The 115,343-nt window shown below is 38.2% G+C and carries 107 protein-coding genes and 1 pseudogene (1 of these 108 running past the window's edge); 62 read left to right on the top strand and 46 right to left on the bottom strand.

The features are described 5' to 3' along the window. The 3 genes from B0169_RS00540 to merR all read right to left on the bottom strand — a co-directional run. Positions 1-129: the start of a heavy-metal-associated domain-containing protein gene (locus B0169_RS00540; RefSeq protein ID WP_077283664.1), read on the bottom strand. Its footprint begins 201 nt before the window's first position; only the first 129 of its 330 coding nucleotides appear in the window; it begins with the start codon at positions 127-129; its stop codon lies beyond the left edge, outside the window. Positions 130-218: 89 nt separating this feature from the next. After that, positions 219-572: a mercuric transporter MerT family protein gene (locus B0169_RS00535; RefSeq protein WP_077283662.1), complete on the bottom strand. Its 354-nt coding sequence runs from the start codon at positions 570-572 to the stop codon at positions 219-221. Between the two features lie 98 nt (positions 573-670). Beyond that, on the bottom strand, positions 671-1,087 hold the full coding sequence (gene merR / locus B0169_RS00530; RefSeq protein WP_077283660.1) for an Hg(II)-responsive transcriptional regulator: 417 nt from the start codon (positions 1,085-1,087) through the stop codon (positions 671-673). A 230-nt stretch (positions 1,088-1,317) separates the two neighbouring features. Between merR and B0169_RS00525 the strand changes: the two genes are divergently transcribed. The 17 genes and pseudogenes from B0169_RS00525 to B0169_RS00445 all read left to right on the top strand — a co-directional run bounded on the left by B0169_RS00525 (position 1,318) and on the right by B0169_RS00445 (position 21,325). Continuing rightward, entirely contained in the window at positions 1,318-1,656 is a 339-nt protein-coding gene (locus B0169_RS00525; RefSeq protein ID WP_077283658.1) for a hypothetical protein, read from the top strand. A 218-nt stretch (positions 1,657-1,874) separates the two neighbouring features. Next, on the top strand, positions 1,875-2,918 hold the full coding sequence (locus tag B0169_RS00520) for a hypothetical protein (protein WP_077283655.1): 1,044 nt from the start codon (positions 1,875-1,877) through the stop codon (positions 2,916-2,918). A gap of 429 nt (positions 2,919-3,347) precedes the next feature. Continuing rightward, positions 3,348-3,734 carry a CopL family metal-binding regulatory protein gene (locus B0169_RS00515; protein WP_235838423.1) on the top strand — a complete coding sequence of 129 codons (387 nt, stop codon included), beginning with the start codon at positions 3,348-3,350 and terminating at the stop codon, positions 3,732-3,734. Positions 3,735-3,881: 147 nt separating this feature from the next. Further along, the gene (locus tag B0169_RS00510; RefSeq protein WP_077283653.1) at positions 3,882-4,406 is read left to right on the top strand and encodes a DUF411 domain-containing protein; all 525 of its coding nucleotides are present in this window, start codon (positions 3,882-3,884) and stop codon (positions 4,404-4,406) included. Further along, positions 4,406-5,863, top strand: a complete 1,458-nt coding sequence (locus tag B0169_RS00505) for a TolC family protein (RefSeq protein ID WP_077283651.1) — start codon at positions 4,406-4,408, stop codon at positions 5,861-5,863. Before B0169_RS00510 ends, B0169_RS00505 begins: the two co-directional genes overlap by 1 nt. Continuing rightward, the gene (locus B0169_RS00500; RefSeq protein WP_008128605.1) at positions 5,863-7,677 is read left to right on the top strand and encodes an efflux RND transporter periplasmic adaptor subunit; all 1,815 of its coding nucleotides are present in this window, start codon (positions 5,863-5,865) and stop codon (positions 7,675-7,677) included. The genes B0169_RS00505 and B0169_RS00500 overlap by 1 nt, the downstream gene beginning before the upstream one ends. An 18-nt stretch (positions 7,678-7,695) precedes the next feature. Further along, positions 7,696-10,833: an efflux RND transporter permease subunit gene (locus tag B0169_RS00495; RefSeq protein ID WP_008128603.1), complete on the top strand. Its 3,138-nt coding sequence runs from the start codon at positions 7,696-7,698 to the stop codon at positions 10,831-10,833. 96 nt (positions 10,834-10,929) lie between these two features. Continuing rightward, positions 10,930-11,562: a PepSY domain-containing protein gene (locus tag B0169_RS00490; protein ID WP_328589001.1), complete on the top strand. Its 633-nt coding sequence runs from the start codon at positions 10,930-10,932 to the stop codon at positions 11,560-11,562. After that, positions 11,562-13,412 (top strand): 2Fe-2S iron-sulfur cluster-binding protein, encoded by a 1,851-nt coding sequence (locus B0169_RS00485; protein ID WP_077283647.1) that lies wholly within the window; start codon positions 11,562-11,564, stop codon positions 13,410-13,412. Before B0169_RS00490 ends, B0169_RS00485 begins: the two co-directional genes overlap by 1 nt. Positions 13,413-13,444: 32 nt before the next feature. Continuing rightward, positions 13,445-13,777: a hypothetical protein gene (locus B0169_RS00480; protein ID WP_077283645.1), complete on the top strand. Its 333-nt coding sequence runs from the start codon at positions 13,445-13,447 to the stop codon at positions 13,775-13,777. A gap of 96 nt (positions 13,778-13,873) precedes the next feature. Next, positions 13,874-14,398, top strand: a complete 525-nt coding sequence (locus B0169_RS00475) for a c-type cytochrome (protein ID WP_008113900.1) — start codon at positions 13,874-13,876, stop codon at positions 14,396-14,398. 20 nt (positions 14,399-14,418) lie between these two features. Continuing rightward, a complete protein-coding gene (locus B0169_RS00470) occupies positions 14,419-14,904 on the top strand; it encodes a YybH family protein (protein WP_077284507.1) in 486 nt (161 codons plus the stop codon). Between the two features lie 28 nt (positions 14,905-14,932). Continuing rightward, positions 14,933-15,415, top strand: a complete 483-nt coding sequence (locus B0169_RS00465; protein WP_077283643.1) for a YybH family protein — start codon at positions 14,933-14,935, stop codon at positions 15,413-15,415. A 179-nt stretch (positions 15,416-15,594) separates the two neighbouring features. After that, positions 15,595-16,410, top strand: coding sequence for a formyltransferase family protein (locus B0169_RS00460; RefSeq protein ID WP_077283641.1), 816 nt, complete (start codon positions 15,595-15,597; stop codon positions 16,408-16,410). Positions 16,411-16,435: 25 nt separating this feature from the next. After that, entirely contained in the window at positions 16,436-17,101 is a 666-nt protein-coding gene (locus B0169_RS19405; RefSeq protein WP_179143610.1) for a hypothetical protein, read from the top strand. Continuing rightward, positions 17,040-17,579 (top strand): annotated as a pseudogene (locus B0169_RS00450) (PhoH family protein); the annotation flags it as partial. The gene B0169_RS19405 and the pseudogene B0169_RS00450, both read left to right, overlap by 62 nt. Before the next feature lie 440 nt (positions 17,580-18,019). Further along, positions 18,020-21,325 carry a response regulator gene (locus tag B0169_RS00445; RefSeq protein ID WP_077283639.1) on the top strand — a complete coding sequence of 1,102 codons (3,306 nt, stop codon included), beginning with the start codon at positions 18,020-18,022 and terminating at the stop codon, positions 21,323-21,325. A gap of 168 nt (positions 21,326-21,493) precedes the next feature. Here the strand turns inward: B0169_RS00445 and B0169_RS00440 are convergent, their stop codons facing one another. Continuing rightward, positions 21,494-22,462: a hypothetical protein gene (locus tag B0169_RS00440; protein WP_077283637.1), complete on the bottom strand. Its 969-nt coding sequence runs from the start codon at positions 22,460-22,462 to the stop codon at positions 21,494-21,496. Positions 22,463-22,616: 154 nt separating this feature from the next. On the opposite strand from B0169_RS00440, the gene B0169_RS00435 reads away from it, so the two are divergent. Beyond that, complete coding sequence (locus tag B0169_RS00435) at positions 22,617-24,395, top strand: acyl-CoA dehydrogenase C-terminal domain-containing protein (protein ID WP_077283635.1); 1,779 nt, start codon at positions 22,617-22,619, stop codon at positions 24,393-24,395. A 311-nt stretch (positions 24,396-24,706) separates the two neighbouring features. Further along, entirely contained in the window at positions 24,707-25,435 is a 729-nt protein-coding gene (locus tag B0169_RS00430; protein WP_077283633.1) for a response regulator transcription factor, read from the top strand. A 51-nt stretch (positions 25,436-25,486) separates the two neighbouring features. On the opposite strand, the gene B0169_RS00425 is transcribed toward B0169_RS00430, so the two are convergent. After that, on the bottom strand, positions 25,487-26,272 hold the full coding sequence (locus B0169_RS00425; RefSeq protein WP_077283632.1) for a hypothetical protein: 786 nt from the start codon (positions 26,270-26,272) through the stop codon (positions 25,487-25,489). Between the two features lie 288 nt (positions 26,273-26,560). Between B0169_RS00425 and B0169_RS00420 the strand changes: the two genes are divergently transcribed. The 5 genes from B0169_RS00420 (at position 26,561) to B0169_RS19190 (ending at position 30,020) form a co-directional block, all read left to right on the top strand. Continuing rightward, the gene (locus tag B0169_RS00420; protein ID WP_077283630.1) at positions 26,561-27,856 is read left to right on the top strand and encodes an alpha/beta hydrolase; all 1,296 of its coding nucleotides are present in this window, start codon (positions 26,561-26,563) and stop codon (positions 27,854-27,856) included. Positions 27,857-27,921: 65 nt separating this feature from the next. Further along, positions 27,922-28,602, top strand: coding sequence for an MlaA family lipoprotein (locus B0169_RS00415; protein ID WP_158077029.1), 681 nt, complete (start codon positions 27,922-27,924; stop codon positions 28,600-28,602). A 115-nt stretch (positions 28,603-28,717) separates the two neighbouring features. After that, positions 28,718-29,473 (top strand): 1-acylglycerol-3-phosphate O-acyltransferase, encoded by a 756-nt coding sequence (locus B0169_RS00410; RefSeq protein ID WP_077283626.1) that lies wholly within the window; start codon positions 28,718-28,720, stop codon positions 29,471-29,473. A 16-nt stretch (positions 29,474-29,489) separates the two neighbouring features. Beyond that, positions 29,490-29,840: a ribonuclease E inhibitor RraB gene (rraB, locus tag B0169_RS00405; protein WP_077283624.1), complete on the top strand. Its 351-nt coding sequence runs from the start codon at positions 29,490-29,492 to the stop codon at positions 29,838-29,840. Between the two features lie 24 nt (positions 29,841-29,864). Then, complete coding sequence (locus B0169_RS19190; protein ID WP_158077028.1) at positions 29,865-30,020, top strand: hypothetical protein; 156 nt, start codon at positions 29,865-29,867, stop codon at positions 30,018-30,020. Positions 30,021-30,097: 77 nt separating this feature from the next. On the opposite strand, the gene B0169_RS00400 is transcribed toward B0169_RS19190, so the two are convergent. Together B0169_RS00400 and B0169_RS00395 are read right to left on the bottom strand one after the other, a co-directional pair. Further along, complete coding sequence (locus B0169_RS00400; RefSeq protein WP_077283622.1) at positions 30,098-33,205, bottom strand: efflux RND transporter permease subunit; 3,108 nt, start codon at positions 33,203-33,205, stop codon at positions 30,098-30,100. Beyond that, complete coding sequence (locus B0169_RS00395; RefSeq protein ID WP_077283620.1) at positions 33,202-34,356, bottom strand: efflux RND transporter periplasmic adaptor subunit; 1,155 nt, start codon at positions 34,354-34,356, stop codon at positions 33,202-33,204. The genes B0169_RS00400 and B0169_RS00395 overlap by 4 nt, the downstream gene beginning before the upstream one ends. Positions 34,357-34,624: 268 nt before the next feature. Between B0169_RS00395 and B0169_RS00390 the strand changes: the two genes are divergently transcribed. Further along, entirely contained in the window at positions 34,625-35,233 is a 609-nt protein-coding gene (locus B0169_RS00390) for a TetR/AcrR family transcriptional regulator (RefSeq protein ID WP_077283618.1), read from the top strand. Between the two features lie 79 nt (positions 35,234-35,312). On the opposite strand, the gene B0169_RS00385 is transcribed toward B0169_RS00390, so the two are convergent. The 6 genes from B0169_RS00385 to B0169_RS00360 all read right to left on the bottom strand — a co-directional run bounded on the left by B0169_RS00385 (position 35,313) and on the right by B0169_RS00360 (position 40,967). Continuing rightward, on the bottom strand, positions 35,313-35,963 hold the full coding sequence (locus B0169_RS00385; RefSeq protein WP_202971798.1) for a TetR/AcrR family transcriptional regulator: 651 nt from the start codon (positions 35,961-35,963) through the stop codon (positions 35,313-35,315). 91 nt (positions 35,964-36,054) lie between these two features. Continuing rightward, positions 36,055-36,477 carry a secondary thiamine-phosphate synthase enzyme YjbQ gene (locus B0169_RS00380; protein ID WP_412842107.1) on the bottom strand — a complete coding sequence of 141 codons (423 nt, stop codon included), beginning with the start codon at positions 36,475-36,477 and terminating at the stop codon, positions 36,055-36,057. Between the two features lie 421 nt (positions 36,478-36,898). Next, complete coding sequence (locus B0169_RS00375; protein ID WP_077283614.1) at positions 36,899-37,363, bottom strand: chemotaxis protein CheX; 465 nt, start codon at positions 37,361-37,363, stop codon at positions 36,899-36,901. A 79-nt stretch (positions 37,364-37,442) separates the two neighbouring features. After that, positions 37,443-37,943, bottom strand: coding sequence for a DUF6702 family protein (locus B0169_RS00370; protein ID WP_077283612.1), 501 nt, complete (start codon positions 37,941-37,943; stop codon positions 37,443-37,445). Next, positions 37,943-40,297: a M1 family metallopeptidase gene (locus B0169_RS00365; protein WP_077283610.1), complete on the bottom strand. Its 2,355-nt coding sequence runs from the start codon at positions 40,295-40,297 to the stop codon at positions 37,943-37,945. The genes B0169_RS00370 and B0169_RS00365 overlap by 1 nt, the downstream gene beginning before the upstream one ends. Positions 40,298-40,475: 178 nt before the next feature. Further along, positions 40,476-40,967, bottom strand: coding sequence for a helix-turn-helix transcriptional regulator (locus B0169_RS00360; RefSeq protein WP_077283608.1), 492 nt, complete (start codon positions 40,965-40,967; stop codon positions 40,476-40,478). 340 nt (positions 40,968-41,307) lie between these two features. Between B0169_RS00360 and B0169_RS00355 the strand changes: the two genes are divergently transcribed. Continuing rightward, positions 41,308-42,021, top strand: coding sequence for a cytochrome b/b6 domain-containing protein (locus B0169_RS00355; RefSeq protein ID WP_077283606.1), 714 nt, complete (start codon positions 41,308-41,310; stop codon positions 42,019-42,021). A 349-nt stretch (positions 42,022-42,370) separates the two neighbouring features. On the opposite strand, the gene B0169_RS00345 is transcribed toward B0169_RS00355, so the two are convergent. Next, positions 42,371-42,868: an alpha/beta fold hydrolase gene (locus B0169_RS00345; RefSeq protein ID WP_077283602.1), complete on the bottom strand. Its 498-nt coding sequence runs from the start codon at positions 42,866-42,868 to the stop codon at positions 42,371-42,373. Between the two features lie 387 nt (positions 42,869-43,255). Between B0169_RS00345 and B0169_RS00340 the strand changes: the two genes are divergently transcribed. The 3 genes from B0169_RS00340 to B0169_RS00330 all read left to right on the top strand — a co-directional run bounded on the left by B0169_RS00340 (position 43,256) and on the right by B0169_RS00330 (position 46,509). Continuing rightward, positions 43,256-44,251: a choice-of-anchor A family protein gene (locus B0169_RS00340; protein WP_077284505.1), complete on the top strand. Its 996-nt coding sequence runs from the start codon at positions 43,256-43,258 to the stop codon at positions 44,249-44,251. A 274-nt stretch (positions 44,252-44,525) separates the two neighbouring features. Next, complete coding sequence (locus B0169_RS00335) at positions 44,526-45,992, top strand: methyl-accepting chemotaxis protein (protein ID WP_077283600.1); 1,467 nt, start codon at positions 44,526-44,528, stop codon at positions 45,990-45,992. Beyond that, positions 45,976-46,509, top strand: a complete 534-nt coding sequence (locus tag B0169_RS00330; protein ID WP_077283598.1) for a DUF6436 domain-containing protein — start codon at positions 45,976-45,978, stop codon at positions 46,507-46,509. The genes B0169_RS00335 and B0169_RS00330 overlap by 17 nt, the downstream gene beginning before the upstream one ends. 100 nt (positions 46,510-46,609) lie before the next feature. On the opposite strand, the gene B0169_RS00325 is transcribed toward B0169_RS00330, so the two are convergent. Next, positions 46,610-46,984 carry a YybH family protein gene (locus B0169_RS00325; RefSeq protein WP_077283596.1) on the bottom strand — a complete coding sequence of 125 codons (375 nt, stop codon included), beginning with the start codon at positions 46,982-46,984 and terminating at the stop codon, positions 46,610-46,612. 122 nt (positions 46,985-47,106) lie between these two features. Between B0169_RS00325 and B0169_RS00320 the strand changes: the two genes are divergently transcribed. The 11 genes from B0169_RS00320 (at position 47,107) to B0169_RS00270 (ending at position 56,832) form a co-directional block, all read left to right on the top strand. Next, a complete protein-coding gene (locus B0169_RS00320) occupies positions 47,107-47,982 on the top strand; it encodes a LysR family transcriptional regulator (protein WP_077283594.1) in 876 nt (291 codons plus the stop codon). A gap of 145 nt (positions 47,983-48,127) precedes the next feature. Continuing rightward, positions 48,128-49,114, top strand: a complete 987-nt coding sequence (gene dusA / locus B0169_RS00315) for a tRNA dihydrouridine(20/20a) synthase DusA (RefSeq protein WP_179143609.1) — start codon at positions 48,128-48,130, stop codon at positions 49,112-49,114. 1,011 nt (positions 49,115-50,125) lie between these two features. Further along, on the top strand, positions 50,126-50,995 hold the full coding sequence (locus B0169_RS00310; RefSeq protein WP_077283592.1) for a sulfurtransferase: 870 nt from the start codon (positions 50,126-50,128) through the stop codon (positions 50,993-50,995). A 329-nt stretch (positions 50,996-51,324) separates the two neighbouring features. Beyond that, a complete protein-coding gene (locus tag B0169_RS00305; protein ID WP_077283590.1) occupies positions 51,325-51,618 on the top strand; it encodes a hypothetical protein in 294 nt (97 codons plus the stop codon). Positions 51,619-51,631: 13 nt separating this feature from the next. Beyond that, positions 51,632-52,294, top strand: coding sequence for a phage shock protein PspA (gene pspA, locus B0169_RS00300; protein ID WP_077283588.1), 663 nt, complete (start codon positions 51,632-51,634; stop codon positions 52,292-52,294). Positions 52,295-52,448: 154 nt separating this feature from the next. After that, a complete protein-coding gene (locus tag B0169_RS00295) occupies positions 52,449-52,661 on the top strand; it encodes a PspC domain-containing protein (RefSeq protein ID WP_077283586.1) in 213 nt (70 codons plus the stop codon). Between the two features lie 68 nt (positions 52,662-52,729). Beyond that, positions 52,730-53,068: a hypothetical protein gene (locus B0169_RS00290; protein WP_077283584.1), complete on the top strand. Its 339-nt coding sequence runs from the start codon at positions 52,730-52,732 to the stop codon at positions 53,066-53,068. A 32-nt stretch (positions 53,069-53,100) separates the two neighbouring features. Further along, positions 53,101-54,078 (top strand): tetratricopeptide repeat protein, encoded by a 978-nt coding sequence (locus B0169_RS00285; protein ID WP_077283582.1) that lies wholly within the window; start codon positions 53,101-53,103, stop codon positions 54,076-54,078. Positions 54,079-54,590: 512 nt separating this feature from the next. Further along, positions 54,591-55,058 carry a copper chaperone PCu(A)C gene (locus B0169_RS00280; protein WP_077283580.1) on the top strand — a complete coding sequence of 156 codons (468 nt, stop codon included), beginning with the start codon at positions 54,591-54,593 and terminating at the stop codon, positions 55,056-55,058. 9 nt (positions 55,059-55,067) lie between these two features. Next, positions 55,068-56,060 (top strand): DUF2333 family protein, encoded by a 993-nt coding sequence (locus tag B0169_RS00275; protein WP_077283579.1) that lies wholly within the window; start codon positions 55,068-55,070, stop codon positions 56,058-56,060. Positions 56,061-56,064: 4 nt separating this feature from the next. Further along, the gene (locus B0169_RS00270; RefSeq protein ID WP_077283578.1) at positions 56,065-56,832 is read left to right on the top strand and encodes a TIGR04219 family outer membrane beta-barrel protein; all 768 of its coding nucleotides are present in this window, start codon (positions 56,065-56,067) and stop codon (positions 56,830-56,832) included. Between the two features lie 524 nt (positions 56,833-57,356). Here the strand turns inward: B0169_RS00270 and B0169_RS00265 are convergent. The 3 genes from B0169_RS00265 to B0169_RS00255 form a co-directional block, all read right to left on the bottom strand. Next, a complete protein-coding gene (locus B0169_RS00265; protein ID WP_077283577.1) occupies positions 57,357-61,994 on the bottom strand; it encodes a S8 family peptidase in 4,638 nt (1,545 codons plus the stop codon). Positions 61,995-62,392: 398 nt separating this feature from the next. Next, positions 62,393-63,250 carry an Hsp33 family molecular chaperone HslO gene (gene hslO, locus B0169_RS00260; protein ID WP_077283576.1) on the bottom strand — a complete coding sequence of 286 codons (858 nt, stop codon included), beginning with the start codon at positions 63,248-63,250 and terminating at the stop codon, positions 62,393-62,395. A gap of 9 nt (positions 63,251-63,259) precedes the next feature. Beyond that, the gene (locus tag B0169_RS00255) at positions 63,260-63,673 is read right to left on the bottom strand and encodes an RNA-binding S4 domain-containing protein (protein ID WP_077283575.1); all 414 of its coding nucleotides are present in this window, start codon (positions 63,671-63,673) and stop codon (positions 63,260-63,262) included. 203 nt (positions 63,674-63,876) lie between these two features. Between B0169_RS00255 and gspC the strand changes: the two genes are divergently transcribed. The 12 genes from gspC to B0169_RS00195 all read left to right on the top strand — a co-directional run bounded on the left by gspC (position 63,877) and on the right by B0169_RS00195 (position 75,460). After that, the gene (gene gspC / locus B0169_RS00250) at positions 63,877-64,833 is read left to right on the top strand and encodes a type II secretion system protein GspC (protein WP_077283574.1); all 957 of its coding nucleotides are present in this window, start codon (positions 63,877-63,879) and stop codon (positions 64,831-64,833) included. A 17-nt stretch (positions 64,834-64,850) separates the two neighbouring features. Continuing rightward, the gene (gene gspD, locus B0169_RS00245) at positions 64,851-66,944 is read left to right on the top strand and encodes a type II secretion system secretin GspD (protein ID WP_077283573.1); all 2,094 of its coding nucleotides are present in this window, start codon (positions 64,851-64,853) and stop codon (positions 66,942-66,944) included. Between the two features lie 77 nt (positions 66,945-67,021). Further along, positions 67,022-68,524: a type II secretion system ATPase GspE gene (gene gspE, locus B0169_RS00240; protein ID WP_158077040.1), complete on the top strand. Its 1,503-nt coding sequence runs from the start codon at positions 67,022-67,024 to the stop codon at positions 68,522-68,524. A gap of 104 nt (positions 68,525-68,628) precedes the next feature. Continuing rightward, the gene (gene gspF, locus B0169_RS00235) at positions 68,629-69,852 is read left to right on the top strand and encodes a type II secretion system inner membrane protein GspF (protein ID WP_077283571.1); all 1,224 of its coding nucleotides are present in this window, start codon (positions 68,629-68,631) and stop codon (positions 69,850-69,852) included. A gap of 2 nt (positions 69,853-69,854) precedes the next feature. Beyond that, a complete protein-coding gene (gene gspG / locus B0169_RS00230) occupies positions 69,855-70,289 on the top strand; it encodes a type II secretion system major pseudopilin GspG (protein WP_077283570.1) in 435 nt (144 codons plus the stop codon). A 28-nt stretch (positions 70,290-70,317) separates the two neighbouring features. Continuing rightward, complete coding sequence (gene gspH, locus B0169_RS00225; RefSeq protein WP_077284503.1) at positions 70,318-70,947, top strand: type II secretion system minor pseudopilin GspH; 630 nt, start codon at positions 70,318-70,320, stop codon at positions 70,945-70,947. Continuing rightward, on the top strand, positions 70,931-71,329 hold the full coding sequence (gene gspI, locus B0169_RS00220) for a type II secretion system minor pseudopilin GspI (protein ID WP_077283566.1): 399 nt from the start codon (positions 70,931-70,933) through the stop codon (positions 71,327-71,329). Before gspH ends, gspI begins: the two co-directional genes overlap by 17 nt. Then, positions 71,326-72,006 carry a type II secretion system minor pseudopilin GspJ gene (gspJ, locus tag B0169_RS00215; RefSeq protein WP_077283564.1) on the top strand — a complete coding sequence of 227 codons (681 nt, stop codon included), beginning with the start codon at positions 71,326-71,328 and terminating at the stop codon, positions 72,004-72,006. The genes gspI and gspJ overlap by 4 nt, the downstream gene beginning before the upstream one ends. Next, entirely contained in the window at positions 71,999-73,021 is a 1,023-nt protein-coding gene (gene gspK, locus B0169_RS00210) for a type II secretion system minor pseudopilin GspK (RefSeq protein WP_235838422.1), read from the top strand. Before gspJ ends, gspK begins: the two co-directional genes overlap by 8 nt. Next, a complete protein-coding gene (gene gspL, locus B0169_RS00205) occupies positions 73,021-74,253 on the top strand; it encodes a type II secretion system protein GspL (RefSeq protein ID WP_077283560.1) in 1,233 nt (410 codons plus the stop codon). The genes gspK and gspL overlap by 1 nt, the downstream gene beginning before the upstream one ends. Further along, positions 74,250-74,717: a type II secretion system protein GspM gene (gene gspM / locus B0169_RS00200; protein WP_077283558.1), complete on the top strand. Its 468-nt coding sequence runs from the start codon at positions 74,250-74,252 to the stop codon at positions 74,715-74,717. Before gspL ends, gspM begins: the two co-directional genes overlap by 4 nt. Next, positions 74,717-75,460, top strand: coding sequence for a type II secretion system protein N (locus B0169_RS00195; RefSeq protein WP_077283556.1), 744 nt, complete (start codon positions 74,717-74,719; stop codon positions 75,458-75,460). Before gspM ends, B0169_RS00195 begins: the two co-directional genes overlap by 1 nt. A 78-nt stretch (positions 75,461-75,538) precedes the next feature. On the opposite strand, the gene yrfG is transcribed toward B0169_RS00195, so the two are convergent. Beyond that, positions 75,539-76,213 carry a GMP/IMP nucleotidase gene (gene yrfG, locus B0169_RS00190; protein ID WP_077283554.1) on the bottom strand — a complete coding sequence of 225 codons (675 nt, stop codon included), beginning with the start codon at positions 76,211-76,213 and terminating at the stop codon, positions 75,539-75,541. A 140-nt stretch (positions 76,214-76,353) separates the two neighbouring features. On the opposite strand from yrfG, the gene nudE reads away from it, so the two are divergent. From nudE to B0169_RS00175, 3 genes are all read left to right on the top strand, one after another. Next, positions 76,354-76,908: an ADP compounds hydrolase NudE gene (gene nudE / locus B0169_RS00185; RefSeq protein WP_077283552.1), complete on the top strand. Its 555-nt coding sequence runs from the start codon at positions 76,354-76,356 to the stop codon at positions 76,906-76,908. Next, a complete protein-coding gene (cysQ, locus tag B0169_RS00180) occupies positions 76,908-77,732 on the top strand; it encodes a 3'(2'),5'-bisphosphate nucleotidase CysQ (RefSeq protein WP_077283550.1) in 825 nt (274 codons plus the stop codon). The genes nudE and cysQ overlap by 1 nt, the downstream gene beginning before the upstream one ends. A gap of 89 nt (positions 77,733-77,821) precedes the next feature. Beyond that, positions 77,822-78,406, top strand: coding sequence for a YceI family protein (locus B0169_RS00175; RefSeq protein WP_158077027.1), 585 nt, complete (start codon positions 77,822-77,824; stop codon positions 78,404-78,406). A 61-nt stretch (positions 78,407-78,467) separates the two neighbouring features. On the opposite strand, the gene B0169_RS00170 is transcribed toward B0169_RS00175, so the two are convergent. From B0169_RS00170 to B0169_RS00155, 4 genes are all read right to left on the bottom strand, one after another. Continuing rightward, positions 78,468-78,701, bottom strand: coding sequence for a YheU family protein (locus tag B0169_RS00170; protein ID WP_077283546.1), 234 nt, complete (start codon positions 78,699-78,701; stop codon positions 78,468-78,470). Beyond that, a complete protein-coding gene (locus tag B0169_RS00165) occupies positions 78,698-79,669 on the bottom strand; it encodes a hydrolase (RefSeq protein WP_077283544.1) in 972 nt (323 codons plus the stop codon). The genes B0169_RS00170 and B0169_RS00165 overlap by 4 nt, the downstream gene beginning before the upstream one ends. Before the next feature lie 344 nt (positions 79,670-80,013). Beyond that, positions 80,014-80,145, bottom strand: coding sequence for a DUF3149 domain-containing protein (locus tag B0169_RS00160; protein ID WP_077283542.1), 132 nt, complete (start codon positions 80,143-80,145; stop codon positions 80,014-80,016). Between the two features lie 142 nt (positions 80,146-80,287). Next, positions 80,288-81,550 carry an acyltransferase family protein gene (locus B0169_RS00155; protein WP_158077026.1) on the bottom strand — a complete coding sequence of 421 codons (1,263 nt, stop codon included), beginning with the start codon at positions 81,548-81,550 and terminating at the stop codon, positions 80,288-80,290. A gap of 141 nt (positions 81,551-81,691) precedes the next feature. Between B0169_RS00155 and B0169_RS00150 the strand changes: the two genes are divergently transcribed. Next, entirely contained in the window at positions 81,692-82,555 is an 864-nt protein-coding gene (locus tag B0169_RS00150) for a LytTR family DNA-binding domain-containing protein (RefSeq protein ID WP_077283538.1), read from the top strand. A gap of 93 nt (positions 82,556-82,648) precedes the next feature. Here B0169_RS00150 and B0169_RS00145 read toward each other — a convergent pair whose 3' ends face one another. Both B0169_RS00145 and B0169_RS00140 read right to left on the bottom strand, forming a co-directional pair. Further along, complete coding sequence (locus B0169_RS00145) at positions 82,649-83,371, bottom strand: tetratricopeptide repeat protein (RefSeq protein ID WP_077283536.1); 723 nt, start codon at positions 83,369-83,371, stop codon at positions 82,649-82,651. An 84-nt stretch (positions 83,372-83,455) separates the two neighbouring features. Further along, the gene (locus B0169_RS00140) at positions 83,456-85,357 is read right to left on the bottom strand and encodes an ATP-binding cassette domain-containing protein (protein WP_077283534.1); all 1,902 of its coding nucleotides are present in this window, start codon (positions 85,355-85,357) and stop codon (positions 83,456-83,458) included. An 18-nt stretch (positions 85,358-85,375) separates the two neighbouring features. On the opposite strand from B0169_RS00140, the gene B0169_RS19465 reads away from it, so the two are divergent. Beyond that, entirely contained in the window at positions 85,376-85,681 is a 306-nt protein-coding gene (locus B0169_RS19465; protein WP_077283532.1) for a YheV family putative zinc ribbon protein, read from the top strand. A gap of 160 nt (positions 85,682-85,841) precedes the next feature. Here B0169_RS19465 and B0169_RS00130 read toward each other — a convergent pair whose 3' ends face one another. From B0169_RS00130 to B0169_RS00105, 6 genes are all read right to left on the bottom strand, one after another. Then, positions 85,842-86,372 (bottom strand): EF-hand domain-containing protein, encoded by a 531-nt coding sequence (locus B0169_RS00130; protein WP_077283529.1) that lies wholly within the window; start codon positions 86,370-86,372, stop codon positions 85,842-85,844. A 174-nt stretch (positions 86,373-86,546) separates the two neighbouring features. Then, complete coding sequence (locus tag B0169_RS19400) at positions 86,547-87,827, bottom strand: YHYH protein (RefSeq protein ID WP_077283527.1); 1,281 nt, start codon at positions 87,825-87,827, stop codon at positions 86,547-86,549. Between the two features lie 252 nt (positions 87,828-88,079). Beyond that, positions 88,080-88,547: a hypothetical protein gene (locus tag B0169_RS00120; RefSeq protein WP_077283525.1), complete on the bottom strand. Its 468-nt coding sequence runs from the start codon at positions 88,545-88,547 to the stop codon at positions 88,080-88,082. A gap of 11 nt (positions 88,548-88,558) precedes the next feature. Next, a complete protein-coding gene (locus B0169_RS00115; RefSeq protein ID WP_143323424.1) occupies positions 88,559-88,846 on the bottom strand; it encodes an EF-hand domain-containing protein in 288 nt (95 codons plus the stop codon). A 168-nt stretch (positions 88,847-89,014) separates the two neighbouring features. After that, complete coding sequence (locus B0169_RS00110; protein ID WP_077283521.1) at positions 89,015-89,680, bottom strand: response regulator; 666 nt, start codon at positions 89,678-89,680, stop codon at positions 89,015-89,017. 9 nt (positions 89,681-89,689) lie between these two features. Next, positions 89,690-91,111 carry an ATP-binding protein gene (locus B0169_RS00105; protein ID WP_235838421.1) on the bottom strand — a complete coding sequence of 474 codons (1,422 nt, stop codon included), beginning with the start codon at positions 91,109-91,111 and terminating at the stop codon, positions 89,690-89,692. 531 nt (positions 91,112-91,642) lie between these two features. On the opposite strand from B0169_RS00105, the gene B0169_RS00100 reads away from it, so the two are divergent. Next, a complete protein-coding gene (locus tag B0169_RS00100; RefSeq protein ID WP_077283519.1) occupies positions 91,643-93,115 on the top strand; it encodes a CotH kinase family protein in 1,473 nt (490 codons plus the stop codon). Between the two features lie 216 nt (positions 93,116-93,331). On the opposite strand, the gene B0169_RS00095 is transcribed toward B0169_RS00100, so the two are convergent. The 9 genes from B0169_RS00095 to B0169_RS00055 form a co-directional block, all read right to left on the bottom strand. Then, entirely contained in the window at positions 93,332-95,410 is a 2,079-nt protein-coding gene (locus tag B0169_RS00095; protein WP_077283517.1) for a sensor domain-containing protein, read from the bottom strand. Between the two features lie 262 nt (positions 95,411-95,672). Beyond that, positions 95,673-97,709, bottom strand: a complete 2,037-nt coding sequence (locus tag B0169_RS00090) for an LTA synthase family protein (RefSeq protein WP_179143608.1) — start codon at positions 97,707-97,709, stop codon at positions 95,673-95,675. Positions 97,710-97,808: 99 nt separating this feature from the next. Further along, entirely contained in the window at positions 97,809-98,174 is a 366-nt protein-coding gene (locus B0169_RS00085; protein WP_077283515.1) for a diacylglycerol kinase, read from the bottom strand. Continuing rightward, a complete protein-coding gene (locus B0169_RS00080; protein ID WP_077283513.1) occupies positions 98,174-99,862 on the bottom strand; it encodes a phosphoethanolamine transferase in 1,689 nt (562 codons plus the stop codon). The genes B0169_RS00085 and B0169_RS00080 overlap by 1 nt, the downstream gene beginning before the upstream one ends. Further along, positions 99,859-100,044, bottom strand: coding sequence for a hypothetical protein (locus B0169_RS00075; RefSeq protein WP_077283511.1), 186 nt, complete (start codon positions 100,042-100,044; stop codon positions 99,859-99,861). Before B0169_RS00075 ends, B0169_RS00080 begins: the two co-directional genes overlap by 4 nt. A 315-nt stretch (positions 100,045-100,359) precedes the next feature. Beyond that, positions 100,360-101,784 (bottom strand): ATP-binding protein, encoded by a 1,425-nt coding sequence (locus tag B0169_RS00070; protein ID WP_077283509.1) that lies wholly within the window; start codon positions 101,782-101,784, stop codon positions 100,360-100,362. Further along, on the bottom strand, positions 101,784-102,458 hold the full coding sequence (locus tag B0169_RS00065; protein ID WP_077283507.1) for a response regulator transcription factor: 675 nt from the start codon (positions 102,456-102,458) through the stop codon (positions 101,784-101,786). The genes B0169_RS00070 and B0169_RS00065 overlap by 1 nt, the downstream gene beginning before the upstream one ends. Before the next feature lie 299 nt (positions 102,459-102,757). Beyond that, a complete protein-coding gene (locus B0169_RS00060; protein ID WP_235838419.1) occupies positions 102,758-102,979 on the bottom strand; it encodes a SlyX family protein in 222 nt (73 codons plus the stop codon). Continuing rightward, entirely contained in the window at positions 102,979-104,001 is a 1,023-nt protein-coding gene (locus B0169_RS00055) for a WD40 repeat domain-containing protein (RefSeq protein WP_179143607.1), read from the bottom strand. The genes B0169_RS00060 and B0169_RS00055 overlap by 1 nt, the downstream gene beginning before the upstream one ends. Positions 104,002-104,094: 93 nt before the next feature. Here B0169_RS00055 and B0169_RS00050 point away from each other — a divergent pair, with 93 nt between their 5' ends. Further along, a complete protein-coding gene (locus B0169_RS00050) occupies positions 104,095-104,853 on the top strand; it encodes an FKBP-type peptidyl-prolyl cis-trans isomerase (RefSeq protein ID WP_077283503.1) in 759 nt (252 codons plus the stop codon). 87 nt (positions 104,854-104,940) lie between these two features. On the opposite strand, the gene B0169_RS00045 is transcribed toward B0169_RS00050, so the two are convergent. Beyond that, complete coding sequence (locus tag B0169_RS00045; protein ID WP_077283502.1) at positions 104,941-105,780, bottom strand: lysoplasmalogenase family protein; 840 nt, start codon at positions 105,778-105,780, stop codon at positions 104,941-104,943. A gap of 1,122 nt (positions 105,781-106,902) precedes the next feature. On the opposite strand from B0169_RS00045, the gene hemE reads away from it, so the two are divergent. Next, positions 106,903-107,970 (top strand): uroporphyrinogen decarboxylase, encoded by a 1,068-nt coding sequence (hemE, locus tag B0169_RS00040; protein ID WP_077283500.1) that lies wholly within the window; start codon positions 106,903-106,905, stop codon positions 107,968-107,970. A 547-nt stretch (positions 107,971-108,517) separates the two neighbouring features. Further along, positions 108,518-109,000, top strand: coding sequence for a hypothetical protein (locus B0169_RS00035; protein WP_143323423.1), 483 nt, complete (start codon positions 108,518-108,520; stop codon positions 108,998-109,000). 29 nt (positions 109,001-109,029) lie between these two features. Here B0169_RS00035 and B0169_RS00030 read toward each other — a convergent pair whose 3' ends face one another. From B0169_RS00030 to B0169_RS00020, 3 genes are all read right to left on the bottom strand, one after another. Continuing rightward, entirely contained in the window at positions 109,030-109,521 is a 492-nt protein-coding gene (locus tag B0169_RS00030; protein WP_143323422.1) for a SixA phosphatase family protein, read from the bottom strand. Between the two features lie 79 nt (positions 109,522-109,600). Then, positions 109,601-111,037: a Si-specific NAD(P)(+) transhydrogenase gene (sthA, locus tag B0169_RS00025; protein ID WP_077284499.1), complete on the bottom strand. Its 1,437-nt coding sequence runs from the start codon at positions 111,035-111,037 to the stop codon at positions 109,601-109,603. A 75-nt stretch (positions 111,038-111,112) separates the two neighbouring features. Further along, positions 111,113-112,231 (bottom strand): fatty acid desaturase, encoded by a 1,119-nt coding sequence (locus B0169_RS00020; protein ID WP_077283494.1) that lies wholly within the window; start codon positions 112,229-112,231, stop codon positions 111,113-111,115. A 216-nt stretch (positions 112,232-112,447) separates the two neighbouring features. Between B0169_RS00020 and fabR the strand changes: the two genes are divergently transcribed. Then, complete coding sequence (gene fabR, locus B0169_RS00015) at positions 112,448-113,104, top strand: HTH-type transcriptional repressor FabR (RefSeq protein WP_077283492.1); 657 nt, start codon at positions 112,448-112,450, stop codon at positions 113,102-113,104. Here fabR and trmA read toward each other — a convergent pair. Further along, on the bottom strand, positions 113,085-114,179 hold the full coding sequence (trmA, locus tag B0169_RS00010; RefSeq protein ID WP_077283490.1) for a tRNA (uridine(54)-C5)-methyltransferase TrmA: 1,095 nt from the start codon (positions 114,177-114,179) through the stop codon (positions 113,085-113,087). The two genes, fabR and trmA, sit on opposite strands and share 20 nt — an antisense overlap. A 279-nt stretch (positions 114,180-114,458) precedes the next feature. Then, positions 114,459-114,905, bottom strand: coding sequence for an RNA recognition motif domain-containing protein (locus B0169_RS00005; protein WP_077283488.1), 447 nt, complete (start codon positions 114,903-114,905; stop codon positions 114,459-114,461). Positions 114,906-115,343: the final 438 nt, after the last annotated feature.

Here is a 115,343-nt window from a genome sequence, read left to right as displayed (position 1 = left end):
CGAGAAAACTTTAGTAGCTACTTCTTGAGTAGCAACATTACTGGTTGCTTCAGAGTGTGGCATTGCTAGTGTGTTGCCAAACATAAGCATTGAGCTTAACAGTATTGAAACGGTAATTAATTTTTTCATTGTTTTGCCTCTTTTTAATATATGTTCAAAATTAACTTGATTGGTTAAATCGTATTGTTATCAGTCAACTTTTGTTAATCACTTTTCTATTAAGCAATAATGTACTCTGCGTAATAGGGAAAACTCATCATCACGATTAAAATTATGCTTACAATCCAAAACATAATACGCTGATTCTTTAATACTTTAGGGTTAGCGCAAATTGAACCGTCCTCACACTTTTGAGGGGCTATATACAATTTATAAAAAACTACGCCTAATATAATGAGGGTTATCACAGTAAAATATCCGCTATAAGGTTCCATAGCAGTGAGGTTACCTACCCACGCACCTCCTATGCCAAGTGATAGCAATAACAATGGGCCAATACAGCACGCTGACGCACCTAAACCAGCAACAATTGCTAATAGCAAAGAACGATTAGGTGTGGGGGAACTCGTCATAATTAAATCTCATATAGGCTAATATAAGATAGTTTACACTCTGGGGTATAGCACAGAGTCAAGAGGGTGTTAGGTATTTTTTAAGAGAATTAGAAAGGTTATTTTTCTAAAAAGCCTTTTTGAGATAATCCATCGATGAAGCCACAGTGAGTAGTATCATCAGTATGACAAGTTGATATTAAGTCATCCAATGCAGCTTGAATCGTGAGCAAGCCAGCGATTTTCTGTTGGATTTCGTTCCGTTTTTCTTTTGCTAAGCTTTGAACATCACCACAATGTTGATCACCTAAAGTTAACAACTGCTTTATTTCCTCTAACGAAAACCCAAGCTGTTGAGCACGCTTTACGAATCGAATTCGATCTACACTTGTATCAGGGTAGTGACGAAAACCGCCTAACGGCTTTTCAGGTTCGACAATTAAGCCTTTGCGTTGATAATGCCTTATTGTCTCAATATTTACATTAGCGGCTTTTGCGAGTCGGCCAATGGTTAATGGTGGATTGTTTTTAGTCATTTATACTGCCTTTAAATTAGTTTGTATTTATAGTGCAGAATTGAAAAAGGTATTTAGTAGTAAACGTACTATAAACTGTTTTTCATATTACCAAAAGTGGGATTTAGTTTAATAATAGGCAAGTCTTTGTGTGCTTGGTCATGTGGAGTCAGGCCACATCAAAGAGTTCAGCAATCACGATTATGAACGAAATGGATTTACTTTGAATAGATAGTAAATTCGCGTAGCGAATGTGTACCAATAATACTTACTCGTCAAAAAGGCTTTCGAAAAAATTATCTATTCCGCTTGGCCAAAGCCAAGAAATGTTGTCCTATGTTGTTTATGGCTGTGATAGTTATGAACAGTTAATTTCATTGCTGAAGTCTGACTCCTTTGAAAATCAAAATCTGATATTGGCGGCTTTACACTCAAATGCGGAACTCTTCCTGTTAAAAATCCTCAATACTGATATGAATAATATTTTATCTCGTTTTAATGAAAGAGTTGAAAATACAAAAATAAATGAAAATATCGTAGTTGAAGTTTTTGCTATTGAAACAACTGATTTTAAATGGAAAATAAATTAAAGTCTTTTTAAATTATGCATATACGTATAATTCCTTCCTGTTTACAACGACATTGTACTCATTTATATTTGCATTTAAGGCTGAACGGACAGCCTATGCCTACACATATTTATAATTAAGTATGAACGATGAAGCGGAGCATCCGTAAAAATTTGGTTTTCATAATTAACAAACTGGCGTTAGTAGGCTGTTGTTTGTTTTAATTTATGGATAACTAGATGATTTCAGCTCTAACCTTAAATCACAAATTGAGACTTCAATCGAAATTTCTCGCTAACTCACTCAATCTACCTCAAGCTCATGGTAAGGATTTATTAGCCAGAGCAATCTATTGCACACCTAATTATGATTCTTTAACTGAATTACTCTTTCAAGAGATGTGTGGTGCGAAAATTTTTGGGACAATTCAACATCATTGGTTAAAGTACCTTTTAATATGTGAGTGTGAAGATGAGTTACTTATTGATGATCTACACAAAAGCATTGAGTTTATGGCAAAACGCCTTGAAGGAATGGTAGTCATTAATGTAAATAAGATCCGATTGATTTCTATTCTTTATGAGTTATTCGGGTTAGGAGATGAGTCGAAGTATATTATTGCTGCGCCACAAGAGTTTAGCCTTGAATGGAAGCCATATTTTAAAACATTGAACAATAATGAAGCCATTCTTTATAGTGATTTCAAAATTAATCAAATTGCATACCGACTCATTGCCACTACTTTTTATCCGAAAAATTTTAGAGAAAATAATTTTGATGAATCATTAATTAAAAATCTAAAACAGGATAACGAAGATTCAGAACTTGGCATAGCTGAATTTCCGTTTATAGAAGACCATAAAAGTTGGTTTTTAAATAGCGTTAACTTCTTTACTAATTTTGACTCATTTTGTGATGATGAAGTTCCTTATGTGTATAACATTGAGGGAAAAAGGTATGCGATATATGGTTTTCCTTTATCTCCAAGCTTAACAGAAGAAATCGATAGTAATTTACCAACACTCAAGGTATCAATTAAAAACATTCCAGAGAAACAGGTTTTTATATTTAATTTTGATCAGCAAAGACTGGTATTGGAATGCATTCACGTTGAAGCTCCAGCTATGTCTATGATCAGTTATTGTGAATTTAGTAATGGCGTTAAAGAAACACTTCTTAACCATAAAGACGCACGAAAATTCCCAATCATTCTTCATCAATCATATTTCTCCGCAAGTATTCGACCATTTTGTTATATGGATTACTTGGAGAATTCTATATGAATGAATCATTAAGAGAGAAATCAATAGAGTAGTCTGTTGATAATGTCAAAATGAGGGCTTACTTTTGTTGACCCTAAAGCGGGTAAGACAATTTCGCTGCCTGTTTTGAAAAATACTTATCAAAGCATTATTAGTAATAATGCGTTAGGGGATTTAGATATGGGAGCTATTGTGAGAGGCGTTTATGAAAAAACACAACGAAAATCAATATCTATCAGTGTTGTTGATTAAGAAAAGTATTTCAGCTACAGCTATCGCTTTCAAATATCTATGATAATCGTGGCTTTCTGTCTATATATTAAAGTTTCATACCATTAGTGTGTTCAGGTAAGTGCTTATAAACTTATTCATTGTTTTAAAATTAATTTGTTGAAAAATAGTGCTTGTTATGCCAATATTTTATTAATTGAAATATTTTGTTGGTTACTTGTGAATACTAATTTCTCTAAAACATTAATGGTACTGCTAGTCTGTTTGACCTTTGTTGCTCAAGCGGTTGCGTCTACTGTTATGTCTTATCATATGATGAGTATGAAGGGAGATACTGGGCAAGAACAAATGCAAAATATGTCAATGATGGACCATAGTGACCATTCAATGATGAGTCATTCCTCTGGTGATTCAGATGAAGCAGAAGATGACTGTTGTGTGAAAAGTTGTAGTTGTTTTACTGGGGGGTGCTCAAGTATCGCTGCACTAATGAAAGACACAGGTGACAGTCTCTTTATTGATTTATCATCAAAAATATTCTCATATTCAAACTTGGCTCAAAGTCAATCATCATCATCTCTTTATAGACCTCCAATACTAAGCTAAATACAGAATAATTGTGCCTAAAATTTGGCTCACTTATATGAAAATTATCTGTATTAGGCTTTTTGATCTCTGCGTTTAAGTATTTTAAGCAAAATCAAGAATAACCTAATCAATTCAAATATTAATTGATATCCCTTTGGGGGGGTTATGTTTTCCAAAAAATTCACGTTAAAGGCTGTTGCTGCCTTTACTTTAGTCATTGCTATTGCAAGTTGTTCAAAAGAAGAAGTTTCAGTGACTTCATCTAAAACACAAAATGCTAAACCTCACCCTATTCTTTTAGAGGTTTATAAGAGTCCTACATGTGGTTGCTGCAAAAAGTGGGTTAGCCATATAAATGAGCATGGGTTCGAATCAACAGTCCACAATTATCAAAACTTTACAGCGGTTAAAGAAGAGAAAGGAATTGAGCCAAGATATCGTTCTTGTCATACCGCTATATCTAAAGATGGTTATGCATTTGAAGGGCATGTTCCTGCCAAATTTATTCATAAATTTTTAAAAGAAAAACACTCTGACGATGTTATTGGATTGTCTGTTCCTGCAATGCCAGCGGGAACTCCCGGTATGGAAGTAGGGGATAAATTTCAACCTTACAAAGTGTTATTGCTTAAGAAAGGGGGCGCTTATGAGGTCTATGCTAGCGTTCAATCTTATGAGGAGCAGTTTTAATGAATAAATTTAAAAATATCAGAGCTTTAAGCGTGAAATACTGTGTGGGTATGTTAGCTCTAACAGTGCTAACTGCAAATTCTGCTGATATTCCTACTATTACTTCTAGTTCAGCCTTAACTTTTGAAAAAGCTATCAAGTCTGCGCAGAAGAATGATCCATGGTTAACGGGAAATGTTCATAAGCAAAATGCTATTGAAGCGATGAGTACAGCCGTAGGCACGTTACCAGATCCGAAAGTATCTATAGGGTTAGCCAATTTACCTACAGATGGCTTTGATTTTGGACAAGAGGGAATGACACAAGCGAAAGTTGGCATATCTCAAATGTTTCCTCGTGGGGATACATTGTTGATTAAACGAGAACAACTCAAGATTGAAAGTGAATCATTCCCGTATCAACGAAAAGATCGAGAGTCCAAAGTAGCTGTTACTGTTGGTAGCCTTTGGTTGGATGCATACAGAGTTCAAGAAAGTATTGCTTTAATTGAAAAAAACAGAACACTTTTTGAACAGTTAGCGGATGTTGCTGAAGCAAGTTATTCGTCTACTTTAGGTAAAACAAGGCAGCAAGATATTGTAAGAGCGCAATTGGAGCTTACAAGATTAGAAGATCGTTTAGATGTCTTAGGACAACAACAAAACCGCTTTGAAGGTATGTTGTCTCAATGGTTAACAGAGTTTTCTATAGAGAAAAGTTCTCAAAGTGAAACTTATGTAGACGATGATTTTAACCTTCATAATATCGTTTTGACTAAGCAATTACCTCAAATTGACCTAGTAAATAGCAATATAGTTCTTACAGATAGCTGGTTACGCCCTAGTGAACTGGCAAAGTATATTGCTAACCACCCTTCACTTGTCGCAGTTGAAAAGAAAATTAAATCAACAAAAACTGGAATTAAATTGGCAAAGCAAAAATACAAACCTGAGTGGGGAGTTAATGCTAGTTATGGTTACCGTGATGATGATCCAATGGGAAATAGTCGAGCGGACTTGTTCTCTGTAGGGGTTACTTTTGACTTGCCGCTTTTTACAGATAATAGACAGGACAAAGAAGTTAAGTCAGCTATTTCAAAAACAGAAGCTATAAAAACTGAAAAATTATTATTGATGAGGAAATTGCTCGCATCATACTCCAGTGCAAAAGGGCGCTTACTTCGATTGAAAGATAGACAGAACTTATACAAAGACAAGCTACTGCCTCAAATCCATGATCAAGCTGAAGCTTCGCTAACAGCCTACACCAATGATGATGGTGACTTTGCCGAAGTAGTTCGCTCACGAATCGCTGTATTAAATGCGGAAATAGATGAGTTAACGCTTAATGTCGAAGAGCAGAAATTATTACTAGAACTTAATTACCTTTTTATAGGCAGCATAGATCCTGTCGTTAGTAACAATAATATGAATTTATCAAATAATAGTGGTTTCACTGTTATTTCGGGAGAAGAATAATGAACAACAATATTAAGCCAATAGTAATTGGCATGGTTATCGGTGGCTTTTTAACATTTGGGGTTTATAGTTTTATGGCCCCGACAAATAGTGGGGAAGCAAGCTCTGTTGTAACGGCTGAAAAGAAGCCGCTTTATTGGGTAGCTCCAATGGACGCGAACTACAAAAGAGATAAGCCAGGGAAGTCACCAATGGGTATGGATTTAGTACCTGTTTACGACGATGGTGGTAAAGGACCTGATGAAGGTCCCGGAACAATTCGTATCTCTCCTGATGTTGTAAATAACCTCGGTGTAAGAACAGCAATAGTTAGTTATAAATCATTGCACACTGAAATAAATACAGTCGGTTATGTTGCTTATGATGAAGATAAGTTAGTTCATATCCATCCACGAGTACAAGGATGGATTGAAAAGCTATATGTTAAGGCTATTGGAGATCCTGTTAAGAAGGGGCAACCCCTTTATGAAATTTATTCCCCAGAATTAGTTAATGCCCAAGAAGAATTATTATTGGCATTAGATCGTAAAAATAGCCGATTAATTAGTGCTGCTGAAAATCGATTGTCAGCATTACAACTTCCAAAATCATCAATAGTAAAACTTAAGAAAACAAAGAAAGTACAGCAAACAATTACTTTTTATTCTCCACAAAATGGCGTGGTGGAAAATTTAAAAATACGTGAAGGATTTTTTGTTAAGCCTGGCTCTACTTTAATGTCAATTGGTGATTTATCGGAAGTGTGGGTTGAAGCTGAAGTCTTTGAACGCCAAGCGGGTCAAGTCAAAACAGGCACCCCAGTAACCATGACTCTTGATTACTTACCAGGAAAAACATGGCAAGGAAAAGTTGATTATATTTACCCAACACTAGATGCAAAAACTCGTACTGTGAAAGTACGTCTTCGTTTTAAAAATGAAGAAGGCGAATTCAAACCAAATATGTTTGCTCAAATTGCGATTCACACAACAGGTGACGAACAAGCTTTATTAATCCCTAAAGAAGCACTTATTAGAACAGGAAACCAAGATAGAGTTGTTCTCGCCTTAGGTGAGGGGAGTTTTAAATCGGTTGCAGTATCTGTAGGTCGATACGATAGCGAAAGTGTTGAGATACTTGAAGGGGTGCGTGATGGGGAAAAAGTTGTTAGTTCTGCACAGTTCTTATTAGATTCAGAATCGAGTAAGTCTTCAGACTTCAAGCGAATGAATAGCGATGTTGATGAAGCGGATGCTTCAATGCCTTCTTCTGTTTGGGTTCAAGCTAGTATCGAGAGCATGATGGCAGATCATAAAATGTTAACTTTAGCTCATGAGGCGATACCTGAATGGGAATGGCCAGAAATGACGATGGATTTCATCGCATCGGACAGTGTCGATTTCTCATTACTTAGTGAAGGGATGAGTTTACATGTTGAAGTGACAAAAGAAGATAATGGTGATTATAAAATTAGCAACATCCATGTTCCTGACGACATGAGTGAAAGTGATACAAGCCAAGTAACTGAAGAAGTGGCAGATGACTCGTCAGCGACAGTTACTGGAACAATTAACTCGTTAATGATCGATCATGGAATGGTGAACATTAGTCGAACTGCTATTGAAAAATGGGGACGACCTGCGGCTACTTTAGATTTCATTACAGGGCACAATGTTAGCCTTGAAGGACTTTCTGAGGGGATGGAAGTTAAGTTTACTTTTGAAGTGCGTGGTGAACATTTTGTAATTTTTGAAATTGCCCCACTAGGGCAAGGTGATGAACAGGGTGAAACTTCTAGATTAGAAGCACCTGTTGTTGATCATTCAAACCACTAATATAGGAGTTAGATTATTATGATTGCTTCTATAATACGTTGGTCCGTTGGTAATCGATTTTTTGTATTACTCGCTACCTTTTTACTCGTAGGCATTGGTTTATATTCTGTTAATAAAACGCCTATTGATGCACTGCCTGATTTATCTGATGTGCAAGTAATTATTAAAACAAGTTACCCTGGTCAAGCCCCACAAGTTGTTGAAGACCAGGTTACCTATCCGATGACTACTGCCATGCTGTCAGTTCCTGGCGCAGTGACTGTTCGAGGTTATTCTTTTTTTGGTGACTCTTACGTGTATGTCATCTTTGATGAAGATACAGATTTGTATTGGGCGCGTTCGCGAGTACTTGAATATTTAAGTCAAGTAGCCCCTAGCTTACCCAGCAATGCACGACCGCAATTAGGACCTGATGCTACAGGCGTAGGTTGGGTATATTTATACGCCTTAGTTGATAAAACGGGTCAACAAGACTTAAGTCAATTGCGCAGTTTACAAGATTGGTTTTTAAAATATGAATTGCAAACTGTCCCTGGCGTATCAGAAGTTACTGCACTTGGCGGTATGGTTAAGCAATACCAAGTAAGAATTAATCCTGAAAAATTAAGAGCATTTGGGATCCCTCTTTCACATATTCAAATGGCTATTAAGCAAGGTAACCAAGAGATCGGGGCATCTGTTGTTGAAATGGCAGAAGCCGAGTACATGGTTAGAGCAACTGGTTATCTCAAAAGTGTTGAAGATTTAGAGAATATACCTTTAGGAGTCAATGAAAATGGCACACCTCTATTACTAAAAGATGTTGCAGATATTGGGACTGGCCCACAAATGCGTCGAGGTATCGCTGAGCTTAACGGTGAAGGAGAAACTGTTGGTGGTATCGTCGTTATGCGCTTTGGAGAAAATGCTCAGCAAGTCATTAATGGTGTTAAAGAAAAGCTAGAGCAATTGAAGAAAGGCTTACCTGAAGGGGTTGAAATTGTTCCTGTTTATGATCGCTCTGCATTAATAGAAAGGGCTGTTGATAACTTAGCTTATAAGCTATTAGAAGAATTTGGCGTTGTGGCGCTAGTTTGTATCATTTTCTTATTTCATGTCCGCTCGTCACTAGTCGCCATTGTGAGTTTACCTGTAGGGATATTGACGGCATTTATCGTTATGCATATGCAAGGTCTTAATGCGAATATTATGTCGCTAGGAGGGATTGCAATTGCGATTGGTGCCATGATCGACGGTGCTATTGTAATGATAGAAAATATGCACAAGCACATGGAAAAAACACCGTTAACTAATGAAAACCGCTGGAAAATAGTAGTGGAGTCGGCCAGTGAAGTTGGTCCTGCTCTATTCTTTAGCTTGTTAATTATTACGGTGAGTTTTGTTCCTGTTTTTACCTTGGAAGCTCAAGAGGGGCGAATGTTTGCTCCGCTTGCCTTTACTAAAACGTATGCGATGGCAGCATCAGCGGCATTAGCGATTACATTAGTCCCTGTACTGATGGGGTATTTTATAAGGGGTAAGGTTTTACCTGAGCATAAAAACCCGGTGAATCGCTTTTTAACCTTTATCTATATGCCTGCTCTAAAAACGGTATTACGTTTTCCAAAGACAACTTTAGTAGCAGCATTGGCAGTTCTTGCTATTGGTATATATCCACTTGACAAGATTGGTAGTGAATTTATCCCTCCACTTGATGAAGGTGACTTAATGTATATGCCTACAACTTATCCTGGTATTTCGATAGGGCAAGCACGTCAACTGTTACAACAAACGGATAAGCTGATTAAAACAGTTCCAGAAGTTAAAACTGTGTTTGGTAAAGTAGGTAGAGCGGAAACTGCTACTGATCCAGCGCCTTTAACAATGATTGAAACTTTTATTCAATTAAAGCCTCGTTCAGAGTGGCGAGAAGGTGTTACTACTGAGAGTTTGAAAAAAGAGCTAGATGGTTTAGTTAAGCTCCCTGGGGTAACTAATGCGTGGGTGATGCCAATAAAAACACGTATTGATATGTTAGCTACGGGTATTAAGACACCTGTTGGTATTAAAGTCGCAGGACCTGACTTATCGGTAATTCAGGACATCGGTAAACAATTAGAAGTTATTTTGAAAGATGTACCTGGAACAGCATCAGTATATTCAGAGCGTGTAGCTGGTGGGCGTTACGTTAAAGTTGATATACAACGCGCTAAAGCAGCTCGTTATGGTTTAAATATTAGCGAAATTCAGCAGGTTGTTGCTACGGCCATTGGTGGTATGAATGTCACCAAAACTGTTGAAGGCTTAGAGCGCTATCCAGTGAGTTTACGTTACCCACAAGACTATCGTGATTCGCCTGAAACATTATCTTTGCTACCAATAGTGACACCAAATGGACAAAGGATCTCATTAGGCGATGTTGCGAATGTGCTCGTTGAAGACGGCCCTCCGGGAATAAAGTCAGAAAATGCAAGATTAAATGGTTGGGCATTTGTAGACATTGAAGGTGTGGATGTTGGTAGTTACGTTGTTGATGCACAAAAGGTTGTTGAAGATAAGTTAAAACTTCCTGCTGGCTACTCAATTGCGTGGGCTGGTCAATATGAGTATATGCAACGTGCCAAAGCTAAATTGACTTATGTAGTGCCGTTAACCTTGTTCATTATTATTATTCTACTTTATCTGAACTTCAGAAATGTTATTGAAGTGGCAATGATCATGGGAACTCTACCTTTGGCTATGGTGGGTAGTATTTGGTTGATGTATATCCAAGGCTACAACTTCTCTGTCGCTGTAGGTGTTGGTTTTATCGCGCTAGCGGGGGTTGCTGTTGAGATAGGTGTGATTATGTTGGTTTATTTGAATCAGGCTTATCACGAAATGATTAATGATCATCAGTCAAAGGATATTTCAACAACGAAGGCTGATGTGCTTCAAGCGGTGTTACATGGTGCAGGCTTACGTGTACGTCCTGTCATGATGACCGCAGCAGCTATAATCGTTGGCTTATTGCCAATATTATATGGCACAGGTACTGGTTCTGAAGTGATGAGTCGTATTGCAGCACCTATGGTTGGTGGAATGCTAAGTGCGGTGATTTTAACTTTACTTGTTCTACCTGCATTATTTTATTTGTGGCGTTCGTCATCGATTAAAAATGTTTCGAGCAAGGCATAGAGCATGAAAACGTTGAAGGTTAGCCGGAAACTTCATCGGTGGTTGATGTTGTTTTTAGGCTTGCAGTTTTTGATTTGGTCGATATCAGGTGCCTATATGGTTATTTTTGATATTGACTATATCCATGGTGATAGTTTGGTGGTTAATCACCAAGCTAAAGTTAATGTGGATGAAATTACTTACCCATTATCTGCATTAGCTAAGCAATATCCTGACGCAAAAAACATTGCCGTTGAAGTTTTTATAGAGCAAGCCGTTTATCGTTTTACAGAGCATGACGAAAAATATGTTGTAAATGCTAGTAATGGGGAGAAGATTTCTCCCTTAAACAAAGTCGTAGCTATTAGCGCTGCAAAACACTATTACAGTGGTGATGGTGCGGTCCTTGAGTCTGAACTAATTACAGATAATCCACCGTTTGAATTAAGCCGTCGAGCATTACCTGCTTGGCGGGTTAACTTTGATGATTTTGGCAGTCCGTCGATATATGTTTCAGCTCAAACAGGAAAGCTTGTCAGTAAGCGACATGAATTTTGGCGAATCTTTGATTTGATGTTTAGTTTGCATGTCATGGATTACGAAGAAGAAGATCCAAGTAATAAACTACTTTTTTGGTTCACACTTTTTTCTATTTTTGCGGCAATTACTGGTGGTGTATTGAGTTACTTTGTTATTTTCAAAAACAGAGCAAAAAATACATTAGATAAAAGTATGGGAGTAGCTAGATAATGTTACTCCTTAAAAAGCTACATAAGTGGCTATCCTTGTTGGTTGGCCTACAACTACTAGTATGGTTAGGAACAGGCTTATATTTTAATTTGATGGATCATCAAAAGGCTTCAGGAAATCAATATAAACAAACTCCCGTTGTTGCCCAAGTTGATATTAATAGGTTAGTTGAACCACAGCTTGTCTTATCTCAATCAAAACAAGTCGTATCGTTAAAACAAATATCACTATTAGAGCACCCTTACTATTTGTTAACTCATAATAAAGGTTTATATAGCCATTTTGACAATGACTACTCTTTGGTTGATGCGTACACCGCTGAGCCAGTCGTTATTGATGAAACTATGGTTAGAAAACTGGCTCAGTCTTCCTACAATGGTAAAGGTGTGATTAAAAATGCAGTTAAATTATCACCTCCATATGAAGATATACCTCGTGAGCAAAATGAAGTGTGGCAAGTTAACTATGCTGATTATATTCAAACTAGCGTTTATATTGATGCTGGTTCTGGTCGAATAATTAAACACAGTAATGATGATAAACGGTTTGTTGATATTTTCTTTATGCTTCACTTTATGGATTATGGCACTGAAGGAAGCTTCAATAATGTTCAAATCATTTTATTTTCTCTTTTCACGCTTTTCTTTTCCTTAACTGGCTTTATTTGGACTATTGAGCTGCTCTTTAATGGTCAATACAAAGTTCGCTTTGGCAACAAAAGTCGAACTTTGGCGCTATTTGATAAAGATCTGGAGCTTATCGGGGAATTCGATTTAGCTACTAATACCAACTTACTTGACGGTTTAATTGATCATGATATTGCTTTGTCATCAACCTGTGGCGGTGGCGGGACTTGTGGCCAATGTAAAGTACGTCTTGATAGCAGTGTTAAAGTCACTTCAGCAGAGCATGTACTTTTAACAAAGGAACAATTGCAACAAGGTTACAGATTGGCTTGTCAACATGATGCAACAGAAACAAAGAGGCTAACATTAATTGACGTTACTAAAGCCAAAAAATACCTTCTTGAATTAACGCATAGTGAGTTTATTAGTCCCTATATAAAAGAGTTGCGTTTTAAAGTGCTTGGTGGTGAGAAATTAAAATTCAAAGCAGGTGCTCATCTTCGTTTCTATATACCACCAGCTAAAGGAATATCTATACCAGCGCGTCTTCCTGACGCTTTCAAATACCATTGGCGTGATATTGAGTATTTTGAGTATGAGCATCAAGCTTGTAGTCGAAGCTATTCTCTAGCTAATGGTGATGGGCAGATTGAAGCTGGTACTAACGAGTTAAAGTTTACCGTCAAAATTCAAAATGCTCCAAATAAAAGTATATATCCCGGTGTAGGTTCTAGCTACATATGCAATTTGGGGCTAGGGCAAACAATAGAAGCGGCTGGTCCATTTGAAGATTTTCACGCTAAACCTTCAAGTAATAAAACAATGATGCTTATCGGAGCAGGCTCTGGAATGGCACCATTGAAATCATTGATTGAAGAGCAATTGTGCTTCTACCAAAAAGAAAGAAAGGAAACTAGAGGTATCTATTTTTTCTATGGTGCTAGAACTGAGGAGGACTTGTTATATAAAGATGAGCTTTACAGGCTTTCTAGAAAATATCCAAATTTTTTTTACTACCCTGTTTTGTCTAGGCCGCATAAGAACTGGTCAGGAGCAAAGGGGTATGTTCAAGATTTACTCACATCAAATATTAACAAGATTTGTCAAATTGATGGTGTTGAATTTTATCTATGCGGCCCACCGAATATGATGTCGGCAACGATAAATCTTTTGAAAACTAAGAATGTTGATGCAACTAATATTGCATTCGATGAATTTATATAAATTAACCTTAATCACTAACGTAGGAGAAAACCATGAAAACTAACTTTATTAAAACTGTAGGCAAAATCGCTTTGATATTAGTACCAGCAATTACTTTATCAATGAATGCATCCGCTCATGATCCGAAAATGCATGCAAAAAAAGCAGAAAAAGCTGATTGTAGCAAAATGGATCATAGCAAGATGGATATGAAAGACCCTGTTGCAGTTGCAATGATGAAAAAGTGTATGAAGCAATCAAAATCTTCAATGGAGAAAATGGATCACAGCAAAATGAAAGAAATGGATCACAGTAAAATGAAAGGAATGGATCACAGTAAAATGAAAGGAATGGATCACAGTAAAATGGAAAAAAAGGAAAATTAATAAGCTAATAGTGATGATCACCAGAACCATTAATTAAATATTAAAAGTCACTTAATTGAAGCTCGTATTAAGTGACTTTTAAAGTAAGGAATTGTTATGAAAGCTCTTAAAATTCTATTGATATTATTGCTATTGGGAGGAGCTAGTGCAGCCACTGTCATGTATTCAGGGATAGTGAATGTAGCCGCAGATGAACCTCACAGTGACATTGTTTATTGGCTTCTTGAAGAAACTAGGGAGGCATCCATAAAGAAATCGGCTCAACATATCAAAGTACCTGATTTGGAAAGTCCTGAGTTGTTGTTAATGGGAGGAGCAGATTATGAATATATGTGCTCAAGCTGTCATCTAAAACCTGGATTAGAAGAAAGTGATATGAGCATTGGGCTGTATCCTCAACCACCTAATTTAAGTATTTCGCATGAAACTCATCAACACGGTACTGATGAAGAGCTTGCAAGGAAGAATTTTTGGGTGATTAAACATGGCATAAAAGCTTCAGGGATGCCAGCTTGGGGTAAAACTCACAGTGATGAAAGAATATGGGCCATGGTTGCTTTTATTAAGCGGTTACCGACTTTAACGCCTGAGCAATATCAAGTACTAACAGCCATAGACTAATGAGGAAAGACAGAAACAAAATGAAAAATATTTCGATAATGCTAACCACAGTTTCGTTAATGTTCTTAACCATGAGCAATGTTGTAACCGCTCATACAAGCGAAGGAAATAGTGCGAATAAACGTGATGAATTGCCTGTGCTAACAAGTAGTGCAGGTAAGGTTGTTATGCAATTTCATCAAGCTATACAGGCCAACGATAAGAGTAAAGCACGCGGATTTTTAGCTGATAATGTCATCATTTATGAAGGAGGTAGAGTTGAACGCTCAGCCGATGATTATGCAAACCACCACATGCTGGCTGACATGAAATATTTGGCTCAACTTGAAGTAAAAATACTTGAACATGAAGTAAGAGAGGTAGGACAGACAGCTTTTTCTATGTCTAGAACAAAGTTGACTGGAGAGTTTAAAGGAAAAGAAGTGAACAGTGAAGGCATGGAAAGTATGGTTCTTTTGAAAAAAGATGGGAAATGGAAAATAGCTCATATCCATTGGTCCCATTAATTTAAACATAATAATTCAGAGGTTAAAAATGAGAAAATTTATTGCAACTTTTATTGCACTTATCATCAGTATATCGGCTGTGGCTCATGATGATAGAGATCATAGTAATAAAGACAAAAAGGCGATTGTTGATGTGATTAAAAGCATCAAGTATGGCTGGGAAAATGGTGATGGATTGCCGTTTCGACGTAACTTTTTAGATTTTGAGGGGGCACGTTATATCGAAGGAGGAGGACAAAATGCAGGGTTAGATTCGCTAGTCGAGCATCACGTAGAGCCTGAAAAGGATGCTTTGGAATACTTAAAATTGAGTTTTAGTGAAATAGAAGTTCACTTTGAGGGCGAGGATAAATCTTTTGCGTGGGCAATTGCTGACACGCGTATAAAGGGCAAAGTGAATAAAAGTGGCAAAACATTCGACAAAAAAGGATTTCAAACATTCTTATTTCGCAAAGTAAATGGTAACTGGAAGGTTGTGCATACCCACTCCTCTAGTAGAGATAATAAGTGATAATTGTTTAAAACTACAAGGCATGATGACTGGTTAGCTTAAGCCTTTAAATGAATTGAATAGGACTTTGAAGTGAAAAAAATAGAGAAGAAAAAGTACTCAGATTTTTACGAGTTTAACGTCACTTTAGGTCCTATTGATAATTATCACACCTCTTTTTTTGAGTTGAGGTTCGGATTATGAGAATAGTTTACTTTGGCAATAATATGTTTTCTTCGTGCTTAAAATATTTAATTAAGGACGGCTTTGAAATTGAAAGAGTTTACATTAACTCGCCCGATTTTACGTCTTCGGCTATATCAAAATTGTGCGAAACACATCAAATTCCCTTATTCAAAAATAAGCCTATGAGTGAAGAGCTTGAACATTTGATTTCTATGGGTGTAGAAATGTTCATAGTAGCTGAGTATCTGCATATATTACCTGAAACAGGTGTTAAGTATGCGATTAACATACACCCATCAAGGTTGCCAAAAGGCAGGGGGCCAACTCCATTACCGTACTTATTAAAGTATCCAGAACATTCAGGTGTATCAATTCATAAGTTAACGAATGTGGTAGATGGTGGAGACGTGATTCTTCAGTCTGATGTCCCCATTCAAACAAATGAATCCATCACAACTGTAATGGTCAAAATGCATATTGAAGCTGTCAATTTGATAAAGACCTTTCTTTCGGATGTCGAATGTCATTATAAAAATGCTAAGCCTCAAACTGATTATTCATATTTTCCACGAATAGATATAGGAGAGCGGATACTAGATTGGAAGCAACCAACATTAGACATTAACAGCAAGCTTCGCAGTTTTGGTTTTTTGGGTTTAATTCTTAGATTAAATAACCTCTTTTGGAATGCCAAACATATAGAAGCCGTGGAGTGCGTTCATCTTTATGAAGCAGGAGAGGTTATATATGAAGATGAATTTTTACTAGTTGTTAGTTCATATGACGGAATTGTTTGCGTCCACAAATATTCATTATCTTTGGTTGCATGATGCTATTGGAACTGGATGATGCAGCATGATTATTAAAATGAAACCGTTAAAGAAAGTTGCACTTACCGTTGTGGTGATCTGGACAATTATTGTTACAACGCTAACTGTAAACTTAATCATATCATCAAAAAAAAGTGCGGTTAAAAATGCTAAAGATGATGCTTTTTCTGCAATTGAACACATTGATGCGACGATAAAACTATTAATAAGTGACTACCAAATTAACGATATGAGCTTATCAAGACAATTTGATTTAAAAGGACTTGAATCTAATAGTGGCGTCGTATCTATTGAACTTGGTATAGAGAAACCAAAAGTTTCTCTAGTCTTTGTACAAGAAAATTCAAATGTTAGTAACCAAAATACTTTTTTAGATGAATGGCAAAAAAAACTACTCGGTGTCTTAATCGATAGAAACGAGACAACTTATTTTATTGATGAGAAAGGTCAAAGCTCATTTTTAAGAGCTGTAGAGCCAAGAGCTGTAGATCAAGACTGTCAAATTTGCAGTCTAGTAGGACTTGAGAAAAAGGGTGGTTACTTTGGAGGTGTTTTTGTTTCGGTGAATATGAGTCGATACCTTTCAGAAGCGTATTTACACGCATGGAGTATGATTCGAAGCATAGGAGAAAACTTTGTTAGCATTAGCCACAGCCTTAGAACAAGTGATAGAACGCGGGCTTTACGATAAGATTATAGTCACCCGTAGTACGCCAGAAATAGCGGAATCAATTGGTTTTTTACCGGGTACCGAAGAAGAGAAAATGGCGCCTTGGCTTGCGGCGATAACCGATTCATTAGAAGTACTGCACAAACAAGATGAGAATATGAGTGGGAGCTTAAACTATATTATGGACAAAGCTAATATTCAGTTTAAGTCGGTTAACTTTATGCGTGGTCGCAGTATTCAGAACTCGTTAGTATTACTTGATGAATGTCAAAACCTTACCGCTTCACAATTAAAAACCATTATTACCCGTTGTGGTGAAGGTACCAAGTTAGTTTGTTCAGGTAATTTGGCACAAATTGATAGTAATTATTTAACCGCAGTAACTTCAGGTTTAACTTATATTGTGGAGCGTTTTAAGGACTTTCCTGGTAGTAGTACCATCAATTTAAATGGTGTAGTACGCAGCCGATTGGCATCATTTGCTGAAGAAAATTTATAACGCTACAAACCTTTGAAGTTTCGCAAGATAGTGAATGCGGCATTAATTTTTGCTGGGATAATGCCGCCAAACCTGCACATAGTAAGAGTAAAGCAGAACGAAAAAGAGCTATTTACTCCAACAGTTTGAATAATTTAATAAGACCTTCTAAAAACTTAATGGAATTTCAAACGCTAGAGTCTCAACACTTGATACATGCTGTTGATCGTATGAACGATATGTAGCAATAGAAAATACTTATGCTTTTAGTAAGGGTTAGGCTAATACATACTATTGAGTTTTTCTGATGATTAGGCTTTATATACAGTGATTATCTTCTTGGTATATGATGATAAACTTGGTTGATGTTAAAATGCAGCACTTAGTTATAAAAAGCGTAATAAATAAGGCAAATCACTTTGCTTAATTTTCTATAATCAATGCATTAGCAGGGTACTAGCGTGTTTGCAAAAAACTCAAAAGAGCAACTTTTCCAACGATATAATAAGTCGGTTATTGTCGTATTCTCGGGCATTATGCTCTTGACCTTTATTATAACGCTCTATAATTACTACCTTGCTCGCCAGGCACATCATGATGCAAAACTCGTAGAAGTGACAGAGTACAGTGTTCAACTTAATAAAAAGCTGACCAGTACAGTAGAAACACTAACGGGTATCCGTGATTTAGCAGAATACTATCTGCGTTTTCCTGAAGAGTTAACCACTCAAACTCCAGCATTACATCAAGAAGGCAAATATTTTTACCTTAATAAGTCCAGACGCAGCTTAAATACTAATAATCGTATCATGAGCGGTAATATCAGCGGAATTGGCCAAATTGATAGCTTTAATCAAGCCGTTAAGCGTGAGCTAATTATGGCGAATGCTTTAACACCGGCATTTGCCACTGCACAAGAATCCATTAAAGAAGCCAACTGGTTATATTACATTTCAATGCAGCGCTTTGTAAATTTGTACCCTTGGGTACCTCGCAGTATTTGGCAATACAGTGATCAAAGCTTAACTAATAGCTTAATGTTGAAAATTAAAGCTGCGCAATACCGTGATGAAAAATTTTGGTCGCGACCTTATGTTGATTCGGCGGGTAAAGGTCTTAATACAGCGTTAGGCATGGGGGTATATTTAGCAAATGAAATGAAAGGAGCGGTGTTAATTGATATTAATACGGCTAGCTTATATAGCTATTTACCCGAGGTTGAAGATGAAGACCGTGGCTATATAATTGTTGATAAGCATAGCCATGTTTTATTGCATAAAAATAGTGCTAATTTAACACTGAGTACGCGCACTGCTTTTAGTGATGCTGCACCAGCACAATTGAACCAGCTTAGTTATCAAGCACTATTAAATCTTACCCCGAGTGCCGACATTGGTGATTGGGTTGTACAGCTCAAAAAGTTACCAGTGAATGATTGGATTTTATTAGAGTATCACCAAAAAGATAATTTTTATGCTGCCATTAACCAGCGTTTTTTAACTATATTCGCCAGTATTTTCTTTGGTTTATTAAGTTTGTTAGGGCTGGTTTATTATGTAACTTACCATTCTTTTATCGCCCCCTCTAAAAAGTTTATTGCCCATATTGAAAACTGTTCAGCGGGTGATCCCGGAAAAATAAAACCCTCAGATGAATGGCACCATTGGTTTAAAATTGTTGAAGATCTTTTTGGCCAAAACCGTAGTTTGATGCAACGTTTAAAAGATCAAAATAATGAACTTGATCTGAGAGTGAAAGAAAAAACCCAAGCGTTGTTTTATAAAAGTGAGCAACATCAGCGTGATTATGCTTTGCTTCGCTCTGTAATGGATGCAATTCCTGACTATATTCTTTTTAACGATCAGCAGGGGCGATTAATTGGTTGTAACCAAGCCGTTGAACAACTGGTATTGCAAAAAGAAGCAAATATTTTAGGCTGTCAAATTAGTGATTTTATTGCCACGGACTTAGGTGAGAAAGTAGCACACAGTGTTGGTATCAAGTCAGGCAAACAATCAGCCGTTGCTCATCAACAAACAGTAACAACCGATGATAAAACCTATGAAGTGTATAAAGCCCCATTTTATAGTGAGGGAAGCACTTTACTGGGAAGTATCGTGCTTATTCGTGATGTTACTCAGCAATTTGAAATTAACCAAGATCTTCAACGTGCGAAAAACCAAGCTGAAGAGGCAAACAAAATTAAAAGCCAATTTTTGGCTAATATGAGTCATGAAATTCGTACCCCTATCAATGCTATTCAGGGCATGTTTTATCTCTTACAGCAAAGTCGTTTAGACAAAGTACAAGAGCAATATTTAACCAATGCCGAAACAGCTTCAAATACGCTACTTTATTTGGTTAATGAACTACTAGATTCTGCTAAGGTTGAATCAGGCAATATGTCAGTACATCAAGAAATCATCGAACTAGATAGTATTGTTTCACAAGCGCTTAATTTAAATATTGCCCCTTTAGCTGGTAAAGATTTAAGCCTAAAAGTTGCCATTGACAGCAAAGTACCATTAAAAATTTACACTGATACTATGCGACTAGTTCAAGTGTTGAGTAACTTGCTTAATAACGCGATAAAATTTACCGAAAAGGGGCAAGTAGCGCTTAACGTATCTTTGTCTGACCAAGGTATTGATAGCAGTAATACTGTGATTTTGTTTAAAGTGAAAGATACCGGTATTGGCATTGAAAAAACTAAACAGTCAGGGTTGTTTGAAGCATTTAAGCAAGCTGATGAATCCATGACTCGAGTATATGGCGGCACAGGCTTAGGTTTGTCAATTTGCCAACATATTGCGCAGTTGCTTGGTGGCGAAATTTCTATTGATAGTACTTTAGGCCAAGGTGCTGAGTTTACTTTAGCGCTACCTTTAAATATGCCGAACACTGTTGTGCATGAAGCTGATAGCAAGAACAATGACTTAACTCAGTTTCGGTTGCCATTTGCCCAATGTACTGTGCTTAATTTAGCGGTGAATATTCCCGCTAAATTAGCGCAAAACTTTGCTGATATCAATCAAGCGATCACTCCTATTGATAACATCGATAAGCTAAATAATATGCCAGGGAGTAAACAAAAGTTACTCTTTATTAAAAGTAGCAATTATGCCAATGGGTTTACGCATCATGAGTTAGCGCTAATAAAGCAAGAAGTTACTGTACTGGCATTATGTCAACCAGTAGCCAGTGTTATTTCATTTGAGTTGCTTGAGCAGTTAAATCACCATGGCATAAACTACCTATTATTAGAAATGCCATTGTATCGAGATGTTATTGCTAAGCTAGCTAAGGAGCTTACTCGTTTATCATCACACTTACCCTTAGTTCCCGCTGAGGCAGAACCGAAAGTTATCTCAACAACAACAGGCTTAGCTGGATTAACAATATTGCTTGTAGAGGATAATCTTGTTAATCAATTGGTTGCAATTAAGTTGTTAGAATCAATGCAAGCCGTGGTGGTGGTGGCGCAAAATGGACAAGAGGCCTTAGACAAGTTACCGCTAGAAGACATTGATATTATTCTGATGGATATACAAATGCCGGTAATGGATGGCTTAACTGCAACACAGCATATCCGTGCTTTGCCGCAATATCATGACTTACCTATTATTGCGATGACAGCACACGCGCGTGAAGAAGATAAACAACAATGTTTAGCTGCAGGAATGAATTTACATATTTCTAAACCTATTAGTCTTAATGCGCTACGCGATAGCATTTTATCGCAGTTGCCTAGCTCTGATTCAGATTAAGCTATTCTACTTAGCTAGCGATATAAACTGGAATTGAGTTCATTTAAAGTGCTATTTAATAAAGGCTAAGAGTTTGTCACTCACTCAGTCGGCATGAATTTTGCCTCTGGCAACATCAAAGCAGTTAATGAAGCTTAGGTGAATCATTAACTGCTGTTATGAGCTTTTTTACTCGCCTGACTCTCCTGATTCGGCAAAAAATGCCTCAGCATAATAACGGCCATTACGAATGGCAAATTCAGCATCAGGTGAAACTTCTCCAACCCGCATCATTGCAGGGCCAGTGGGCTCAGCTAGCACATAAGCTAAACCATCAACGGTAATCGTTATTTCATCACCTTCTTTGGGAATATTGAGTGCGAGTAAGGCATGGTTATCAATAAAAACGAGCATCATTTTGATGCGTGGCATCAAGGCTCTTAAAATAGCGACGGTGAGCGTAACTTTACTATCACAATCACCTTGATTTTGCCAAAGTGTTTGCAGTGGTGGGTTAAAGCCAGCGCCAGTTGAGGTTACTCTCGACTCTAACGTAGCATAAGGGATACTTTGAATAAATCCGAGTACGTAATCACTCACTTCTCGAATTCTTTGAATTGATACATTATTCAAAATAAGCGGTTTCAGTACCGCAAGATCCGCCACAGACTCTTGTGCAAAACGCACATGGTCAGGCTTAATTGCATTGTTATTATTATATGAGTGAAATTGAGTATAGAAGTTGCGCGTTAAATACTCATTTACTAGCTCTTTCTCAAGCTGAGCAATAGTTTGGTAGGCTTGATCAACAGTTGTTTGATTTTGACCGCTAATATCTAGTTGTAAATTCTGTCCTTGATTTACAAACTTTACTTGTACGTCTGCGATTGGTGATTTTCGTAATTTTTTTCTTAGTTGATAATTAACATATTTTCTGACGTGCTTTGCTTTATAGGCTTTAAAGTTTCTGAAGCGATCAAATAAAGTTGTTCTGTTAATTGAAAAACTCAGTGATTGCGCTTGCTTCGCCTGATCTAGCCATTGATAGTTGAATTGCACCTGTTGGTCGGTAATTTGCTTACTAAAGTCGAGTTGCTTTGCCCAGACAGTGTTGGGAAAACATATCATTAAGATGGCAACAACGGTTAGAAACTTCACAATGAACCTTTATAACTCAATAGTAACAATACAAGCTTACGTTAAATTTTACAGGCATGCGAATTTCTAGTTATCGCTTTACTTTTACTGTGTTTGATATATATTCAAACAAGTGTTTTAATTATTTGTTTAAATTACCTGTTCGGAGAATGTAATGGCTGACTATCAAGTGCCTCTAAAAGATATGAATTTTTTGTTATATGACGTATTTAATGCCGATAAATTATGGCAGTCATTACCAACACTAGCTGAACGGGTTGATCGCGAAACCGCTGAAGCAATCTTACAAGAATGTGCAAAAGTAACTGAACAGGAAATAGCACCACTGTCACGTAATGGCGATGAAGTTGGTGTTGCTTTTGATAATGGTAAAGTTACTACGGCACCAGGTTACAAAGAAGCCTTTAATACTTATGTTGCTGGCGGATGGACATCACTTGGTGGTGATCCTGATTTTGGTGGCATGGGCATGCCTAAAATGTTGACGGCATTTCATGAAGAAATGCTTTGTTCAGCAGATATTTCATTTTCGCTTTATCCTGGTTTAACTGCCGGCGCTGGCTTATCACTGGCTAAACATGGCAGTGAAGCCTTGAAACAACGCTATTTAACGCGTATGTACGCTGGTGATTGGAGTGCAAGCATGTGTTTGACCGAATCACATGCGGGTACTGACTTAGGTATGATCAGAACTAAAGCTGTGCCGCAAGCGGACGATAGTTACCTTATTAGTGGTACTAAGATTTTTATTACTGCAGGTGAGCATGACCTGACTGAAAATATCATTCATCTAGTGTTAGCAAAATTACCAGATGCGCCAGCTGGACCTCGTGGAATTTCGTTATTTTTAGTACCAAAATTCCATGTTAACGAAGACGAGTCACTCGGTGAGCAAAACAAAGTAAGTTGTGGTTCGATAGAACATAAAATGGGTATCCATGCTTCTGCTACTTGTGTGATGAATTTTGATGGTGCAAAAGGCTATTTAGTTGGCGAGCTCAATAAAGGTTTAGCTTGCATGTTTACCATGATGAACTTTGAACGTATTGGTGTTGGTATCCAAGGCTTGGGGGCTGCAGTTCGCTCTTATCAAAATGCTTTAGAGTATGCAAAAGATCGAATTCAAGGGCGTTCTTTATCGGGCGTTAAGTCGCCAGATGCACAAGCAGATTCATTACTAGTGCATGGTGATGTTCGACGTATGCTACTCAATATGAAAGCGATGAATGAAGGTTCACGTGCCTTATCAACGTATATTGCTATGCAGTTAGATATTGCCACTTACGGCAGTGGTGAAGCGCAGCAAAAAGCAGATCAACTTGTTGCATTGATGACCCCGATCGCAAAAGCTTTTTTTACCGATCTTGGTTTTGAAAGTACGGTTGCTGGCCAGCAAGTATTTGGTGGTCATGGCTATGTGCGAGAGTGGGGACAAGAGCAATTAGTTCGTGATACCCGAATTTCACAAATTTATGAAGGCACCAATGGTGTGCAAGCAATGGATTTACTGGCACGTAAGGTTGCTGGTAGTAAAGGTCAATTAGTCACAATATTTCTTGAAGAGGTACGTAGCTACATTGAAGAGCAAAAAGCAGACACTATGCAAGAGTTCATTCAACCTTTGGCTAAAGCCACAGATGATCTTGCGGACTTAACTGAGTACTTGTTAACTGCGGCGGCAAGTTCAAAAGAAGAGCTCGGTTGTGCAGCTAACGACTATTTACATGTTTTTGGTTACACCGCAATGGCGTATATTTGGGCAAGAATGGCTGAAGTATCATTAGCAGCAAGTGAAGATAGTGCGTTCCATCAGAGTAAAATACATACGGCTCGTTATTTCTTTTCTCGCTTATTACCACGTTGTCAGTCATTGATCACTTCGGCAAAGTCGGGTCAAAATGCGATGTTTGATATGGATGAAGAGCTGTTTTAAGGTCAGTTTATAGTTAATACGATACCAAGCCAATTCAGCAGTACTGAATTGGCTTTTTTTATCTCACAAAATACTTTTTTTATCTCACACAATAATAATACCGTAGGCCGATTGCTCCATTGTGTCAGCATAAGAAAATCATGAAAAATAAGTTAGCTTGCGGTTTTGTTGCTAGCGACAAACATCAACTTAACTATGTTTGTACCGTAATTACATTTTGTTACTGCTCTAGCAACATAATCATACTTTTTTGCTGATTTATTGCACTATACTGCGCCAACTAAAATTAGCGCTTATTTGTGGAAGAGGTTATGTTGGGGTTGAATCAAGCAATCGATGTAAATAATAGTATGAAAAAAATACTATTAATTGAAGATGATCACATGGTATCTCACCTAATAAAGTCATTCTTAGAAAAGTCTAATTTTATCGTACAACAAGTTTTTAGTGGCGATTTAGCGCAAGAGGCAATTTTAACTTATAAACCGGATTTGGTGATCTTAGATATTGGTTTACCTAAATTAGATGGTTTTGATGTTTGCCATACACTACGAAAAATCTATCAACAACCGATTATTGTTCTAACGGCGCGTGAAACAGAGCAAGATCAACTGTGTGCTTTTCAGCTTGGTGCCGATGACTTTATTTGTAAGCCCGTATCTCCTCGGGTATTAAAAGCACGTATTGATGCTATGTTACGTCGTCAATCAGTGAAGCAAGTGCGTCAATTAAATGTTTATAAATTGGGTAACATTGCCTTGTACCCGCAAGCGAACAAATGTGAAGTTAATGGCAACATTATTCCGTTAAGTACTTTTGAGTTTCAATTATTGGCACTATTAACCCAAAATGCAGGCCAAGTGATGACACGTGATGCCATTTATAGCACGTTATTAAGTCGCCAATATAATGGGGTTGAGCGTACTGTAGATGTTCGTATTGCTAAGTTACGCGATAAATTGCTGCATGTTGGTATGACACATGTGCGTATTGAAACTGTTTGGGGTAAAGGCTATATATTAAACGAAACCGCCGCGTAATTATTACAACTCGTTCAAGTGTAGCTTGCTTATTGTCAGTTGCTAAAGGCTTTAAAAAGAATAGGTTGTACCAATAATAGCAATATTGCGCTGATGCTTTTGATGTGAATCAGAATTGATCTGCTCATTATTTATTTGGCTAGCGGTGAAAGCGCCTATGACACTCCAATGCTCGGTTAAATCAAAACTGCCAATAATTCCTAGGGTGGTGGAGATTGTTTGGTTATTATTTTGAGTTTTGTTGTAAGGCTCAAATACAGGGGCTAAGTTGTGTTGAACTTGCGTACTTTCAAAACTAGCGGTCAATGATAAATCAAACCTGCCACGATGTAAGACATTATAAGTGCTGTGTATAAATGTTTTAAAACGTTTTTGATGCCACTGCTCTTGCTGGCTATAACCCGTTTCGGTGCTTAAGCGACCAAGTTGGTATAAGTCATTTTCAATGACGTTGGAAAACAAAAGTTGAGGAGATAATAAAGGCGTATAGGTTGGTGATAAAATATAACTATTCTTTAAGCTGTATAGTCCGGTTTGAAAGCTATTATTGATATGTCTTTGTAATGATTTTGTATTACCCGCTGAAAATAGTTGTGCTAATTCTTGCTGCTCGCCGTCATCATTTTTTTCATCTTTAGTTAACATTATAAGCGCAGATAAGCCTAATTCTTGCGATAAATTTAATGACGAATAACTCCCTGTGGATGAAGGAATTGTCGAGTCTAATTTGACCGGAGCGTTCATTGCGTTCGATTTATGGTTTGCTGCCATCACCTGACTTTGCAGCAGTAATACCAGCATAAGGCCACTAAATTTGATGATTAAAGTAATATTCATATAAGTCCTTATTTGACCGTAAACGACTTTTAACTCAAGTGTTTAGCTGTAGGATGAATAACTATATTAAATAGGTGTCAGTTAATCCAAGATTCAAGTTAACTATAGTCAATGAATAATAACTGATGGTAAAAAAACGCAGTTAATTAATTAACGCTATAAATTAGATACTTTTATTTGGACAAAAGATAGAATGTAATGCTGACTACTATGGCGTGAAAGTAAGTTTTATCACGCAGATACAATGATTTTTAGGTTTAGATAATAAATCTGTTAGGGAGAAATTTAGTGCGATTATTGAGTGCTTTACTCATTATTTTTTTATCGGCATGTAGCATTCAACAAGATGAAGCGGCATTGGTTAAACCTGTTTGTGATTTATCGTATTCGCGCTATCAAGCAACGGTTACAGGCTACTGTCAGGAAGTTGCTGCAGACATACCTGAATCAGTGGCTGTGATTAATAAACAGATAACCATTAAGCCACTCAAAGATATACCTGATGTCTTTTGGTTTAACAAAAAGATGAAATATTCTTTAATAAAACAAGAGACCACTGCTCCGCTTATTTTTATTATTGCTGGCACAGGCGCAAGTTATGAAAGTGCAAAAATGTTAAGTCTACAAAAGAGTTTTTATCAACAAGGCTATCATGTTATTTCTTTGTCATCGCCGACCTTTGCCAATTTTATTGTTAATTCAACTAATACGACTTACATGCCGGGGGATTTAGCCCATGATGCCGAAGATTTATATCATGTGATGAACTTAGTTTGGGCGCAAGTACAGGCTCAAGACGGGGTAGAGGCTTCATCATTTTCTATTACAGGTTACAGCTTAGGTGGTGCACATTCGGCATTTATTGCGTTATTAGATGAGGAACAGCAAGCGTTTAATTTTGAAAAAGTATTGCTGATTAATCCGCCCGTGAGTTTATATAATTCGGTGACTATACTTGATAAGTATTTTGATTTACGTGCAAACCGTCAAGCTGCAGTAGCAATGTTTGATGAAATAATAGAGCGCTTTTCTTACCAATACTCAATGCAAGAGTCATCAACATTTGATCAGGGCTCTATCTTTAGTTTGTTTAAAAATGCCAATTTGACTGAAGCAGAATTAAAGCTACTCATTGGAGCTTCATTTAGAATGTCGTCTTCAGATATGATCTTCGCTTTAGACGCTAGTTTTAATACTGGCGCAATTACCTATAAGCATCATGTGATAGATAAATTCGAAAGTCTAACTCACTCAATGCAGCGTGCGAGTGATGTCACTTTCGGAGATTATTTTGATCGAGCCATGTTACCAAGAGCTCAGCGACAAGATCCTACAACGACTAAAGCTGATTTGATCTATCGTTATAGTTTGCATGCGATAGAGGATTACCTAAAAACGTCAAAGAAAATTTATTTAGTCACTAATCAAGACGATATTATTTTAAAGGCCGGAGAAGTTGAATATTTACAGTCAATATTTGCTGAACGTGGCAAAATATTCCCGCGTGGTGGTCATTGTGGCAATATTGATAGGGTCAGTTTTGTTGAGCATTTACAGACTATATTCAGCAGAGGCGTTAACTAATGTTAAAGGTTTTTAATCAATTTATCGTTCTGCTGTGTTGTTTTTTAATGATTGCATGTTCAGCAGTGCCCCAATTAGAAAGTAATGCGATTGCCCCCATTGTTCAGTTACCTGATAACCATGAAGATTTAGGGGTCATGAGTGCTTATACCGATCCTTGGGAAGGGTTTAATCGCCGAATGTATTATTTCAATGCTAAGGCTGATGAGTATGTCATATTGCCAGTTGTTACAGGCTATCAAAAAATCACTCCTGACGTTGTTCAAAGAAGTATTAATAACTTTTTTAGTAACTTAGATGAAATATCGACGTTTATTAATTCATTATTACAATTTAAGTTGTCTGTGGCCGGCGAAACACTTGCTCGATTCACACTTAACTCAACCGTTGGTTTAGCGGGGCTATTTGATGTTGCCACGCAAATAGGGTTTGCTGAGCAGAATGAAGATTTTGGCCAAACTTTAGGTTATTGGGGGGTAGATGCTGGGCCCTATTTAGTGCTACCGCTGCTAGGACCGTCGTCACTTCGTGATGCTACAGGTTTAGTTTTTGATAACCTGGTTTTTCAACAAGCCGTTGATGAGTTAGGTTTAGATACTGATGAAGAACTATTGATGTCAGTAATTGATGGTATTGATGCTAGAGCATCTTTGCCTTTTCGATATTATGCCTCAGGTTCTGCATTTGAATACGAGCATTTAAAATTGCTTTATAAAAAGTATCGTGAAATTCAAGTCGCTCGATAAAAGTGTTAACTAACTATCTGTATTTAATTGCTTAATTATAAAGCTAAGCTGTTGGCTTAGCTATTTTATAAATTAAAGGTATAATCAGCGCTTATAAATTTTTTAGGAATGCCCTTTGTTAGCTGTTATACGTATCATACTGATGACTTTAATATTAGTTATCATCTCTATCTGTTCTTGCTTGTTCTGTTTGATCCGACCATTTCATCGCGATAATGTTTATCATACAGCTAAATATCTTGGTAAAGTTGCAAAAGTTTTGGGGCTAGATATTGAGGTTAGAATACCCGACTCGGCAAAAAATATCGGCCCAGTAGTTTATATTTGTAACCATCAAAATAGTTATGACATTTTTACTGTTAGTGGCGCAGTGCAACCAGGAACAGTGAGTGTTGGCAAGAAAAGTTTAAAATGGATACCTTTTTTTGGGCAAATGTATTGGTTAACCGGCAATATTCTAATTGATAGAAAAAACAAAAATAAAGCTATGGGAACCATAGATACAACCGCACAAAAAATTCGTGAAAAGAAACTCTCTGTTTGGTTATTTCCAGAAGGTACTCGCAGCTATGGTCGTGGTGTATTACCTTTTAAAACGGGGGCATTTCGTACGGCAGCAAAAGCTGAGGTGCCTATCGTGCCTGTTTGCGCTAGTAACACCCATAAAACGATTGATTTGAACCGTTGGGATAACGGTAAAATGATTATCGAGTTTTTAGCACCGATTACTTTCTCAGGCGAAGATAAAGAAAAAATTCGTACGGTAACGAATCAAACTCGCAGTGCTATGCTAGCTAAAATTGAACAACTTAATATTGAAACGGGCTGTGAGCTAACATTGCCCGTTGATAAAAAGTCAAAAAATACCTAACCAAGTGAGATAAAAAATGATTGATGAAGAATTGCAACAATGGCAAGAGCATACTGAGCAGTTAATAGAGGCCTTGGTTGAAGATGGTACTAATGAAGAAGTTCACCATACTATTGAGCATCACTTTTCTAGCGTTGATTTTGACACCCTAGAAAAAGCCGCTATTACGGCATTTAAAATGGGCTTAGAAGTTGAAGAGCCAGAAGAAGCCGAATTAGAAACTGGCGAAAAAGTCTTTGCCTTTGACATCATCACGGAACAAGCTTTAGATTTTGATATTATTTTTGATGAAACAAAAAAGATGTTCGAATTAGCAAAACAGTGCAAAGTTGATTATGATGGTTGGGGCACATATTTCGAAGAATAAATAACATAAAAAATAGGTTATCCGATGGAATGGTTAAAAACTTTATTACAACCCGAAACATTATCGCTACTAATTCCTATAGTCGCTATCGTTGGCGCATTTGCTGTTGCAGCATTAAAGGCACACCACCGGCACCAAGAGCGTATAGAAAAAATTAAAAATGGCTTTAATCCGGACTAATAAAAACGCAAAGTGGTAACACTTTGCGTTTTTTTATCATGGCAACTAAAAAACCGAAAGTTAATGACCTTTCGGTACTAGCGTTCCTCCGCGCTTAAGTTAAGTGCTGGTTGTTTGGTTAACTCAAATTCATTGCGCTGGCTAAATAATGAAAACGCTGCTGGCACAAAGATAAACGATAAAATGGTTGTTAACACAGTACCACCAGCGACAGCGACAGCAAAAGGCGGCCAAAAACCACCGCCAGCAAGAATCAAGGGTAAAAAGCCTCCAACGGTTGTTATCGTTGTAGAACTAATATGGCGAGCACAACTTTGTACACAACGAATAATGGCTGCTTGGTCACCCTGTATGGCTTTTTCATCCATTTTTAATTCAGCAATAATGACAATCGCGGCATTGATAGCAAGCCCCATTAGACCTAGCAAACCGATAATTACTGTGAATCCAAAAGGGTAGTCAAAAATATAAACGCTTAGTAACCCCAAGCCAATAGATTGAAATGCCGATAAAAATATAATGGCGCTGAGTCGAAATGAGTTAAAAGATAGCACCACCACAGTCAATAACAAGGTTAGTATTAAACCAACGCTGGCCAGCAGTTTGCCAACCGCTTTATTTCGCTCAGCGGACTCTCCACCAAACTCGATACGATAACCGTGATGTAATTGATAATCAGCTTTAGCCATATTCTCTTTAACGCGATTTAACACAACTGAGGGAAGCACGCCGGCACGAATATAACCTTCAATGACATTCACGCGCACACCATTCCTGTGTGGAATAGCGCCACGGCTAGCTTTGACTTCTAAATCGGCAATCGCAGTCAGTGGTATCGATTGTTTTGAGGTTGGGTTAATCACGTTAACATTCTCTAAAGCAGCTAAATCATCTCGTTGTTCATTACCAATGCGAACCCTAACTGGAATAGACTCTGTTGCTTCGATAATTGAGCCATTTGCTTGACCAGATAACGTTGTGTTTAGTTGTTGCGCTACTTGTACTAATGACAGACCTGCTAGGTTAGCTTTAGCTTCATTAATATTGACCCAAACCTTAGGTGTTCCCGGCTGAAGGGTTGCTCGGCTATGCGTAATATCTTGGGTATCAGCCATAAAAGCGCGTATATCATCACCAATAGATTTTAACCTATCTAGGTTAGGTCCAAAGATACGTAACTCTACAGGGGCATTGAAAGGGGGTCCTTGTTCTAGTTTCCTGACCAATATTTGTGCTTCAGGTAACATTTCATCTAAACTTTTTTGAATGTCAGGAATTAAGCGATTCGCGGCTTGAAAGCTTGTCGCGGTAACCATGGCTTGCCCGTAATATTGAGCACCATCTTTTGTTGGCATTAAATTGTAGTAAAAAGAGGGTGCATTATTACCGATAAACCAGCGAACATCCTGAATACCTTCTAACTTTGTCAGATAATTTGTTAGCTGTGAACTGACGCGCTGAGTATTGATAATGCTACTTTGTGACGGTAAAAAAAGCTCAATTTGAAACATGTCGCGATCAGAAGCCGGGAAAAATTGCTCTTGTAATTGCTTTGCCGCGATAAAGCCAAATAGCGGTAAGCAAAATACTAAAGTGATGATGGTTTTTCGGTAAGTGAGTGACCAACTTAGAACACTAACAAAGCTGCGGTTTAATGCCGGTAAGGTGATCCCGCGTTGGTACCAATGTGATTCATGAGTATTATTGCGTTTGCCAATGAAGCGACCGGCTAAACCTGCAACAATAGTATGAGAGATAATATAAGAGCCAATTAGGGAAAATATAACACTGAGGGCAATACCACCAACAAACTCACCGGCAGGGCCTGGCATTAATACGATAGGCATAAAAGCTAAAATGGTTGTTAAGGTTGAGCCAAGTAATGGTAGCCATAGATGGTTAACCGCATTTGAGACCGCATCAAGTCGACGTTGACCATTCTCCCGATTGGTTTTTATTGTATCAGCCATGACAATGGCATTATCAACCATGATCCCTAAAGCAACCACCAGACCAGTTACTGACATTTGGTGTATCGGTAAACCGTAAAAATTCATCACAGATAAGGTAAATAACACGGTTAATGGCAGCGATAGGGCCACAATTAAAGCGGCTTGCCAGCCTAATGTGATGAGTAGTACGACTGCGATGATGGCAAAACCTACGGCGATATTACTGACTAGATCACTGAGACGAGTTTCGGTATAACTGCTTTGATCAAATATTACTTCTAAACTGACATTATTGGGTAAGGTTTCGGCAAATACCGCTAAGGCTTGCTGAACTGAAGCGCTCCATTGATCGATACGTAAGTTTGGTAGCATGCGTGTGGCCACAACAACAGCCTGCTGATCGTTGATCAGCGCTATTTCTTTTGGTGGATAACTGACGGTTTTTTGAATATTAGCAATGTCCCCTACGCGCATTAAGTTGCCATTATTGTCTGCTTTGATTGAAATATCACTGATCCGGTCAGTGTCATGTAACGCGCCGGCCAATTCTATTTGCATTTGGTTGAATTGATTGGTTAATTGCCCTGCAGAAACTTTAGCATCGGCTTGACGTATTTTTTCTGAAACATCACTAACGGATAGCTTTAGCTGGCTACTCATCATGGGATCGAGTTCGACTAAAACTTCCTCAGATCCTCGACCAAAAATACTGACTAAATCAGTTCCATAAATTAACTTTAATTGATTTTGTAGCTCATTTGCATAGCGCCCTAGTGTCGCGGTATTGGGTTCACCTGTGCCTTGCCAGTTAAGCGCTATTATTTGGGTATAAGCATAGCCTCTATCGTCTTCTAATATTGGTGAGAGTGTACCGGCAGGTAAACTTGGACTGAGATCATTGAGCAAATCTCGCACTCTAGACCATATCGGTTTGGTATCGGTAATTTCATCTTGTAATTTCACTTGTACAATTGAAATACCAGGGCGAGAGTTTGAAGTTAATAGGTTTATTTCAGGTAGTTTTCGTAACTTTTGCTCGATTTTCTCGCTAATGAGTACTTCAACTCTTTCAGCACTTGCACCGGGTAATTGCGTAATAACACTGGCGATTCTGTTGGTTATTCTAGGATCTTCGGTACGAGGCAAGTTGCTTAAGGCCCCTAAACCAGCTACGACTAATAAGGTGATCACCAAAGACATTAAGCGACCATTTTTAACAAATGAACGTATCATAAGCTTTGCCCTTTCATGGCGACGGGCGTTACTTGCTGATCAGCACGCTTAACAATTTGTTTAGGGACATAGCGGTGCACACCAGCAACGATAATATCGACAGGTACTAAAGGTAAACCAGTAATATAAGCAGCGTCTAATGTTGAATATTTTACTTCAACAGTGGTTGCTGAAATCGCGAATAAATCGGCTGTTGTTGGGGTGACTTGATAAACATTCCATTGACCTCTAATACCATCGGTTAATGCCGATAAAGGTAACCAGAAACCGGCTTGCTCAATTTTTTGCTGAATGTTTACTTGTGCTAGTTGGCCATTGTAAAAATGGTTTTTCTGACTCAGAGCTAGGCGTAATTCAACCGTACGACTAATGTCATGTACTTGTTTTCCAATCACTAATAGTGTTGCCGATAAGACTTGTTTATCTAAGGTTACGGGCAATGTTTGTCCGACAGTTAAGCGACTAGCTACGTTAACAGGCACACCGACAGAAACTTCATGATGGCTTTGCTTAATCAGCTCAAAGGCTGTTTGATTTGGGCTGAAGTTCTCCCCTTCGGCGATAGAGCGTGTGCTTATGATGGCATCAAATGGCGCATGAAGCTTAGCCCGTGACATTTGATACGCTATATTTGCTATATTTGCTTGTTGGCGAGACAGATCAGCAATAATGATCTTTTTTTCCGTTTCAAGTTCATCTAATGCCTGCTTAGAGCTATAACCTTTAGAACTTAAATCATAAATACGCGATAGGTTTAAACGATTCAATTCAGCTTGTGCATTTAATTGCGCTATGGTCGCGGCAACTTCTTCTCGCTTAATGGTGAGTAATTCTGTATCAAGCTCTGCTAATAGTTGACCTTTTTTAATGATGTCACCACTATCGACATAAACTTTCGTGACTTTCCCGGCGTACTCAAAGCTGAGCGATGCCAACTGTTTACTGACAACTTTACCAATATAATTTCGCTCAATATCATAAGACAAATTTGGTGAGATGGTTTGAATATTAGCACTATGGTGATAATTAGCGCTTAGTTCACTCGCTTGAGTTTTGTCTTGTTCAGTATCAGAGCAAGCACTTAATAAGGCGCAAGGTAATAATAAACCATAAATTGCCAGTAGTTTTGTGGCGCGTTGGACTATGAACACGTAATCAGCCTTAAAAGTAAAGTATACAAACTAGACTCAATAGTCTAGTTTACTCAAACTAGACTGTCTAGTCTATTTTGATGTATGTTATCGCACGGTTAAAGATCTTTACACTAATCAATGATGATCAGTAGATAACACTATGGAAGAGATAAAGTTGTAGCTTAATAGGGTATAATACTCATATTAATATTGACCTGTGTGATGTACTTACCGGGCATGTATCGTGTTAATTTTTTAGTTTTTATGGATAGTGGTGACTAGCTTTATGGCAAATGTGCGAAGCAAAAGTGAAAGTAAAAGAAAACAGATATTGGTTGCAGCAACGTTGCTGTTTACCGAACAAGGTTATAGCTCTACGAGTATGGATTTAATTGCTAAAAATGCCGGTGTTTCTAAGCAAACAGTGTATAGCCATTTTGGTAGTAAAGATGAATTATTTGCCGCATCAATAAAACAAAAATGTGACTCGTACCAAATGACTGAAATTTCACTTGATACCGCTAGTGAACCGGCAGAAATTTTATTTGTTTTGGCAAAACGCTTTTTGGCTATGCTGACCTCAAAAGAAGCACTAGCGATACATAAAATTTGTGCTTACGAGTCTAAGTCTTACCCACAAATATCGGAACTATTCTATCAAGAGGGTCCCGAGCGTATTGTCAATGATGTGGCAAAGCTCATGGCTGAGTTTGATAACAAGCAGCAGCTAATAATCCCTGAAGCTAAATTTGCTGCCTTACAGTTTTTAAATATGGTGAAGGGAGAGTGCTGGATGCGCCTTGAGTTTAATACTAAAAAGCAAATATCAGAAAGCGAAATTAACCGTTATTTAGACTCGAGTATTGCGATGTTTATTAAAGGCTACTCAACTTAGTTACTCATTAACCTGCACAGTAACTCCGGTCATATTTACTAGCGCTATTCAAGATAAAAGCTAAATTTTAGGGGCAGCTCTACTGTATGGTTTGTACTGATGAGGCATGAGCTTCAGATGCACTGAACATGCCGGTTAACATCGTATCAATAACATACTCTAAATCTGAAGAAGATACTTTGGAACGTGCCATAGCAGCAGTACCTTTGAGCGCGGTATATAAACTTAGCGCGTTACCTGCGCAGTTATGATGTAAACCCAACAAAATGGCTTCTTTATCATTTCTAAACAGCTCACTTAATAACAATTTTGGCCTAGCCTCAGCTTCCGTAAGTAAAGCGGCAGCATCAGTTGGAATATCGCCGCCAGCGACTTCTGATTGACATAATACAAGATAGCAACCTTTTGGCTGTTCAGTACTACATTGCATACGAACAATTGACATCATGTAGTTTTTTAGCCGAGTGTGTAAAGGGGTATTCGGTTCATACAAGGCAGTAGAGTGGCTTGTTAAATTGTGTTCGATATAATATTGAGTAGCCTTAATGAATAAAGCTTCTTTATTACCAAAAGTATTATACATACTCGGCTTATTAATCTTCATACATTTTGTTAGCTCAGCTAAAGAAGCACCAACAAAGCCTTTTGCCCAAAACACTTCCATTGCTGCTTGTAATGCAGTTTGCTCATCAAATTTACGCTTACGACCACTGACCACAATGATATCCATTTATTGTTCTCTCTTGCCTGTATTGTACTCAATGGTATATTTGAGATCAATTGCTCAAATGATCAGTTTATTACTTACAGGTAAAAAGTCTCTACTCGCCGCTAACGGTTAAAACAACAGTTCTGGAGCCAGCATAATCACGATGCTCTCCTAGGTATACTCCCTGCCAAAGCCCTAGATTCATTTTGCCATTTGATAATGGAACACTAACACTGCTACCTAAAGTGCTAGCTTTGATGTGTGCTGGCATATCATCAGGCCCCTCATAGGTGTGGCGATAATAAGGGGCATTTTCTGGCACAAATTGATTAAAATGACGTTCCATGTCATCGCGCACTGTTGGATCGGCATTTTCATTAATGGTTAATGATGCAGAGGAGTGTTTGATAAACAGGTGCAACAATCCATAGCGTACCGGGGAGAGTTCATTAAGTGCGTGTTCAATATCTGCGGTGATAAGGTGAAAGCCACGTGAATAGGCGTTTAAGGTGATTTCTACTTGTTGCCACATAATGATTTATTCATAGGTAAATTTATATCATAGCATTATTGCCAACTTATTAATCAGCGCTTGCTACTAAGGTTTGTCATTGCCTTTTGCTAAACACTTAGGTTGTGTTTCGCTATGATGATAACTGGCTATAATTATGGTATCGCAAATATCTGCAAAATTTACTTATGAACTTAGTATTCACTGGGAAATTATGCTTATGATATGGATAAAATAATATGCTTGGAATATAACTGCCTTGAAAAATATCTATCTTGGAATACTAGATGGCGAAGTTTTATCTGGTAGAGTTATCTAAGATTTAAACGAGTAATATTAGCCGTTAATGTTAGGTATTAACGATTAGCAATAGATACATGTAAAGTAGCGTGAAAGTAAAAAGCCTCATGTTTTATGAGGCTGAGCAAACAGTTGTTAGCTAGATTTACTTATCAAAACTAAATTCAATAAAGGCTTTACCATGCTTAGAAGAAAGCGGAATAATGACAATAGGTCCATCGGCTTTATGGGTAATGGTATGATTTTTACCTGAAACAACCATAGGTGTGGCCATATCAAATTCAATACCTTTTTCACTCAACATACGTTTTGCGCCGCCGGTTACCATATTGGTAATTTCGCCAACTAAATCAGTGATTTCTTCATTGATTTCATCAGGACCTTCGCCGACCATGTTTTTCATTGTCGCTAAAGCAAGTTCACCTTCAAAGGTAATAGATAATGAGCCTTTAGTTTGCTCACTTACCATGCCAATTAAGCCAGAAACATCACCTTGAGCAATTTCATTTTTTTTCAAACGAGGTTTTTCAGGTGTTAGTTCCATTTGCGCCATGGTTGACATAACATTAAGCATTGAGGACAAAAACGGATTTATAAACTCTACATTCATGAAGTTTTCCAAAGCCTTTTGGTGTAATCTAGTCATTAGATTTTGCACGCATATGGGCAAAATGTAAATCTAACTATTATTAATTGTTAATTTCAATATCATTAATAGTAACTGATCTTTTGAAAGTTAGGCTACCTTTTATCGTATTATCGTAAAAATTAACTGTATTTATTTGTTTTTCGTAATTTTCGATTAACAAACGATTAGTTATTTTTAATCCAATCAACGAATGCTGGAACTCAGCTTCTTGGTAAACAAAGATGATACCGTGATTTATTTCAAACCCTACCCAGTTTAATGGTACGGCTTTATTTTGATATGCTAGCTGAAAGTTTGCTTCGATATATTGACGTATAATCTCTTCATAATTTGGGTGAGCCACCGAAAAGTGAATTTGTTGATTTTCAGCAATCGCATTATCTATATCATGTGCCGTTATTTGATGAATGACCTCAATGGCTTGAGTGTTTTCATTTAACCTGAGGTCCGTGATGCTAAAAAAGTAGCGGTGGGCAAGCGCATTTGCGGCCAGCCCACACAATAGCAAAACAAAAAAACGTTTAGCTAGGCGTAACAACATTACGGTTGCTTAACCTTAGTTGCTTTTTCGTCTTCGTCATCAAGGCTTTTTAATTCAACATTATAATCACGCATCATGTCTTTTTTCTTGCGTTTGTATAGTTCAAAGCGAGACTTGATTGGACGTGCAGGCCAGTAGTTGTTATTAACATCTACGTCAGCTGTTTCCCAATTGGGATCAATAGCGATGGCAGTAATTTCTTTGTCACGAATCAGTAGTTTTGATACATTTTTACTGTTACGACGCCAGATTTCGGCAGGTAAAGTAACGCGTTCAACGGTATTGTCGGCAAAAGTTAAATCGAGAATAATTGGCATAACTAAGCCGCCTTTATTTTCAAAATCAACAATGTAGAAGTTACGTTCATCTAGTAGTAAATCTTTTTGCCATTGCTCAAGTTTTTTGTTGCTCGCGTTATATTTGTTACGTGCTGCGTTGGTTGCGGTGAATTTGTCATGCTCGTTATAAAAGTCTAATAATTCAGGCTTATCATGCGTGCGAACCCATTGACCACTATTACGGATTTTACTGATAAATTCAGGCTTTTCGTTGTCTAATGCACGCTCCCATGCCGCTTCTGTATCTGGATTTTGGCTGTTAGGGCGGTATAAATGAATATTACCTAGCGCAATATCAACATGATCTGTGGTGTAAAACCAACCACGCCAGAACCAATCTAAATCAATACCTGAAGCATCTTCCATCGTTCGGAAAAAATCAGCTGGGGTAGGGCGTTTAAACTTCCAGCGTTGTGCGTATTCTTTAAAGGCAAAATCAAATAATTCACGACCCATAATGGTTTCACGTAATATATTTAATGCTGTTGCTGGCTTGCCATAAGCATTATTGCCAAATTGCAAAATTGACTCTGAGTTAGTCATGATAGGCACTTGGTTGTTGCTTTTCATGTAGCTCGTAATGTTTGCGGCATCACCACGGCGAGAAGGATAGTTTTCTTCCCAAGCTTGCTCTGCGACAAATTGTAGAAAAGTGTTTAAACCTTCATCCATCCATGTCCATTGACGTTCATCAGAGTTAACAATCATTGGGAAATAGTTATGACCTACTTCGTGAATAATAACGCCAATTAAGCCGTATTTAGTTGCACGAGAATAAGTTTTTTCACCGGTTTTTTTATCTAATGTTGGGCGAGGGCCATTGAAGGTGATCATAGGATATTCCATGCCACCAACGGGACCATTTACCGATATAGAAACAGGGTATGGGTAATCAAAAGTATATTTACTGTATTGCTCCATGGTATGGATAATCGATTCAGTAGAGTACTTTTCCCATAACGGGTTGCCTTCATTAGGGTAGAAAGACATGGCCATAGTGTCGGTTTTACCGCCCTTATAACCTTGTGCATCCCAAATGAACTTACGACTAGAAGCAAAAGCAAAGTCACGAACGTTTTTCGCTTCAAATTCCCAGGTTTTGGTTTTGCTTGAACGAGATTTCTCGTTTGCTAATGCTTCTTCAGGGGTGATCACTAACACAGGTTTATCGGCATTTTTAGCTTTCGCTAAACGATTACGTTGTGTTTTTGTTAACACTTCTTTTGGGTTTTGCAAAACACCGGTTGCAGCAACAACATGATCAGCAGGAACTGTGATGCTAACGTCATAATCACCAAATTCTAAGGTGAATTCACCGCTACCAATAAACTGTTTATTCTGCCAACCCATAACATCGTAATAAGCAGCTGCACGTGGAAACCAGCTGGCGATTTCGTAAAGATAGTTATCGTCTTCTTTAAAGTATTCGTAACCCGAACGACCACCTAAAACTTTCTGTTCATGTAATTGGTAGTTCCAATTGATATTAAGTTCAACACTATCACCTGATTTCAATGATTTTGGCAGATCAATACGCATCATGGTGCCATTAATCACATAAGATAAATCTTTACCGTTTGAACCTGTGACTTGAGTAATGTTGTAACCACCGTTGAAGGCTTCTGTTTCAATAGCGTTTCGTAAGCCACTGTAAGTTACTTTCTTGCTCGGTGCTGTACGGGTTGTTTTGGAACTTGCGTTTTCAGCTAGTTTGTTTTGATCTAATTGCAGCCATAAATAACGTAAAGTATCAGGTGAGTTATTGGTGTAATCAATTGTTTCACTACCTGACAAGGTCTGTTTTTCGTCGTTAAGGGTAATGTCAATTTTATAATCTACATCTTGCTGCCAATATTGGTGGCCAGGTGCACCAGACGCTGTACGGTAAGTGTTTGGTGTTGGTAAATTTTCTTCCAATTGACGAAATTTATCGTCACTGATGCTGTTTTTTGCCATGGCTTGGCTGCTTGCCGCAACACAAAAACAAAGTAAGGCAGACTTAATTGAATATTTCATGATTTCCCTGATGAATTAAAAACCTAATGAATTTTATAATAAACGCATCTTTATAACACTTTTTAACTTATCAGCGAGTAATGTGCGGCTAATTATGCGACAAGTTGCATAAAAAATAGGTTAAGTCGTTATTGTCGAATATTTACATGTGGGTACTTAAAAGCAGGACTGAAAGCTTCTATTGTATAAAGTCTTCTAGAAACCATGCGGCAAGTTCGTGTCTACCATCTATATTTGCTTTGCTGTAAATAGTTGATGCTTGCTGTCTTACCGTTTTTTCTTTGGTACTTCTGACGGCGCTGATCTCTTTAAAGCTTAACCCTTTGAGTAATAGCATCGCGACTTCCTGTTCACTGAGGGTAAGTGACCATTGTAAAAACTGCTCACGGATCACGGTGCTATATTTATGACGCGCGTTTAGCATTTCATCAGAAATATTTTTAAATTGATCATTCGATATTGTTAATGCTTGTTTTAGCCTTTTGATACTAGCTGTTCTGTTACGCATATCTTTAATGAGAAAAAATGCAGCTATCGCGGATGCGATCACCACGAAACTTTCAGATAAAATATGCCAGCTAGGTACTCCCAAAGAGATATCGGCAAGTACGTCAAAAAAATTTAAAAACATAATAATAAGTAATATGATTGTGATTAACTTATCTCTCATAAAGTTCTCATTTATCGGCGGAATATACTGTTAGTAGACATATGTACCATAAAAATATGAAGTTAGTCATCGACACTAACTTATGTCTAATGATGTGGGATGCCAATATACGTTACTTTAGATGCTAATAGTTGTTCTAGCGCAAGTATCCAAAGCAAATACTGTTGATAATAAAGATATGACTTAGTTTTGCTAAGACTTACCGTTGTTGTGTTGTTACACAGACTGTATGCACTTTCGGTTATTAGGCTATTCAACGATGAATTATATAAATTTGCTGCTAGCCTTGTTTTTTAGTTAGCTGATTTTATTAACATATATTGAATCAAAAGAGGTTGATATGAGTATTGAACGCGAGCAAGTTTTTGTTTGGAGCCGAAAAGTAAGGGTATTTCATTGGGTGAATGTTATCGCAATAACCCTACTTATTTTTATTGGCTTGGTTATTCTAAATGGCAAGCTATTTGGTGTTAGCACTGATGGTAAAATATTGTTGAAAACAATACACGTTATTGTGGGTTATGTTTTTGCAATTAACTTACTGTTTAGGTTGTTAATTGGCTTTATTGGTAAAGGCTATGAACGATGGAGTAAAATATTACCGTTTAAACAAGGTTTTTCCCAAGCGTTGCTTGAATTTAAGCAACATAAAAAAACAGCCTATAAAGGACATAATCCGGCAGGAAAATTAATGGTGCTGGCTTTATTTTTACTTATGTCAACGCAATTTGTTTCAGGTTTAGTTATTGCCGGAACAGACATCTATTATCCACCGTTTGGTGATTATTTTGCTGAAAGCATTGCCATTGATAAAAATAATGTAGCAGACATTAAGCCCTACTCAAAAGAAAATGTTGATGAGGCTGCTTATCAGCAAATGAGAGCAATAAGAAAGCCTTTTATTACAGCCCATGTGTATGCTTTTTACAGTTTACTATTTTTGATCCCTTTACATATTTTTGGGGTCATTATTGCTGAGCGCAGAGAAAAAACAGCCTTAGTTTCCGCTATGCTCACTGGCTATAAATATTTACCGAAACATGACTCAAAATAAAACATAGCTAACCTTGTGTGATGTTGTTTTTATAGTCTAGAAGAGATTTTTAGCACGCTATTGAGGTCTTTTGTTTGCCAATTAAGTGTCATTGAATGTAATGCTGTAAATCACATTGTCAGCTTTAAATTTTATATAATGCTTTTGATTTAAGCGGCTGAATTGAATGCTTTTATTTTGCTCTATAGCTTGTTTTAATTTGAGTGTCTTAATATTTAGCGCACTAAACATATCAATATAAACTAAGCGATGTAGCATATTAATGGCTAATTCAGCTTGTGGCCGAGTAAATAGTACTGAGACTTTACTGACTTGCTTTTCATTTGCTTGTGTAAAGTCAAAGAACAAGCTATTTTTTAAGGCTTAGTAAAAAAGCTTTAAATAGCGTTTTTACTTGTTCAATTGAGGTGTTTAGGCGGTGGTCACCAGCAATCAAGTGGAGCGCACATTTTGCCTGCTGTGCATATTTAATTGAATGCTCGACCGGAATAATCTCATCAGACCAACCATGTATGATATTGATATTTTTTACCTGGGTGGTATAGGTTTGGTGTTGATAGTCAGGCATGAAAAGCGCAGGGGCTAGCAAAAATACCGCTATTGGCTTGCTGGTTTTTGCGGCGACCAGGGATACATAACCCCCCATACTTGAACCGACTAATATATAGGCTTGAGTTTCGTTTTCTAAATAATGGTTGAGTATTGAAACACGCTCATCAGGGCTTACTATGTCACTGTAGTCTATGCTATCAACCGAAAAACCTAATGTTTTAGCTTCGTTGGCAAGTTGCGTTATTTTACTGCCCCAAGGACCACTTTCTTTACCATGTGAGAAAATTACTTTCATTTGTTATGCCTTTACATCTGAGGTAATGCCGTAATGGAACATTATTAATAATATAATAAGCGAGTTGTTTGTTAAAAAATAGATTAAATATCAGGAAATTAAATAAAGCATTAACACACAGAAAAGTCGGTAATTGCGATAGTTAACCCAATGCGCATTGCATCATTTTTGCAGCGTAAGTGAGCAAGCTATGTACTCTAAGCCATATTCGCGAGTATCTCTATGACTTTAGTACTTTCAGTAATGTTGTCTAATAACTTTACACTCAACTTGTTTTTGCATGATGTAATATGTAAAATATTAATAATTATAGTTACTTATAAATCTGGTCTGACCTTTGCATGGTATGGCTTGATCTTACAAAAAATTTACTAGAGTTGTCTTTATATGAACGTCAATCGCTTATTGCATACTGTTTCCATTTTACTCCTTTCGAGCCTTAGCTATTCAGCATTAGCGGGCATTATTAACTTAGGTGCTGCGAGCAACTATAATGCTTTTATTCATCAAAATTTCTCATCAACAGGTAGTGATGTTGAAGGACGTGTCGCGGCAGGTGGTAATGTTAGTATCAGTAATTACAGCATAAACATCAAAAACTCACAGCAATTATATACTGATACCAATGTGCTGCCGGCTTTAGTTGTTGGCGGTGATTTAAATTTTACTAGCGGGCAAATCGCCGGCGATGTCTATGTTGGTGGTGATTATACTCCAACAGGATCAGGCACTATTACAAATGGTAGCTTAAATAATATGGCTGTTGCCCCGGTTGCTCCCATTAATTTTGATACTGAGTTTGCTTTTTTAAATGATTTATCAGCCAATCTTGGTTTGTTAGCTGCAAACGGCGTAGCTAAGGATCTCTACTCTTCTAACCAGTACTTGAAAGGCGCAGGTGAAAATGATCTAGCAAACGACCTGCACGTGTTTAACTTAAATGCCTCTGATATGTTGTTTAATGTTTACCACCTATCAGCTGTTGACCAAGGCGACACGGTATTACTTAACATCGCTGGCACTGATATTACGACCAGTTGGGGAGACTTTGGCGGTGACAATAACTCTGCTACTTCCCTTAGAAATATGTCAGATAATGTAATATTTAACTTTTTTGAAGCTGAGACATTAAATATTAATGCCGCGTTATACGGTTCAATATTAGCGCCTAAAGCTGATATTAAAGCACCGTATGGCGTTATTTGGGGACAAGTTATCGCGAACTCTTGGCAGGGTAATACGCAAATAAATGATAACCCACTGGCAAATCAATCAAATAATGCCCCCGCTTTGGTTGAGCCAGCGGTAACTGTACCTGAGCCGTCAAGTTTTATTATTTTGGCCTTAGGGTTATTTGCTTTGTTTGCCTTTAGAAGACAATAACCCCCATCAGCGCTCAGTCTTGAGTTATTAATTACCTCAACTCAGTTCAGCCTAAGCAGAAGTTAACGCTTATGCTTAGGTGTCTGAATTTAATGTCAGTTCATTACGGCATTACCATATAAAAGCAAGTCGTTTAATTTATCCGCGAGCATTTCTTAATGAGATTATTAATGCGGGTTAATTGATCTTTTATTTCGTCTGGTAAGTATTCATTGGCTATATTTAATAAGTAAAAGAAAATTAGTAATGTCACATAAGGCTATAGTGAAAGATTATGAATAAAATAAATAAAGTATTTTCCAGTGTGCTTGTCTTGCTCTTTTGTGAGTCAATCGCTATCGCATTTTTCTATGGTACATTCGCGGAAGCTTTTGTTATTGGCATACCCGCATTATTTGTACCGTTATGGTTAATGAATACAGCGCCGGATGCAGCATTAACTAAACACGCCTCGGCATTATCAGCAATGATATTCGCAGCACTACATATCCATCAAATGAATGGCTTAATAGAGGTTCATTTTGAAATTTTTATGTTGATGGCGATATTGATCATATTTAAAGATTGGAAAGTGTTTATTTCCGCTATTGCTTTAGTCGCCCTTCATCACATGTCGTTTTATTTTATGCAAGTAGATGGTGTTGGTGTTTATATTTTTGATGAAGATCGTTTGTTATTCTCAACGGTATTGCTACATGCTGCTTATGCAATTGCCGAAGCTATCATTGCAGGTTTTATCGCGAAAACGTTATACGATGATAGCCAAGTCGGTAAAGAGCTTGCACAAGTTACACATACGATTATTGAGAATGAAAAATCACTCGATCTAAAAGTTAGAACTAATGCTCATAGCAATGTGGTATTAGGTGAGTTTAATCGACTTTTATCTATTTTCGACAACGTGGTTGCGGGCGTTAAAACACAAACTAATGAAGTGAGCATAAATCGCAACAATTTAATGTCGGTGAAGTCTGAGCTTGAAAGCTCGGCGAGAAACAGGCAACAAGAAACAGAGATCATAGTGTCATCAGTTGAAGAAATGGCGGTAACTGTTGCTTCGATAGCGCAAGATACCAATAAATTGAATGAACAAATGCAAGCGGCAAGTACATCGACTCAAACCGCTAACCAATACATTGAAGAAATTAATGTTAAAAACAGTGAACTTACGGGTGCACTAACAAAAACAAGTGATGAAATAACCGCTTTAGCAAGCTCTAGTGACGTTATTACCAGTGTTTTATCAGAAATTACCAGTATCGCAGATCAGACTAACTTATTAGCTTTAAATGCTGCAATTGAGGCTGCAAGAGCTGGTGAGCAAGGTCGCGGCTTCGCTGTTGTTGCCGATGAGGTAAGAGCGCTGGCCAATAGAACCAAAGAAAGTACAGATAAAATCGCAACTACGCTTACTCAACTTGTGGCTTATTCAAAATCATCTACCCAATTAATGGCCGAATGTCTTGATGCTGTCGAGTTAGTTATTTCTGTGGCAGAAAATGCTAGTGTAGAAGTACTTAACTCCGCACAACTAGTTTCATTATCAAGTGATATTGCACACTCAGTTGCTGCCGCAGTAGAAGAGCAATCAGTTACAACTAATGAAATAGCGCAAAGTACAGAGAAAATGAGCTTACTAGGGCAAGATGATGCGAGAAAGGTTGAAATGTTAGCGGAAGAAGTTAATAAAATTTCAGGTGCAATTACATCATTAGAGGCAAGTATTGCTAGCTTCAAATAAACAAATAACACGCTATCATTATGCCGTGTTTGTACTTTGGCTTGTTTTAACATTGGCTGCGGCAGTTTATTTTATAACGGGTCGCTTACTGCCGTTTGATCCAAATAGAAAGTTGTTAGGTCAAGACAGTAGTGTTGTGATTGAGCAGCTGAAAGAAATTTCAGCACTTAAAAATATTAACCTCAGCAATACTATTGTTCATTTCACAAGTCATGAATGTGCATGTACTCAATATAGTAAAGATCATAAGCGTGCCATTAATAAACAAGCAAAATCAGCTGGATTTGATGTGGTTAACATTAATATACCCGCTGATTTATTTACAATTATCCCGTCAACACCGGCAATTTTAATTACCGGTGGGGTAGAAGAACTATTATATTTCGGACCTTATTCAGCAGGGCTAGCCTGCTCAGAATCAAACGGTTATGTTGAAACAGTATTAAAAAACTACGCACAAGGTTTTAATTCTGATCTGGTTATTAGTGATATTAAAGGCTGCTATTGTAATATTTGAGCCTTTAATGCCAGTTTTGTTGTTGTTCATACTTGCTTTTATCGTTAACAAATAAATACTTAACTCATCAAGCGATATCATTATGTAACTTGATAGCGCTTTATTTCTCTCCCAAGATCTCAAATGAGTCGCTTTTCAAGCGAGCTTTACCATCAGCTTCAACGACCCAATGTTCGCGATGTACAACACCGAATGCTTTATTCATTTTCCACTCAGAGGTAAGAATATAGCCACCATTTTCATCGGCTTCCCAGTTAACATTTGAGTACTCAACATTACTAAAACCTTGCGCTATAATGTTTTGCCAACAGGCTAAAATCTCTTCTCTGCCTTTGAAAACACCAAGGGGCTTAGCTTGCATAATACAATCTTCGGTGTATTGAGCTGCACATCCAGCAGCATCTTGATTATTAAATGCTTTTTGCCAAGCGCTGATGCCTGCTTTACATAATGCTAAAATATTATTGTCGGTCATGAGGGAAATCCTTAGGTATGTTACATAGGTTAGTTACGAGCACAGGTACAGAATATAACTATTAATTACTAAGAAAAATAAAGATAATAGAACTTACTGTTCGATTTATAAGGGTAATAAGGGTGAAAAAAATTCGCCATATGTCAGTGTTTTCACACATTGTTGAAGCAGGTTCAATTACCGCAGCGGCAGACTCATTACAATTATCTAAATCAGTAGTCAGTCAGCATCTTAAATTACTAGAGCAGGAGCTTGGTGTGCTGTTAATTAAGCGCAGCACCAGAAAGCATACCCTCACCAGTGCGGGAAAAGATTTTTATGAGTCATGCAAGGCAATTAATAAAATAACAGAGTTTGCTTGGCAAAAAGCGCAGGGAACAACTACGTTACCTCAAGGGCCTATTACTATAACCGCACCGAATGCTTTAATGGATATTGTTATCGCGCCAACAATAGCTAAATTATTGCTGGAGTATCCACTGCTTGAACCTGAGCTGATCAGTGGGGATAGTCAACTAGATTTAATGGCAAATAATATCGACCTTGCCATTAGAGTTGGCCCTTCGCAAGCGAGTGATATTAAACAACGTAGAATTGGAAAGTTCAGGGATATTCTTTGTGGCAGTCATGCGCTTTTGCAAAATGATAACATTGATAAGCCAGTTTACATCGCCAATACATGGCAAGGTAAACATGTTAGTCACCAGTTCGTTGATGCCAAAGGTAATAAGTTACATTATGAGGCTAATGCACTGTGCCGTGCCAATTCATTTTATTCTTGCTTAGCGTTAATTAAGGAAGGAGTTGGTATTGGTGTCATTCCAGATTTTCAATTCAACACCATGAAACCCTTTTTGTCTGAAGTGTTCCCAGAACTTACTTTACCAATAAACTCTATTTACGCCTTGCACACTTATGATAACCATTTACCTGCCAGTATTAGTGTTTGTATTACAGCGATAGAAAAGCGCCTTATTGAACTGTCTAATAGCGAATGACTGAAATCATTGCCTAGCTAACAGCTGAACACTTAAGTTAATTATTTTGTTTAGCGACGGCAAAGCCCGTATAATTCAATAAAACGTAAAACATTGCTTTTACGTTATCGTCTTATTTTAAATCCGAAGGCCTTTGATTAACTTTATGATATCTCACAAACTTTCCATAGCACCCATGCTTGATTGGACTGATCGGCACTGTCGTTATTTTTATCGTGTTATGTCCAAGCACACAGTGCTGTATACCGAAATGGTCACTACGGGCGCAATATTACATGGGAAAGGCAATTACTTAGCTTATAACGAGCAAGAGCATCCAGTGGTTTTGCAACTAGGCGGTAGTGATGTTAATGCGATGACTGAATGTGCAAAAATTGCTGAGCAGCAAGGTTACGATGAAGTTAACATTAATGTTGGTTGTCCGTCAGATCGTGTGCAAAACGGTAAATTTGGTGCCTGTTTAATGGCTGAGCCTCAACTTGTGGCTGATTGTGTGGCGAGTATGCAAAATGCAACAAATATCCCTACAACGGTCAAGTCACGTATTGGTATTGATGACTTAGACAGTTATGAATTTTTACAGCAGTTTTTAACAACGGTAAGCGCTGCTGGTTGTCAGCACTTTATTATTCATGCTCGTAAAGCGTGGTTAAGTGGTTTGAGTCCTAAGCAAAACAGAGATATTCCACCACTGGATTACCAAAGAGTTTATCAACTGAAGCAAGACTTTCCGGAATTAGATATTTCGATAAATGGTGGTATTACAACTTTCGCTCAAGCAAATGAACATATGCAGCACATTGATGGGGTTATGATCGGTAGAGAGGTTTACCAAAACCCGTATATGCTAGCGCGAGCGGATAATGAAATTTGGCAAGCTGATAGCCACGTTAAAAGCCGCTATGAAGTGCTTAATGAGATGGTTAGTTATATTGATAATCATGTTGCTAACGGTGGTCGTGCCTGGCATGTCGCAAGACATATGTTGGGGTTGTGTAATGGCTTGGCTGGTGCGAAACAGTTTCGTCGTTATTTAAGCGAGAATGCTAATGGCCAGGGCGTTGGTGGTGAAGTGTTATTGCAAGCTTTTAATAGAGTGCTACAGCTTAATCCTGATTTAAATGAAATTTAGAGCTTAATGTTTCCCGTTTCATTGAGTTCATCTACTTTATCTTTCCACGTTTTAGAGTCCCAATATCAATATGCATTGTTCGGTATTGGGACAAAACTCATGCCATCTTAATATTAACGTTTCTGGTCGACTGAGCGATTACAGTTGAAGGCGCATTTCTTGATAATTATTACATTCTTGATAATTATGACTTTCGTGAAAAATGTAATGCGTGATAACTGTGCCTGAGTTTTTGTATATGGCCTATTTAGCAATGTTGTTTAAAGCGTTATTGATTGGCACAAGAGCAGAGCCAAACCAAGCTGTCAAATAAGTACCTTGTCTGAGTATAGTGCTAGTGTCAGCCAGCCTTCCATGTTGAAGTGATACGTTAATATATCGTCCGCTTTTTAACCGTTTTTGACGGGGAGTTAAAAGCGACTATAAATTAGTTAATTTCACCATATCGCAACTTTAATGTTGTGTATTGGTAAATTATATCGATGACTTAAAAGGTGATTTAAATTAATCTGCTTAATAAACAATAGTTTAATTTTTATTTTGTTTTTGGCACAACCTTTGTAAGCGTTAATGGCACTTATATTAATAGTGCTATAAAAAGTAGTGCTTTAAATGACTTAAAAAGGAAGACTGCCGATGCCAAGCTTAACCATATTATTTACTCTGTTTATGTTACCTGGTATTTGTATGCTAGCCACGTCCTTAGTTGTGGCAGGTTTAGAGCGAAAAAAATCGGCGTTATTATCGCAACATTGATTAAGAGTCATTACCTCTGCAGGCATTCGTTTGCTTTGATGTTACAGTACGCAGGCAGGTTGCAATAGCTTGACGCTACATGTGCTCATTAGTGTTTGTTATTTCGCATGCATTCTTTATTTTTAAAAGACACGACCTCATTTCATTGCGATAGCGCAACTTACATATAATTTAGCTGAACAGCCTTGAGCAATACTGTATATTTAGGCTGTCTTGGCTGATTTTATTTTATATTGCTCTGTGAGGTTTTGCATCATGACCAGCTTTCAACAAACAATTTCACCACTAGATTTACATGAAATGCTAGATAATAAAAATCTTGTCATACTCGATGCTAGTATTCCTCCTATCGGGAATATGTTGCCACCTAAGCATAGCTGGCCAAAGTTCCGTATTCCTCATGCTCGTCGCTTTGATTTAAACCAAGATTTTTCTGAGCCGGAAAGTCATTTACCTCACACCATGCCATCAGCGGCACATTTTGAACTAGCGGCAAGAAAACTCGGTATTAATCAGCAAAGTCAAATTGTTGTTTATGATGATTTAGGGTTATTTTCGGCAGCCCGAGCTTGGTACATGTTTAGAGCTATGGGTCATAAAAACATTGCGGTATTAGAAGGTGGCTTACCTTACTGGTTACAGTTGAATAAGCCGGTGGTGAATGCGCTCGATGAATGCCGGGAAGAAAAAACACACATTATTGGTGATTTTATCGCGCAAGAGAAAGCTGATTATTTCTCTGATTGCAGTGAAGTTCAGCGCGTTACGCGCTCAAAAGCGGCACTGATTCTAGATGCGCGAGCAAATCGTCGCTTTATTGGTGTTGATGCTGAGCCTCGCGCAGGGGTACGAAGCGGACATATGCCAAATGCGAAAAATTTACCCTACACCGATTTATGCGAACAAGGACGTCTTAAGCCGACTGAAGAGTTACAACAAATTTTCGCTGCTATTAATCCAAAGCAACAAGCAATGCTCATGAGTTGTGGCTCGGGTGTTACTGCTTGTGTATTGGCGTTAGCGGCTAATATTTGTGGTTATGCTAATGTACGAGTTTATGATGGCTCTTGGAGCGAGTGGGGCTCGCGATCGGATACGGTTGTGGAAACTTCTACCGATAACTAAGGTCTTATTAAGCTTATCGCTAGCGGTAACGCTTCTTCAAATACTTCCCGCAAATTTTTATCCTTAACTTAGTGGTATGCACTCCCCCTAGTAAGAACGTTATTTTATATTGGTCAATTTAACTAACTGTAATGATTATATTGACCAAAATATAGTTTGACATATTATGTCGTAGATTGATTTTTTATAAGTTCTTTTTCAAAAATCCTTAAATAACAATGACATAAAAAGTTTTTATCAGTTGGCACAGCACTTGTAATAGTAATGTCAGATACCAACACGATGAGTTAATAATAACTCTTCATGTTACTGACATAAGGATATTAATAATGAAACTATTACCAAATAAGTATGCTTTAAGCACCGTTTTATTATCTTGTACGCTGCTATTTACTTTCAACACATCAGCAAAAGAAGTCACGTTAGAGAAAAGTTTAGCAGCAACTATACAGGCACAAGGAGAAAAGGCTGCGCATGATTTATCTGCGCAGGTATCGAATTCAATTAAGCTTGAATTGCAACGATTTTCAATGCGCTACAACACAATGAAAACACAAGCGGTAGCCGTAATTTCAACGCACACTAAGTTAACTCAAAAACAACAACACACAGCAGAAGATTAATAGGAGAAATACCATGGGCATGTTTTCAAGATTCACTGACATTATTAACGCCAATATTAACTCAATGTTAGATAAAGCAGAAGATCCAGAAAAAATGATCAAGTTGATCATTCAGGAAATGGAAGAAACTCTTGTTGAAGTTCGTTCTACTGCCGCTAAGCAAATTGCAGAAAAGAAAACACTTTTACGCAATATACGAGATATGGAAAGTCGTGTTGCTAATTGGCAAGAAAAAGCTGAACTTGCGTTAAGTAAGCACCGAGAAGACTTAGCTAAGTCAGCACTGATTGAAAAGCAAAGTTGTACACAAAAGCTGACTGAGCTTAATGAAGAGTTAGCTCAATTTGATGAATATTTAACCGCTGTTCAACAAGACAGCCAACGTTTACAAGATAAGTTAACTGAAGCTAAGCGTAAGCAGGAAGCCTATGCAATACGTCAACAGTCTGCAGAAGTACGTTTAAAAGTACGTGAAAAAGCCGCGGTGCATAATATTGACGAAGCGATTAACAAGTTTGAACGTTATCAGCAAAAGATTGACCGAGTTGAAGCCGAAGTTGAAGCTTATGATATGACGTCAGCAAAAGATTTAAACAGCCAATTTCGTGAGTTAGAAAATGACGACAATATTGAACAAGAGCTAGAGCAACTAAAGAAAAAAGTTGTAAACGGCTAGTTGTCAGAGCAGATATATCATGGCGCTTTCATCATGGATAATTACGGGTATTATGTTTATAACTCCCGTAATTAGCTTCTTTATCAGCGCAGGATTATTATTTTTTTTCAAATTGATGTGTAAAAATTGCCACGTTAGGCACGAGGAGTAAGTTATGAGCTTTGACCGTGAGTATTCAGTAAATAAAACCTTAACAAAAGATATGGTACATAAAAAATTATCAGGTGTTTGTGGTGGTATTGCCAAGCATTATAACTTGCCACGTGTTGCGGTTAGAGTTGGTGCCATTGTCTCACTACTTATGTTTCCCGTTGCAACAGGCGTTGCTTATTTAGTTGCTACGCTGTTAATGCCAACAAAATCGTGAAGTGATCGTTGTTAGGTTAAAGGTTGTAAAGCTGACACTAGATCAGCTGAATTAAAGAGGGGAAGAGAATGTCATTTTTTAAATCATTATGCTTAGCTATTTTTGCAACAATATTTTTAACCTATGTCCTAGGAACTAGCTTTATTGAGCTACTTGACGTTGATGTTTATGTAGGTGAGCAATTAATTGAACCTTTAAAAGCGATTAGTATCTCAGCACTGGTGGTTGTTATACTTGTGTTGGTTGCTTTAGCAATAGCTATGAGTGTTTTTGGCTCATTAATTTTTGTTGCTATGTTAGTGTTAGGTGGTGGAGCAATGCTATTGGTTGGCGTTTTTTGGCCAATATTTTTAGTCGCCGGCGTTATTTGGTTAGTAACACGAGATAAAAGGGCAGCTCAATATTAGTCATTATTTATAATAAAAATACAGGACGTAAAATGAAGAAAAAATTAGTAGTTTTAACCTTGTTAGCTTCAATGAGTATGACAAGCTATGCAGACATTCAAGCGGTGCAAAATGCTTTAGAGCAGGATGACATTTTATTAGCACAACAAGTTTTTAATACTTTAACAACAGAAGAAAAAAATGCTATTCCAGGGCAGGTGTTGAAAGGCCGATTGTTACTAGAAAATGATGAAACTGAAGATGCATTTGATCATTTTGAAGCTCTGCAAAAACAGCATGTAAGCAACGTAGATATTAATTATTACTTAGGCGTTAGTGCTGTGATCATGGCACAAAAAGCGAGTATTTTTTCAAAACTAAGCTACGCCAAAGATTTTATTAAAGCGATGGAAAGAACTGTCGAATTAAAACCCGATCACCAAGATGCACTCAACACCTTGATAGGCTTTCACCTTAATGCACCGGGTATTGCAGGCGGTGATAAAGATAAAGCGTTGGTTTATGCAAAACAATTACAAAGCTATGACGCTGAGCTAGGTTACAGCCAAATAGCAACAGTTTATTGGCAAACTGAGCAATCAGAATTAGCCGATAAAACTATGTCAGAAGCCTTTGACCGATATCCACAAAGCAGCACTTTATATTTTTCACGCGCCCAACAAAACATCAAAAATGAAGCTTGGGATAAAGCGCGAGCTGATTTAACTTTAGCGGCTAAATTTGCCCAAGACGATGAAAAGAAGGGTGAGGCACTATATCAACAAGGTAAAGTTTCTGTTGAGTCTGGTGTGGAAACTGAGCTAGGTATCGATGCGTTAACGCAAGCGCTACCATTGGCTGCTAAAGCATATCAACCTTGGGTAAATTATCGTTTAGCGCAGCTATACTTACAGAAAAAAGAGCAAGTTAAAGCGTATGAAACGATTGCCCAAATTGATATCAGCGAAAATGAAGACTTAGAAGATAAAGTTAAAAAATTAAAGAAAAAGTTAAAAAAACTAACCGGCTAGTTTATCTATTTTAATTATTATTATTAAGTTATAGCTATAACGATACCTTTAATGAGAGCAGCGCAGGATTTGATTTATTATATTCTGCGTTTTAACCCCCGGTGTTACAATTTCAGTGCTGTAAGGTTTATCTGTCTTAAAGCATTTTACACTACGGTTGTTGTTATTTAGCCCGATTAAATCTTTGATCGATTACCTTTAATTCGTCACTTCATCTTCACCTTCATTTAGGTACTGCCAGCTTTGATGTTAAAGTTATACCGAGTTTGAGTTATACCGAGTTTGAGTTATACCGAGTTTGAGTTATACCAAAAGCCATAACTCAATCGTTTCAGCTAAGTTGAAACGGCCGGTTTCGAGTAGCTTAACCCATAGAGATAACAGGCACTCTTAATCAACTAAGGCTGAGTTATTGATTTGATTTTAAATAATTAAGTTATCCATTTTGTTCAAGCTTAGTTACAATGGTGGAGATGAATCATAATATGAGTAAAAAGGATGTATAGCGGCTTATGAGGAATATTTTTTTACCAATTGTTCCACTGATTTTTTTTGTGAATAGTGCGTTCGCTAGCACGGTGGATAACGAAAGCAATGCTAAAGTGCTGGTTCAAAGCAGTTTTGCAAGGGAAAGTATTCCTGGCACGTCTATTTCTTCGGCTTATATGGCTATTAATAATATCTCGACAAAAGATCTTCGCTTAATCTCGGCGACAAGTTCGGTAACCGATAGAATTGAAATTCATGAGCACACCATGGCCAATGGTTTAATGCGTATGCGCCAAGTTGAGTACGTCGATATTTCAGCAAAAGATACCGTACTGTTTCAGCCATCAGGCTTACATTTGATGATTTTTGATTTAAAACAGCCCTTAAAGGCTAAAGAAAACATTACCATAACCTTGCATTTTGACGATCAATCTAGCATCGATGTGAATTATATTATTAAAGGTCTTAAGCAAAAAAAGCACCACCATTAGGAGTTTGTTATGAGTGTTAATATTTCTACAAAAACTATTATTTCAGGGATTACCGGGCTATTGCTAGCGCTTTATTTACTTGGTGTGTATTGGAGCTTTGAACCAGCACAATTTGATATCCGTGCTGAGGTTACTAAAGCTGCAACGGCAGAAAATGTAGCGCCAGTGGTTGGTTATACCACTACCACAGCATTAATTAGAGTCACCGAAACGTTATTAAATAAGCCAGGTGGTTACTTAGCTAATGACGCCATTCCACCATCAGTTTTTTTAGATAATATTCCATCTTGGGAATTTGGTGCTTTAGAGATGATCAGAGATATGTCATTGGTGATGCGTCAGGAGTTTAGTCGATCACAGTCTCAGTCAGCAGAAAATAAAAACTTAAAAGTAGCGCAACCACAGTTTAATATTGACCATACAAGTTGGGCAATTCCTAGTGCTGAAGGCGAGTATCAAAAAGCGATTAATGAATTATATGCCTATCGAACAGCGTTAACGCAAGTTAATAATCAATCAGCTCAATTTTACGCGCGTTCTGATAATTTGCGTGCTTGGATCCAAGAAGCAACAAAACGTTTAGGCAGTTATTCTCAGCGTTTAAGTGCCAGTGTTGGTCGAGAACAAATTAATGTTGACCTTGCTGGCGATAGTGTCGCACAGCAATCAACTTCAAGTGTGTCTAGCATGCAGTTGAAAACAAGCTGGTGGGCGATTGATAATGAGTTTTATGAGGCTCGCGGCGCCTGTTGGGCTTTATTACACTTCTTAAAGGCTATAGAAATAGATTTTAATGATGTTTTAGAAAAGAAAAATGCTAAAGTTAGTGTGCAACAAATTATTCGTGAATTGGAAGCAAGTCAAGAGTCAATCTGGAGCCCGATGGTTTTAAATGGCAATGGTTTTGGCATGCTTGCGAATCATTCATTAGTAATGGCTAATTATATTTCGCGTGCAAATGCAGCACTGATCGATTTAAACGACTTATTAAGTCAAGGGTAATAACATGAAAAAAATAGCGCTAGTAGCAACGCTTGCCTCAATTTTATCAACAAATGTTCAAGCAGACGCTTTAGGTATCTATCTAGGTGGTCAAATATGGGATAACCATGCCTCTGGTACATTGGGAGATGGTAGCTCACAAATAGATTTTAATTTGGTTGATGAAAAGCAAAACAGTTTTTTTGTTGCTTTTGAGCACCCATTACCGCTTATCCCTAATTTACGGATAGCCTCCACGTCATTAGAAACTGATGGTGTAACAACGCTAGCAGCTGATTTCGAATTCGATGATGAAACTTTCCGTGAAGATGCGCAAGTTAATGCTGATTTCAATGTTAGCTATGTTGATTACACTTTATATTATGAATTATTTGATAATGACTTATTATCATTCGATTTTGGTTTGACGGCTCGTGACTTTGATGGTGATGTCACCTTAGCGGCGCAGATTACAACAGACTCAGGAACTACTACACAATCAGATAGTATAGCGGTTACTGATATCGTACCTATGCTTTATGTCGCAACTAATGTAGGTCTACCACTTACAGGGTTAAACCTTTATGCGCAAGGTAACTTCCTATCTTTTGACGATCATACACTTTATGACTACGAAGTAGGTGTAAGCTATGAACTTATCGATAACCTTGCCGTAGATATGAATATCAACCTCGGTTACCGTGCTGTTAAGTTAGAGCTAGAAGACTTAAATGATCTATACACTAATATTGAATTTGATGGTGTATTTATTGGTACCACTATTCATTTCTAACATATCCAGTTAAGTGTTTATAAAGCAGCGCTAAGCAATTGGCTCTGCTTTTTTATTACCTGAAAATAACTTTTATACTTGTAGTAACTAAATATAAAACAGCAAAACAGTACTTATTGAGTGGTGTAGTAGGTGTCAGCAAACGGTCTTCTCAGGCTTAGCTAGTACGGGGTAAAAAACGATAAACTTTACTGTACGAGCTAATGCGGTTTAATGCTAGGAGTGACTAACTTTTTGGTTGTGCAGTATTTTTTAAAAGCTAATTTTAGCCGTCTTTCAAGGTCTCAACTAGTTGATACTGGGTTTATTAATTAAAAGGTATGAGAGTAGCTTAAAGGCTTTTTATGGCCTGTTATTGACTGGTTACAGTGCTGATGTAATAGTGATTTCAGCTTTTTACCTTAAATAATTAAGGCAAGAGTAACCCCATCATCACCTATCGTTGAAGATAAAAAAAAGCCATCAACATAACGTTGATGGCTTTTACGGTTATAGGCTTTAAGTTAACAACCTATATGATCACCTTATACTTTTTTACGACGAGTAAATAGTAATGGTGTTAGTAGTAACATTAACCAACCAAATGAACCACTTTCTTTCTCATTAACGATTGATACAGAAGCAACAGCTGTATCTGAGTTGCCGTTACCGTCGTCTACTGTAAGTTGGAAAGAGATAGTTTCATCTTTTGCTACTTTTGGTGCTTCAAAACTAATAGTTTCAGAGTTTGCACTGAAAGTCACAGGAGTACCCGCTAACTGTACCCAAGTGTAGCTTAGCTCATCACCATTAGGATCTGATGAACTAGCAGCACTTAGTTGAGCATTTGATTTCTCAGTAACTGATGTGCTACCGGTAATCATTGCAGTAGGAGCGCCTTCAACTTGAATAGCAACACTTGTGTTATTTACAACTTCTTCAGTGTTCATATCATCTGTGCTATGCGTAAGAACAACTGTTGTTGGACCACCCGCAAAATCATCTGATATTTCAGCTGAGAAATTAAACACTGTAGATTCAACAACAGGTGCTGTTAGTGTGTAACAAATAACTAAACCTGATTGAATATCTGTTACAGCGCCAACAGAGCCTGCTTCAGCACCATCATAAGGTGCAGGTGCGTATACGTCAGTGTTGCCAACAGTACCAGTAGCATTTTCAAGACCAACAGTCAGGCCTAAGGCAGCTCCAACAACATGTGAAACGTTGTCGTAGGCAAATGCGAAGTTACCTGTTGTATTGTCAAATACTACTTCAAAATCGACAGAATCAGAAATGGTAGCATCGCCATTATGGAATTCATAATGTCTCATATCATCAAATTCGATAATTGTAGTGCCTGCACCAGCAGTTGCTACAGATACACCTGAGGTAGCAGATGAAACAATTTGCATGTCGCGCCAGAATGGAGCAACTAAGTTGTTAGCATCGTCAGCATTAGGTAATAATTGGTTAACCCAAGGGGTTGTTCCACGTGTACCACTAAAGTAAATAAAACCATCGTCTGAAACAGTAAGAGAACTATACAATGTACCTAAGAAGTTTGCAGGTACATCAAATACACCTTCAACACCATCACCTTCAAAAGCACCAGGGGCGATACCAAAACCAGCTAGATCTATGTAAGTACCTTCACCAAATGGAACGCCACATGTAGCATCTTCAACATTAGATGATTTAGTGTAGTAAGGAGCTGCACCAAATAGTGACTCTTGTACAACAGTCCAAGTAATGTCATTGCCATCAATTACAGCATCACCAGTAACAGACTCTTCATCAAGTGTCATGCCTGCAGGTATTGTTGCTTTAACAGTATAAGTACGATCACCCGGCGTAGTTTTCGGTTGTACAGTAACTGCATAATCTACACGGTCTTGACGTTCCATATAAGCGTTTGCATTACTTGAAATAGATACATCATCCATTCCACGTACGAGATCAACGGTAACAAGTCCTAAGTTGCCAGCACTTTCAGCACTTGTACCTATGTCAACAGCACCGTAGTACATATCACCTGTCATACCGCCATCAAGTGACCATTTAACTGTTAAGTCAAATTCAGTTAATGAAGGAATCGCTGAATCAGCTTCAACAGACAAGTTATCAGCTAATTCACTGTCAACAACAGCAGTTGCTAATGTGTAAGCATCTGCAGCACCTTCTTCAGAAGCAGCCCAGTTTTGTACTGCAACCCAATAGCTACCAGCAGCAGGCAATGTTAAGTCAATTTTCTCAAGTGCTGTACCCGTTGCACTCACACCGACTTCTTCATCTTCTTGCGGGATACCATCACCATTAGCATCTAAACCTACGCGTAGATCTAAATCCGGAGATTCAGAAGCAAGGATTTCAGCTACAAAGCGTTTTGCATCAGCAGGAACAGTATGAAGTGTCACATTTACGCCATCAGTTACGTCATCGTAAAATGCGCCATTTGCACTATCAACTGTCAATGTTGCTTCAGTTTTAGTTGCTTTAGTTAAACCATATGAACGGCTAGTAAAATCAGTAATCTCAACAGCCATTACATCTTTAACTAATGCGCTATCTTGGTTACGATTTGCTTCAAAAGTGATTTTATCAGGGATGTTACCATTTGATGCTTTAACACTAACAGGAATTCTCGCTGTAGGGTGCTCAGCAGAAGTCATAACAACTTGACCAAATGACCAAACGTCACTTTCAGCTTGTAAAGCGTCAACACTGATTGCTAGCGTTTGACTCTCACCGGCAGCAAGAGTAAATGTTGCTGGTGTTGTTGTGATCACTAAGCCATCAGAGATAGCCGTACCTTCAACAGTCCAAGTACCAGCGGCTGTAGCTGTTACTGTACGAGTCCAATCACATAAACCAACACAGTTAGCATTAGAAACTGAAGGAATGTTTAATGATTTAGGATCGCCGCCTTCAGCAGGGTTTGCAGCAGTATAGTTGGCTGCTGTTTCATTCATCAATAGGCCAGTTTTGGTCGCTAAGTTCACGCGAATACTACCAGAACCCATATCAAAAACGTCAGCAGGTGTTACACCATCTTCTTTACGAACATCTGTAACAGCCGTTAGCATTAATGCTGAACGAATGTTATCAGGTGTCCAAGTAGGGTGTGCTGATTTCAGCATAGCACCAGCGCCTGATACATGAGGAGCTGACATTGAAGTACCTTGTAAAAAGGCAAAGTCAGCAGGATCAGTACCTAGAACGTCATGACCGTATTGCTCATCTGAGTATGCTGCATAAATAGATACACCAGGAGCTGTAACAGACGGAGTCATTACGTCAGGAACAGTAACGTTACTACCACGCGATGAGAAATCTGCCATATCATCAGCTTGGCCAATTTTTAGTTCACCATCAGCAGCTGTAATCGTTGCCATATGGTCTGAACCAGAAGCTAACCAAGTGCGTAAAGCGTTACCATTTTCAGCGTTAATATGAATACCTGGTACAACATATACGTCATTCGCAACAGTATCAGAACCGCCAGTAATGTTTCCTAGTACAAAGCCACCAGCACCACCGGCAGCTGCGTTAACTGCTTTGGTTACTCGAGCAATAGCACCACGGTCACATACAACAATTTCACCATCAAATGTGCCAGCAGGGAAAGGCTGTAAACATTGTGCAGGGTCACCATCTGGATCGTTGCTGTTAGTGTAGTCACCAGCCCAAACGATACTTGCTGTAATACCGCCTGATGCGCTTTTACCTTCAATATTTGCTAAGTCAGTGTCACCACCAGTAAAGCTACCTACTTCTTTATCAAAAGCAACTTCACGACCATGCGTTGATGCGCCTACAACGGTATACCAAGGAGCATTTTTTGACGTTGTTTGTGCTTCCGGACCGCTGTTACCAGCAGAAACAGCAGCAAAAATACCTGCTTCTTGTGCTGCTAAGAAACCCTGTTCAGTTGAGCTTGCCCAAGGGTTACCACCACCACTAATTGAATAGTTTAAAACATCAACACCATCAGCAACTGCATCATCTAATGCTGCAATAATTGCAGCACCAGGACAACCGCTATAAGTATCACCAGGACCAGTTGAAGAACTATTTCCTGGGTTACAAATCTGATATGCAACAATATTTGCATGCGGCGCTACGCCAGAGATTTGTCCAAACTCGAAACCTGTTGAGTTAATACCGTCGCCTTGTTCTTCACCAATTTCTTGGTCAACCATAGGTACATTTAGAAGAATGTTACCGCCAGCAGTACTTGCTGTATGTGAGCCATGCCCGCCATAATCTTCACCGTTTTTGGCTGGTGGGTTATCACCAAATACTGTTGTATCATCGTAGTTATCAGTAACAGCTGCGTATGAACGTACACCAATTAACTTATCGTTACACATTGACGCGAAATCGCCGGCACAGTCACCAACGTAAACACCAGCACCCCATGGGTTAGTGTGATCGTAACCGTCATCGCCAACATCTGCGAATGATCTATGATCTGAGTTAACACCACTATCGATTACACCGATAATAACGCCTTCACCCATGTTTATTGCACTTTGACCTTCGCCTTGCCAAACTTCATGAGCACCAACATGAATTGGTCCTGTATCGGTTTCGATGTGCTCCATTTTTTCGCGTTCTATGTACGCAACATCGCTTAAAGCCGATAATGCTTCAGCTTCTTGTTGTGTTAAACGAACAGCCATACCATTGAAGGCATTTTTATATTTGTATGCAACATCTAAGCTGCTACCTAATTTGCTGGCTGCTTTACTTACGAATGCTTGTTGCTTACTTTCTAAATAATTGCTGTACGCCACAGCTTCAGCTGACTTTAAGTCAAGGCGTAATTCTTTTCTGATTTCTTTTGAGCTTTTGTTACTGCGTGCTAAAGAAGAGAAAAGAGATTTTTTTGCTATTTGAGGGTTCGTTGCACTTAAGCCAGTAACAGAGCCGTCATAAGTCGCAATTGGTTGGTCTTTAAGGCGAACAATATAAGTATAAACACCATCAGCTAAATCTTTTTCAACACGGAATTTTTTAGCTTGTGTCTGGTTGAATGTGCCACCTTTGTTAATTGATATTGGTGCGACTGACTTTAATACGTCTGCCGAGTATTGCGTTGGCACTGTGCTAGCTGATGCCTGCATAGTTGCCATTGATAATAGTGCTGTAGAAACAGCAATTGTTACTTTGTTATTCACAAAGAACCTCCCTAAGTGCACAAGTAGTTGTGCTGATTATTACTTTTTATTAAGTAAAACTGTTTTTCAACGATTTTACTGATCTTATAATACGAGAAACGCAAAAATGCGACGCTTAAACATAGCACATGTAAAAATAATGTAAATAACTTGTCGGCCTAGCTTTGCTTAAATTTTACATTCAGCATTGAAAGTGGAAAATAGTGTTTACAAGATGAACAATTTTCGCTTTTTAAGCTTGAATAATCGCCAAGTATTACATTTGTGTTATCAAATTATTTTTTGTTGTTAACAGATTGAAAAAAATGATTAACTTCTGAGGAGGGTGATTAAAATATATTGAGGTGAAAAATTAGTAGGCTTGCGGTAGTAGTCACAAGCCTAAAATAGCAATGAATTTAATGTTTACTATCGTTGATAAACTGTTCGAGTTGAGGGCGTTTGAATTGATAGGTGGTCAAACAATAATCACAAGTCATTGAGACACTGCCTTGTTCGACAATAATATTGTCAAGTTCGCTTGGTTCAATTTGAGAAATTGCATTTAAACACTTTTCCTCTGAACAGCTGCATTTGTAGCTAATAGCTTGTGGCTCAAATAGTCTAACTTCTTCTTGATGATATAATCTGTATAGTAGCTCTTGGCTGTCAACAGAAAATATTTCATCTGATTTAATAGTATTTGTTAATTGACAAAGGTGAGCAAAGTCCGCTTCTTGTTGCGCCTTATCACCGGCATCTGGTAACAATTGAATCAATGTTCCTGCTATTTGAGATGTATTTTCGTCGGTAAAAAGCCAAATTTTTGTTGGGATTTGTTCAGAAACTTCAAAGTAGTGTGCTAGGCATTCTGCTAACGTTTCTTCTTCAAGTGCCACGACACCTTGATAAGGCTCACCATTTTTTGGACGAATAGTAATAACCATATTACCTTTGCCAATTAAATCTTGGAGGCTTGTTGCATCGGTTTCACTGCTCATACGTGCAATACCACGCATTTCTTGTAAGTTATTACCATTAACAGCCATGTAACCTATAGGACCATCACCTTGTAGTTGAACGGCAATTTCCCCTTCAAACTTTAAGGTTGCAGTCAGTAAACAAGTTGCAGCAATTAATTCACCTAATAAGTTTTTTACGCCTGAAGGATAGTTGTGCGGAGCAACAATTTCCTGAAAGGTTTGGCTTAAGTTAACCAATTCACCTCTCGCATGTAAGTTATCAAATAAGTATCGATTTAAGATATCAGTTTGCATTGTCACTATTTATATCCTTTCTTTTAAATGCCGAATTTGTCGGCGTTGTTTCTTGTCGGGCTTACTGTCACTGGCTGGGCTCAATAAAATACCCTGTTGACGAGCTAAGCTGTTTTTTTCACGAGTTTCAATGCTTGCTTGAGTTTCTTGATAAAGCGTTTGCGCAAAAGTGGCATCTCTGCGCCTATCAGCTAAGGCGATAACCGTGACTTGTTTTTCTTCAAAACCTTGCCTAACGGTTATGCGATCACCTATAGCAACTGCCTTACCAGACTTACTGCGTTGACCATTATAAAATACTTTGCCGCCATCGATCATTTGTTTTGCAATTGCCCGTGTTTTATAAAATCGAGCAGCCCACAGCCATTTGTCTAAGCGGGTAGATTGATTGATTTCAGTATCATTAACGTTAGGTTTAGCCATTGTAATGTTTATACTCTATAGAGGCGCTTTTAAAATTGCCGAAAGTTAACATAACGGCAATGTTTACGCTAGCCAGATTGCATTTGTTTACACTTTATTAACTAATTTTTGTTAAAAAATAATATGACGTCTTGTTGCTGAGCGTTAGGTCAAGTATCATCAAAGAGAATTGAAATTTCCAGATAATAAAAAAATTATAAAAAATGTCATTATCGAACAATCTATCAAGCATGCTTGAACAGTTATCTAAGCTTCCTCAACGAAAAATTACTCAGGTAATTATTTTATTGCTATTAAGCTATATTGCCTATTTATTTGCGCAGTTAACCTGGCTTGGGTTAACGGAGCCTAACTATAATTCAGGCTTGAAGTTAGCAACGTCTCCATCAATATCTTCAGCACCGAAAAAAGAAGTTAGTGTGCAAGCCATTAAATCATTGAATCTTTTTGGCGCATTTTCGCAAAATAAAGTTGAAAGGATTGAAGAGGTCGTCATAGAGGATGCTCCCGAAACACGTTTAAAACTGACCTTGACCGGTGTTGTTGCTAGTAATGATAAGGCAACAGCGGGTGCTATTATTGAAAGCTCTGGCAAACAAGAGACCTACAGTGTAGGTGAAAATATTAAAGGCACACGTGCTGTCCTTGAAAATGTTTTTAATGATCGTGTTTTGTTAAAAGTATCAGGACGTTTAGAAACCCTTATGTTTGAAGGCTTAGTTTTTGATAAAAATGTTAAGCCTGTTATTTCAAATAGCCGTCGAACTAAGCCACAGCCCACGAAAGTTTCTCGTGACAAACCATCTGCTGCCAATGTTGTTGACCAACGAAATAATAAAGCGTTAACAAAAGCAACCAAGTCACTACAACAAGAGCTGAATAACGACCCGGGGAAAATTACCGACTATTTAAAGATTTCACCCAAGCGAGATAATGGAAAAATTTCTGGATACCGAATAATGCCAGGAAAAGATCCAACTTTTTTCCAGAACGCTGGTCTTAAGCCTGGTGATGTTGCAGTACAAATGAATGGCTTTGATTTAACCGCTCCAATAGAAGCAGCACAAGCGCTTAAATCTTTAAAAGAACAACGCGATGTTTCACTATTACTTGACCGTAATGGTGACATGACAGAAATACTTTTCAGTATAGATAATTAGAATAAAAGGAAGAATACATGCGCAAATTATTAAGCGCACCTTGGTATAAGCGTAGCCTTACCGGGGTTGTTACAGCAGTTTTACTTAATAGTGTTTTACTCTCTACAAATATAAATGCCGCTGAATACTCACCTAATTTCAAGGGCACAGAAATTGCTGAATTTATTAATATTGTCGGTAAAAATTTAAAAAAGACTATGATCGTTGATCCCAACGTACGTGGTAAAGTCAATGTCCGTAGTTATGATCTACTGACCGAAAAACAATATTACCAATTCTTCCTCAATGTATTAGAGGTTTATGGTTTTTCCGCTGTTGAAATGGAAAATAATGTTGTCAAAATTATTCGTAATAAAGATGCAAAAACCTCTTCAATTCCTGTCGTTGGCAATGAAAACCCTGGCGCGGGCGATGAAATGGTTACCCGTGTTGTTGAAGTTAAAAATGTTACTGTACGTGAGTTAACACCGCTATTACGTCAATTATCAGATCAAGCTGGCGGTGGTAATGTGGTTAATTACGACCCTGCTAACGTGATTATGCTAACGGGTACAGCTGCAGTGGTTAATCGTTTAGTACAAATTATTGAGCGAGTTGATAAAGCGGGTGACCAAGATGTACAAATCATTAGCCTGAAATATGCCTCCGCCGGTGAAATGGTTCGTATTATCGAAGCAATGAATAAATCAAGCCAAGGTAAAGGCTCTGGTACGCCAACCTTTCTTATTCCTAAAATTGTTGCTGACGAGCGAACTAATAGTGTCATTGTTAGTGGCGAAGTAAAAGCTCGAGAACGTGTCGCAAGATTAGTGTCAAGATTAGATAGTGAATTAGAAACCAACGGTAATACGCGTGTTTATCACCTTAAATACGCAAAATCAGAAGATATGGTTAAAGTACTACAAGGGGTAAGTGAATCTATTGAAGCTGACGCCGCGGGTGCAAAGACCTCATCAAGAAAAAACCAAAGCCGTAATGTTAGTATAGATGCCCATGAAGACACCAATACATTGGTGATTACTGCCCAACCTGACATGTTGCGCTCACTTGAAGCGGTTATTCGTCAATTGGATATTCGTCGTGCACAAGTACTTATTGAAGCCATTATTGTAGAAGTTTTCGAGGGCGACGGTGTTAATTTAGGTGTGCAGTGGTATCACGAATCAGGTGCTATGTCACAATTTACCAATGGTGTTACGCCTATTAGTTCTATTGCAGCAGCTGGTGAAGCTGCCAAAACGATACAAGGTGAATGGGTACCTGAAGTCAGGGCTGCAGATACTGGAGAGTTAATTACCGCTGGTTATAGAAAAAATGATACAGAAGGTGATTATACTTTGGCTGCCCAAGTATTAGGGTCAGTCAGTGGCACATTGTTTGGTATTGTGAAAAACGATTGGGGCGCAATCATTGAAGCAGTAAGTTCTGACACTAACTCCAACTTACTATCTACCCCAAGTATTACAACCTTGGACAACGAAGAAGCTTACTTTATTGTTGGTCAGGAAGTGCCAATCATCACTGGCTCACAAACAGGCAGTAATAATACTAATCCATTTCAAACTGTTGAACGTCAAGAAATTGGTATTAAATTAAAAGTAACACCGCAAATTAATGAAGGTAGTGGCGTACAGTTAACTATTGAACAAGAGGTCTCCTCGGTTAGCGGTGCAACCGGTGTTGATATCTCAATTAATAAGCGTGAAATTAAAACCACAGTCATGGCGGATGATGGCGCTACGGTTATTTTAGGTGGCTTGATTGATGAAGATGTGCAAGAAAGTGTGCAAAAAGTACCGTTGCTAGGCGATATTCCACTGCTTGGTCACTTATTCAAGTCAACGAGTAATACCAAACGTAAGCGTAATTTAATGGTGTTTTTACGACCTACCATTGTGCGTGATGGTAAGCTGATGAATGATATCAGTAAAGAAAAGTACAACTTCATTCGAGCGTTGGAAATTGAAAAGAAAGAAGCTGGCTTAGAGTTAATGTCGGATGAAAAACTTCCTATATTGCCGAAATGGAATGACGAATTATCATTGCCACCTTCATTTGATGAATACATGCAAAAGCGTGATGAAAGCAAGTCTTCGGATGAAAATGAATAGCTATGAGTGATATCGACCCACAAACACAAGCATTTGTTGCTGCAAGTGAAACCACTAGCATTGAAGATGAGTCATCAATGCTAGCTGAAAGTGACATGTTAACCGATGACGGTATTCGCTTTCGTCTTCCCTTTGGCTTTGCTAAGCGCCATAGCGTATTAGTAGAAAACGATAATGGCGCATTACGTCTGGTATGTATCGACACGCTTAATGCCAATATTTTATTGGAAGTGCGTCGGGTATTAAAAACACCTTTTACCATCAGTATAAAAAGTCCAGAAGAGTTTGAGCAGTTGTTGACGACTACTTATCAGCGTGACTCTTCAGAAGCGCAACAAATGATGGAAGATATTGGTAACGAAGTAGATCTATACTCGCTTGCTGATGAAATGACTGAAACAGAAGACTTGCTCGAAAACGAAGATGACGCGCCGATTATCAAATTAATTAACGCCATGCTGAGTGAGGCAATAAAAGAAAATGCTTCAGATATTCATATCGAAACTTTTGAACAAGCATTACAAATTCGTTTTCGTGTCGATGGTGTTCTACGGGAGGTATTAAAGCCTAATCGGAAATTAGCGTCCTTACTCGTATCACGTATTAAAGTTATGGCCAAACTTGATATTGCTGAAAAACGTATTCCACAAGATGGTCGTATTTCTTTAAGAATCGCTGGTCGGGCGGTTGATGTTCGTGTCTCAACTATGCCAACAGGCCATGGCGAACGTGTAGTTTTGCGTTTACTTGATAAAAACTCGACACGCCTAGACTTACAAGATTTAGGGATGACTGATGGCAACCGAGCTCGTTTTTCTGAGCTAATCGAAAAGCCACATGGCATTATACTCGTTACAGGGCCAACAGGCTCAGGTAAAAGTACCACTTTGTATGCTGGGTTAAGTCAAATTGATAGTAAAGAACGTAATATTCTGACGGTTGAAGACCCTATAGAGTACGCCATTGAAGGTATTGGACAAACACAAGTTAATACTAAAGTAGATATGACCTTTGCCCGAGGTTTACGCGCGATACTACGTCAAGATCCTGATGTGGTGATGGTCGGGGAAATTCGTGATTTAGAAACGGCTCAAATTGGTGTTCAAGCCAGTTTAACTGGGCATTTAGTTTTGTCGACGCTACACACTAATACAGCCGCTGGTGCTATTACCCGAATGGAAGACATGGGTGTTGAGCCTTTCTTATTGTCGTCAAGTTTATTAGGTGTATTGGCGCAGCGCTTAGTGCGTACGCTATGTCCACATTGTCGAGAATGCTGTCCTACAACAGCAGAAGAACGTAAATTATTGCAACTGAGTGATGATGATACTGCGCCTATTTTTAGGGCTGTGGGTTGTGAAGAGTGCAACTTTAAAGGTTATCGAGGTCGAACCGGTATTCATGAACTGATTGTCGTTGATGATAAAGTTCGTGAGCTTATTCATAACGGTAAAGGTGAGCAAGTTATTGAAAAGTTCATTCGAAAGTCCACGCCAAGTATTCGTCGTGATGGCTTTGATAAAGTTATGCGTGGCGAAACCACTATTGAAGAAGTATTACGTGTTACACGTGAAGACTAATTAGGATAAATAGTTGATTTTTAGCGCGACTTAGCTTTCTAAGACTTCGGTCGTTATGACAAGCTAGCAGTTTCTAAAACTAAGTGAAGACTACATTGTAAATTATGGCAGCATTTGATTATCAGGCAGTAGACAGCCGAGGAAAAAACAAAAAAGGGGTTATCGAAGGCGATACGCCTAGACATGTTCGTAACTTATTACGTGAACAAGGTTTAATGCCAATCGAAGTCACGCCGTGCTTACAAAAAAATAAACAAAAAAATAAAAAGTCATTATTTGCAGGCGGAAAAAAAATATCAGCGGCAGAATTGGCACTTATTACACGTCAGCTTTCAACTTTAGTTGAATCGGGCTTGCCAATAGAAGAGTCTTTGATGGCCGTTGGTGAGCAGTGTGATAAAAATAGTTTAAAAAGTATGGTAATGGCGGTGCGCACCAAAGTTACCGAAGGCTATGGTTTAGCTGAAAGTATGGCTGAATTCCCACAAGTATTTAACCGTTTATTTCGTGCCATGGTGGCTGCTGGCGAAAAATCAGGACATCTTGATAAAGTATTGGATCGACTTGCTGATTATACAGAGCAACGAGAACAACTAAGGTCACAGTTAATACAGGCATTAGTTTACCCTATTATCATGACTATCGTTGCTACCGGGGTTATTGCTATTTTGTTAACAGCGGTTGTGCCGAAAATTGTTGGGCAATTCGAGCATATGGGCGCTAACTTACCAGGTACAACTCAATTTTTAATTGCCAGTAGTGATTTTCTACGTGAATATGGTTTAGGCATCGTACTCATTTTTGCTGCATTGATGTTACTTTGGTCACAGTTATTGAAAAAAGAACGTTTTAGGTTTGCATACCATCAACGTTTTCTTAACTTACCGGGTATTGGCAAAGTGGCAAAGAGTGTTAATACCGCAAGATTTGCACGGACATTGAGCATTTTAACCGCAAGTGCCGTTCCTCTTTTAGAGAGTATGAAAATCTCAGGGGAAGTGCTTGATAACTTATATATCAAGCAAAGTGTTAAAGAGGCCGCTGATAAAGTGAGAGAGGGAGCGAGTTTACGAGTATCGTTAGAACAAACTAAGCTGTTCCCACCGATGATGTTACATATGATTGCCAGCGGCGAAAAAAGTGGCCAGCTCGAACATATGTTAGGTCGTGCAGCAGATAACCAAGACCGAGATTTTGAAGCTATCGTCAACATCTCATTAAAAGCGTTTGAGCCTGCATTAATGGTGGTGATGGCAGGTATTGTATTATTTATCGTTATGGCTATTTTACAGCCAATTCTTCAGTTAAATACGTTAATAGGAAGTTAGAAATGAAAGCAGTAAAAAATGTTCGTGGTTTTACCTTGTTAGAAATGATGGTTGTTATTGTTATTTTAGGTATTTTAGCCAGTATGGTGGTGCCAAACTTGATGGGCAGTCAAGAGCGAGCAAATGTACAAAAGGCAGTTTCAGACATTAACGCGCTAGAAACTTCTTTGAGTATGTACAAAATGGATAACTATAAATACCCGAGTACTGAGCAAGGACTCGAAGCACTGGTGACTGAAACTGATATTGAACCAGCACCACGTCGTTTTCCTGAAGGTGGTTATGTAAAGCGTTTACCTAACGACCCATGGGGTAAAGAGTATCAGTTATTAAATCCAGGTGAGCATGGCAGTATGGATATATTTTCTATGGGGCCTGATGGTGAACCTGGCACTGATGATGATATCGGTAACTGGAACTTAGGAGATTTTCAATAATCTTTAACAATTTGATTATTTGTTAATTATGCAACTTAATACTGTTTGTTCAACAAGAACAAGGCAATGTTCGCAACAAGGCTTTACATTAATAGAAGTCATGTTAGTCATTGTCTTAGTTGGCGTGATGATTTCTGCGGTACAATTTACCTTTTCCAGTAGTAAACCAGAGCAAATACTACAACAAAACAGTGCCCGCTTTGCGGGCATTTTTGACGTAGCGGCCGAGTATGGCCTACTTAACAATGTAGAGTTAGGCTTGTTTGTAAAAGAAAATACTTATCAATTTTTAGGCTACGATGGTGTGCAATGGTCACCTATTGCAGACAACCCGTTATTTGAAGAGTTTACGTTACCTGATAATGTTGAAATTAGCCTGCAACTTGATGATTTGCCTATCGAGGAGCCTCAATTATTTGATTCATCACTGCTCATCATTGAAGAGGAAGATGACAGTTTTACTGAAGAGGACGAAGAAAAGAAAATTACCCCACAAGTTTACATTCTCTCGGGTGGCGACATAACGCCTTTTAGTTTAACGTTTTCTTTTGCTGAGTTTACATTTGACGATGATGACAACGTCAGTTTTATCGTGTCTGGTATTTATAGCACACCATTAACGATAGAAGGGCCAATAGCTAATGACAGCTCACGTTAATCGTCTTGTTAAAAAGTGGCAACAAGGCTTCACTTTACTTGAAGTGATGTTAGCCATGGCTGTTTTTTCAATTGCAGGTATTGCGATTTTAGGTACGGCTGACACGAATGCTCGTAATTTGGGGTATTTAGAGAGCAAAATTATTGCTAACTGGGTCGCATCAAATCAGCTTGTAGAGGTAACGTTAGATACCGCATGGCCACCAAAAAACAATAAAAAAGGTAAGGTTGAGCTAGCCGGTCAAGAATGGTTTTGGCAGCAAAAAGTTGTTAAAACTACCGACAAAGATATGCGCGCTATTGTTATGGAAGTACGACTAAACGAGAAAGAAACTTCAGCTTTAAGCAGCCTAATGACTTATGTTGCGAAGACCAATCAATGAAGCCTCTTTGCACTAACATCGCCTCTTATCAGCAGAAACAAGGTATTGCATGCCGTAATACACAAGGCTTTACCCTGTTAGAAGTTTTAATTGCTATTGCAATATTTGCCGTGATTAGTATGGCAAGCTTTAGTATTTTTGAAACCGTATTAAATAGCGACACTGTCACTAAAGAGCGCACGGACAGGGTGAATGAATTACAACGTGGTTTTTTAATGATTGAACGTGATATGTTGCAAATTGCGCGTCGCAGCATACGGCTAAATGGTGAAGCTCCACAAGAAGGCTTTTTGCATACAGATAACGACAGTTATTCTAGCACTGAACAAGCCATTGCTTTTGTTCGTCATGGTTGGACTAACCCCGGTTTATTGCTACCGCGCAGTGATATGCAGTCAGTGGCTTACCAATTGAACGATAATACTCTCGAGCGTGTGCATTTTAATTTTGTCGATGCTGTTTTGGGGGAAGAGCCAAAAGTAAGGCCCTTGATTTCACAAGTTGAAAAATTAGATTTTGAATTTTATGATGGTAAAAAGTGGCAGAAAACCTTAGCAGAAAATACCATGCCGATGGCTATTGCCATTGAGTTAGAGACCACAGATTATGGCATTATTCGCCGTCAATTTCTCGTAGCAGGTGATGGTCTGCAAGAAAAGGAAAGTGATCGTGAGTAACCGCCTTAGTACTAAATATTCATCTAAAGGTGTAGCGCTAATTACTGTTATGCTTATTGTGGCGTTAATTGCTACTTTAGCTACACAAATGACAGCGCGCTTGCAGTTGCAAATGCAACGTACCAGTAATTTGGCTTCAAATCAGCAGGCTTATTGGTATGCTATGGGCGCTGAAGCCTTTGCAAAACGCATTTTAACTCAATCATTTACAGAGAATGAAGAGGTTACACATTTGGGACAGATGTGGGCACAAGGAGAAAATACTTTTCCTGTCGACTTTGGCCAAATAACTGGTGAAATAACTGATTTACACAGTTGCTTTAACCTAAATGCTTTACGTGCCGATGATGATAATACTGATACTAGCGGTGTTGACAATACCAGTAAGGGAAAATCTCCTGCGAGGCTTGCTTTTGAAGAGTTACTCATCGCATTAAGTATTGAAGGTGTTGGTAACTTTGAAGCAGAATATATGGCGGATGCCTTAACTGATTGGCTTGATGCTAATAGCAGTATCTCTAGTTCTGGTGGTGCCGAAGATAGTGATTATGCTGCGAAAGAATTTCCATATTTAGCGGCTAATAATTACTTAGCAAGTTTAGGTGAGTTAAGAGTTATTGAGCACTTTAGTATTGCGGTGATCAATAAACTCAAAGACTATGCTTGTGTGTTACCCAATAACAACCTAAATAAGGTTAACATCAATACCATTGCACAAGACAAACCTGAAATACTTGTTGCCATGTTAGGGATCAGTCAAAATGATGCGGTGCAAGCTTTGTCTGCCCGTGAGGAAGAGGGCTTCAGTAGTGTGGCTGATTTTTTTGCTTTGCCTGAGTTAACTAAAGCGAAAATTCCACCAGAAAAACAGCAACAATTTACGGTTAAAAGTGAGTATTTTAAACTCAAAACAACAGCAAGTTTTAATAATAGTTATTTCGCTTTGAATACCATTATGAAAGTAGAAAATAAAAATAATATAAGTGTGATCAGTCGCATCATAGGACGAGAATAATGGGTGAAACGTTATTTATCCGTTTAGGCAGCCAAGCTGGGAATAAAATTCATTGGTTGATTAAAACTAACGGACAAGAAGAGATTATTGCAAGTGGTGAGTTACCTAATGCAAAAGCGCTAGCGCAGTTAGCTGAAAAGTCGTTATCGAGAGACGTTGTGACATTTGTTCCGGCCAGTGATGTCGCGATCAAAAGCTTAACGGTGCCGGGCTCGTCGCAACGAGCAATTCGTTTAGCAGCACCATACATGCTAGAAGAAGAGTTAGCTCAAGATGTCGAGCAACTGTTTTTTGCTTTTAGTGATCTCAAGCAAAATGAACAGGGACATAACTGCTTTTTAGCTGCACTTGAGCGCCAACAATTAATACAGTGGCAACAATGGTTAGCTGACGCGGATATTTTCTGTAAGGTCATCATTCCAGATGCGTTAGCACTGCCTAACGATAATGAAAATTGTCATGCTGTAATGCTTGGAGAGCAAGTGTTATTAAGGCTTTCTGCTTGGCAAGTCATGGCATTTGAAGACAATGCTTGGCCTATAGTTGCTAAGCAGATTAATACTAGCAATGACAATGAACATTCAATATTAGCGTATTCATTTTTGTCACAGGTACCGGCAGAGCTAAATGTTGAATATTTACCGGAAGAACTGCCACTTGCTATTTTAGCCGATCATCACTCAAAAAAGTTCAACCTGTTACAAGGTGAATTTCAAGTCAAAGAAAAGCGTTCAGCAACGAGCACAAGTTGGTTATGGGTGGCTGGTATTGCTTGCTGCGCATTGTTGCTTAACTTTACCCTTAAAGGAATTGAATTTTATCAACTATCTCAGCATCAGCTGACTATTGAAGAAGACATCATTGCTAATTACAAAAGTGCATTTCCGGCAGCTAAACGAGTTAAAATATCCACTATTCGTTCACTACTACGACAAAAATTAGCTGAAGTTGGTGATAGCGAAGCGTCTGCAGGTTTCTTACCGCTATTAGTTAAATTAGAGCCGGCCTTAGCAAGTGTGCCAGAAATAAAGCCACAAACGCTGAAGTTTGACGGCAAGCGCCAAGAAGTTCGTATGCAAACAGTTGCTAAAGATTATCAGTATTTCGAAAAGTTAAAGGTAGCACTTGAGAAAGCAGGCTTAACCGTGAATTTGGGTGCACAAAACAATCAAGGTGAACAAATTTCTGGCTCGTTCAGCATCACCGATACATCAGCTAAGGGGCGCTCATGAAAACTTGGTGGCAACAGTTAAACCTTCGTGAACAGCGTTTAATTATGGCGATGGCAGCAGCTATTAGTGTCTTTATTTTGTACGGGCTAATTTGGCAACCATTGAATGAAAATATTGCCAGTAGTAAGTTAAAAATTGAACGCCAACAGGCTTTATTGTCTTGGGTTGAAGACAATACTAAGCGCTATAAGCAAGCAAAATTAACCAACGGTAGCCGTAGTGGTGCAAGCTTATCGAGTATCGTTAACCGTACTTCAAGGCAGAACGACATCATTATTACTCGCATGCAGCCTCAGGCTGACGATTTGCAAGTTTGGATTGATGAAATATCGTTTAATCAGTTATTAACTTGGTTAGAGCAATTAGCCAGCAGAGAAGGCTTACGTGTGAAGAATATTGATTTGAGTTTAGCGGATGAGCAAGGCGTAGTACGTGTTCGTCGATTACAGTTAGGAAAGAGTTAATGAAAAAGACGTTTGCATACATAGCCACTTTTTTTGTGCTTTATAGTGTGTTTGTGATTGCGTTAATGCCGGCAAGTTGGTTAATGGCACAAATTAAATTACCGACTAATGTCTCGATAACGCCGGTAGAAGGTACCATCTGGCATGCCAGTGTCAAACAAGTCATGGTTGATGGTGTGGTGATTAATCAGGTGAAGAGTCATTTGTCACTAGTCTCTGTACTGATGTTAGATCCTAAACTTAATGTTACTTTTGGAGACCCCCTCATTAATGGTCCTGAAGGACAATTAACCATCAGCGGTTTACGCTCTGATATAAGCATTAATGATGCGAGAGTTTCACTTGCTGCTAATACCGTTGCAGCACGCCTCAATTTGCCGATAGATATTATTGCTCATGAACAGTTAACACTTAATGTTAGCCATTTTGTGATGGGAGCACCTATTTGTGGTGAATTACAAGGCGATGTTGCATGGCGCTCTGCTGCTGTTTCAGCATTTGATGAAAAAGTTAAGTTAGGGAACCTTTCGGCGGCGCTAAGCTGTGAAAAAGGCGAATTAATTGCCGAAATAGCGCCTAATAATGACTTAGGTTTAAGCTATCGCGCACAATTAAAGCAAGGCGGCCGCTTTGCTGGTAATGGGTATTTAACCCCAGGAGAAAAATTTCCTGAGCAATTACGAGAAGTGTTAAGCTTTTTAGGTAAGCCTGATAGAAAGGGGCGTTATCGTTTAAAAATATAGTGCTTCATTAAGCCTTAACTCACTTGCCGTGTATGTTCGTTTAAACCTTTATTCGTCAAGTGAGCTGCTCTGTGAACGCTAGTGTTGAGGCGTTGCCTTAATATCTGCTAATAGCTCAGAATAATCGGTAATTGAGGGATATTGGTTAATTACCCGGCTATCTTGTTGGCTATCTGGGTTCGCCACAGCTAACAAATGTTCAAAGCCATATTTTTTAGCTGAATCAAGTATAGTAATACTATCATCAACAAAAAGAGTTTGTTCTAACACAAAACCATGTTTTTCCTGTAGTCGTTGCCACAATAATTGAGACTCTTTTGTCACGCCAAATTCATGCGTTGAGTATAGGGTATCAAAGTATTTATCTAATTGGGTTCGTTCAATTTTGAGTGCTAGACTATCAGGATGGGCATTTGTCACAAGGACGATGTCACGCCCTGAAGACTTTAGCGCACAAAGAAAATCATGAGCATCGATGCGCAACTGAATCAAATGTTGCACCTCACGCTTTAAGTCAGTAATAGAAAGTTGTGTTTGCTCGGCCCAATAATCTAAGCAGTACCAATCTATGGTACCTTCGACTCTCTGATAATGATCAACGAGCGACTGCTTAGCTTCAGCTAAGTTGACGTTATGTAGTTCACTGTAGCGTTGTGGCAGATGATGCAACCAAAAATGAGTGTCAAAATGCAAATCGAGAATGGTTCCGTCCATATCAAGTAAAACAGTTGAGATTTTTGACCAATCAAGCATAGATTTTTCCCTAGGAACACGTTTATTATAGGATTATACCGAAGAGATTTGGCTATGTATTCAAGGTTATCGTGCTATGGTTAAACTTTAGCTTTTACTTTAATGCATTCTTTTACTAAGTTGCTGCAATAAAGGGCGTTATGACAACAAAAAAAGTACTACCGCAAATTACTGCACGTAAGCAAGTCGCGAAAAGCCGCTTATTTGCTATTGAACAAATTGACCTTACTTTTAGCAATGGTGTTGAACGCGAATACGAGCGCATGCCAGGCGCAGGTAGAGGGGCTGTTATGATCGTTCCTATGCTTGACCAACATACTATGCTGTTGGTGCGTGAATATTGTGCAGGCACTCATAGCTATGAGTTAGGTTTTCCAAAAGGTTTAATTGATGCGGGTGAAAGCGCTGCAGAAGCCGCCAATAGAGAGCTGAAAGAAGAAATCGGTTATGGCGCTGAAAACTTAACCTCAATCCACACCGTTGCCATGGCTCCGGCATTTTTCGATGCACAAATGACTATTTTTCTTGCCGATACACTTTATGTGGAAAAGCTAGAGGGCGACGAGCCTGAAGATTTAGAGGTAGTGCCTTGGCCAATAGCTGACTATCGACAGCTATTACTGCAACCTGACTTTAATGAGGCGCGTAGTCTTGCCGCATTGTTATTAGTTAAAGATCACTTGGGAGATATTTAATGAGCCCGGAAATGTTATTGTCTGTAGCGCTAGAAAGTGCAAAAAAAGCAGGACAAGAAGTCAGCCGCCATTATAAAAAAGGTGATTACACGGCTGAAATGAAAGCTGATAATAGCCCAGTGACAAGTGCTGATATTGCCGCTAATGATGTATTAATGGATGCGTTGAAAACACTGACGCCAGATATTCCTATTATTTCTGAGGAAGTCGGTGCTTTAGCGCTGAAGGAGCGCAGTAAATGGTCGCGTTATTGGTTATTAGACCCCATTGATGGCACCGGGGAGTTTATTATTGGCAGTGGCGATTTTGCCGTTAATATTGCTTTGGTGGAAAATGGTTGGCCGAGTATTGGGGTAATTCATGCACCAGATCATCACCTAACCTACTATGGGCAAAATAACTTAGGGGCTTTTAAAGAAGATAATGTGGCAAGTCATCGTATTCACGTTGCAGAGTATGACGGTAAACGTCGGATCAAGGTTGCTATAAGTCGCCGACAAGATATCAATTTAATGGGCCAGTATTTAAATGATGCTTATGGTTATGATCGTGTCGCTTTAGGGAGTTGCTCATTAAAGAACTGCTTAATCGCTGAAGGTGGGGCAGACTGCTATTTGCGTGTTGGGCCTACCGGTGAATGGGATACTGGTGCTAGCCATTGCATCATCGAGCAAGCAGGCGGCAGTATTATTGATAGTGAGTTTAATCCCCTTACTTACAATCAACGTGAAACATTAATGCAGCCCGACTTTTTGTCTTTAGGAAACCATAATATTCCTTGGCATGATATTATTAAACCACATCGAGCAACACGCTCAATTTAATAACCATAAGCACTGACATAAATAATCAATATGCTGAAGTCTATTGATTATATTGTTAGTTGCGTATATTCAAAAACATGGAGTGCGAAATGCGCCAAACAGCTTTAATTTTAATAACATTACTGATAAGTGTCGTAACCAGTTTACCCGTGTTAGCAGCATGGCAGCTTGATAATGACAAATCGCGGTTAACCTTTATGTCGGTAAAGAAGGCAACAATTGCAGAAAATCATCATTTCTCTAAACTTGAGGGTCACATTGATGCAAATGCCCAAGTAAATATTAATGTTGACTTAGCAAGCGTTAACACGAATATTGCCATTCGTGATGAACGCATGAAGCAGTTTGTATTTGAAACCGATAAGTACGCTAGTGCAACTTTTAATGCGCAGCTTGATAACGCTATGCTAGAAGCGTTAAAAGCAGGCGATATCAAGCAGTTAACGGTTGACGGACAATTAGATTTTCATGGTCAAAAGCAAGCTATCAGTATGCATGTTAATGTTATTAAATTGGCTGAAAATAAAATATTAGTTCATACAAGTCAGCCATTTTTTATCAAAGCTGATGCGTTTGGTGTTGTAGCAGGGATTAATAAACTGAAAGAGCTGGCTGCTTTACCAAGTATTGACTACGTTGTGCCGGTAAGTTTTTCGGTGACATTTGTGCGTTAAATTTGTTGCTATTATATTTACAAAGGCACGGTTTCAGTGCCTTTGTTATTTTGCCATGGCATTATTCTTCTTCACTACCTTCAATAAATTGCTCTGCAGGCACAATATTCACCGTTTCATGTAGTTCAGAATAAACTAAGCGCGCACTGCCTTGTTTTAACTGCTGATGTACTTGGGCTATTTTATCGCTTAATGAAACATCTTCGCTGCCATATTCAGTACCTTCTCTTAAGACAAAGTTTTCGATGATAGCGTTTAAAGTTTCGCTAGGTAACTGCTCTAAGGGAATAATCATAAGTATCTCGTAAAAAACTCAGGAATGCGTTGCTCAAGCCAAAATTGCGGCTTAAATGGATTACTACCACTAATAAAACCAACATGGCCGCCACGCGGACTTATTTCAAAAGTCATTTGTTGTGGTAGCGTAGTGATAGCCGTGGTGTTTTTATCACACAAAAAAGGATCGTCGCTAGCATGAATGATCAAGCAAGGGGCTATGATGTCTTTAAGTACATCTCTGCCACTTGAGCGTTGGTAATAGTCATTAGCGTCAATAAAGCCATTTACAGGCGCGGTTACCATTTGATCAAAGTCTCGTATTGAACGAACATGCTGTAAACTTTTTACATCAACATTGTGTAGCAATTTTGCCTTTATTTTTTTCATTGTGCTGGTTTTGAGCATATCAACCAGATATTTTTGATAGACGCGGGAAAAACCTTGGTTAATACGATCGCAACAGCTTGATAGATCTAGCGGGGCACAAATCACGCAAGCCGCTTGATAAATATTTTGTTTTTGTTCTGCTAGGTACTTTGTTAAAACATTGCCGCCCAATGAGAAACCAACAATGGCTTTTTTCGCCGCGGGATAATGTTGAGCAAGGTGTTGGCTAAAGTAGTCGACATCACAAGTTTGGCCGCTATGATAAGACTTTGCCATACGGTTCGGTCGACCACTACAGCCCCGAAAATGCATCAATACTCCCACCCAACCTCGGGCTTTGATTGCCGACAGCATCCCCTTAGCGTAATGACTGTTTTTTGAGCCTTCTAAGCCATGCAATACCGCAACAATTGGGCGATTACATGCCGAATTTACTTTTTCAGTCCAAGCTAAATCAATGAAGTCACCATCTGGTAACTCTAAAGTTTCGTCGATTGTGGCAATGGTGTGATGGCGTCTAAAAAATTTAGCGGCAATCGTTTGCAGGTGAGGATTTTTTAGCCACCAAGCAGGGCTGAAAGAACTTTTGGTAAACATAACGTGGTAATAGTAAATAATACAAAAAAGTTATTGTACGTTAAAAGCATGCTAATGCCCATAAGCGGTTGAGTCGACCAAATAGCTTGGAAAAACGATTTTGTGCGAACGGGATTATTTATGGAAGATAAATTAAATAACAGACCCAGCAATATCGTTTTATCCGACCTTGAAACACCGTGATAACTTAATTGACTAAAGTTGTACTACTGTCAACGATTACAGTCTTGCCCGATAACGAGCTGTCTTTATCTTCAGTACTTTATCAACCGATATCTAATCGCCATGTTTAGCCTGTTTTACTGTACCGGTAACATTGCTTAGTCGTTGTTATAGCGAGTTAACTATTGCTTATCTTCACTAATGTGTTTGGCAAAATAATAAATATAAAAGCCACCAATGCCTAATAAAATAGCTAAGCCAGCAAAAGAATAAAGTACAACAGGGTCGTTGAGTAGCATATCTATAATGTCCATAATTTGCTCCAGTAGAGATTAAAATAGTTAATAGGTTAGATAGTCATTGTAAATAATAACCCTACATAGTTTGTTGATTTAGATCACTGTCAGTGTCGGTTTATAGTCGATATAGCTAGGCTATTACACTCTGTTTTTTATGCTAAATTAATATTTCTAAAGCAATAGGAATAATTAATATGGCAGCTACGATGTAGGCAATGCGTTGACTGAGTAAATGCTTTGGTGGTTTCATGGTTAAGCCAAAGCAAGGTCTTAATATATTGACACGTTTAATCACTTCATAACTGACTATGCAGGCAAGGAAAGTGACTAAAATCAAAATGACGGCCTCAAGTGCGGCACCTAAATTATACTGAGTTAAGTGATACCCTAGGACCACAATAAAGCTCTGATGGAGTATATAAAAGGGGTAAACGGCTTCATTGAGATAAGATAAGTTGCTAGTGTTTTTATTGAAATATTTATAGGCAATACTCAATAGCATTAGTACACCTAATATGCGTAATAAACTATAAATAATAGTGCCTATTACAAGTAGCCAAGGAGGATTAATGCCGGGGGATGCCTGTTCGAGTAACCAAACTTCATTATAGAAATAAAGTACAGTAAAATAAGTAATGATAAAACTCGATATTAACCAAACGATATTTTTGGCTATCCGTTGCCAAAAATTATGCTGCCAGCCAATAAGGTAGCCGTAAAGCATAAAAGTAAAACCAAGTGGGTAGCGTTGATCAGTAATTTGCCAAGTTATTTCAATAAGTACTATTGGCAGACCCGCTAATATAATTGCGATGCCACCGTGCTGCTTGAATAAGTTGCTCACCATACGTGTTACCCAAGATGAATTGAGTAGCGGCAAAAGACAAAGTATCACTAAAGAGTACTGCCAAAGCGAGCGTAAAAACCATAGGTGATTAACATCTATGTGAGGCCAGATGCCAGCTTGATATTTATCAAAAACGCCATTATCGTCGCTGAAAAATAACGTGAGAAACTGCCAGTAACTGACATTGAGGTCACCATTGTGGGTCATTTCAATATACAGTTGAGGTGGTACTATGACCAGAATGCCAAACAATAACGGTAATAATAATCGCAGTGAGCGGATACTAATAAAGCGCCAAACCGTAACTTTTGCCATAATGAAACGCATGGCAATACCTGAAATTAGCCAGAGCAGCGGCATACGCCAAGGTGAAAGCATCAGCATTAAGTTTTCTAGAAAGGTCGATCTATATTGGCTTTTGACATGCCAGCCCCAATTTTCAACATAAAACATGCCACAATGAAAGAGGATTAACAGCATAAAGGCAAACACCCTGAGCCAGTCAAGGTCATAGCGTCTTAAGGGCATTTGTATTGTGCTTGGTGTAAATTTTTCTGCCAGGTTTTTTAACATAAGTATCATTGTTTTTATCACTTGTGATAAAGATATCTTCGCTGATACACTGCTTAAGTGCATGCCATAAAGGCTGTAAAAACAATGACTAGGGATAAGCGGCAATATAGAGGGATAAAAATATTGCCTTAGATTAATATGATGAATAAGTTAGCGCACTTTCAAAAATATAAACTTCGCTATGAAGCTTTTGTCTTCATTAGTTACTTTTTTATTAATAGTACTTTGTTAGCCACATCAGAAATTATGGAAGCGCAACGCGAAAATGCTGTCATGCCTTTTGCTATTTGGGAGCCCTTTGTCTGGGAGTACTCCAGTGCAATAGCGACCTTAGTTTTATTACCATTTATTTTTATGCTCTTACAAAGAGCCCCCTTTAATTGGCAAGCAATAAAATATTCTATTTTCCAATATTTCTTAGCGGCAAGCATTTTTTCATTATTACATGTGGCTATGATGGTAGGGCTAAGAAAGCTAGCTTATTTTACCGTTGAACGCAGTTATGATTTTGGTAATTTATGGTTTGAACTGATTTATGAGTATCGAAAAGATCTCTGGTCATTTATATTTTTTATCATTTTTTTACAGGGCTATCGTTTTATTTTGTCACGTTTACAAGGGGAGGCAAATCCGGTTGCTCAAAGTGAAGCGGAAAGTGATAGTTGTCAAGCTGGTCATAATATCGATAGATTATTAGTAAAAAAGCTCGGTAAAGAGTTTATTATTAAAATTACAGATGTTGAGTGGCTAGAGTCATCAGGAAATTATGTTAATTTACATATTGATGGTCGGATTTACCCGACACGTGCAACATTGACACAGCTCAGTGAGCAGATAGAGAGCAAGGGGTTTTGCCGTATTCATCGCTCGCATGCTATTAATTTAAATTATGTAGAGTCAATTACTCCATTAAGCTCAGGTGATAGCGAAGTAAAATTAACGACTGGAAAAAGCTTAAACTTATCTCGACGTTATAAAGAAAGCTTTAAAGCGCGGCTTGCCTAATGAAAAACCTTGCAGTGCTTAAGTACAAGGTTTTAATTTTAGACTTTTTGGTAAAGTCACCTGTCTTGATACGGATGAAATATAGCGATTGGCTTAAAGAAACTTTTTAAGTTTTAATTCGCGTTGTTCGATAATTTTTCGGTAAATAGCGTCAGCTTTTTCTCGTGCGGTTTTAATTTGATCGACAGACAATTTATGTTCATCCATATCACGACTTTGTTTTGCTACACTGTAACCGTTTTTAGCAGCAATAATATTCCAAATGTATGACATCTCAGTACTTTGAGGGAGACCTTTTCCTTCAAAATACATTAACGCTAAGTTAAATTGCGCTAATGCATAGTTTTGATCGGCTGCCTTTTGATACCAACGTGATGCTTGCAGGTAACTTTTTTCCACACCATGGCCGTTGTATAACATCACACCAAGATTAAACTGCGCGCGAGCTAGGTCTTTATTTGCTGCTTTCTCCATTAATGCATAAGCGGTTTTGAGATCCTTTTTAGTCACTTCACCTTCACTGTAAAGCAAAGAAAGATCAAATAGGGCATCAGGGTAGTTTTGTGCAGCAGCTAAATTAAAGAGCTCAAGTGCTTTTTTAGCGTCTTTAATTACCCCATAACCGTTTAAATAAATTAATCCCATTTGATATTGGGCTGGTGCATACTCTTGTGCAACTAAAGGTTCAAATTCAGCTATCGCGGCTCTAAACTCACCTCGATTTAATTCATATATGCCTAAGTCTAAATCGGCACTGTTTGCAGCGCTTTGAGCTAATAGGGCGATACTCAGCGCGAGTAAAGTTAACTTTTTCATTATGGTGTCCTGTAGTCTGTGTTGCCACTATGAATAACCGTGACAAACTATCATGCTGCGATAACTTAAGTGTAGCAATAAAACCTATAATGCTTGTGACATTATCTCTTCAATTTGCTCTTCAAGCTCAAGCCATAGCATTTCATTTTCTTCTAGCGTTTGCTTCAGCTTAGCTTGATGCTTTAAAAGTTCAGTGAGCTTGCTTTTGTGCTCAGCCTGATAAATATCACTATCGGCCAACTGTGCTTCCACATCGGTTAATTCATCTTGTGCTTTTTGTACTATTTTTTCAAACTTGTCTGCTTGCTTACGCAGTGGTGAAGCCTTTTTACGTAATTCAGCTTGTTCTTTACGTTGTTGTTTTTTGTCTATTTGTGGTTCGCTGACTATTTTGTTTGCTTTGACTGATTGCTTTTTATCATCATTTAGCCATTGTTGATAATCATCAATGTCACCATCAAAATCAATAACACGCCCATTAGCCACTAAGTAAAACTCATCTACACAAGATTCTAATAAATATCTGTCATGAGCAATAAGAATAATCGCGCCATCAAAGTCTTGTAAAGCTAATACTAAGGCTTGACGCATTTCTAGATCGAGATGGTTTGTCGGTTCATCAAGTAATAGCAGTTGTGGCTTTTCTAAAACAATGAGGGCTAAAACTAAGCGCGCTTTCTCACCACCTGACATAGTGCCGACTTTATCTAGCGCTTGATCACCGCTAAAGCCAAAACGCCCTAAAAACGACCGTGCTTGTAACTCTGTAATATCAGGCTTTGCCCGAGTGATATGCTCAATAGCACTGCTAGGCATATGTAACTGCTCAAGTTGATGTTGTGAAAAATAACCTACTTTGAGCTCTTGTGCACAGTAACGCTCACCAGCAAGTAGCGCTAGATCACCGGCCAATGATTTTATAAGTGTTGATTTACCCGCGCCATTGCGGCCCAGTAAACCAATACGGCTGCCAGGTACTAAAGTCATGCCAACGTTCTGTAAAATAATGGCTTCATCATTATAGCCACACTGACTTTCCGTTAGTGCTAACAGCGGATAAGGTAGTGTTTCGGGTTGTTCAAAACTAAAGGTAAATTGGCTGTCAACATGTGCTGGCGCTAAATCTGGTAGTTTTTGCAAACGTTTTAAGCGACTTTGTGCTTGTTTTGCTTTACTGGCTTTAGCGCGAAAACGATCAACGAACGAGGTTAAATGCGCAACTTCTTTTTGTTGTTTTTGATATTGCGCATCTTGCTGAGCTAAATGCTCTGCACGTTGGCGCTCGAAAGCACTGTAGTTTCCCGAGTATAATTTTGCAGCTTGGTGCTCAATATGCAAAATTTGACCAATTACATCATCAAGAAAATCTCGATCATGTGAAATCAACACTAACGTGCCAGTAAATCTTTTCAACCAACGTTGTAACCAAATAACGGCATCTAAATCTAAGTGGTTAGTTGGCTCATCCAATAGTAATAAATCAGCGCGACTGATCAAGGCTTGCGCTAAGTTCAAGCGCATGCGCCACCCACCAGAAAATGACTTTACCGGATTTGCTAGTTGTTCTTGCATAAAACCTAAGCCGTGCAGTAACTCAGCAGCACGAGCAGGTAAGCTGTAACCGTTGATGGTATCAATTTGGTTAATAATAGTCGCTTCGAGTGTGCCGTTATCATTTTCACGCGCTTGGGCTAATTTTGCTTCTAACTGGCGAAACTCTATATCACCATCCATGACATAATCTAAAGCAGATTGCTCTAGCGCCGGCGTTTCTTGCTTAACGGTGGCAATTTTCCAGCTTGTTGGCATAGATAGGTTGCCCAAATCTGGCGGTAATGTCCCGAGCAAACTAGCGAATAGAGAGGATTTTCCACAGCCGTTTGCCCCAACAAGCCCAACCTTATGATTTGGGTGTATGGTAAAACTTGATGATTTTATGAGGTATTTTGCACCTCGGGCTAAACTTAAGTCTGTAGCTGTGATCATTTATCGTTACTCTTTTTAATGCAAGGCGCTATTGTCGCTTTTCCTTGGGGGGTTGTTCAAGGTAAAATAGAAACACTGGGCAGATATCTTGCTAAAACGAATGAAAAATTACCTAAAATTGAGTTAAACGTGAAGAAACGATTTATAGCTGGGGCAGTTTGTCCGAAATGCAAGGCAATGGACACCATGGGGCTAACCAAAGAAAATGGTGTAGAGACAGTAACCTGTGTTAGTTGTGGTCACTTAATGTCGCAACCTGAAGAGCATGTGGTGCAAGAAGTGAGACCTAATGAACAGGTTATTGGTATCTTCAAACAAGATTAAGCCAATGAAAATTTTACCGTGATGCGGTCGCTGTTTGTATCGAGTTTAAAAGTGTAAAAGGTGTTTAGTTAGTCGTTAAGTCGCATTAAGCAGTGATATAAATATTGTGCAAGTTAAAAGCTATTAAACAGCCGTTAACCTGCATTTTATTCTGATAATGTTATTCGGTAAATAAAGATACTTTTGAATTTTTATCAGACAACTCAAACACGTGTTTGCTGTTCTCACCTTTACGTGTGGCTGTGATGGCTAATGTATCTTCATGTTCACCCTTGCCAAAAAGGTTAACTTGATATTCAAGCGCACTGTTCGCTTGAGTTAAAGCAAAACGTCCCATAACCACTAGCTGTGACGCGGGTGCTTGAGGTGAATGATGAGAGGTCACCGGCGATAGCATTATACCTTCTAAAGTGAGTAGACCATTTTCATCTTTTAAGGTGATTTTGCTATGCACTGTTTTGATCATTTCTAGACGATGTGAAGTAAACTCCGCCGCAGAAAGTTTGCCGTCATTATCGTCATCAATCGCGGTAAAAGCAGAAACAGGTAATGAGATCACCATATAAACCCCATCTTCAGCAACGTTTAATGTACCTTTTTGTGCCACCATTACGTGAGCATATAGCGCCGAAGAAAATAGCGTAGTGATTAACACCACTGATGTGGCAAAGGCTGTTAGAGATAATTTCATCTTTAGTTTATTTCTCAATCTAATGTTTAATTTCATCAAGTTATTTCCGGTAAATTATAACCATGAGTATTAAGTTCGGACTGGCTTGATATCAAAGCCGGTCCGCTTGTTTCTATAAAGTCATAGGCTTAAAAGAGCGCTTAACTGTTATGGTTTTTTATTCGAGCTCATGCGTTATGGCGGTGGTGGCATGCCACCCGTAACGTCAACTTCACCTTTGACACAACGTTGAAAGTAAGGGTAGCTCTCAGTAGCAAAGTAGTGATAAATACCATTAGGGAACTCAGGCGTAACACCCACTCGGCCATTACATTCATCTAAATCACCAGAACCAGCAACATATTGCCAATCTTGTGCGAAGGTACCTAACGGATATATATCTTTAGAGGGACGAGAGCTACTAACGTCACTGATCAATTGATAACTGCCAGTGATCAGCTTGATTGGTGATGTAGCGTCACTGGCAATACTGTAGCCATAACGGGCATAGATTGGAAAACCATCGGCTGCCCAGCCGATAATAGTCATGGTTGTATCGCCACCACCTTGTTTAGCAATAAAACCTTCTGGCATGCCATGATAATGATATGCACCACCCGGTTGAACATGAGCATTGTTGTCATCGGTACCAAAATTGAAACTCGTTTGACCTAAGGCTTCGATACTCCAACTGCCACTGTTATCAATAAGGCTACAGTTATTGCCTGAATCGTCACAACTACCTGCAGTACCGGCATCAATTTTAACCCCATTAAGCACATAACCTGTTACACCGCGAGGTCCGCCCAAGGTTGTTGCTGTGGTTGACTCAACAGGAGATAAGGTTAGGCTATCGGCAACTGTTTGTGATTCAATCGCATTAGGGTTATTGCTATTTGGAAACTCACCTACCTTGTGATCTGGTACACCATTAGCACTTAACAAGCGCTCGTCATCGGTACAGCTCCATTGTGCCATGCTGTCTTCAAGCACATAAATTGAATCGTTATATTCGTTGTAATTATAATCACATAAAATGTTTGCCGTACTACCATTTGAAACTTCTGAAACGAAAATTTCAACACTATCGACTTCACTGCTTTCTTGGTCGTCATTCACCGTTAAGTGCACAATGTAATGACCAATAACATCAGCTATAAACGTTGGCGAAACATCATTTTCACTTGACAGTGTGGCAATACTATCTGTTGGAATCGTTGATAAACTCCAAGAATACCCCAGTGTGTCACCATCTGCATCGCTACTAAGCGCGCCCGAAAGTATCACGGTACTATTAACAAAGACACTTTGATCTTCGCCAGCATTGGCGACTGGTGCAGTATTGGTGGTGAACACTTCACCGCTATCGTCATTATTATCACTATCACTACCACCGCAAGCGGCTAATGTAGAAAGCAATAACAAACTTACTAACGAGGGTTTAACGTAATGATAAGCGCTGAATTTCTGTAGCATGGCTTTTTCCTTTAAGATTTATTTCTAGGGTTAGAAACAGTTAACTCAAGCTTAAAAGGTCAATGTGCAGGAAGTGTGCAAGTAATGTGAAAATGTAAAAAAGTCTAAAACTATTTGTTATTAGTGGGTTCGTTAAAGCTCAGCGCTAGATAATAATAGGCGTTATTTTTAATGGTAAAAGCTGATAATACGTTTGATATCAAAAATAACGCAGCTACTTATAAAAGCGTGATAAAGTGCTGCCAGAATCGGCTAAGCAGTGGTGTTAATGATAGACTCGCTAGGCTCTATATTAAACTTATCAAAAACTTGAGCCAATATTGCTTGTTTATCTTCATCACTGAGGCTTTCACTCTGACTCGCCGCTAAGGTTTCTTCTAACAGTTCTGCCAAATAGTCTGCCATCGAACTTATTTCATCACTGCTTTGTTTTGGTGGAGGCGGTGGTGGTCTGCTGCTATCTGCCGCTGCTGCGATGTCGCCAATGCTTTTTGCATCAAAACCAGCACTAGACATGACTTTCTCAAGCGCTGCTCCGGGTTGAATATCGGCTTGTGAAAACATATCAATAATACTCAGAGCATCTTCTTCGCTTAGCTCATCAGCATCAAACTCAGCTAAGGTGTCGGTAACAAACGTTTGTTGCTCTTCCGTTAAGTTTTGCTGTGTTCTTGGCGGAGGCGGAGGCATAGATATGCCAGCGTTAACGTTATTAATCATTGCATTATTCCTTACGGTTTTTTTTTAGCTGGCGGTTTGTGATTAGTAAATTCGACTTCGCTAATTACACCACTATTGTCGCTGTCGATATGGGCAAAAATTGTTTTATGTTCGCCATGAGGTAATGCGTGCTGAGAAAATTCAGCAAAGTCTATTTCATTGTCAGCGTTAACATCTAAAGTTGAAAACGAAGGTGGTGGACCGGGTCTATCGTTATTACGCTCTTTTGCTTGAGATTGATTAAATATCATCAATAGCAGTATGATCGCTATGACTATGGTTGATTGAGGCTTCATCATTTTGGTTGATCCTTGTGCTAAAACTAAATTCACCACAAGCTTAACAAGGGAATTTGCAAACAATGTGCAAATAAAAAGAAAGTTACTAGTAATTATTTTCCTGCTAGGCGTTTCTGTTATGTAGACGCTAACTCACTGTTTGAGCATGGATTTTTTACAGTAAAAGGGCTACAGCACCAAGCGATAACCCGTACCATAAACCGATTGTACCCAATCTTTACCATTACTAATGTCGCTGAGCTTTTTGCGTAATTTTTTTATATGGCTATCAATGGTACGGTTATTCACAATACGATGATCAGAATACATGTTTTGCATCAGTTGTTCGCGGCTAAAAATACGTTCTGGTTTTTCCGCTAACGGTTTTAGTAGTTGAAATTCTACCGCGGTTAATGCGACTTCTTGATGATGGAAACTCACGGTAAGGCGATATTCATCTAATGTAATCATATCACTAGATTTTTCAATGGTTTGCGTTCTTCTTAATACAGCCTTAACTCTAGCAACTACTTCACGCGGACTGAAAGGCTTGCAAATGTAGTCATCAGCGCCTAGCTCTAAGCCTAACAAGCGATCTATTTCTTCTACTTTTGCGGTAACCATTAAAATAGGTACGTTAGAAAACTGTCTAATTTCTTTGCAAAGATCGATGCCGTTTTTACCTGGTAGCATGATATCGAGTAAAATAGCTTTAGGTTTATTTTTTTTAACCCAAGCAATAACGTCATCACCATGGTGAATTAAGTAAGGGTTAAATTCTGCCATGGTAAAATAATCGGCTAATAAAGTAGCCAGTTTTATTTCATCTTCTACTATCAAGATCGAATGTGACATTCAGTTTCCTTAAACTAAAGGTAAAGTAATTATTAATGCTAAGCCGCCTAAACTTGATGCCACAGCACTTATTTTACCTTGATGCGCAATAACAATATGCTGGCAAATAGATAATCCCAAGCCAAAACCGCCGGTTTCACGATTTCTTGAGTCTTCCACACGGTATAGGTACTCAAATAAGTGTGCTAAGTGTGCTTCATCAACGCCAATACCGTTATCCTCAATAGTTAAAGTTACGGTGCCTTTATTGCTTTGTGAACGTTGCTCGTCAGCGTTATCAACAGTTAATGAGACTTTAAGCTCGCTAGCACCTGAGTATTTAATACAGTTATTGATTATATTTTCGAATAGCTGATAGAGCCGAGTTTTGTCAGCATAAATATTGGCTTCTTCAACGCTAAAATCAAGTAATAACGTTATGCCAGCATCGGCTAAATAACTACGATATTTCCCTGCTTCATTTTGGATTAATGATACTAACTCTTCAGCGTGCTTACGATAACCCATGCCACCGATATCTGCACTTGCCAGTTGATTTAAATCGTCTATCAAGCGTTGTAAGTGTTTCACTTCGTCATGGGCAGAAGCAATATTAGTTAAGGTTAATGGCCTTACCTTATCTAGCATTGCTTCTAATTCACCACGTAAAATAGCAACAGGGGTTCGAAGTTCATGTGATATGTTGGCTAACCAGCGTTTACGTGCGCTATCATTTTTTGCTAACGTTAAGGCAAGCTCATTGAAATCTCGACTTAATTCACTAAGTTCGTCTTTTCGTTTCAGATCAATAGATTGCTGATAATCACCCCGAGTTAATTTATGCATGCCTCGGGTGATCAATTTAATGGGTTCAACTATATGACGAGCAAGAGGTAATGTCAGCAACGCCACTAACAGCATAACAATTAGGGCAATCAGCCATAAATAGTTTTGTTGTTGTTCGATAAAGTCAACTTCATAGCCCTGGGTAAGTTCGTTACGTTTTGAAATAGCCACAAACCCAATCACCTGATTATTTAACTCAATGGGGGTTTTGGTATACGTTAATGTCAGGGGATAGCTACCTGCAATCAACGTTTCTTTGCTATCAAGTAAGGCATAATGTGCATCACGCTGTGGCGGAAGTGGCGGTCTGTTGTCGCCATTTTCAATATTGGCCGGTGGCCTACGTTCGGCGAGATGTGGTGGTATATGCTCTGGCTTCTTGAAGCCTTTTTTTCTTGGTAAATGATTGTTTCTCTTGATTTCAAAATCACTACCGGCAAGTTCTTGGTGAATTAGTTGACCAAATTTATGATTTTTACCGGTCATAGAGCGCCAACTATTATCAATTTTATATTCATCAGCAAGTTTAGATAAAACAGGCTTTAGTGTTGCTACTTCTTTGGAAATAACATATTCGATCATGCCTTTATCTATGCTCCACTGCATGAGTGATACTAGAACCGTCACTAATATCAGGCTAAAGCTGAACAAAAATACAAATAATTTATTCTGAATCTTCATTGATAATTTACTAATCTCAAATGTAATAAATGATGAGGCCTTATGTTCGCTTGGGCGCAATAACATGGAGACTGCAATACTACCTGACCATCATATTTATATATTGTTAGGTAAAGACTTAACAATCGTTAGGCTTTCTTTGTTTTAGCATAACAAAACAATGTGCAAAAAATATGGATGAAGATAAATAATGCTTACTACACCAGCATAGCATTGTTAACTTCGCGCTTTTTCGTAATCAATACAGTTATATGCAATTTTAGCTTAGCACGTAAAGCTACATTATCAGCGCTGTATTTACTGTCCGTAAATTATTTTACATTTACTCATTGTTTACGCATTTTTTGCACATTGCTTCGGTAAGCTCTAATTCATTAGCTTGAGCTGAGCTATTTAAAAGTAGCTTAGTTCAAATACACCATTTAAAAAATAAAGTTGACTAACAGTAGGTTTAATATGATGAATAGCTTGTCTTGTAATAAATTTAATCAAACCCTAAAACAGCTAACTTTGCTGTCAGCACTGAGCTTAGCATTTACCTTGTCAGGATGCGGTGGTAGTGAGAGCACTGAAGCAACTGCAGTTGAAATAGTGACAGAAGTACCTGCTGAGCCTATCAGCACTGAAATCACTGACACAGATTTTGAAGCAACGGATTGGACTGATGCTACGCATAGCAAAAGTGCTGAACCCAACTTTGCTGAAGTTTTTGATGGTACTCAAGTTAAGCGTTTCGACTTTGTAATAACACCTGAACGTTGGCAAAGTATGCTTGATGATATGACAGGGCTGTATGGAGAATTTGGTCAACGTTCAGCTAGTGCTGGCTTAAGCGATGTTGATGAAGACCCGATCTTTGTTCCTGCTGACGTTTACTATAACGATAAGCAATGGTATCGGGTTGGCCTTAGGTTTAAAGGTAATTCATCACTACAAACGAGTTGGCAGCAAGGCATACTGAAACTTTCATTTAAAATGGATTTTGATGAATTTGAAGATGACTATCCACAGATTGATAACCAACGATTTTATGGTTTTAAAAAATTTAGTCTGAAAAATAACTTTGATGACAGCTCTTTTTTGCGTGAAAAAGTTGCTGCTGACGTTTTTAGAAACTCAGGTATGGCAATATCTAATAGTGCTTTTTATACCGTGTATGTAGATCATGGTGATGGGCCTGAATATTTCGGTTTGTACACCTTAGTAGAAGAAATTGATGATACGGTACTTGAAACACAGTTTGCTGATGACAATGGTAATTTATACAAGCCAGAAGATAGTGGCGCCGATTTTGTTGAAGGTAGTTTTAATGAAGAAAGCTTTGCCAAGAAAACTAATGAAGACGATGAAGACTGGTCAGATATCATCGCACTTTTTGATGCTTTGCATGCTGAAACAAGAACAACGGCACCCGATACATGGAGAGAAAACCTTGAAACAGTTTTTGACGTCGATGTGTTTTTACAATATTTAGCGGTAAATGGCATCATACAAAACTGGGATACTTATGGTCGTATGACACATAACTACTACCTTTATAATAACCCTGAAACATCAAAGTTAACTTGGATCCCTTGGGATAACAATGAAGCACTGCAAGCGGGTAAAATGTCAGGTGCTTTAGCGCTAGATTTCTCTAACTTAGATAGTGTTAGTTGGCCGTTAATTGCAAAAATTTATGCTGATGATGTTTACAGAGCGCGTTATAACGAATACGTATTAACAGCCATAGGTGGCGCTTTTGAAACTAATACGATGCAAGCCGCCTACGATAGTTACGCAGCCCTGGTGGCCCCTTATGCAACAACCGAGCTATCAGGCTATTCATTTTTAAATAGTGAGAGTGACTTTTATCAAGCAATTGAACAGCTAAAAGCGCATGCAGAGAGTCGTGCGCAAGCGGTTGAAACTTATTTAGACAGCCAGTAGCGGTCAGCGGGTATGTTGTTTTCTTGAGCGTAATTGTTAGGTAAGCCTTAACAGAAATGTTAAGGCTTTTTATCAAGCGGCCTGTTAAGTGCCTATTAGGGAACGTTGTTAAGTGACTGATATTTACGCCATCATAATATGTTCATACTTACCGTCTGACATAAGTAATCATCAGTTATTGTTATGTAGTGAACGTCAGTTATTCAACAGAAATCATTAATAATAACGTGCTGAAAACTCAAGCAATTGCATGGCAGGTATTGGCTTACTAAAATAATATCCTTGTATGAAGTCACATTTTAACTTATTCAGTGCTTGTAATTGTTCTGCAGTTTCAACGCCTTCTGCAATAACCGTTAACCCTAAACTATGGGACATGGCAATGGTTGCCTTTACTAAGTTGTAATCAGCTTTGCTCGAGGTGATACCATTGATAAAGCTTCGATCAATTTTCAGTACGTCAAACGGGTACTGCCTGAGGTAGCTTAATGATGAATAGCCGGTACCAAAATCATCCATTGAGAGTTTTATGCCAAGCTCATTAATTTGTTCTAGTGCATGGTGTATATAAGATTGTCCGCTCATCAACACCCCTTCAGTAATTTCAAGCTCTAAATATTTACTACTGATATTACTCTCGCTTAAGCTTGTTTTTATAAAATTGAGTAACTCAGCATCTCTGAATTGACGAGGAGACAAATTGACCGCTATTGTATACTGCTGCTGATCAGCACTTTGCCATTGAGCTAAAAAGCCTAACGCTTGTTTCATAACGAATTGCCCAATAGGTACAATGAGACCGGTATGCTCAGCAATTGGAATGAATTCATCTGGGCCTACATGACCAAGTTTAGGGTTATGCCATCGTAGTAAGGCTTCTGCACCAATAATATTTTCATTTTTGGCATTAAACTGAGCTTGATAGTGTAATTCAAACTCATTACGTTCAAGGGCTCCATGCATTTGCTCTTCAATTTCGAATCGTCGTTGCATGCAAGTATTCATTTCTTTAGTAAAAAATGAATAGGTATTGCGCCCTAGCGCTTTTGCTTGATACATTGCTGTATCGGCATTGCGCAGTAAATCAGAAGCGCAACGACCATTTTTAGGATAAACGGCAACCCCAATGCTCATGGTTAATATTAACTCTCTACCACCAATTTTAAAGGGCTCTCTAAAGGCTTTTAGTAAATTCTCAGCAATAGCTAGCGCATTATGATGTTCAGTTAGCCCTCTAAGTAAAATAATAAATTCATCACCGCCTAAGCGCCCAACAGTATCTTCTTTGCGTAAAACCTGTTGCAGTCTAGCCGCTGACTCTACCAAAAGCTTGTCGCCTATTTCATGACCTAATGAATCATTGGCTTTTTTAAAATCATCTAAATCAAGAAACAAGACAGCGGCTTTTTCATTATTTCGCTCTGCTTCAATTAATATTTGCGACAAGCGGTCGAGCGCTAAAAAGCGGTTAGGTAATAAAGTTAAGCTGTCGTAATAGGCTTGATGACGGATTAATTCATCCGCTTTATGCTGCTCGGTAATATCACGAATAATAACCATCATTTGTTGATATTCTTTTAAATGGCTAATTCTCGCTTCAAAATATGCTAGGCCCTGAGGTACAGATAGCTCATATTCAAAACGTGTTATGTCTTTTTGCTGCAGTGCTTTAGCAAAATGACTTTGAAATTGATTAGCAACTTTTTTAGGCAATATAGCGGTCATATTTTTGCCAATAAATTCACTTGCTGGTACATACAGGTAGTTCTTATTACTGGCGTGGTAGTCTAGGATGGTGCCGTCAGCTTTCATTAAGAAAAATAAATCTGGAATGGCTTCAAAGATAGTTTCCAGCATGTCTTCTTTAAATAGCGCTTGCGCCTGTGCTTGCCTTACATCTGTTAAGTCAATATCAATACAGTACATTTGCTTGTTGTTATATTGATTTGTGAACATAACATGACTTGAAAAAACGGATATCTCAGAACCATCTTTTTTACGCAAGGTGATTTCAGATGCTGGTATTTCTATACCTTTCGTTATCCAACTATGGTGTGCATCAATGACTATTTCGCACAGGGCATAAGGAATAATTAGATTTTCAATTTTCTCGCCTGTCGCTTCTTCTTTACTGTAGCCATAAAGTAATTCACTACCTTCATTCCAATAGATGACACGTCGTTGTTCATCGTACCCTTGGACAGAAATAGCATTTACAGCATCAAACAATTGATGCAGTGGATCATTGATAACATATTGATGAGTTAACATTTTGTAAACTTTGCTTGAGTCCATTAAGCGCGATCCAATAATTACAAGGCAGTTACCTTAATAGTAGTTATAAATAATAAATTTCGCACGGCCAAATGCAATTGAGTTAAGTTCTGCGACTCTTACCTCTACTGTCGTTAGAACGATGCTCTGGCATATTGCTGCTTGCGAATGTTTTCTTCAACTTAAGCTGTTGTGTTACTTATTTTCACCCTGGTCAAGTGGCTTGGGTATACATTTTTTGTCCCAATTAATAACTGCGTGAATTACTATTATTTTTTGCGCCTTAATCGACTACTTCGGTAAGTGCTAGAGAGCCATCTTGTGCACTGTCCGCTAAATCGAAACGTGAAGCTTGACCTGAAGGGTACCACTTTTTTTCGTAAGCTAAGCAGCCCCATAATACGTGTGCTAAGGCTATTTTATTCTGCTGTGGGTTTAATGGGGTTGGTGTTAATTTCTGGGTGTAAGCGTTGTAATTAAAAGCCAGAGGGGCTTTATCTGGACGTAAAATGGTAACATTATCACCTTTCATATAAGCAAAGTTATCAGCATATTGCATCATGGCTCTTCCTGCCGCTTGGCTGTTATTAAGATCATGGCCGAGCATCGGTGAGACGTTTTCAATACCCATTAATGATAATAAGGTTGGTGCCAAATCAATTTGGCTTACCACTCTTTCGTCAAGGGTGTTTGCTTTTCCTGAATTAAGAATAACACCAGGTATATGAAAATTATTAATGGGGACTAAATCGCTACCTGAAGCTCTGGCGTCATGGTCAGCAACTATCAGGAATACGGTGTTTTGCCAATATGCTTGTGTTTTAGCTTTGGCGATAAACTTACCTAAAGCATAATCAGCGTATTGAATTGCTTTATGGCGGGCTAATTCTTTTGTATTGTATTTTGCTAGCTGCGCTTGACTATAGTTAATCGGTTTAACAACGCCTTCTGGTATTTCGAAAGGGTCGTGGTTGCTTGATGAAAAAATGAAGCTGAAAAAAGGTTTATCTGCGTTATGTAGTTTGTTTAGTTCTACATTTGCTTGGCGAAATAAATCTTCATCACTGGCACCCCAAGAGGCAACAAATTTAGGGCTTTCTATATCGTCAAAATCGACAATATCATCAAAGCCATTACCTAAAAAGAAACTTTTCATATTGTCGAAATGGCTTTCACCGCCATAAATAAACTGAGTATTATAGTTGTTGTCTTTTAACAAACTCGCGATGGTAAAAAAATTTTGTTGAGACTTTCCTAATTTAACAACAGCTCTTGCTGGGGTTGGAGTAAAGCCCGTGATTACAGCTTCTATTCCCCGTACTGAGCGTGTTCCCGTAGCGTATAAATTCTTAAAAGCCCAGCCGTCATTATTGAGTTTATCTATTTGAGGTGTTAATGCTATGCCGCCTAGAGAAGAAACAAATTGTGCACCTAAACTTTCTTCTAAAATAATAACTAAGTTTTTAGCTTTGCCTTGGTAAACAGGTAAGCGTTTATTTAATGATGGTAGATCGGAAACAAGAAACGACTGGGGAGCAAGTTGTGTTTCAGTTTGAATAATATCTATAAGGTCTTGCTCATGCATCTTACCGTAGAGTTTGGCGGCATTTTCTTCATCGCCAAATTGTTTATAGGCGTGTGTAACACTGTAAATAGAATTAAGCGTTAACGAATTTATCAATGGGTCGGTTGAGAAATAAACCAATGAGGGGTTAATGGGTCTATGTCCCGTTGTACCCCTAGCAAACGCAAAAAGTACCACAATAAGCAAACAAAATGAGATAACCGATGACGTCAAATTTCCTTGCTGTGTTTGCTGATAACGTTGAAATAACCTGTGGTTTAGTTGCCAAAATATTTTACTGATGAATATCAGCAATGAAATCACCAGTATTAGGGTGACTAAATGTCCATTAAAAAGCATTTTCATGACTTCATTAGGATAAGCTAGATATTCGATGAACAATCGATTGGGGCGAAAGCCATACTCATTAATAAATGCTGGCGTGGCTAATTCAAAAAACAAAACACTAATAAATACGGCGGTAAATATCCCGCTAAGTAAGGTGAGCCAATGTGCGGAATATTTATGCCACAGCATGAGCCAAGGATGTATCAATGCAGGGATAACCAATAAGTAGCCAATGGAGCTTAAATCAATCCTCAAACCATTAAAGAGTAATGTTATTAAGCTTTCAATGTTTGCTATTCGTTCAAACTGCCAAACGCTTAAGCCAAGTCTTGAGATAAATAAGCTCAGCACTAATATTATAGCGAATAGTATAAATGGTCGTATTAGGTAAATGATTGAAGTAAGCATTGTTGTTCGGTATGAATAAATAAAACACAATGCTTACCTTAAATAATCAAGCTTAAGACTTACTTAAGTTAAACTGAAATAAAGCTGCTAAGAAGGTTATTAACATAATATAACCAGCCATATGATAATGGCAATTATCATGCTGATTAATACGGCAGCAGAGCCCAAGTCTTTTGCTAATCCCGACAAAGGGTGTATCTCAAGTCCTACCCGATCAACCACAGCCTCAATTGCCGTATTGAGCACTTCGGTAAAAATAATAAATACAATTGCCAGCACAAGTACTACCTGTTCTGCGGCACTAATATTAAAGAGAAAGCTAACCGGAACTGATAAAAAAAGTAACAGTAACTCTTGTTTAAATGCGGACTCATTTTGATACAGCCATTTAAATGCCCGAAAAGAATTTAGCGAAGCTAGATAAATACGTTTTAGTCCTTTGGGTTTATCTTTATTGTTAAACACTAGTTTATAGCCTCTAAATGTTGTTGATTAACTGTCGTGGTTCGAGCAATTGCCGATAGCGATTTACAGTGGATAAATGAATCTTTGTCATTAATATAAGCTGTCGACTGAATTGACATAATACTGAGTAATGTATCAAAAACATTATCATGACTTAACGGCGCACCTGACATTTGGGCGAGACAACTCAAGCTAAAGTCAGTTTGCTGTTTATCATTCCAATAAATCATTGGAATATGTGTTTGCTCTTCAGGAGAAAATGCGTATGGCAGACCATGTAAATAAACCCCTTTTTCTCCTAAAGACTCACCATGATCTGAAACATACAATACTGAGGTTTCCATCGCTTGTTCTTCGGCTAACGTTGCCATCTCATTGATGACTTTTGACAGCACAAAATCGGTATAGGCAATGGTGTTATCGTAAGTATTCACCAGCTCTTCTTGTGTGCAATTTTGTATATCGCTTCGCTGACAGTCAGGGGTAAAAACTCTTTGGTTTTTAGGGTAGCGTTTAAAGTAAGTAGGGCCATGCGAGCCAATCATATGTAGCACAATTAAAGTATTTTCATGAGTCAGGTTTTTTAGCTTAGCTCTTAAAGGCTTTAGTAGGGCTTCATCGTAACAATATTCACCGTCGCATAATGGATTTGAGGTGTCGGTTGCCACTTGCTCGCTTTTAACTCGAGTACAAACGCCTTTACAGCTGCCATTATTATTACTTATCCACAAAACATCAGCACCCGCTAAATGAATAATATCAACGACATTTTGTTGGGCTGTTGCGATACGTTTATCATAATTACGTTTGTCCAACCGTGAAAACATGCAAGGCACGGAAACCGCTGTGGCTGTTCCGCAAGAGCTCATATTTGAAAAGGATACCACACCTTGTTTTTCCGTATATTGATTCGTGTTTTTAGGGTAGCCATTGAGTGAGAAACTCATTGCTCGAGCAGTTTCTCCTAATACCATAACCGTCACATGTTTTTTATTATTTGCGCGAACAATCGATGGTGCTGTGTCTAAAACTTGAAATTTTAATGGTGGATAGAAATAGTGATTTCTGATGTATTTATACGAAGAATCAACCATTTTATAAGGAATAATATAGCTAGCAATATCTTTATTATTACGGCCAACAGAAGCATAGTTAGAATAAAATACACTGGCGACTAGAAAGGCGAATCCAAAGCTGGCGCTGAGTAATTTTAAGCGGCTAAGCAATTCTTTTAAAAACGGTTGATAAGTTAGCTTTACAGAATAAATAAGCCAGCAAGGAATGATAGCAAAAATAATAAAAAAGCCTAAAGCGTAAACGTTTATATAACTTAATGCTTCTGCAGTATCGGTTTCAAAGCTGTTTTGTACCATGCCATAATCAAACACAATACCATAAGTTACAGTGGCATAGAATATCAGTGCTGATACGAGTACTGTTAGTATTAATATGGGTTTTGTTATCCACCTAAAGGCAAGTAAACCTTGTAACAGCAGCATTAAACTGAAAAGAAAAAACGGCAAAGAAGCCAAGAATAATACATTGTAGTTTTCGAGTGCCGCAATCGCTGAAGATGCCCGAGTAAGAAAGGGTAAATTCAATATCAGCGCTAAATAGCTACATGTTATAACTAACAGCTGATTTGGCGTTAGGCTTTGCTCGCGAATAAAGCGGAATATTTTTCTCATGCTGGCTCACTCACTAGTAACATTGAGCTTATCGTGATTAGTGCTACATGGCAGAGCATGTCTGTAGGTAAACCGCGCTTTAATTGCCTAATTGTTGCTGGTTGTAATATGTTAGCTTGGTTTGAAAAGTAGATAGCATTCAGCGCTGTGTTGGCCGCTATTTGATAAAATGTCATTGTCATAAAAACACCTTTATGTAAGTGTTTCTATGTTATTGAAGCTAGCTTAAGATTGGCTTAGTATAAACTGATAAGTCACCTAAATTTGCTTGATAATTTACTTAAGATAACGAGTTACAATATTTATAAGTAAACAAGAAATGTCTGATAAAACATACAAACTAGGGTAAAGCATAGGTAGGAGAAAGCTGAGCTAATCCTTAACATCTAGTGTTGTAGATAAAGTGATAAGGCTTTTACTATGCTATTTTAATTTATTAAAGCGCTAGTATTAAAAAGTTGGCTTTACTGCTATCAGATAAGTATCGCGAGGCTTGATTATACGATGATGGTAAAAGAGAGTTGATTTTTTGACGTTAGGTTTATTCTTATCTCGGCATCAATTTTTTCACAATAAGACTTAACTATTGCTAGCCCTAAGCCATATCGTTGTGAAGAGGTTCTTGATTGATCTTTTTGCCATAAAGGTTCAAAAAACTGTCCGAGCTCTTGCTCTGTATATTGATAAATACTGGTATTTTCAAGACGAAATTTCACTCGCTCTTGGTTGCTATCGAAATTTACCCATATGTTCACTTGGCTATCGGCAGGGCTGTAATGTAGCGCATTACTGAGCAAATTAGTTAATACGGTTTCAAGAGCAAATTCATTGGTTATTACGGTATCAATTTCTGGCGCTATTATTAACGAAACGTCACGTTTTGCTTTATTTTCCCGTTGCAATATAGCCGCCATAAAACTTGTTATAGTAATAGCGCTTTTTGTAAGTTCTGCATTATTAGTACTCTTTTGCAGTAACAAAATACTGCTCACAATACTTTTGAGTCGTTCGGAAATATTGAGTACATCGGTGGTAAAAGAGGTTGATATTTGCTTGTCTTCAGGAAATTTTATCGCGACTTCGCTTAAATTGATCAGCTCTGCAATGGGGGTTTTTAACTCGTGAGCAATATCAGAACTCATTCTTTTTTCTCTGGCATACAGTTTTTTGTTTTCTTTAAGGAAATGATTAATGCCCCCGGCAACAGGCAGTAATTCTTCTGGTAAATTGTCTGTGTTAATAGCATTAATATCTGAATTAAGATTGATAGACTTAATCTCATTATTTAGGCTATCTAGCGGTATTAAGCCGCGCTCTACTACTTTGTAAACAATAAAGTGAACGGCAAACACGGTTGAGAGCGAAGATAAAATAAAAATAATATCAACAAACCAAAGTGTTTGATTTAGACTTTCATTGCTAACCGCATAAGCTAGCATCATAGGTTTTTGATGTTTGGTAACGTTGTTTACTGGTTCAGTAAATTTTTCTCGTATATCACTATCTATTTGCGGTATAAATTGCGTTGTAATCATACGTCCTGAACGGCCATCAGGTAAGGTAACATTGATAATTTTAGCCTCATTTAATACCAGATCAATTTGCGGAAGATTATTAACGTCAAACAAAGCTAAAGTTTTTGAACGTTCAAAAACCTTATTGTCGTACCATAATTGAAAATACTCAGGATCAGTTGCACCAGAAAACTCAGGCATAAACTCATCGGCAAAATCAAAGTATACCTTTTCATTATCTTCATTTACCAAAGTCGTTAACAAGTGCAACTTATTAGTCATCGCTCGATCAAACTCTTGACTGATCCAAGTATCGACACTGATATCAGTTGCTAAAAGTATCGACACTAACAACACTGACACAGAAACCGACAGGTAACGACTTAGCTTTTTCTTAATAGAGTACATCAGTTGTTTTCCACAAAATATCCGAAACCGCGCTTTGTTTTTATCGGTAAATCGTAGCCCAATGCTCTGGTCTTTTTTCGAGTGCTTGATAAATGTGCTTCAATAGAGTTTTTTGCTACAGCATCATACTGTCCCGCTAAGTATTCACTGAGTTTTTCAGGGCAAATAACTTTACCTTGATTAGAGAATAAACACTCAACTAGCTTGTATTCGTTGGGGGTCAAGTTGGCGTCTTTGCCATCGCAATGTAATTGCTTTAAGTGTAGGTCTAAACAAAATGCTCCAATAGTAATAGTCGTGCTATCTATATTTAAGCTACCGCGTCTCATCAAGCATAATAAACGTACATGTAACTCATCAAAAGAGAAAGGCTTAGTGAGGTAATCATCGGCGCCATTTAATAAGCCTTCAATTTTGTCTTCAGTTAAATCTCTGGCAGATAAAATAAGCACACGAAGGTCTTTATTAACCTTTCGAATGGCTTTTAAAATAGCGGTTCCATCAACGGATGGTAGCATTAGGTCTAAAATGAGTAGAGAGTAATCTCCGGCAAGCGCCATGCTTAAACCCTCTGAGCCATCTCCCGTATCATCAACGGTAAAGCCAAGGTTAGATAGCCCTATTTTTAGGCTTCTTCGAAGAGAAGTTGAATCTTCAATGATCAGTATTTTCAAGATAAACCCAATAAAATTTCAGCTAAATATCATTAACATAGCAAACGTAACTTAAGAATAGCTGAGTTTTTGCTGAAAGAATGGAGTAATCAAGTAAATTTTTAGCGTAAGAGCTTGAGTAAGCAATACTTGACGTTTAGCTTTTAAGTAGCTGGCTTAGCTAATTGCTCATCGGTATGCTTGAATTGATTACAGCATTAAAAATAATGTAATTACGGGTATTAATATGGTGTTATTGAGAGGAATGATTTAAGGCACTGCCTTGAATGTGATAGGCAGTGCTTAACGGTAATGCTTGCTTAATAATGTGGAGGAGGGGGTTCTATTTCCTCTTTACCTTGTTGAGCAGGGGTGTTTTCTTTGATTCTATTCGCCAACAGGGCTAGTTGATGTTTAAGCTCAGCAATTTGGCTTTGATGTATCGCTATCTCATGGTTGAGTTGTTCGATAACATCATCTTGAAATGCATTGCGAGTTTCAAGCGACTCTATCGCTTGTTTCAATTCACTACTTGTATTCACTATTTATTTACCTGCCATAATTCGGCGTATCCTGAAGAGCTTTCAGTAATTACTTGGCTATTATCCCTAAAAGCAACACTATAAACAACAGCTCCGGCGGGTCTAATATCGTCTCGCGGCAAAACGCGCCAACTCGTTAGACGATCACCGGTTGCGATAGCCCAAATACTGACTTTACGAGAGGGAGCACCGGTTAATAATTTAGTGCCATCAGGTGAAAACTGTACAGCACTAAAAACCTCTTGGCGATTGAAATAATTTAATTTTGACACAAGCTTGCCGGTTTTTAAGTCCCAAATATTGGCTGACTTCTTACTGTCAGCGGTAAAGGCGTATCGACCTTTAGGGTCAAGTGCCACCATAGTGACGCGACTCGGATGATTAAAACGATAAATAACTTGTCCCGACAAGGTATCCCATACATAAGCAACAAAGTCATTAGAGCCTGAGATGGCAATGCGACCATTGGGCAGCATGTCTACCGCATTAATTTTTTCTTGATGACCTAAAAATTCTAGGCGTCGGCCTGTGGCAAGCGTAATGTGTTCAACTTTACCATCACCTTGGCCTATGAGTAGGTGAGCACCATTATTTGATACCGCAACATCACGAATAGTTGACTCAGAAATCGACCAAAAGCCTTCCGATTGACCACTGTCAATATTCCATAACGAAAAATCGTTGCGATTGGCTGTCAGTGCATGGCTATTATTATTTGCAATATCAGCAACTAAAACTAAATTATCAGCGCTGTTTTGTTGTTGAGACCAAGTATATTTAAGCGCGTTGTTGTCTAAATCCCATAACGTTATGCCATGATGAATTGATGAAACGACACTGTATTTACCATCATTAGAAATGTTAGCTGCGTATGCGCCTTCTGCTGCATGTTGCCACCTTTGCACTGGTGCTTGGCCTGCAGGCTGACAGCCGGCAAGTAAGGCTAATAAAAGCACTATATTGTATTTCAGAAATTTTAAGTTACAGTTCAGCAAAATATTAATACTTTTTTCTTGAGGCATTTATCGTTAGTATAAGCCGCATTGTTTCACAATTCACACATATTTAAATGACTTAGCGGGAATTTCCAACTGAGTAGTAAAACGGAGATGTAAATGAAATTTTTTAAACCGACTTTAGTCGCTATTGCTTTATTGTCAGTTATGGGTTGTCAAGAGTCAGCTACACAAGAAGAAAAAGCTATTGCCCTTGATACCGAAATACAAAAGCAAGCCTATGGTCTAGGCGCTTCAATTGGTATGTACATGGAGCGCAACTTAGAAGAGCACGATAAAGTAGGTTTATCGCTAGACAAATCAATTATCATTCGTGGCTTTACTGATAGCATGGCAGGTAAGTCACAAATTGAAAAAGAAGACATTCAAGCTTTGTTGATGAATTTAGATCAAGCAATGAAAGCAAAGCAAAGAGAGCAAGCATTAGCTAGCGCAGAAGCAAGCTTAGCCGAAGGTCAAAAGTTCTTAGAAGAAAACGCTAAAAAAGATGGCGTACAAGTGACTGAGTCTGGTATTCAGTACGTAGTATTAAAAGCCGCTGAAGGCGAAAAGCCGGTAGCAACTGACACGGTTAAAGTTCACTATAAAGGTACTTTTATAAACGGTGAGCAATTTGACAGCTCATATGATCGTAATCAACCAGCAGTATTTCCTCTTAATGGTGTTATTCCAGGCTGGACTGAAAGCGTACAATTAATGTCTGTAGGCTCTAAGTATAAATTTACTATTCCTTCAGATCTTGCTTACGGACCTAATGGCAAACCACCACAGGTTCCAGGTAATTCAGTACTTGAATTTGAAATTGAATTACTAGAAATTGTTAAGCCTGAAGCGGCACCACAAGTTGGCGACCAATAATAAGGTATTTATCTTTAATCGTTAAAAAACCAACCGCGAGGTTGGTTTTTTATTTTTAGTTAGAACATAACATCTAACCACTGTAATTTAATTGCTTGTCATCGGCTCAAGGGATAATTCAGCTTTTATCTGTAATAACGCGATAGGAAGCTGTTGAATCAAGGCTTGCGAACCGAAGTAAATAATCCAATTGAGATGACTGATTAGCGGAAAATAACCTTGGCCATTGGCGCCAAAAATCCAAAACTTACCAATTAAAGCATCTGCAATCATTGCCAACACTAATCCGGCAGCTGCCCACCAAAGCCGAGTGGGTATTTTTCGTTGTCTAAATGCGCTTATTAACCAAATAGCTGATAGCGCTAAAATACTGACCAAGACAGAATAGGAGGCGGTTATCAACGTAAAAAAAATGTTGGTTGTCGGTAAATGCATATCTTGGTAGGTGGCTAACGCAATAATCATTACTAGCAAGCTACTTATCATAAGTAATTTTTTTGAGAAGCCATTTTTAATCGCTAAATAAGCAATGGCGATCACTAGCATCAAATAGCCAGGAAAGAAAAACAATACTGAATCAGCTAAGTAACTGTGCTGAATTACTTCGTCGTATTGATAAAATAATTGTGGAAAGTTTCTATTAACAATATCACCAGCGGCACAAAAGAGCAGTGAATATAGGCAAACTTTACTGAAAAAATGTGCACTAGTGCTATTTTGCTTAGCGATAAAATTACGGATAGCAACAGCGTTTAAAATCAATAGTAGCATAGTGAGCAATTCAATCATGCCAAAAATCACTCGTTCGGTGCCACTTTGATTAATCGTAAAAATACCTAGCATGGCCATTAGGCTTTGCCCTAAAGCAAAAAGCCATAACAAAAATGCTATTTTACTAAATCGGTTTAGTGTTGGGGCAGATATCATATGTCTACTCTTGTTAATTCACTCTATTGTTAAACTTTATTTGGCCTATTGTTGCCACCTCAATTGATAGGATAACTATTGAGATAATATACTTAAATGCATTATAAATGCCATAGGCCCTTAATAACCATAATACCTTCACATTGAACTCCTGTTAGCTAGAAATGACAGTTTGGTATGGCATTCGCTATTTCAGCTTAGTAGCTGCTTACGTTCAGCCGTGCAATTCTGCTCAGGCCTAAGGTAGTTTAACTAAAATAACTTTACTGAGACTGCGACAACTGGCCATCGCCTTTGCGCACTGATGTTAATGAAGCGAAGTCTTTGTCAGAAGAAGCATACCGCGGCATTAATATGCAGAGCTTTCATGCATTTCATATGAGTTTTATCATTTAAGAGCATCAGGGCTATTTATATCAAGTCATTTAAGGTCACTCTCAGGCCGCTGATTGGCTTATTTAGTTTTATTTTAGGCAATAAAAAAGCCTTACCGAAGTAAGGCTTGAAATGCTCGCTGTGTGGTCTAGTAAACTAGCTTCTTTTTATTTATTTCTTTATTTTTATTATTGTTTTTCTCTAGCGCGGGACAATTTATAGCAAAGGCTTTTTCTCTGTGCAACAACTTTAATAGAGCATATATTCCACGAATATTTTCGTATAATTATTTACGTAACTTTATACTGTCAGAATATTTTACACTTATAAATTAGGTAGTTAAGAGAAAAGAGTGTTTTTTACTAAGCTAAATGATATATGAGTGCTAATAGATTGTGAAAAAGTGTTATCTATCAAGTTGTAAGCACTTATTGGTTAGTTATGAGTACCAGTGAGCAGAATATTTTTCTGGTGTACCACTTGTGAAGTTTTTCGACTTTATTGTCGTAATTGATGGCTCATCGGCACATTATTATTTTTTAAAAAAAATTGAATTATTTTTCATAAAAACTCTTTTTAATCAGCTTGCTGATTTATTGAACGACTTTTTTTAATGGTTAACAAATAGTATTTTGATTAAAAAAATAGTTAACAATGCCATCAGTACGAGGAGATTTGATTTGGAACATAGATCAATAAAATTTGAAGTGCTAGAATGCGCGCATATTATTGCGGAGAAGAACTTTCATGACTGAATTAAAGAACGATACTTATTTGCGTGCGCTATTGCGTCAACCTGTTGATTACACTCCTGTTTGGATGATGCGCCAAGCGGGTCGTTATTTACCTGAGTATCGTGAAGTACGTAAAGGTGCTGGCGATTTTATGAGTGTTTGTCGTGATGCTGATTTAGCATGCGAAGTTACTATTCAGCCGTTACGCCGATTTCCGCTTGACGCTGCCATTTTGTTTAGTGATATTTTGACGATTCCTGATGCTATGGGGTTAGGGCTTTATTTTGAAACAGGTGAAGGTCCTAAATTTGAACGTCCAATTACTTGTAAGGCCGATGTAGATAAAATAGGTATTCCAGATCCTGAAGGCGAATTACAATATGTGATGAACGCTGTTCGTACAATTAAGAAAACCTTGAACGGTGATGTTCCGTTGATTGGTTTCTCAGGTAGTCCATGGACATTGGCAACTTATATGCTTGAAGGCGGTAGTTCAAAAGCTTTCACTAAGATCAAAAAAATGATGTTTGCCGAGCCGCAAACATTACATTTACTGTTAGACAAATTGGCTGACTCAGTTATTTCCTATTTAAATGCTCAAATTGCAGCGGGTGCGCAGTCAGTGATGGTGTTTGATACTTGGGGTGGTGTCTTGTCGCCACGTGATTATAAAGAATTTTCATTGCAATATATGGCAAAAATTGTTGATGGCTTAACGCGCCATAATGACGGTCGCCAAGTACCAGTAACCTTGTTCACTAAAAATGGTGGCATGTGGTTAGAGGATATCGCTGCAACAGGTTGTGATGCTGTTGGTCTTGATTGGACCATTGATATTGAAAATGCTAAAGCACGTGTTGGTGATAAAGTAGCACTACAAGGTAATATGGACCCATCTATGTTATATGCACCATTGCCACGTATTGAACAAGAAGTGTCAAAAATATTAACCGGTTTTGGTGAGGGTGGAACAGGCCATGTATTTAACTTAGGTCATGGTATTCACCCAGATGTGGATCCTGCTCATGCTGGACATTTTATTGATTCGGTACATCGTTTAAGTAAACCATTTCATAAATAAATACTCAGCAATCAGCTTTATGAACAGCTGTTTGCATAGAGGATTATGATGACACTATTTAAGGAGCCTTAGGCTCCTTTTTTATTAGCAGAAATATCATGTAATCTTTTTGGTGGCGTAAGAGTAAACTACGTTAGATTATTTATAACAAAAAGCCTATACAGTTCTCATTCCTGAGCCTTAATCCATGTTTTTATTTTAGTATTTAACCTGAATTCTGGATAATGAGTGTTTGATATTCAAGTGAATCAAAGGCTTAGGTGGCAAAGTAAATGCTATAGCAAGATGAACATCACTAATAGACACCGTCAATGCTTGGTTTTATGCCATTTCCAAGGCAAAAAGTTTATCAATAACGCGCTATTTATCGACGTTTTAACGCAAATAGTGGCTTAAAAGGGAGGATTGAGCAAGTGCTGCTTATCCAGAGTTCAGGTTATTTAATAAATCTTTCTTTCAGATTCAGTGAACAAAAATCTAACGACTATTTTATCGCTTAGCTATCAGGTATGCTTAAACAATAAATGGATTATTGATGGACTTTATAATGACGAAAAATAAACATATTTTATCTACCTTGATGATTGCTTTATTGCTGAGTGCCTGTGGAAGCAGCTCTAAGGATAATGAAGAAAGTGATTTAGTAAAAGTAGATGAACCTACGGCGCAAGAAACTAAGCGTGAAGTTACTGAACAAGAAGCGACTAAGCTTGTTGCAACACCGATTGATGATTTAAAAGAACACAAATTAAAAGAAGTGAAACAAGTGAAAGATAAATTTAGTGGTTGGCAACGTGGTCGTGTACAGTTTCTAAATATAGAAGGTGGTTTTTACGGTATCATTAGCGACTCTGGTGAGAAAATACTTCCAATGAATATGCCGATAGAGTTTGCCCAAAATGGCGCAATTGTTCGAATTAAAGGTAAAGTAAAAAATGTCATGACCATTCAGCAATGGGGCACACCCTTTACTATTACTGAAATTGAATTAATAAAGCCAGGTAATAAAGTAAATGATATTGATATGTAAGCACTATTAATCACAACTTGATAAAGTGTTTAACGACAAGTTAGTGGCTGAGTAAATAGCGTTAAGGTTTTACCACTGTCACTAACTTGTATTTGATATAAATTACGATATTCTTTTTCTGTTAATTCAGCAACATCCATTTCACTGAGTAGTGCAGCCAATTGCGGTGTAGTGTTACTGTGTCCGACCACCAAAGTATTTTGCTTTTGCTTTAGTAATTTTTGTGAAAATTGAGCTAATTTTGCTGGTGAGTATTGCTTAATGGCTAGTCTGTTTTGCTGCGATAAAGGTGTTGCCGTAGCTATTGTACGCTGGTACGGCGTGCTATAAATATGTTTTATTTCTGCATGTTCGAGTATGGTTGCTAATTGTTTAGCTCTAAGTTCACCACATCGGCTAAGTTTAGGATCGTCTTTCGTTGCTTGTTTTTCTGCATGTCTAACTAAATAAAGACTATAACTATCTTCTGCTTGGCTAGGAAAGATAAAAATTAGCAGTGCCGCTAGAAAACCATATTTCATAATATTATCAGCTTTTGGTGAAGTTAAAATATAAAAGCATAGACAAAGCTATCACTGCTTTGTCGATACTGGATTGTGATTAGAAAAGTCGGTTTAAGCCGTTTAATGCCGCTACCCTGAATGCCTCTGCCATGGTTGGATAATTAAAGGTTGTTTCCACAAAGTACTCAATGGTATTACCGCCATTAGTTTGTTGCATGATTGCTTGACCAATATGGATAATTTCAGCTGCGTTCTCTCCAAAGCAATGTATACCTAGTATTTCTTTAGTTTCTCGATGAAAAAGAATTTTCAATGAGCCAACTAAGTTATTTGAAATTTGTGCTCTTGCTAAATGCTTAAATTGTGCCCGTCCAACCTCGTAAGGAATTTTAGCTTCTGTAAGTTCTTGCTCAGTTTTACCTACAGAGCTGATCTCGGGAATGGTGTAAATACCGGTTGGAATATCAACTGTAAGTTTGGTTTTACCCTCACCATCTAGCATTGCGCTGGCACAAATACGTCCTTGATCAAAAGCAGCGCTAGCCAAGCTTGGGTAACCAATAACATCACCGACAGCAAAAATACCCTCTACTTCTGTTTGATAGGCTTCGTTAACTTTTAACTGACCACGGCCATCAGCTTTTAACCCAGCATTCTCTAATTTTAAGTCAGCAGTATTACCTGTGCGACCGTTGGCAAATAATAAGCAATCTGCACGCATTTTTTTGCCTGACTCTAAATGAACAATCACAGAATCTTTATTCGTTTCTACTCGTTCTATTTGCTCGCCATGACGAATGACCACGCCGTTGTTCCATAAGTGGTAGCTTAATGAGTCAGACATCTCATCATCTAAAAATGATAAGAGACGATCACGGGTATTAATTAAGTCAACCTTGACGCTTAGTCCGCGAAAAATTGATGCATATTCACTACCAATAACCCCTGCACCATAGATAATAATATGACGTGGCGAGTGCTCAAGTGATAAAATGCTATCTGAGTCATAAACTCTAGGATGCGAGAAATCAACATTGTCAGGGTGATAAGGACGAGAGCCAGTAGCAATGACAACTTGTTTGGCTGTGATGGTATCAATAGTGCCGTCAGTACGTAATACCTGAATGGTATTACTATCAACGAATGAAGCTTCACCGTAAAAATGTTCAACTTGATTGCGATTATAAAAGCCGCTACGTAAATTTACTTGTTTACGAATAACAGCAGATGCATGACTTAAAATATCTTGAAAGGTGAGTTGTTTGGCATTTTGGCCAGCATTAAATAGCGGGTTGGAATTATACTCGATAAGGCGACTAACTGATTGGCGTAACGCTTTTGATGGGATGGTACCCCAGTGAGTACAGCCACCACCAACATTATGATAGCGTTCGATGATAGCAACGCGTTTATCGCGTTTAGCTAAGTTCATCGCAGCGCCTTCGCCGCCAGGGCCTGTGCCTATAATAATAGCGTCGAAATCATAGCTTTTAGGTGATTTTTTTACTTTTTTGGTTTCAGCTTGTGCTTGTATATTCAACGGTAGACCCTTTAATTCCTGCTTCAATGTTAAAAATTTTAGCAGGAATTAAATCTAAGGTAACTGTTTTTATGCCAGTTTTTCTACCATATTTTGCCAGCTGCGTTGTTGCTCAGCTAATCGGCGCTTAATTTCTTGGTATTGAGCCATTACTTCTGAGTTTTCCACGTCGGCTATTAGTTGCTCACGTTTACTTGCGATTAATGCTTTACGTGCTTCATAAAACTCATTAATTTTATGAATGAGTTCATCGTATTCATGTTGTAGCCTTTCTAATAGTTGTTCAGCATCAGGGTGTGCAGCGATCTTTTCTTTACTACGGAGTAAAATCATAGATAAGCGCGCTTTTTCTATTTTATCTTCAGGTGTCACACGCAATTTTGACGTTAACTTGAGTGGTTCACAGGCCTTGATAAGCCATTTAGTGGGATCAAATTGCCACCAACGAATACCATTTCGATAGTCGTTTTCAAAGATGTGGTGATAGTTATGGTAACCTTCACCAAAAGTAAAAAAGGCTAAAAAACCGTTATCACGAGCGGTATTTTTTTCGGTGTAGGTCTGTTTACCCCAAATGTGTGCCAATGAATTGATGAAGAATGTTGTGTGGTGACTTAGCACTAAGCGTAAAAAACCAATAAGCAGTAAACTACTAATCACATCGCCATGCCATAAACCAAACAATAAAGGTACACCAACATTCATTAAAATAGTTAACAGTAAATAATGTTTGTGCTGCCAAACTACGATTGCATCTTTTTGTAGATCGCGAACGTTATCGTAATCATTGTATCGTTCTGGTTGAAAATCTCTAATCATCCATCCGATATGAGAATGCCAAAAACCCATTTTTGCGGAGTATGGGTCTACATGGTTTTTATCGACATGTTTATGGTGGATACGGTGATCTGAAGACCAATGCAGTGCACTGTTTTGCAAAGCAAATGCACCACCTAAAGCGTAAATTAGGCGTAGTGACCAGTGTGCTTGATAAGTTCTATGTGACCAGAGTCTATGATAACCCGCAGTGATCGACATGCCACAATAGATAAAGCAAATAATTGCTACAGTGATTTCTGCGGCATCAAAGCCATGAGTAAATGCGCGGTAAGGTACTGCGATTGCAGCAAATAAAAAGGTAATGCTGAATACAAAAACATTTAACCAGATAATAGGTGGTTTTTTCATTTATTTTCCATCTAGAGTTAATCACCGAAAATTTCGGTGTACACATGTACGCTATTTTAACTTTACTCGTTGTCGAGTCAAGTATTCAATGTTGATTTATTAACCCCGATAAAAAATTCAACGTCATTAGATTCGCGTAATTTACTAGTAATATTACCTATTTTCAGTATCATATCAACTCGATATAAAGTGAAAGTAATGACTAGGTGTCCGGCTATGAGTGGTATTAGAGCACTACAGAAAGAAAAAACGCGTCGACAATTAATTGATGCTGCCTTAGGGCAACTCAGCAGTGAACGAAGTTTTTCTAGCTTGAGCCTACGAGAAGTTGCAAAAGAAGCAGGATTAGCACCAACTTCATTTTATCGACACTTTTCAGACATGGATGAACTTGGCTTAACTTTAGTCGATGAAGCTGGGCTGACTTTGCGTCAATTAATGCGGCAAGCAAGACAACGAATTGAGAAGGGAGGGTCTGTTATACAAATTTCTGTTCGTACTTTTATGGAGTTTATTGAAAATAACGGCAATATATTTCGATTGTTGTTACGAGAACGTTCAGGAACCTCTGCAGCCTTTCGGGCAGCAGTGAACCGAGAGATTCGTTATTTTACTTTAGAGCTATGTGATTATTTACAGCAAGCAAATAAATTAGATGGTGAAGTTGCTTACTTACAAGCTAATGCCGCCGTGACGATTGTTTTCAGTGCGGGCTCTGATGCACTCGATTGTGATAAAAATGACTTAGCAGAGTTAGCACAACGAACAATTAAACAGTTAAGATTTATTGCTCGAGGTGCCTTTGAGTTTAGCGTTCGTAATGAAAACCGTAGCGAATTGAAAAGTAAAAAAGTTAAAGGCGAGACAAAATAACGCCTGTTTCAACATGATGAGTATAAGGAAATTGATCAAATAGAGCGAAATGCTCTATTTTATGGGTTTTAACCAGTTCGGCTAAATTTTCACGTAATGTTACTGGATTACATGAAATATAGATGATTCGTTCAAAACGACTCACTAGCTCTACACTGTCAGGATCAAGACCTGCTCGCGGAGGATCAACAAGTACGGTTTGATAATTATAACTGGTGAGGTCAAAACCTTCTAAACGACGAAATACTCGCTCGCCATTCATCGCTTGACTAAAGTCTTCACTGGCCATTCTCACGATATCAACATTATCAAGTTTATTAGCGGCAATGTTAACTTGTGCTGATTTAACTGATGACTTAGATATTTCTGTGCCCAATACGCGGTCAAAGTTTTCTGCTAAGGCAATACTAAAATTACCATTACCGCAATATAACTCAATTAAATCTCCGCCGATATTTTTAGTGGCTTGTTGTGCCCAATGCAACATCTTTTCATTTACTTTGGCGTTTGGCTGAGTAAAGCTATTTTCAACTTGTTGGTAATGAAATTGTTTTTCACCAACAGTTAAGGTTTCCATGACATAGTCTTTGTCTAAGATAACTTTTTGCTTTCTTGCTCGTCCGATAATATCTACAGGAGCAATAGCGGACAAACGCGCCTTTAATTGTTTTGCTTGCTCAAGCCATTGCTCATCTAATTGCTTATGATAAAGCAAGCTGACTAACACCTCTCCACTTAGCGTCGCAAGAAAATCTACTTGGAATAGGCGTTGACGTAAAACCTCTTTATCTTTTATATCAGCTAATAATGCAGACATAAATTGATTAATAAGTTCACTGGCAACAGGAAAGTCATCAACTCTGAATTTTTGCTTAGTGTCACTATCAAACATGATGTAATAAAGATCATCGCCCTCATGCCAAACTCTAAATTCAGCGCGCTGACGATAATTTAATGTTGGTGAGGTGAATATTTCAAATGCTGGCAATTCAAACTCAGCAAAATCTGCTGTAATACTTTGCTGTTTTTCATCAAGTTGTGATTGATAATTGTCGGGGTGAATGTGGCTAAACATTGAAATACCTTGTTGATAGTGAATACGACGAACAGATTATGAGGCGAGGATTCTAGCGAGTGCGCCATTTTTGTCTAGTAATTAATAGCTGTATTCTAGAAGAATTAGTTTTTCAAGCATAGCATTTAGTCGAAAATGACCATGATTAATACGCTAAATATAGCTTACTATAAATAGCGTGCCTGTATAATCGCTTGAAAGTTATGCTTAATTTGATGTCTAGATATTAAAAAGCCCACAGAAAAGTGGGCTTATGCTCATGAACAATTTGCTCTGACTTTATTCAGCAGCTTGCTCTGGTCGTTCTTTTGCTTCACGAACTTTAAGTGTTCTTTGCTGGAACTCACTATCATTTAATGATGAAACAGCTTTGTCGGCATCTGCTGATGATATTTCAACAAAACCAAATCCGCGTCTTTTCCCTGTATGTTTATCTTTCATTAATCTTACCGATTGAACTTGACCATATTCGGAAAAAAGTTCTCTAACAGCGGCTTCGTTAGCTCTATATGGCAAGTTGCCAACATAGAGAGTGGTAATACTTGCATCGGCTTCTTCTACATTTGACTCGGCCTTTCCAACTAGCGGCGCGATAAATGCACAAACAAAAGCGACAACTGCAACGCTCATACTTGTTAGCTCGAATACATTACTGCTAGCTAAAAAATAGATAGCAACAGAGAATACTAACGCAACAATTAGCGTTAATGCTTGAGGAGACTTCATAATGGATACCTAATTATTATTTTATAAAAACTTAAATTGCAATTCTATGTTACCCACCTTTTAGTAATGTGCAACTATAAGTGCAATTTTTATTCAATTTAATCAGGTAAGTACCCCTTACCTATAGTTCGAAAGCATTTTTGTCGTGTAACCGAGACTATAGTGCTCATTTATATAACTTTAATGACGTTATTAAGTCCTTATAATAACCAGTAAATATTAAATAGCAGAATACATGGACAATAAATAACATAGCATTTGACTATCATGCACTATGTCCTGAGTGTATTTTACTCCCCTTTAGCTCAATAAAAACACCAGTAGTATAATAAAAAAGCAAACGAACCACTTTTATCAATTTAATTGCAATTAGCGGTTGACGCGGGGCGATAAATCTCTAAAATGCGCTCCACTTCTTCGGGACAAGTCGAAGAGGCG

This window comes from Cognaticolwellia aestuarii (assembly GCF_002000025.1).
GTDB lineage: Bacteria > Pseudomonadota > Gammaproteobacteria > Enterobacterales > Alteromonadaceae > Cognaticolwellia > Cognaticolwellia aestuarii.
Note: the sequence above shows the minus strand (reverse complement) of the source record. Positions and strands in the feature narration are given on the sequence as shown.

Coding starts and splice junctions, on each gene's coding strand:
- B0169_RS00535 (WP_077283662.1), bottom strand. CDS start 572: ATGACGAGTTCCCCCACACCTAATCGTTCTTTGCTATTAGCAATTGTT.
- merR (WP_077283660.1), bottom strand. CDS start 1,087: ATGACTAAAAACAATCCACCATTAACCATTGGCCGACTCGCAAAAGCC.
- B0169_RS00525 (WP_077283658.1), top strand. CDS start 1,318: ATGTGTACCAATAATACTTACTCGTCAAAAAGGCTTTCGAAAAAATTA.
- B0169_RS00520 (WP_077283655.1), top strand. CDS start 1,875: ATGATTTCAGCTCTAACCTTAAATCACAAATTGAGACTTCAATCGAAA.
- B0169_RS00510 (WP_077283653.1), top strand. CDS start 3,882: ATGTTTTCCAAAAAATTCACGTTAAAGGCTGTTGCTGCCTTTACTTTA.
- B0169_RS00505 (WP_077283651.1), top strand. CDS start 4,406: ATGAATAAATTTAAAAATATCAGAGCTTTAAGCGTGAAATACTGTGTG.
- B0169_RS00500 (WP_008128605.1), top strand. CDS start 5,863: ATGAACAACAATATTAAGCCAATAGTAATTGGCATGGTTATCGGTGGC.
- B0169_RS00495 (WP_008128603.1), top strand. CDS start 7,696: ATGATTGCTTCTATAATACGTTGGTCCGTTGGTAATCGATTTTTTGTA.
- B0169_RS00490 (WP_328589001.1), top strand. CDS start 10,930: ATGGTTATTTTTGATATTGACTATATCCATGGTGATAGTTTGGTGGTT.
- B0169_RS00485 (WP_077283647.1), top strand. CDS start 11,562: ATGTTACTCCTTAAAAAGCTACATAAGTGGCTATCCTTGTTGGTTGGC.
- B0169_RS00480 (WP_077283645.1), top strand. CDS start 13,445: ATGAAAACTAACTTTATTAAAACTGTAGGCAAAATCGCTTTGATATTA.
- B0169_RS00475 (WP_008113900.1), top strand. CDS start 13,874: ATGAAAGCTCTTAAAATTCTATTGATATTATTGCTATTGGGAGGAGCT.
- B0169_RS00470 (WP_077284507.1), top strand. CDS start 14,419: ATGAAAAATATTTCGATAATGCTAACCACAGTTTCGTTAATGTTCTTA.
- B0169_RS00465 (WP_077283643.1), top strand. CDS start 14,933: ATGAGAAAATTTATTGCAACTTTTATTGCACTTATCATCAGTATATCG.
- B0169_RS00460 (WP_077283641.1), top strand. CDS start 15,595: ATGAGAATAGTTTACTTTGGCAATAATATGTTTTCTTCGTGCTTAAAA.
- B0169_RS19405 (WP_179143610.1), top strand. CDS start 16,436: ATGATTATTAAAATGAAACCGTTAAAGAAAGTTGCACTTACCGTTGTG.
- B0169_RS00435 (WP_077283635.1), top strand. CDS start 22,617: ATGGCTGACTATCAAGTGCCTCTAAAAGATATGAATTTTTTGTTATAT.
- B0169_RS00430 (WP_077283633.1), top strand. CDS start 24,707: ATGTTGGGGTTGAATCAAGCAATCGATGTAAATAATAGTATGAAAAAA.
- B0169_RS00425 (WP_077283632.1), bottom strand. CDS start 26,272: ATGAATATTACTTTAATCATCAAATTTAGTGGCCTTATGCTGGTATTA.
- rraB (WP_077283624.1), top strand. CDS start 29,490: ATGATTGATGAAGAATTGCAACAATGGCAAGAGCATACTGAGCAGTTA.
- B0169_RS19190 (WP_158077028.1), top strand. CDS start 29,865: ATGGAATGGTTAAAAACTTTATTACAACCCGAAACATTATCGCTACTA.
- B0169_RS00400 (WP_077283622.1), bottom strand. CDS start 33,205: ATGATACGTTCATTTGTTAAAAATGGTCGCTTAATGTCTTTGGTGATC.
- B0169_RS00390 (WP_077283618.1), top strand. CDS start 34,625: ATGGCAAATGTGCGAAGCAAAAGTGAAAGTAAAAGAAAACAGATATTG.
- B0169_RS00385 (WP_202971798.1), bottom strand. CDS start 35,963: ATGGATATCATTGTGGTCAGTGGTCGTAAGCGTAAATTTGATGAGCAA.
- B0169_RS00375 (WP_077283614.1), bottom strand. CDS start 37,363: ATGAATGTAGAGTTTATAAATCCGTTTTTGTCCTCAATGCTTAATGTT.
- B0169_RS00370 (WP_077283612.1), bottom strand. CDS start 37,943: ATGTTGTTACGCCTAGCTAAACGTTTTTTTGTTTTGCTATTGTGTGGG.
- B0169_RS00365 (WP_077283610.1), bottom strand. CDS start 40,297: ATGAAATATTCAATTAAGTCTGCCTTACTTTGTTTTTGTGTTGCGGCA.
- B0169_RS00360 (WP_077283608.1), bottom strand. CDS start 40,967: ATGAGAGATAAGTTAATCACAATCATATTACTTATTATTATGTTTTTA.
- B0169_RS00355 (WP_077283606.1), top strand. CDS start 41,308: ATGAGTATTGAACGCGAGCAAGTTTTTGTTTGGAGCCGAAAAGTAAGG.
- B0169_RS00345 (WP_077283602.1), bottom strand. CDS start 42,868: ATGAAAGTAATTTTCTCACATGGTAAAGAAAGTGGTCCTTGGGGCAGT.
- B0169_RS00340 (WP_077284505.1), top strand. CDS start 43,256: ATGAACGTCAATCGCTTATTGCATACTGTTTCCATTTTACTCCTTTCG.
- B0169_RS00335 (WP_077283600.1), top strand. CDS start 44,526: ATGAATAAAATAAATAAAGTATTTTCCAGTGTGCTTGTCTTGCTCTTT.
- B0169_RS00325 (WP_077283596.1), bottom strand. CDS start 46,984: ATGACCGACAATAATATTTTAGCATTATGTAAAGCAGGCATCAGCGCT.
- dusA (WP_179143609.1), top strand. CDS start 48,128: ATGATATCTCACAAACTTTCCATAGCACCCATGCTTGATTGGACTGAT.
- B0169_RS00310 (WP_077283592.1), top strand. CDS start 50,126: ATGACCAGCTTTCAACAAACAATTTCACCACTAGATTTACATGAAATG.
- B0169_RS00305 (WP_077283590.1), top strand. CDS start 51,325: ATGAAACTATTACCAAATAAGTATGCTTTAAGCACCGTTTTATTATCT.
- pspA (WP_077283588.1), top strand. CDS start 51,632: ATGGGCATGTTTTCAAGATTCACTGACATTATTAACGCCAATATTAAC.
- B0169_RS00295 (WP_077283586.1), top strand. CDS start 52,449: ATGAGCTTTGACCGTGAGTATTCAGTAAATAAAACCTTAACAAAAGAT.
- B0169_RS00290 (WP_077283584.1), top strand. CDS start 52,730: ATGTCATTTTTTAAATCATTATGCTTAGCTATTTTTGCAACAATATTT.
- B0169_RS00285 (WP_077283582.1), top strand. CDS start 53,101: ATGAAGAAAAAATTAGTAGTTTTAACCTTGTTAGCTTCAATGAGTATG.
- B0169_RS00280 (WP_077283580.1), top strand. CDS start 54,591: ATGAGGAATATTTTTTTACCAATTGTTCCACTGATTTTTTTTGTGAAT.
- B0169_RS00275 (WP_077283579.1), top strand. CDS start 55,068: ATGAGTGTTAATATTTCTACAAAAACTATTATTTCAGGGATTACCGGG.
- B0169_RS00270 (WP_077283578.1), top strand. CDS start 56,065: ATGAAAAAAATAGCGCTAGTAGCAACGCTTGCCTCAATTTTATCAACA.
- hslO (WP_077283576.1), bottom strand. CDS start 63,250: ATGCAAACTGATATCTTAAATCGATACTTATTTGATAACTTACATGCG.
- B0169_RS00255 (WP_077283575.1), bottom strand. CDS start 63,673: ATGGCTAAACCTAACGTTAATGATACTGAAATCAATCAATCTACCCGC.
- gspC (WP_077283574.1), top strand. CDS start 63,877: ATGTCATTATCGAACAATCTATCAAGCATGCTTGAACAGTTATCTAAG.
- gspD (WP_077283573.1), top strand. CDS start 64,851: ATGCGCAAATTATTAAGCGCACCTTGGTATAAGCGTAGCCTTACCGGG.
- gspE (WP_158077040.1), top strand. CDS start 67,022: ATGCTAGCTGAAAGTGACATGTTAACCGATGACGGTATTCGCTTTCGT.
- gspF (WP_077283571.1), top strand. CDS start 68,629: ATGGCAGCATTTGATTATCAGGCAGTAGACAGCCGAGGAAAAAACAAA.
- gspG (WP_077283570.1), top strand. CDS start 69,855: ATGAAAGCAGTAAAAAATGTTCGTGGTTTTACCTTGTTAGAAATGATG.
- gspH (WP_077284503.1), top strand. CDS start 70,318: ATGCAACTTAATACTGTTTGTTCAACAAGAACAAGGCAATGTTCGCAA.
- gspI (WP_077283566.1), top strand. CDS start 70,931: ATGACAGCTCACGTTAATCGTCTTGTTAAAAAGTGGCAACAAGGCTTC.
- gspJ (WP_077283564.1), top strand. CDS start 71,326: ATGAAGCCTCTTTGCACTAACATCGCCTCTTATCAGCAGAAACAAGGT.
- gspL (WP_077283560.1), top strand. CDS start 73,021: ATGGGTGAAACGTTATTTATCCGTTTAGGCAGCCAAGCTGGGAATAAA.
- gspM (WP_077283558.1), top strand. CDS start 74,250: ATGAAAACTTGGTGGCAACAGTTAAACCTTCGTGAACAGCGTTTAATT.
- B0169_RS00195 (WP_077283556.1), top strand. CDS start 74,717: ATGAAAAAGACGTTTGCATACATAGCCACTTTTTTTGTGCTTTATAGT.
- yrfG (WP_077283554.1), bottom strand. CDS start 76,213: ATGCTTGATTGGTCAAAAATCTCAACTGTTTTACTTGATATGGACGGA.
- nudE (WP_077283552.1), top strand. CDS start 76,354: ATGACAACAAAAAAAGTACTACCGCAAATTACTGCACGTAAGCAAGTC.
- cysQ (WP_077283550.1), top strand. CDS start 76,908: ATGAGCCCGGAAATGTTATTGTCTGTAGCGCTAGAAAGTGCAAAAAAA.
- B0169_RS00175 (WP_158077027.1), top strand. CDS start 77,822: ATGCGCCAAACAGCTTTAATTTTAATAACATTACTGATAAGTGTCGTA.
- B0169_RS00170 (WP_077283546.1), bottom strand. CDS start 78,701: ATGATTATTCCCTTAGAGCAGTTACCTAGCGAAACTTTAAACGCTATC.
- B0169_RS00165 (WP_077283544.1), bottom strand. CDS start 79,669: ATGTTTACCAAAAGTTCTTTCAGCCCTGCTTGGTGGCTAAAAAATCCT.
- B0169_RS00160 (WP_077283542.1), bottom strand. CDS start 80,145: ATGGACATTATAGATATGCTACTCAACGACCCTGTTGTACTTTATTCT.
- B0169_RS00155 (WP_158077026.1), bottom strand. CDS start 81,550: ATGTTAAAAAACCTGGCAGAAAAATTTACACCAAGCACAATACAAATG.
- B0169_RS00150 (WP_077283538.1), top strand. CDS start 81,692: ATGAATAAGTTAGCGCACTTTCAAAAATATAAACTTCGCTATGAAGCT.
- B0169_RS00145 (WP_077283536.1), bottom strand. CDS start 83,371: ATGAAAAAGTTAACTTTACTCGCGCTGAGTATCGCCCTATTAGCTCAA.
- B0169_RS00140 (WP_077283534.1), bottom strand. CDS start 85,357: ATGATCACAGCTACAGACTTAAGTTTAGCCCGAGGTGCAAAATACCTC.
- B0169_RS19465 (WP_077283532.1), top strand. CDS start 85,376: ATGCAAGGCGCTATTGTCGCTTTTCCTTGGGGGGTTGTTCAAGGTAAA.
- B0169_RS00130 (WP_077283529.1), bottom strand. CDS start 86,372: ATGAAATTATCTCTAACAGCCTTTGCCACATCAGTGGTGTTAATCACT.
- B0169_RS19400 (WP_077283527.1), bottom strand. CDS start 87,827: ATGCTACAGAAATTCAGCGCTTATCATTACGTTAAACCCTCGTTAGTA.
- B0169_RS00120 (WP_077283525.1), bottom strand. CDS start 88,547: ATGATTAATAACGTTAACGCTGGCATATCTATGCCTCCGCCTCCGCCA.
- B0169_RS00115 (WP_143323424.1), bottom strand. CDS start 88,846: ATGATGAAGCCTCAATCAACCATAGTCATAGCGATCATACTGCTATTG.
- B0169_RS00110 (WP_077283521.1), bottom strand. CDS start 89,680: ATGTCACATTCGATCTTGATAGTAGAAGATGAAATAAAACTGGCTACT.
- B0169_RS00105 (WP_235838421.1), bottom strand. CDS start 91,111: ATGCAGTGGAGCATAGATAAAGGCATGATCGAATATGTTATTTCCAAA.
- B0169_RS00100 (WP_077283519.1), top strand. CDS start 91,643: ATGATGAATAGCTTGTCTTGTAATAAATTTAATCAAACCCTAAAACAG.
- B0169_RS00095 (WP_077283517.1), bottom strand. CDS start 95,410: ATGGACTCAAGCAAAGTTTACAAAATGTTAACTCATCAATATGTTATC.
- B0169_RS00090 (WP_179143608.1), bottom strand. CDS start 97,709: ATGCTTACTTCAATCATTTACCTAATACGACCATTTATACTATTCGCT.
- B0169_RS00080 (WP_077283513.1), bottom strand. CDS start 99,862: ATGAGAAAAATATTCCGCTTTATTCGCGAGCAAAGCCTAACGCCAAAT.
- B0169_RS00075 (WP_077283511.1), bottom strand. CDS start 100,044: ATGACAATGACATTTTATCAAATAGCGGCCAACACAGCGCTGAATGCT.
- B0169_RS00070 (WP_077283509.1), bottom strand. CDS start 101,784: ATGTACTCTATTAAGAAAAAGCTAAGTCGTTACCTGTCGGTTTCTGTG.
- B0169_RS00055 (WP_179143607.1), bottom strand. CDS start 104,001: ATGCCTCAAGAAAAAAGTATTAATATTTTGCTGAACTGTAACTTAAAA.
- B0169_RS00050 (WP_077283503.1), top strand. CDS start 104,095: ATGAAATTTTTTAAACCGACTTTAGTCGCTATTGCTTTATTGTCAGTT.
- B0169_RS00045 (WP_077283502.1), bottom strand. CDS start 105,780: ATGATATCTGCCCCAACACTAAACCGATTTAGTAAAATAGCATTTTTG.
- hemE (WP_077283500.1), top strand. CDS start 106,903: ATGACTGAATTAAAGAACGATACTTATTTGCGTGCGCTATTGCGTCAA.
- B0169_RS00035 (WP_143323423.1), top strand. CDS start 108,518: ATGACGAAAAATAAACATATTTTATCTACCTTGATGATTGCTTTATTG.
- B0169_RS00030 (WP_143323422.1), bottom strand. CDS start 109,521: ATGAAATATGGTTTTCTAGCGGCACTGCTAATTTTTATCTTTCCTAGC.
- B0169_RS00020 (WP_077283494.1), bottom strand. CDS start 112,231: ATGAAAAAACCACCTATTATCTGGTTAAATGTTTTTGTATTCAGCATT.
- fabR (WP_077283492.1), top strand. CDS start 112,448: ATGAGTGGTATTAGAGCACTACAGAAAGAAAAAACGCGTCGACAATTA.
- trmA (WP_077283490.1), bottom strand. CDS start 114,179: ATGTTTAGCCACATTCACCCCGACAATTATCAATCACAACTTGATGAA.
- B0169_RS00005 (WP_077283488.1), bottom strand. CDS start 114,905: ATGAAGTCTCCTCAAGCATTAACGCTAATTGTTGCGTTAGTATTCTCT.